The sequence below is a fragment of the Metabacillus dongyingensis genome (genome assembly GCF_019933155.2).
In the GTDB taxonomy this organism is placed as follows: domain Bacteria; phylum Bacillota; class Bacilli; order Bacillales; family Bacillaceae; genus Bacillus_P; species Bacillus_P dongyingensis.
Genome location: NZ_CP082944.1, coordinates 3313813 through 3429155, shown reverse-complemented (window position 1 = coordinate 3429155; position 115343 = coordinate 3313813). Strand labels below are relative to the sequence as shown.

General features: G+C 40.8%; 126 protein-coding genes and 3 riboswitches (1 of these 129 running past the window's edge). Of the genes, 117 read left to right on the top strand and 9 right to left on the bottom strand.

Going from position 1 to position 115343, the window contains the following annotated elements; all coding sequences use genetic code 11:
* Nucleotide 1 precedes the first annotated feature (1 nt).
* The 18 genes from fur (at nucleotide 2) to lysA (ending at nucleotide 15166) form a co-directional block, all read left to right on the top strand.
* Entirely contained in the window at nucleotides 2-463 is a 462-nt protein-coding gene (fur, locus tag K8L98_RS16935) for a ferric iron uptake transcriptional regulator (protein ID WP_223436459.1), read from the top strand.
* A 112-nt stretch (nucleotides 464-575) separates the two neighbouring features.
* Entirely contained in the window at nucleotides 576-800 is a 225-nt protein-coding gene (locus K8L98_RS16930; protein ID WP_223436457.1) for a YqzK family protein, read from the top strand.
* Nucleotides 801-806: 6 nt separating this feature from the next.
* The gene (gene xerD / locus K8L98_RS16925) at nucleotides 807-1700 is read left to right on the top strand and encodes a site-specific tyrosine recombinase XerD (RefSeq protein ID WP_223436455.1); all 894 of its coding nucleotides are present in this window, start codon (nucleotides 807-809) and stop codon (nucleotides 1698-1700) included.
* Between the two features lie 307 nt (nucleotides 1701-2007).
* A complete protein-coding gene (deoB, locus tag K8L98_RS16920) occupies nucleotides 2008-3195 on the top strand; it encodes a phosphopentomutase (protein ID WP_223436453.1) in 1188 nt (395 codons plus the stop codon).
* Nucleotides 3196-3208: 13 nt separating this feature from the next.
* Nucleotides 3209-4054, top strand: coding sequence for a purine-nucleoside phosphorylase (locus tag K8L98_RS16915; RefSeq protein WP_223436451.1), 846 nt, complete (start codon nucleotides 3209-3211; stop codon nucleotides 4052-4054).
* On the top strand, nucleotides 4054-5358 hold the full coding sequence (locus tag K8L98_RS16910; protein ID WP_223436449.1) for a pyrimidine-nucleoside phosphorylase: 1305 nt from the start codon (nucleotides 4054-4056) through the stop codon (nucleotides 5356-5358). The genes K8L98_RS16915 and K8L98_RS16910 overlap by 1 nt, the downstream gene beginning before the upstream one ends.
* Before the next feature lie 118 nt (nucleotides 5359-5476).
* Nucleotides 5477-6637 carry a D-alanyl-D-alanine carboxypeptidase family protein gene (locus K8L98_RS16905; protein WP_223436446.1) on the top strand — a complete coding sequence of 387 codons (1161 nt, stop codon included), beginning with the start codon at nucleotides 5477-5479 and terminating at the stop codon, nucleotides 6635-6637.
* 139 nt (nucleotides 6638-6776) lie between these two features.
* The gene (gene spoIIAA / locus K8L98_RS16900; protein ID WP_223436444.1) at nucleotides 6777-7130 is read left to right on the top strand and encodes an anti-sigma F factor antagonist; all 354 of its coding nucleotides are present in this window, start codon (nucleotides 6777-6779) and stop codon (nucleotides 7128-7130) included.
* The gene (gene spoIIAB / locus K8L98_RS16895) at nucleotides 7127-7567 is read left to right on the top strand and encodes an anti-sigma F factor (RefSeq protein WP_223436442.1); all 441 of its coding nucleotides are present in this window, start codon (nucleotides 7127-7129) and stop codon (nucleotides 7565-7567) included. Before spoIIAA ends, spoIIAB begins: the two co-directional genes overlap by 4 nt.
* 11 nt (nucleotides 7568-7578) lie before the next feature.
* The gene (sigF, locus tag K8L98_RS16890) at nucleotides 7579-8337 is read left to right on the top strand and encodes an RNA polymerase sporulation sigma factor SigF (RefSeq protein ID WP_223436440.1); all 759 of its coding nucleotides are present in this window, start codon (nucleotides 7579-7581) and stop codon (nucleotides 8335-8337) included.
* A 418-nt stretch (nucleotides 8338-8755) separates the two neighbouring features.
* Complete coding sequence (locus tag K8L98_RS16885) at nucleotides 8756-9376, top strand: stage V sporulation protein AA (protein WP_223436438.1); 621 nt, start codon at nucleotides 8756-8758, stop codon at nucleotides 9374-9376.
* Complete coding sequence (locus K8L98_RS16880) at nucleotides 9366-9788, top strand: stage V sporulation protein AB (RefSeq protein ID WP_223436436.1); 423 nt, start codon at nucleotides 9366-9368, stop codon at nucleotides 9786-9788. The genes K8L98_RS16885 and K8L98_RS16880 overlap by 11 nt, the downstream gene beginning before the upstream one ends.
* Before the next feature lie 19 nt (nucleotides 9789-9807).
* Nucleotides 9808-10263 carry a stage V sporulation protein AC gene (gene spoVAC, locus K8L98_RS16875; RefSeq protein WP_223436435.1) on the top strand — a complete coding sequence of 152 codons (456 nt, stop codon included), beginning with the start codon at nucleotides 9808-9810 and terminating at the stop codon, nucleotides 10261-10263.
* Nucleotides 10264-10281: 18 nt separating this feature from the next.
* The gene (gene spoVAD, locus K8L98_RS16870) at nucleotides 10282-11304 is read left to right on the top strand and encodes a stage V sporulation protein AD (protein WP_223436433.1); all 1023 of its coding nucleotides are present in this window, start codon (nucleotides 10282-10284) and stop codon (nucleotides 11302-11304) included.
* Nucleotides 11304-11654, top strand: coding sequence for a stage V sporulation protein AE (gene spoVAE / locus K8L98_RS16865; RefSeq protein ID WP_223436431.1), 351 nt, complete (start codon nucleotides 11304-11306; stop codon nucleotides 11652-11654). Before spoVAD ends, spoVAE begins: the two co-directional genes overlap by 1 nt.
* A 9-nt stretch (nucleotides 11655-11663) precedes the next feature.
* On the top strand, nucleotides 11664-12269 hold the full coding sequence (gene spoVAEA / locus K8L98_RS16860) for a stage V sporulation protein SpoVABEA (protein ID WP_223436429.1): 606 nt from the start codon (nucleotides 11664-11666) through the stop codon (nucleotides 12267-12269).
* Complete coding sequence (locus K8L98_RS16855; protein WP_223436428.1) at nucleotides 12229-13704, top strand: spore germination protein; 1476 nt, start codon at nucleotides 12229-12231, stop codon at nucleotides 13702-13704. The genes spoVAEA and K8L98_RS16855 overlap by 41 nt, the downstream gene beginning before the upstream one ends.
* A gap of 139 nt (nucleotides 13705-13843) precedes the next feature.
* Nucleotides 13844-15166: a diaminopimelate decarboxylase gene (gene lysA / locus K8L98_RS16850; protein ID WP_223436426.1), complete on the top strand. Its 1323-nt coding sequence runs from the start codon at nucleotides 13844-13846 to the stop codon at nucleotides 15164-15166.
* 41 nt (nucleotides 15167-15207) lie between these two features.
* Here the strand turns inward: lysA and K8L98_RS16845 are convergent, their stop codons facing one another.
* Nucleotides 15208-16089 carry a DUF1002 domain-containing protein gene (locus tag K8L98_RS16845; protein ID WP_223436424.1) on the bottom strand — a complete coding sequence of 294 codons (882 nt, stop codon included), beginning with the start codon at nucleotides 16087-16089 and terminating at the stop codon, nucleotides 15208-15210.
* Between the two features lie 193 nt (nucleotides 16090-16282).
* Here K8L98_RS16845 and K8L98_RS16840 point away from each other — a divergent pair, with 193 nt between their 5' ends.
* The 6 genes from K8L98_RS16840 to K8L98_RS16815 all read left to right on the top strand — a co-directional run bounded on the left by K8L98_RS16840 (nucleotide 16283) and on the right by K8L98_RS16815 (nucleotide 21397).
* On the top strand, nucleotides 16283-16717 hold the full coding sequence (locus K8L98_RS16840; RefSeq protein WP_223436423.1) for a peptidylprolyl isomerase: 435 nt from the start codon (nucleotides 16283-16285) through the stop codon (nucleotides 16715-16717).
* A 409-nt stretch (nucleotides 16718-17126) separates the two neighbouring features.
* Nucleotides 17127-17273: riboswitch (FMN riboswitch) on the top strand.
* 146 nt (nucleotides 17274-17419) lie between these two features.
* On the top strand, nucleotides 17420-18508 hold the full coding sequence (ribD, locus tag K8L98_RS16835; protein ID WP_223436420.1) for a bifunctional diaminohydroxyphosphoribosylaminopyrimidine deaminase/5-amino-6-(5-phosphoribosylamino)uracil reductase RibD: 1089 nt from the start codon (nucleotides 17420-17422) through the stop codon (nucleotides 18506-18508).
* Between the two features lie 6 nt (nucleotides 18509-18514).
* Nucleotides 18515-19159, top strand: a complete 645-nt coding sequence (gene ribE, locus K8L98_RS16830; RefSeq protein WP_223436418.1) for a riboflavin synthase — start codon at nucleotides 18515-18517, stop codon at nucleotides 19157-19159.
* 14 nt (nucleotides 19160-19173) lie between these two features.
* A complete protein-coding gene (locus tag K8L98_RS16825; RefSeq protein WP_223436416.1) occupies nucleotides 19174-20370 on the top strand; it encodes a bifunctional 3,4-dihydroxy-2-butanone-4-phosphate synthase/GTP cyclohydrolase II in 1197 nt (398 codons plus the stop codon).
* A 15-nt stretch (nucleotides 20371-20385) separates the two neighbouring features.
* Nucleotides 20386-20850 carry a 6,7-dimethyl-8-ribityllumazine synthase gene (ribH, locus tag K8L98_RS16820; protein WP_133310295.1) on the top strand — a complete coding sequence of 155 codons (465 nt, stop codon included), beginning with the start codon at nucleotides 20386-20388 and terminating at the stop codon, nucleotides 20848-20850.
* A 190-nt stretch (nucleotides 20851-21040) separates the two neighbouring features.
* Nucleotides 21041-21397 carry a GNAT family N-acetyltransferase gene (locus tag K8L98_RS16815; RefSeq protein WP_223436414.1) on the top strand — a complete coding sequence of 119 codons (357 nt, stop codon included), beginning with the start codon at nucleotides 21041-21043 and terminating at the stop codon, nucleotides 21395-21397.
* A 13-nt stretch (nucleotides 21398-21410) separates the two neighbouring features.
* Here the strand turns inward: K8L98_RS16815 and K8L98_RS16810 are convergent, their stop codons facing one another.
* Nucleotides 21411-21941 (bottom strand): DUF309 domain-containing protein, encoded by a 531-nt coding sequence (locus tag K8L98_RS16810; protein WP_223436412.1) that lies wholly within the window; start codon nucleotides 21939-21941, stop codon nucleotides 21411-21413.
* Between the two features lie 110 nt (nucleotides 21942-22051).
* Complete coding sequence (locus K8L98_RS16805; RefSeq protein ID WP_223436410.1) at nucleotides 22052-22147, bottom strand: YjcZ family sporulation protein; 96 nt, start codon at nucleotides 22145-22147, stop codon at nucleotides 22052-22054.
* Nucleotides 22148-22353: 206 nt separating this feature from the next.
* Between K8L98_RS16805 and K8L98_RS16800 the strand changes: the two genes are divergently transcribed.
* From K8L98_RS16800 to K8L98_RS16700, 21 genes are all read left to right on the top strand, one after another.
* On the top strand, nucleotides 22354-23100 hold the full coding sequence (locus K8L98_RS16800; RefSeq protein ID WP_223436408.1) for a segregation/condensation protein A: 747 nt from the start codon (nucleotides 22354-22356) through the stop codon (nucleotides 23098-23100).
* 4 nt (nucleotides 23101-23104) lie between these two features.
* Nucleotides 23105-23689 (top strand): SMC-Scp complex subunit ScpB, encoded by a 585-nt coding sequence (gene scpB, locus K8L98_RS16795; protein ID WP_223436406.1) that lies wholly within the window; start codon nucleotides 23105-23107, stop codon nucleotides 23687-23689.
* Between the two features lie 145 nt (nucleotides 23690-23834).
* Nucleotides 23835-24203, top strand: coding sequence for a hypothetical protein (locus K8L98_RS16790; protein ID WP_420828873.1), 369 nt, complete (start codon nucleotides 23835-23837; stop codon nucleotides 24201-24203).
* 27 nt (nucleotides 24204-24230) lie between these two features.
* A complete protein-coding gene (locus K8L98_RS16785) occupies nucleotides 24231-24719 on the top strand; it encodes a YpuI family protein (protein WP_223436402.1) in 489 nt (162 codons plus the stop codon).
* A gap of 155 nt (nucleotides 24720-24874) precedes the next feature.
* Complete coding sequence (locus tag K8L98_RS16780; RefSeq protein ID WP_223436399.1) at nucleotides 24875-26032, top strand: D-alanyl-D-alanine carboxypeptidase family protein; 1158 nt, start codon at nucleotides 24875-24877, stop codon at nucleotides 26030-26032.
* A complete protein-coding gene (locus K8L98_RS16775; protein ID WP_223436397.1) occupies nucleotides 26025-26618 on the top strand; it encodes a nucleoside recognition domain-containing protein in 594 nt (197 codons plus the stop codon). Before K8L98_RS16780 ends, K8L98_RS16775 begins: the two co-directional genes overlap by 8 nt.
* Nucleotide 26619: 1 nt before the next feature.
* Entirely contained in the window at nucleotides 26620-27147 is a 528-nt protein-coding gene (locus tag K8L98_RS16770; RefSeq protein WP_223436395.1) for a spore maturation protein, read from the top strand.
* A gap of 178 nt (nucleotides 27148-27325) precedes the next feature.
* Nucleotides 27326-28051 carry a 23S rRNA pseudouridine(2605) synthase RluB gene (rluB, locus tag K8L98_RS16765; RefSeq protein ID WP_223436393.1) on the top strand — a complete coding sequence of 242 codons (726 nt, stop codon included), beginning with the start codon at nucleotides 27326-27328 and terminating at the stop codon, nucleotides 28049-28051.
* Nucleotides 28052-28151: 100 nt separating this feature from the next.
* Nucleotides 28152-28673: a thiol-disulfide oxidoreductase ResA gene (gene resA, locus K8L98_RS16760; protein ID WP_223436391.1), complete on the top strand. Its 522-nt coding sequence runs from the start codon at nucleotides 28152-28154 to the stop codon at nucleotides 28671-28673.
* A 16-nt stretch (nucleotides 28674-28689) separates the two neighbouring features.
* A complete protein-coding gene (gene resB / locus K8L98_RS16755; protein WP_223436389.1) occupies nucleotides 28690-30327 on the top strand; it encodes a cytochrome c biogenesis protein ResB in 1638 nt (545 codons plus the stop codon).
* Nucleotides 30328-30352: 25 nt separating this feature from the next.
* Complete coding sequence (gene ccsB, locus K8L98_RS16750; protein WP_223436387.1) at nucleotides 30353-31528, top strand: c-type cytochrome biogenesis protein CcsB; 1176 nt, start codon at nucleotides 30353-30355, stop codon at nucleotides 31526-31528.
* A 224-nt stretch (nucleotides 31529-31752) separates the two neighbouring features.
* Nucleotides 31753-32475 (top strand): response regulator transcription factor, encoded by a 723-nt coding sequence (locus K8L98_RS16745; protein WP_223436385.1) that lies wholly within the window; start codon nucleotides 31753-31755, stop codon nucleotides 32473-32475.
* A complete protein-coding gene (locus tag K8L98_RS16740) occupies nucleotides 32472-34277 on the top strand; it encodes an ATP-binding protein (RefSeq protein ID WP_223436383.1) in 1806 nt (601 codons plus the stop codon). Before K8L98_RS16745 ends, K8L98_RS16740 begins: the two co-directional genes overlap by 4 nt.
* An 88-nt stretch (nucleotides 34278-34365) precedes the next feature.
* Nucleotides 34366-34567: riboswitch (cobalamin riboswitch) on the top strand.
* A 165-nt stretch (nucleotides 34568-34732) separates the two neighbouring features.
* A complete protein-coding gene (locus tag K8L98_RS16735) occupies nucleotides 34733-35152 on the top strand; it encodes a DUF4430 domain-containing protein (protein ID WP_223436381.1) in 420 nt (139 codons plus the stop codon).
* 14 nt (nucleotides 35153-35166) lie between these two features.
* The gene (locus K8L98_RS16730; protein WP_223436379.1) at nucleotides 35167-35682 is read left to right on the top strand and encodes an ECF transporter S component; all 516 of its coding nucleotides are present in this window, start codon (nucleotides 35167-35169) and stop codon (nucleotides 35680-35682) included.
* Between the two features lie 71 nt (nucleotides 35683-35753).
* Complete coding sequence (locus K8L98_RS16725) at nucleotides 35754-36332, top strand: cob(I)yrinic acid a,c-diamide adenosyltransferase (RefSeq protein ID WP_223436377.1); 579 nt, start codon at nucleotides 35754-35756, stop codon at nucleotides 36330-36332.
* A gap of 297 nt (nucleotides 36333-36629) precedes the next feature.
* Complete coding sequence (gene sigX, locus K8L98_RS16720) at nucleotides 36630-37166, top strand: RNA polymerase sigma factor SigX (protein WP_223436375.1); 537 nt, start codon at nucleotides 36630-36632, stop codon at nucleotides 37164-37166.
* Nucleotides 37163-38305, top strand: coding sequence for a hypothetical protein (locus tag K8L98_RS16715; protein ID WP_223436373.1), 1143 nt, complete (start codon nucleotides 37163-37165; stop codon nucleotides 38303-38305). Before sigX ends, K8L98_RS16715 begins: the two co-directional genes overlap by 4 nt.
* 398 nt (nucleotides 38306-38703) lie before the next feature.
* A complete protein-coding gene (locus tag K8L98_RS16710; protein WP_223436371.1) occupies nucleotides 38704-39561 on the top strand; it encodes a M23 family metallopeptidase in 858 nt (285 codons plus the stop codon).
* Nucleotides 39562-39627: 66 nt separating this feature from the next.
* Nucleotides 39628-40440: a histidinol-phosphatase gene (locus K8L98_RS16705; protein ID WP_223436369.1), complete on the top strand. Its 813-nt coding sequence runs from the start codon at nucleotides 39628-39630 to the stop codon at nucleotides 40438-40440.
* A gap of 164 nt (nucleotides 40441-40604) precedes the next feature.
* Nucleotides 40605-41858, top strand: a complete 1254-nt coding sequence (locus tag K8L98_RS16700) for an ATP-binding protein (protein ID WP_223436367.1) — start codon at nucleotides 40605-40607, stop codon at nucleotides 41856-41858.
* A 124-nt stretch (nucleotides 41859-41982) separates the two neighbouring features.
* On the opposite strand, the gene serA is transcribed toward K8L98_RS16700, so the two are convergent.
* A complete protein-coding gene (serA, locus tag K8L98_RS16695; protein ID WP_223436365.1) occupies nucleotides 41983-43557 on the bottom strand; it encodes a phosphoglycerate dehydrogenase in 1575 nt (524 codons plus the stop codon).
* A 179-nt stretch (nucleotides 43558-43736) separates the two neighbouring features.
* Nucleotides 43737-43874, top strand: a riboswitch (FMN riboswitch).
* 149 nt (nucleotides 43875-44023) lie between these two features.
* Here serA and K8L98_RS16690 point away from each other — a divergent pair.
* Nucleotides 44024-44605 (top strand): ECF transporter S component, encoded by a 582-nt coding sequence (locus K8L98_RS16690; protein WP_223436363.1) that lies wholly within the window; start codon nucleotides 44024-44026, stop codon nucleotides 44603-44605.
* A gap of 39 nt (nucleotides 44606-44644) precedes the next feature.
* Here the strand turns inward: K8L98_RS16690 and K8L98_RS16685 are convergent, their stop codons facing one another.
* On the bottom strand, nucleotides 44645-44893 hold the full coding sequence (locus K8L98_RS16685; RefSeq protein ID WP_029280187.1) for a ferredoxin: 249 nt from the start codon (nucleotides 44891-44893) through the stop codon (nucleotides 44645-44647).
* A 281-nt stretch (nucleotides 44894-45174) separates the two neighbouring features.
* Here K8L98_RS16685 and K8L98_RS16680 point away from each other — a divergent pair, with 281 nt between their 5' ends.
* From K8L98_RS16680 to K8L98_RS16630, 11 genes are all read left to right on the top strand, one after another.
* On the top strand, nucleotides 45175-46224 hold the full coding sequence (locus K8L98_RS16680; protein WP_223436361.1) for a YpbB family protein: 1050 nt from the start codon (nucleotides 45175-45177) through the stop codon (nucleotides 46222-46224).
* Between the two features lie 9 nt (nucleotides 46225-46233).
* Complete coding sequence (locus K8L98_RS16675; RefSeq protein WP_223436359.1) at nucleotides 46234-47709, top strand: RecQ family ATP-dependent DNA helicase; 1476 nt, start codon at nucleotides 46234-46236, stop codon at nucleotides 47707-47709.
* A gap of 4 nt (nucleotides 47710-47713) precedes the next feature.
* A complete protein-coding gene (locus tag K8L98_RS16670; RefSeq protein WP_223436357.1) occupies nucleotides 47714-48310 on the top strand; it encodes a CPBP family intramembrane glutamic endopeptidase in 597 nt (198 codons plus the stop codon).
* On the top strand, nucleotides 48303-49037 hold the full coding sequence (locus K8L98_RS16665; RefSeq protein WP_223436355.1) for a LysM peptidoglycan-binding domain-containing protein: 735 nt from the start codon (nucleotides 48303-48305) through the stop codon (nucleotides 49035-49037). Before K8L98_RS16670 ends, K8L98_RS16665 begins: the two co-directional genes overlap by 8 nt.
* Nucleotides 49038-49147: 110 nt before the next feature.
* Nucleotides 49148-49606 (top strand): DUF2663 family protein, encoded by a 459-nt coding sequence (locus tag K8L98_RS16660; RefSeq protein ID WP_223436353.1) that lies wholly within the window; start codon nucleotides 49148-49150, stop codon nucleotides 49604-49606.
* 69 nt (nucleotides 49607-49675) lie between these two features.
* Nucleotides 49676-50311: a CBS domain-containing protein gene (locus tag K8L98_RS16655; protein ID WP_223436351.1), complete on the top strand. Its 636-nt coding sequence runs from the start codon at nucleotides 49676-49678 to the stop codon at nucleotides 50309-50311.
* Nucleotides 50312-50352: 41 nt separating this feature from the next.
* Nucleotides 50353-50742, top strand: coding sequence for a hypothetical protein (locus K8L98_RS16650; RefSeq protein WP_223436349.1), 390 nt, complete (start codon nucleotides 50353-50355; stop codon nucleotides 50740-50742).
* 137 nt (nucleotides 50743-50879) lie between these two features.
* The gene (locus K8L98_RS16645) at nucleotides 50880-51800 is read left to right on the top strand and encodes a MerR family transcriptional regulator (RefSeq protein WP_223436346.1); all 921 of its coding nucleotides are present in this window, start codon (nucleotides 50880-50882) and stop codon (nucleotides 51798-51800) included.
* Nucleotides 51801-51931: 131 nt separating this feature from the next.
* Nucleotides 51932-52528 (top strand): genetic competence negative regulator, encoded by a 597-nt coding sequence (locus K8L98_RS16640; RefSeq protein WP_223436345.1) that lies wholly within the window; start codon nucleotides 51932-51934, stop codon nucleotides 52526-52528.
* A gap of 329 nt (nucleotides 52529-52857) precedes the next feature.
* Nucleotides 52858-54129 carry a Glu/Leu/Phe/Val family dehydrogenase gene (locus K8L98_RS16635; protein ID WP_223436343.1) on the top strand — a complete coding sequence of 424 codons (1272 nt, stop codon included), beginning with the start codon at nucleotides 52858-52860 and terminating at the stop codon, nucleotides 54127-54129.
* A 159-nt stretch (nucleotides 54130-54288) separates the two neighbouring features.
* A complete protein-coding gene (locus K8L98_RS16630) occupies nucleotides 54289-55257 on the top strand; it encodes a YpdA family putative bacillithiol disulfide reductase (protein WP_223436341.1) in 969 nt (322 codons plus the stop codon).
* Between the two features lie 106 nt (nucleotides 55258-55363).
* Here K8L98_RS16630 and K8L98_RS16625 read toward each other — a convergent pair whose 3' ends face one another.
* Nucleotides 55364-56332: an asparaginase gene (locus K8L98_RS16625; RefSeq protein WP_223436339.1), complete on the bottom strand. Its 969-nt coding sequence runs from the start codon at nucleotides 56330-56332 to the stop codon at nucleotides 55364-55366.
* A gap of 115 nt (nucleotides 56333-56447) precedes the next feature.
* On the opposite strand from K8L98_RS16625, the gene prsW reads away from it, so the two are divergent.
* The 9 genes from prsW to fni all read left to right on the top strand — a co-directional run bounded on the left by prsW (nucleotide 56448) and on the right by fni (nucleotide 64302).
* The gene (gene prsW, locus K8L98_RS16620; RefSeq protein WP_223436337.1) at nucleotides 56448-57101 is read left to right on the top strand and encodes a glutamic-type intramembrane protease PrsW; all 654 of its coding nucleotides are present in this window, start codon (nucleotides 56448-56450) and stop codon (nucleotides 57099-57101) included.
* Between the two features lie 158 nt (nucleotides 57102-57259).
* Nucleotides 57260-58189 (top strand): spore cortex-lytic enzyme, encoded by a 930-nt coding sequence (gene sleB, locus K8L98_RS16615; RefSeq protein ID WP_420828872.1) that lies wholly within the window; start codon nucleotides 57260-57262, stop codon nucleotides 58187-58189.
* Between the two features lie 12 nt (nucleotides 58190-58201).
* Nucleotides 58202-59545, top strand: coding sequence for a germination protein YpeB (ypeB, locus tag K8L98_RS16610; protein ID WP_223436335.1), 1344 nt, complete (start codon nucleotides 58202-58204; stop codon nucleotides 59543-59545).
* Between the two features lie 150 nt (nucleotides 59546-59695).
* Nucleotides 59696-60358, top strand: coding sequence for a flagellar brake protein (locus K8L98_RS16605; RefSeq protein ID WP_223436333.1), 663 nt, complete (start codon nucleotides 59696-59698; stop codon nucleotides 60356-60358).
* A gap of 52 nt (nucleotides 60359-60410) precedes the next feature.
* On the top strand, nucleotides 60411-60605 hold the full coding sequence (locus K8L98_RS16600) for a DUF5359 family protein (protein WP_223436331.1): 195 nt from the start codon (nucleotides 60411-60413) through the stop codon (nucleotides 60603-60605).
* 86 nt (nucleotides 60606-60691) lie between these two features.
* Complete coding sequence (gene cmk / locus K8L98_RS16595; RefSeq protein ID WP_223436329.1) at nucleotides 60692-61363, top strand: (d)CMP kinase; 672 nt, start codon at nucleotides 60692-60694, stop codon at nucleotides 61361-61363.
* A gap of 5 nt (nucleotides 61364-61368) precedes the next feature.
* Nucleotides 61369-61953, top strand: coding sequence for a lysophospholipid acyltransferase family protein (locus tag K8L98_RS16590; RefSeq protein ID WP_223443524.1), 585 nt, complete (start codon nucleotides 61369-61371; stop codon nucleotides 61951-61953).
* A gap of 129 nt (nucleotides 61954-62082) precedes the next feature.
* On the top strand, nucleotides 62083-63228 hold the full coding sequence (rpsA, locus tag K8L98_RS16585; RefSeq protein WP_223436327.1) for a 30S ribosomal protein S1: 1146 nt from the start codon (nucleotides 62083-62085) through the stop codon (nucleotides 63226-63228).
* A 12-nt stretch (nucleotides 63229-63240) separates the two neighbouring features.
* Nucleotides 63241-64302 (top strand): type 2 isopentenyl-diphosphate Delta-isomerase, encoded by a 1062-nt coding sequence (gene fni, locus K8L98_RS16580; protein WP_223436325.1) that lies wholly within the window; start codon nucleotides 63241-63243, stop codon nucleotides 64300-64302.
* Nucleotides 64303-64407: 105 nt separating this feature from the next.
* Here the strand turns inward: fni and K8L98_RS16575 are convergent, their stop codons facing one another.
* Nucleotides 64408-64539, bottom strand: coding sequence for a YpzI family protein (locus tag K8L98_RS16575; RefSeq protein WP_223436322.1), 132 nt, complete (start codon nucleotides 64537-64539; stop codon nucleotides 64408-64410).
* A 182-nt stretch (nucleotides 64540-64721) separates the two neighbouring features.
* Here K8L98_RS16575 and K8L98_RS16570 point away from each other — a divergent pair, with 182 nt between their 5' ends.
* From K8L98_RS16570 to aroA, 28 genes are all read left to right on the top strand, one after another.
* A complete protein-coding gene (locus K8L98_RS16570) occupies nucleotides 64722-65315 on the top strand; it encodes a YphA family membrane protein (RefSeq protein ID WP_223436319.1) in 594 nt (197 codons plus the stop codon).
* A gap of 1 nt (nucleotide 65316) precedes the next feature.
* Nucleotides 65317-66207, top strand: a complete 891-nt coding sequence (locus K8L98_RS16565) for a YIEGIA family protein (protein ID WP_223436317.1) — start codon at nucleotides 65317-65319, stop codon at nucleotides 66205-66207.
* 3 nt (nucleotides 66208-66210) lie between these two features.
* A complete protein-coding gene (locus K8L98_RS16560; protein ID WP_223436315.1) occupies nucleotides 66211-66402 on the top strand; it encodes a capping complex subunit for YIEGIA in 192 nt (63 codons plus the stop codon).
* Nucleotides 66403-66565: 163 nt separating this feature from the next.
* Nucleotides 66566-67876 carry a ribosome biogenesis GTPase Der gene (gene der / locus K8L98_RS16555; RefSeq protein ID WP_223436313.1) on the top strand — a complete coding sequence of 437 codons (1311 nt, stop codon included), beginning with the start codon at nucleotides 66566-66568 and terminating at the stop codon, nucleotides 67874-67876.
* 15 nt (nucleotides 67877-67891) lie between these two features.
* Nucleotides 67892-68926 carry an NAD(P)H-dependent glycerol-3-phosphate dehydrogenase gene (locus K8L98_RS16550; RefSeq protein ID WP_223436311.1) on the top strand — a complete coding sequence of 345 codons (1035 nt, stop codon included), beginning with the start codon at nucleotides 67892-67894 and terminating at the stop codon, nucleotides 68924-68926.
* 637 nt (nucleotides 68927-69563) lie between these two features.
* On the top strand, nucleotides 69564-69764 hold the full coding sequence (locus K8L98_RS16545) for a DUF2768 domain-containing protein (protein ID WP_223436309.1): 201 nt from the start codon (nucleotides 69564-69566) through the stop codon (nucleotides 69762-69764).
* Between the two features lie 27 nt (nucleotides 69765-69791).
* Entirely contained in the window at nucleotides 69792-70514 is a 723-nt protein-coding gene (locus tag K8L98_RS16540) for a hypothetical protein (RefSeq protein ID WP_223436306.1), read from the top strand.
* Nucleotides 70515-70714: 200 nt separating this feature from the next.
* Nucleotides 70715-72193 carry a stage IV sporulation protein A gene (spoIVA, locus tag K8L98_RS16535; RefSeq protein WP_223436304.1) on the top strand — a complete coding sequence of 493 codons (1479 nt, stop codon included), beginning with the start codon at nucleotides 70715-70717 and terminating at the stop codon, nucleotides 72191-72193.
* Between the two features lie 526 nt (nucleotides 72194-72719).
* Nucleotides 72720-72998 carry a non-specific DNA-binding protein Hbs gene (gene hbs, locus K8L98_RS16530; protein WP_029280242.1) on the top strand — a complete coding sequence of 93 codons (279 nt, stop codon included), beginning with the start codon at nucleotides 72720-72722 and terminating at the stop codon, nucleotides 72996-72998.
* Nucleotides 72999-73211: 213 nt separating this feature from the next.
* Nucleotides 73212-73778: a GTP cyclohydrolase I FolE gene (gene folE / locus K8L98_RS16525; RefSeq protein ID WP_223436302.1), complete on the top strand. Its 567-nt coding sequence runs from the start codon at nucleotides 73212-73214 to the stop codon at nucleotides 73776-73778.
* An 18-nt stretch (nucleotides 73779-73796) separates the two neighbouring features.
* Nucleotides 73797-74024, top strand: a complete 228-nt coding sequence (mtrB, locus tag K8L98_RS16520; RefSeq protein WP_133310347.1) for a trp RNA-binding attenuation protein MtrB — start codon at nucleotides 73797-73799, stop codon at nucleotides 74022-74024.
* 114 nt (nucleotides 74025-74138) lie between these two features.
* Complete coding sequence (locus K8L98_RS16515) at nucleotides 74139-74945, top strand: heptaprenyl diphosphate synthase component 1 (RefSeq protein WP_223443522.1); 807 nt, start codon at nucleotides 74139-74141, stop codon at nucleotides 74943-74945.
* A gap of 1 nt (nucleotide 74946) precedes the next feature.
* Nucleotides 74947-75642, top strand: a complete 696-nt coding sequence (locus tag K8L98_RS16510) for a demethylmenaquinone methyltransferase (protein WP_223436300.1) — start codon at nucleotides 74947-74949, stop codon at nucleotides 75640-75642.
* A gap of 141 nt (nucleotides 75643-75783) precedes the next feature.
* Nucleotides 75784-76746, top strand: a complete 963-nt coding sequence (gene hepT / locus K8L98_RS16505) for a heptaprenyl diphosphate synthase component II (RefSeq protein WP_223436298.1) — start codon at nucleotides 75784-75786, stop codon at nucleotides 76744-76746.
* Between the two features lie 101 nt (nucleotides 76747-76847).
* The gene (gene ndk, locus K8L98_RS16500) at nucleotides 76848-77294 is read left to right on the top strand and encodes a nucleoside-diphosphate kinase (protein WP_223436297.1); all 447 of its coding nucleotides are present in this window, start codon (nucleotides 76848-76850) and stop codon (nucleotides 77292-77294) included.
* 174 nt (nucleotides 77295-77468) lie between these two features.
* Complete coding sequence (locus K8L98_RS16495; RefSeq protein ID WP_223436295.1) at nucleotides 77469-78242, top strand: CheR family methyltransferase; 774 nt, start codon at nucleotides 77469-77471, stop codon at nucleotides 78240-78242.
* 75 nt (nucleotides 78243-78317) lie between these two features.
* Nucleotides 78318-79490: a chorismate synthase gene (gene aroC / locus K8L98_RS16490; protein WP_223436293.1), complete on the top strand. Its 1173-nt coding sequence runs from the start codon at nucleotides 78318-78320 to the stop codon at nucleotides 79488-79490.
* Nucleotides 79490-80578, top strand: coding sequence for a 3-dehydroquinate synthase (gene aroB / locus K8L98_RS16485; RefSeq protein WP_223436291.1), 1089 nt, complete (start codon nucleotides 79490-79492; stop codon nucleotides 80576-80578). The genes aroC and aroB overlap by 1 nt, the downstream gene beginning before the upstream one ends.
* Complete coding sequence (gene aroH / locus K8L98_RS16480) at nucleotides 80575-80961, top strand: chorismate mutase (RefSeq protein WP_223436288.1); 387 nt, start codon at nucleotides 80575-80577, stop codon at nucleotides 80959-80961. The genes aroB and aroH overlap by 4 nt, the downstream gene beginning before the upstream one ends.
* A gap of 380 nt (nucleotides 80962-81341) precedes the next feature.
* Nucleotides 81342-82862, top strand: a complete 1521-nt coding sequence (gene trpE, locus K8L98_RS16475; protein WP_223436286.1) for an anthranilate synthase component I — start codon at nucleotides 81342-81344, stop codon at nucleotides 82860-82862.
* Complete coding sequence (gene trpD / locus K8L98_RS16470; protein WP_223436284.1) at nucleotides 82859-83878, top strand: anthranilate phosphoribosyltransferase; 1020 nt, start codon at nucleotides 82859-82861, stop codon at nucleotides 83876-83878. Before trpE ends, trpD begins: the two co-directional genes overlap by 4 nt.
* Complete coding sequence (gene trpC / locus K8L98_RS16465; protein ID WP_223436282.1) at nucleotides 83868-84629, top strand: indole-3-glycerol phosphate synthase TrpC; 762 nt, start codon at nucleotides 83868-83870, stop codon at nucleotides 84627-84629. The genes trpD and trpC overlap by 11 nt, the downstream gene beginning before the upstream one ends.
* Nucleotides 84622-85278 carry a phosphoribosylanthranilate isomerase gene (locus K8L98_RS16460; RefSeq protein WP_223436280.1) on the top strand — a complete coding sequence of 219 codons (657 nt, stop codon included), beginning with the start codon at nucleotides 84622-84624 and terminating at the stop codon, nucleotides 85276-85278. The genes trpC and K8L98_RS16460 overlap by 8 nt, the downstream gene beginning before the upstream one ends.
* Nucleotides 85259-86488 (top strand): tryptophan synthase subunit beta, encoded by a 1230-nt coding sequence (gene trpB, locus K8L98_RS16455; RefSeq protein ID WP_223436278.1) that lies wholly within the window; start codon nucleotides 85259-85261, stop codon nucleotides 86486-86488. Before K8L98_RS16460 ends, trpB begins: the two co-directional genes overlap by 20 nt.
* The gene (gene trpA, locus K8L98_RS16450; protein WP_223436276.1) at nucleotides 86451-87269 is read left to right on the top strand and encodes a tryptophan synthase subunit alpha; all 819 of its coding nucleotides are present in this window, start codon (nucleotides 86451-86453) and stop codon (nucleotides 87267-87269) included. The genes trpB and trpA overlap by 38 nt, the downstream gene beginning before the upstream one ends.
* A 55-nt stretch (nucleotides 87270-87324) precedes the next feature.
* Nucleotides 87325-88407, top strand: a complete 1083-nt coding sequence (gene hisC / locus K8L98_RS16445; protein WP_223436275.1) for a histidinol-phosphate transaminase — start codon at nucleotides 87325-87327, stop codon at nucleotides 88405-88407.
* Nucleotides 88408-88620: 213 nt separating this feature from the next.
* A complete protein-coding gene (locus K8L98_RS16440) occupies nucleotides 88621-89733 on the top strand; it encodes a prephenate dehydrogenase (RefSeq protein ID WP_223436273.1) in 1113 nt (370 codons plus the stop codon).
* Between the two features lie 13 nt (nucleotides 89734-89746).
* The gene (gene aroA, locus K8L98_RS16435; protein ID WP_223436271.1) at nucleotides 89747-91069 is read left to right on the top strand and encodes a 3-phosphoshikimate 1-carboxyvinyltransferase; all 1323 of its coding nucleotides are present in this window, start codon (nucleotides 89747-89749) and stop codon (nucleotides 91067-91069) included.
* Between the two features lie 40 nt (nucleotides 91070-91109).
* On the opposite strand, the gene K8L98_RS16430 is transcribed toward aroA, so the two are convergent.
* Nucleotides 91110-91250: a hypothetical protein gene (locus K8L98_RS16430; protein ID WP_223436268.1), complete on the bottom strand. Its 141-nt coding sequence runs from the start codon at nucleotides 91248-91250 to the stop codon at nucleotides 91110-91112.
* 60 nt (nucleotides 91251-91310) lie between these two features.
* Here K8L98_RS16430 and K8L98_RS16425 point away from each other — a divergent pair, with 60 nt between their 5' ends.
* From K8L98_RS16425 to ypjB, 10 genes are all read left to right on the top strand, one after another.
* Nucleotides 91311-92204 (top strand): amidohydrolase family protein, encoded by an 894-nt coding sequence (locus K8L98_RS16425; protein ID WP_223436266.1) that lies wholly within the window; start codon nucleotides 91311-91313, stop codon nucleotides 92202-92204.
* A 27-nt stretch (nucleotides 92205-92231) separates the two neighbouring features.
* Nucleotides 92232-93497: a tetratricopeptide repeat protein gene (locus K8L98_RS16420; RefSeq protein WP_223436264.1), complete on the top strand. Its 1266-nt coding sequence runs from the start codon at nucleotides 92232-92234 to the stop codon at nucleotides 93495-93497.
* 81 nt (nucleotides 93498-93578) lie between these two features.
* On the top strand, nucleotides 93579-94118 hold the full coding sequence (locus K8L98_RS16415; protein ID WP_223436262.1) for a ReoY family proteolytic degradation factor: 540 nt from the start codon (nucleotides 93579-93581) through the stop codon (nucleotides 94116-94118).
* 190 nt (nucleotides 94119-94308) lie between these two features.
* Nucleotides 94309-97992 (top strand): alpha-amylase family glycosyl hydrolase, encoded by a 3684-nt coding sequence (locus K8L98_RS16410; protein WP_223436260.1) that lies wholly within the window; start codon nucleotides 94309-94311, stop codon nucleotides 97990-97992.
* A gap of 332 nt (nucleotides 97993-98324) precedes the next feature.
* The gene (locus tag K8L98_RS16405) at nucleotides 98325-98780 is read left to right on the top strand and encodes a YpiF family protein (protein WP_223436258.1); all 456 of its coding nucleotides are present in this window, start codon (nucleotides 98325-98327) and stop codon (nucleotides 98778-98780) included.
* A 141-nt stretch (nucleotides 98781-98921) separates the two neighbouring features.
* Nucleotides 98922-99431 carry a Rieske (2Fe-2S) protein gene (locus K8L98_RS16400; RefSeq protein WP_223436256.1) on the top strand — a complete coding sequence of 170 codons (510 nt, stop codon included), beginning with the start codon at nucleotides 98922-98924 and terminating at the stop codon, nucleotides 99429-99431.
* Between the two features lie 3 nt (nucleotides 99432-99434).
* Entirely contained in the window at nucleotides 99435-100109 is a 675-nt protein-coding gene (gene qcrB, locus K8L98_RS16395) for a menaquinol-cytochrome c reductase cytochrome b subunit (protein WP_029280290.1), read from the top strand.
* 75 nt (nucleotides 100110-100184) lie between these two features.
* Nucleotides 100185-100952, top strand: a complete 768-nt coding sequence (locus tag K8L98_RS16390) for a menaquinol-cytochrome c reductase cytochrome b/c subunit (RefSeq protein WP_223436254.1) — start codon at nucleotides 100185-100187, stop codon at nucleotides 100950-100952.
* Between the two features lie 81 nt (nucleotides 100953-101033).
* Nucleotides 101034-101627 (top strand): lipoprotein heptaprenylglyceryl N-acetyltransferase LhaT, encoded by a 594-nt coding sequence (gene lhaT, locus K8L98_RS16385; protein ID WP_223436252.1) that lies wholly within the window; start codon nucleotides 101034-101036, stop codon nucleotides 101625-101627.
* 94 nt (nucleotides 101628-101721) lie between these two features.
* Nucleotides 101722-102531 (top strand): sporulation protein YpjB, encoded by an 810-nt coding sequence (ypjB, locus tag K8L98_RS16380; protein ID WP_223436251.1) that lies wholly within the window; start codon nucleotides 101722-101724, stop codon nucleotides 102529-102531.
* A 49-nt stretch (nucleotides 102532-102580) separates the two neighbouring features.
* Here the strand turns inward: ypjB and K8L98_RS16375 are convergent, their stop codons facing one another.
* On the bottom strand, nucleotides 102581-103453 hold the full coding sequence (locus K8L98_RS16375; RefSeq protein ID WP_223436249.1) for a YitT family protein: 873 nt from the start codon (nucleotides 103451-103453) through the stop codon (nucleotides 102581-102583).
* Between the two features lie 152 nt (nucleotides 103454-103605).
* Between K8L98_RS16375 and K8L98_RS16370 the strand changes: the two genes are divergently transcribed.
* From K8L98_RS16370 to K8L98_RS16310, 13 genes are all read left to right on the top strand, one after another.
* Entirely contained in the window at nucleotides 103606-103935 is a 330-nt protein-coding gene (locus K8L98_RS16370; RefSeq protein ID WP_223436247.1) for a nucleotide pyrophosphohydrolase, read from the top strand.
* A gap of 12 nt (nucleotides 103936-103947) precedes the next feature.
* Nucleotides 103948-104745, top strand: a complete 798-nt coding sequence (gene dapB / locus K8L98_RS16365; protein WP_223436244.1) for a 4-hydroxy-tetrahydrodipicolinate reductase — start codon at nucleotides 103948-103950, stop codon at nucleotides 104743-104745.
* A gap of 13 nt (nucleotides 104746-104758) precedes the next feature.
* Nucleotides 104759-105187 carry a methylglyoxal synthase gene (gene mgsA, locus K8L98_RS16360; protein WP_223436242.1) on the top strand — a complete coding sequence of 143 codons (429 nt, stop codon included), beginning with the start codon at nucleotides 104759-104761 and terminating at the stop codon, nucleotides 105185-105187.
* Nucleotides 105150-105890, top strand: coding sequence for a bacillithiol biosynthesis deacetylase BshB1 (bshB1, locus tag K8L98_RS16355; RefSeq protein ID WP_223436240.1), 741 nt, complete (start codon nucleotides 105150-105152; stop codon nucleotides 105888-105890). Before mgsA ends, bshB1 begins: the two co-directional genes overlap by 38 nt.
* Nucleotides 105887-107032, top strand: a complete 1146-nt coding sequence (bshA, locus tag K8L98_RS16350) for an N-acetyl-alpha-D-glucosaminyl L-malate synthase BshA (protein WP_223436238.1) — start codon at nucleotides 105887-105889, stop codon at nucleotides 107030-107032. The genes bshB1 and bshA overlap by 4 nt, the downstream gene beginning before the upstream one ends.
* The gene (locus K8L98_RS16345) at nucleotides 107025-108224 is read left to right on the top strand and encodes a CCA tRNA nucleotidyltransferase (protein WP_223436236.1); all 1200 of its coding nucleotides are present in this window, start codon (nucleotides 107025-107027) and stop codon (nucleotides 108222-108224) included. Before bshA ends, K8L98_RS16345 begins: the two co-directional genes overlap by 8 nt.
* Nucleotides 108209-109192, top strand: a complete 984-nt coding sequence (locus K8L98_RS16340; protein ID WP_223436234.1) for a biotin--[acetyl-CoA-carboxylase] ligase — start codon at nucleotides 108209-108211, stop codon at nucleotides 109190-109192. Before K8L98_RS16345 ends, K8L98_RS16340 begins: the two co-directional genes overlap by 16 nt.
* Before the next feature lie 287 nt (nucleotides 109193-109479).
* Entirely contained in the window at nucleotides 109480-110322 is an 843-nt protein-coding gene (gene panB, locus K8L98_RS16335; protein WP_223436232.1) for a 3-methyl-2-oxobutanoate hydroxymethyltransferase, read from the top strand.
* A complete protein-coding gene (gene panC, locus K8L98_RS16330) occupies nucleotides 110319-111176 on the top strand; it encodes a pantoate--beta-alanine ligase (RefSeq protein ID WP_223436230.1) in 858 nt (285 codons plus the stop codon). Before panB ends, panC begins: the two co-directional genes overlap by 4 nt.
* Nucleotides 111177-111211: 35 nt before the next feature.
* Complete coding sequence (gene panD / locus K8L98_RS16325) at nucleotides 111212-111595, top strand: aspartate 1-decarboxylase (protein WP_223436228.1); 384 nt, start codon at nucleotides 111212-111214, stop codon at nucleotides 111593-111595.
* A 93-nt stretch (nucleotides 111596-111688) separates the two neighbouring features.
* Nucleotides 111689-114484 carry an ATP-dependent DNA helicase DinG gene (gene dinG / locus K8L98_RS16320; RefSeq protein ID WP_223436226.1) on the top strand — a complete coding sequence of 932 codons (2796 nt, stop codon included), beginning with the start codon at nucleotides 111689-111691 and terminating at the stop codon, nucleotides 114482-114484.
* A gap of 249 nt (nucleotides 114485-114733) precedes the next feature.
* Entirely contained in the window at nucleotides 114734-114904 is a 171-nt protein-coding gene (locus K8L98_RS16315) for a YpmA family protein (RefSeq protein WP_223436224.1), read from the top strand.
* Nucleotides 114905-114915: 11 nt separating this feature from the next.
* Nucleotides 114916-115343, top strand: partial view of a cell wall elongation regulator TseB-like domain-containing protein gene (locus tag K8L98_RS16310; RefSeq protein WP_223436222.1) — the 5' portion only. It continues 64 nt past the right edge of the window; only the first 428 of its 492 coding nucleotides appear in the window; its start codon is at nucleotides 114916-114918; its stop codon lies beyond the right edge, outside the window.

The window sequence follows — 115343 nt, the reverse complement described above, 5'->3', positions numbered from 1 at the left end:
TATGGAAAGCAGAATTGAGCGTATAAAGAAGCAGTTGCATTCATCCAGCTATAAGCTGACTCCTCAGCGTGAAGCTACCGTCAGGGTTTTGCTTGAACGCGAAGAAGATCACTTGAGTGCTGAAGATGTTTACCTCCTCGTTAAGGAAAAGGCGCCAGAGATTGGTTTAGCAACTGTTTATCGGACGTTGGAGCTACTTACAGAACTTAAAATTGTCGATAAAATAAATTTTGGAGATGGCGTATCACGCTATGACTTAAGAAAAGAAGGCGCAGCACATTTTCACCATCATCTTGTGTGCATCGAATGCGGTTCAGTCGCTGAAATTGAAGATGACCTCTTAGAAGATGTTGAGCAGATTGTAGAACGCGACTTCAATTTTAAAATTAAAGATCATCGTCTGACGTTTCATGGCATTTGCTACCGCTGTCAGGAAAAAGAACAGAAAGAAGATGAACAATAAACCTTTCCAGTTAAACAGGAGAGGTTTTTTTTGTTTTTACTAGTATAAAGTTTGTCCTTTTTGGCATATGTTTTAGGTAAGATGAAAGACCGGCCAAAGGAGGACTGCCGCAATGAGAGCAGCGAGAACACTATTTGACATGTTAAAAGTATTTATTCTGTTTACTGGATTTACGATTCTTTTCTATTATGCTATCATTTGGATTAACTTAGAGTATGAAGAAATTCACCGATATGATCAGCCTGAGGGTGCGGCCCTGAAAGTCACGAAAATGGTGGCTGACGAAGAAGAGCACTGGCTGAATCGACTGTTTTTCTTCTATTTAAACGGGGAGTAGAGGAAATTGAAAGATCAAATTCAGGATTTCATGCATTACCTGGTTGTGGAAAGAGGACTTTCCCATAACACAATCATATCGTATGAACGCGATTTAAAGAGCTATCATCAATTTCTTACTGCACAGCAGCAAATCACTTCATTTCAAGATGTGACCAGACTATCAATTATTCATTTTTTAAAATCATTGAAGGAAGCGGGAAAATCAAGCAAGACGATTGCACGCCATACCGCATCCATCCGCAATTTTCACCAATTTCTTCTAAGAGAAAAAGCAGTCGATCATGATCCTACTGTACATATAGAATCTCCTCAAGTTGAACGGACACTGCCGAAAGTATTATCACTCACTGAAGTTGAAAAACTGCTTGAAACTCCTAAATTGATCTCGCCATTCGGCTATCGGGATAAAGCCATGCTTGAGCTTCTTTATGCAACAGGCATCCGGGTGAGTGAAATGATTAATCTTGATTTGAGCGATGTTCATTTAACAATGGGATTTATCCGCTGTTTCGGAAAAGGGAACAAGGAGCGCATCGTTCCAATTGGCAGAACAGCAGCAGAGGCATTAGAATCCTATATCGAAAAGGGCAGACCGAAATTAGCTTCAAAGAAAAAACAAACGGAAGCTTTGTTTTTAAATCATCATGGAAACCGCATGACCAGACAGGGTTATTGGAAGAATCTCAAAAAAATTGCTCTTGAGGCAGGAATCAGTAAAGAGCTTACCCCTCATACGCTTCGTCATTCTTTTGCAACCCATCTGCTTGAAAATGGGGCAGACCTAAGGGCAGTTCAGGAAATGCTTGGGCATGCCGATATCTCTACAACGCAAATCTATACTCATGTCTCAAAAACTAGATTAAAAGATGTATATAAACAATATCATCCGAGAGCTTAAAGTCATACGCAGGAAATGCGGTGGCTTTTTTTATTAGGTTTGAAGAAGTACCGCAGGAGCTTCAAAACGAGTCATGTAGCACCATGACCTGAACGAATATTGTGTAATCCAGCTAAATGTTTTAAAAAATCCTGTAAAAGGAAAACAGAACTATAGAAGAATATCAAGTTATCTATTGTCAGAAGGCATGAAAACGGTTTATACTTTAGATGTCAGACTTCTGACCATTAAAAAGCGGCTAATCATTCCTGAACAATTGGGAATGTTATACAAAGAGTGATCTCTGAACGATTAAAGGAGGATTTACATGTCTGATTATACATATAAAAGAATATTTCTGATTGTCATGGATTCAGTGGGAATCGGCGAAGCGCCAGATGCAGCGGATTTTGGAGACACTGGTTCAAACACGCTTGGCCACATTGCAGAACATATGAACGGCCTGCAAATGCCTCACATGGCAAAGCTTGGCTTAAGCAATATAGAAGAAATACAGGGCATACCTGTCCAGGAAAAACCAAAAGCTTTCTATACGAAAATGAAAGAAGCTTCTAACGGCAAAGATACGATGACAGGCCATTGGGAAATCATGGGCCTTTATATTGAAACACCATTTAAAGTATTCCCGGATGGCTTCCCGGATGAATTAATCCAGGCACTGGAAGAAAAAACGGGCAGAAAAATCATCGGGAACAAACCTGCTTCAGGAACTGAAATTTTAGATGAACTGGGTGAAGAGCACATGAAAACAGGAGCTCTCATTGTTTATACGTCTGCTGATTCCGTTTTGCAAATTGCAGCTCATGAAGAGATAGTTCCAATTGAAGAGCAGTTGAAGATCTGTGAAATGGCCCGTGAAATGACGCTTGATGAGAAGTATATGGTGGGACGTGTGATTGCACGTCCGTTTGTAGGCAACCCGGGTAACTTCCAAAGAACCCCAAACCGTCATGATTATGCCCTAAAGCCGTTTGAGAGAACGGTAATGAATGAGCTGAAGGACGGAGGTCTGGATGTTATTGCGATTGGTAAAATTTCTGATATTTATGACGGAGAAGGAATTACAGATGCAATTCGCACGAAATCGAACATGGATGGCATGGACAAGATTGCTGAAACAGCAGACCGCGACTTCACTGGTCTAAGCTTTGTAAACCTTGTAGACTTTGACGCCCTGTTCGGCCACAGACGCGATCCGGAAGGCTACGGCCTTGCTCTTCAAGAATATGATGCACGTCTTCCTGAACTGCTCTCTAAATTAAAAGAGGATGATCTATTAATTATTACAGCTGACCACGGCAATGACCCTGTTCATCACGGAACAGACCACACGCGTGAATACGTTCCATTGCTTGCATACAGTCCGAGATTCGAAAGCGGTTCTGAGCTTCCGGTCCGTGAAACGTTTGCAGATATTGGGGCTGCAATTGCTGACAACTTTAAAGTAAACATGCCAAAGCACGGAAAAAGTTTCTTGCAGGAATTGAAGAATTAAGGGGGAGCGCTAAATGAATATCCAAGAAATTAAGCAATCTGCACAATTTATGAAAGAAAAAGTAAAAGACTTGCCTGAGATCGGGTTAATTTTAGGATCGGGCCTTGGAGTCCTTGCTGATGAAATTGAAAATCCGGTGAAAATTCCTTACGAAGAAATTCCGAACTTCCCTGTTTCAACTGTAGAAGGTCATGCGGGACAGCTTGTATTCGGCACATTAAAAGGTGCTAATGTTGTTGCTATGCAGGGACGTTTCCACTTTTACGAAGGGTACGACATGAAAAAAGTGACGTTCCCGGTCCGTGTGCTGAAGGAAATGGGTGTAAAAACAATTATCGTCACAAATGCTGCGGGCGGTGTGAATGAATCGTTTGAACCGGGTGATTTAATGATTATTTCCGATCATATAAATAATATGGGGACTAGCCCATTAATCGGACCGAATGATTCTGATCTAGGCGTCCGTTTCCCTGATATGTCGCAGGCTTACAGCAGAGAGCTCAGAGCCCTTGCTAAAAATGCAGCTTCAGAGCTTGGCATTAAAGTTCAGGAAGGTGTATATGTAGGAAACACAGGGCCTGCATATGAAACACCTGCAGAGGTGCGTCTTGCACGCGTGCTTGGAGGAGATGCAGTCGGTATGTCTACAGTGCCTGAAGTAATCGTAGCCAATCATGCAGGGATGAAAGTGCTTGGAATTTCATGCATCTCAAATATGGCTGCCGGTATTTTAGATCAGCCATTATCACATGATGAAGTGATGGAAACGACTGAAAAAGTAAAAGCTAATTTCTTGAATCTGGTTAAGAATATTGTTGCAGACATACACGAATCAAACGGACAAAGGGTGGGTAACTAATGAGAATCGTTGACTTAATTGAAAAAAAGCGTGACGGCAAGGAACTGACGAATGAAGAAATAAGCTTTATTATTAAAGGCTATACAAATGGCGATATTCCGGATTATCAAATGAGTGCATTAACAATGGCGATCTATTTTAAAGGAATGACGAAGCAGGAGCGCGCTCAATTAACAATGGAAATGGTTCATTCAGGTGATACGATTGATCTAAGCAAGATCGAAGGCATTAAAGTAGATAAGCACAGCACAGGCGGCGTAGGCGATACAACCACTCTTGTGCTTGGACCTCTAGTTGCTGCAGTCGGCGTTCCGGTTGCCAAGATGTCCGGCCGCGGCCTTGGCCATACTGGGGGCACAATCGATAAGCTTGAAGCTGTTCCGGGCTTCCATGTTGAAATTGAAAATGATGAGTTCATCAAATTGGTCAACCAGAATAAAATTGCTGTCATTGGTCAAAGCGGAAACCTGACTCCAGCAGATAAAAAGCTTTATGCTTTGCGTGATGTAACTGCAACTGTTGACAGCATTCCCCTGATTGCAAGCTCGATCATGAGCAAAAAAATCGCTGCAGGTGCAGATGCCATCGTTCTTGATGTGAAAACAGGAGCAGGAGCATTTATGAAAGATCTTGAGGATGCAAGAGATCTTGCCCGTGCGATGGTTGAAATCGGAAATGCGGTCGGCCGCAAAACAATGGCTGTTATCTCAGACATGAGTCAGCCGCTCGGTTATGCAATCGGCAATGCATTAGAAATTAAAGAAGCGATTGATACATTAAAAGGCGAAGGACCTGAAGACCTTCATGAGCTTTGCCTAACGCTTGGAAGCTACATGGTTTTCCTGGCTGAAAAAGCATCTTCACTTGAGGAAGCAAGAGCAATGCTTGAGGAAGTGATTCAAAACGGAAAAGCACTTGAAACGCTGAAGATTTTCTTAGAAGCTCAAGGCGGAGACGGTTCAGTTGTAGATGATCCAAGCAAGATGCCGCAGGCAAGCTACAAAATTGAGCTTGAAGCAAAAGAAGACGGATACGTTTCTGAAATTGTGGCAGATTCCGTTGGAGTTGCAGCAATGTGGCTTGGTGCAGGACGAGCAACGAAAGAATCAGAAATTGATCTTGCTGTCGGCCTAATGCTGAATAAAAAAATCGGCGATGCTGTTAAAAAGGGCGACTCGCTTGTGACGATTTACAGTAATCAAAAAGATGTAGAACAAGTAAAAGCAAAGCTTTATGAAAGCATTAAAGTAACTGCTGACTCAGTAAAAGCGCCGCCGCTTGTTCATGATACAATTAAAGAGTAATCACACATGAAAAGCCGGGAGAAAATCCCGGCTTTTTGCATGCAATTTTTTCTTGTCCGCAAGTATATTTTTTCTTCAATTGGAAAAAATGGGGTGTATAAGAATGGAGGGTTTGGAGATGAAACGTCTACTATCTACCGTAGCGCTAAGCACCATGATATTAACTATTGCATCACCGGCATTTGCAGAAGAAGGTTCAGTAAAGCTTGCAGATCAAGCAAGATCAGCTGTGCTGATTGAACGTGACACCGGAAACATTCTATATGATAAAAACAGTGATGAGAAACTTCCTCCAGCAAGTATGACTAAAATTATGACGATGCTGCTGATCATGGAAGAAATTGATAAAGGCCAGCTGAAAATGGATGAAAAAGTCCGTACGAGCGAACATGCTGCTTCTATGGGCGGGTCACAAATCTTTCTTGAGCCTGGAGAGGAAATGACCGTTCATGAAATGCTGAAAGGGATTGCGATTGCCTCAGGCAACGATGCATCAGTAGCCATGGCTGAGAGAATTTCAGGGTCTGAAGATGCATTTGTTGAAAAAATGAACAAACGGGCAAAAGAGCTTGGACTGAAAAATACAGCCTTTCAAAATCCAACAGGTCTTCCTGAAAAAGATCATTACAGTACAGCACATGATATGGCCGTCATGGCAAAAGAGCTATTAAAATTTGAAGGCATTACCAAATACACAGGTCAATATGAAGATTATTTGCGTCAGGATACATCCAAGAAATTCTGGCTGGTCAATACGAATCGCCTTGTGAAATTTTATAAAGGCGTAGATGGCGTAAAAACAGGGTTTACGAATGAAGCGAAATATTGTTTAACTGCTACAGCCAAAAAAGGCAACATGCGTGTGATTGCTGTCATCATGGGTGCCCCAACACCAAAGGACCGCAATGCGCAGGTTACTAAAATGCTTGATTACGCATTCAGCCAATATCAAACGCATCCTTTATTTAAACGCAATGAAGTTGTGGCTAAGATGAAAATCAGCAAAGGGAACAGTAAAAATCTGAACCTTGTGACTTCAGAGCCTATTTCTGTTTTGACGAAAAAAGGCGGAAGTGTCAAAGATGTTACTCAGGAAGTCGTGATGAAGCAGAACTTGCAGGCCCCTCTTAAAAAAGGGGATGAACTTGGAAAACTGATTTTGAAAAAAGACAATAAAATTGTTGTGGAAAGCCCGCTTGTTGCTGAGAGCGATATTGAACAGGCCCGCTGGTGGACTCTCTTTAAACGAGTGCTTGGTGATTTCTCGAAATCAGGCTGATGACTTAAAAACTCACCTATAAGAAACATCAGGAAGTCTAGCTGATGTTGGCGAATCCGCACTAGTTTTGTCATAGGGCAGGAAAAGCACATCAAAACCTCGAAACAGACATTATCCAGAAATTGAAGGAGGAGTATGGATGAGTCTAGCAGTAGAGCTTGATGTAAAGCAATCTGTCCTGTGCATACGACTGATCGGTGAATTGGATCATCACACGGCGGAGGAATTACGTCAGAAAGTGACAGAAATTCTTGCATCAGAAGACATTCAGCATATCGTTTTGAATTTAGAGCAATTATCCTTTATGGACAGCTCTGGTTTAGGCGTGATTCTTGGAAGATATAAGCAAGTGAAGCAATTTGGCGGTGAAATGGTTGTATGTGCGATTTCACCTTCAGTAAAAAGACTGTTTGATATGTCTGGACTGTTTAAAATCATTCGACTGGAGCCATCGGAGGAAAAAGCGCTTATTACATTGGGGGTGGCTTCATGAGAAATGAAATGAACCTTCAATTTTCAGCGCTCAGCCAAAATGAATCCTTTGCCCGGGTTACCGTTGCAGCATTTATTGCTCAGCTTGATCCTACACTTGATGAGTTAACTGAAATCAAGACAGTTGTCTCAGAAGCCGTGACAAATGCCATTATTCATGGCTATGACAATGATCCAAGCGGAATTGTTTACATTTCGGTAACACTCGAGGACAGTGTCGTCAGGTTGTCTATCAGAGATGAGGGCATGGGAATTCCTGATGTAGAGGAAGCAAGACAGCCTCTATATACGACAAAACCGGAACTTGAACGATCAGGCATGGGTTTTACCATCATGGAGAATTTCATGGATGAAGTGCAGATTGAATCATCAAAATCACGGGGTACAGCAGTAAAACTTACTAAACACTTATCGAAAAGCAAAGCTTTAGTAAATTAAGGAGACTTGCTATGGATGTGGAGGTAAAGAACGATATCTCAAAAACACAGTTAAAGGACCATGAAGTGAAAGAATTGATTAAGCGCAGCCAGCAGGGCGATCAATCAGCCAGAGATACCATTGTTGAGAAAAATATGCGTCTTGTATGGTCAGTTGTTCAGAGATTTTTAAATCGGGGCTATGAAGCTGATGATCTGTTTCAAATAGGCTGCATCGGTCTTTTGAAATCGGTTGATAAATTTGATTTATCGTACGATGTTAAATTTTCAACCTACGCTGTACCGATGATAATTGGTGAAATTCAACGCTTTATCAGAGATGACGGCACAGTTAAAGTGAGCCGTTCCCTTAAAGAACTGGGAAATAAAATCAGAAGAGCTAAAGATGATCTATCAAAATCATTAGGCAAGGTGCCGACTGTTTCTGAAATCGCAGCCTACCTTGAAATCACATCTGAAGAAGTCGTTCTTGCACAAGAAGCGGTACGCGCACCTTCCTCCATCCATGAAACCGTTTATGAAAACGACGGTGATCCCATCACACTCCTTGATCAAATAGCTGATTCAGGAGAGACCAAGTGGTTTGATAAAATCGTCCTTAAGGATGCAATCAAAGAACTCGATGAACGTGAAAAGCTGATCGTTTACTTAAGGTATTACAAGGACCAGACGCAATCAGAAGTTGCTGAGCGGCTTGGCATATCGCAGGTACAAGTATCGAGGCTAGAGAAGAAAATTCTGCAGCAGATGAAAGACCGCATGGATCAATAGTTGGAAAAGACATATCCGATAGGGATGTGTCTTTTTTGTTTTTCAGAAAATAAACAGGGAATAACCGGGCATACTTTTTTTGAGCTTTGAAGGCGAGTGAAATGACTGGATTAGATTTCATCTGGGTGAAGGAAACTATACGATACTTATTAGAAAGAGACCATTTTAGAAGGGTTTTTAGAAGAATTTCATTTTATAAAGGCAACTTCAGTGTAGGATGCCTTTTAGTGAGGCCATTAATTCGGTGAGTTAGCTGCCGGGGTCAATAGTTAGAAGGCAAATCCAGGTAAACAACAAATAAGCAATAGCGTTAGGAATACAGCTTTGGTAATTAATGGACCATTCGTGCTTTCTGCATGATATAAATTCTTCCAATGCATACTACATATACAATCCTATTTTCAGGAAGTGAAATGTGATGGAAAAAACGGTGTACATCAGACTGCGTCATCGCGTACAAGTCTATCCGGACGATTGTATAACCGTCTCTATGATTGCCCAAATTGTTGCGGAAGAACAGCTGCGCGACATGATTGGAGAGCTTGAGGTCCACCAAGTTCAGCCGAGCGATAAAAACATTGTCGTGATTGATGTCATGCGTGTGCTGTCTGCAGTACATAAAACAGATCCTGATATAGATGTTCAGGCGGTTGGGCCAGCACAGACGATTGTTGAGATTGTATATCAGAAGAAAACGTATTCGCCTGTTCTATTTGCACTCGTATGGCTCCTCCTCTTTGTGGGAGCAGCTCTTGCGATTATGAATTTTCACGAAGATGTCAGCATGCAGCTTGTACACAAGCGTCTTTATACCATTATTACAGGTGAGACATCCGAACATCCCCTTCTCCTGCAAATTCCTTACTCCATTGGCCTCGGTTTAGGGATGATTCTTTTCTTCAATCATCTTTTCAAGAAGAGAATTAATGAAGAGCCCAGTCCTCTTGAAGTGGAAATGTTCAACTACCAGCTTGATATGGATATGTACGTATCTATGAAAGAAAATAAAGAGAGCACGAAGAAAATTGATGACAATTAATGTCTTAATCACCATTTTCATCGGGCTCTCAGGAGGTCTTGCTGTCGGCTCAGGATTTGTAGCGTTTTTAACTGTCCTAGGCATTATACCCAGGTTAACGCAGCTTACAAAAACAGTCGATTTAATTCAGGCTTATGAATGGGCCATCGTAGCCGGTGCCATTACAGGCGGATGGGTAAGCCTCAGGGATTCCAAGCTTTACTTATCAGAGCTGTTTCTCGTTCCGATTGGATTAATCAATGGAATATTTATCGGAATGCTTGCTGCCGCGCTGACAGAAGTTTTAAATGTCTTTCCTATTCTGGCCAAACGGATTGGGATTGCTGATAAGATCGTTATTTTATTGATGGCCATTGTTTTTGGCAAAGTAGCCGGATCGTTATTTCACTGGCTTTATTTTATTGACCAATAATACCCGAGAGGTGAAAAAAATGAGTACATCAAACCTGAAAGATGATTACAAGAATAAAATTAAACCCTATCAGCCTAAACCGCCTTATCTTCTAAATTGTATAAAGGCTTTCATCGTTGGAGGTCTTATCTGCATCTTAGGTCAAGCCATTCAGAATATGTATATGCACTTTTTCGACTTTACTGAAAAAACGGCGGGGAACCCGACTGTAGCTACTTTAATTCTTATATCAGCTCTGCTGACGGGATTTGGTATTTATGATCGAATCGGCCAATTTGCTGGTGCGGGATCTGCTGTTCCTGTAACGGGATTTGCAAACTCCATGACAAGTGCTGCGCTTGAGCACCGAAGTGAGGGTCTGGTTCTCGGGGTGGCAACGAACATGTTTAAGCTTGCAGGCTCAGTTATTGTATTTGGGGTTGTTGCTGCATATGTTGTCGGGATAATCAGGTATGTATACGGATTAGCATTTTAAAAGAGGAGGTGCTGAACAATGAGATTGACTGGAAAACAGACATGGCAATTTGAGAATGAAATATACGTTCAGTCCAGCGGGACTGCTGTCGGCCCAAAGGAAGCAGACGGACCTTTTGGTAAATTATATGACAAAACCTATGATAATCTCCATTGCAATGAAGATAACTGGGAACTTGCTGAGCGGCGTTTAATGGAAGATGCCATCGAGCATGCTTTGAAAAAAGGAAATTATACGAAAGAAGATATTGATTTATTCCTTGCAGGAGACCTATTAAATCAAAACGTGACAGCAAATTATACAGCCAGACAAAATAAGATCCCTTTCCTTTGTATGTTTGGTGCCTGTTCAACATCAATGGAAACACTGGCTGTAAGCTCAGCGCTTGTAGATGGTGGGTTTGCCAATCGTGTTATGGCAGCAACGAGCAGTCATAATGCAACAGCTGAAAGGCAATTTCGCTATCCTACAGAATATGGCGGTCAAAAACCGGATACAGCACAGTCAACGATTTCAGGCTCAGGGGCAGTCATCGTAAGCCGTGATCCAAGTGACATTATGATTACTTCAGCAACGATAGGAAGAGTGGCGGATCTTGGCATTACGGATCCATTTGATATGGGTTCCGCGATGGCACCTGCAGCAGCCGATACGATTGCCCAGCATTTTAAAGATTTAAACACAAAGCCTGAAGACTACGATTTGATTGTGACAGGGGACTTAGCTTCTGTAGGAAGCCCGATTCTAAAGGAGCTCCTGAAAGAAGAAGGATATGATGTTTCTGCAAATCATAATGACTGTGGACTGATGATTTATCGGCCGGATCAAAACGTTTTTGCCGGAGGAAGCGGCTGCGGGTGTTCTGCTGTGGTCACCTACAGCCATATTTTCAAAGAATTGAAAAGCGGAAATCTTAATCGTGTGATGGTTGTTGCAACAGGTGCGCTGCTTAGTCCGACCATGATTCAGCAAAAAGAATCGATTCCGACAATTGCTCATGGCGTCGTGTTTGAACGTGTGAACAGGGGTGTGAACGGATAATGGAATATCTAATTGCGTTTGTAGTAGGCGGGGCCATATGCGTTATTGGCCAATTGCTGCTCGATGTGGCTAAATTAACACCTGCACATGTAATGAGTTCATTTGTTGTTGCAGGTGCGATTCTTGACGGATTCGGCATTTATGATAATTTTATTAAATTTGCAGGAGCTGGGGCAACAGTGCCCATTACAAGCTTTGGTCATTCATTGCTGCATGGTGCTATGCAACAGGCCGATGAACACGGAATTATTGGAATTGGAATCGGAATTTTTGAATTAACTTCAGCGGGTATTTCTTCAGCAATCGTCTTTGCTTTTTTTGTAGCAGTTATTTTTAAGCCGAAAGGATAAGATCATCCTATGACAGAAACGAGAAGGGTCATAATGGTTACAGATGGGGATGTTTATGCAGCCAAAGCGATTGCCTATGCTGCAAAGCAGGTTGGCGGAAGGTGCATTTCCCAATCAAAAGGAAATCCGACTTTTTTGACAGGACCTGAGATTGTGAAGTTAATTATGAAAACACCTTATGATCCCGTTTTTGTCATGTTCGATGATTGCGGCTTATTAGAAGAGGGACCTGGTGAAAAAGCGCTTTTATATGTGGCAAAGCATCCGCAAATCGAGGTGCTTGGAGTCATTGCGGTTGCCGCTAAGACACATGGCTCAGAGTGGACGAATATTGATGTTTCTATCGATAGAGACGGCCTTATATCCGAATATGGGGTAGATAAGAGCGGCATCCGTGAATACGAAGTTGGAAAAATGACAGGAGATACAGTTTATTGTCTTGATACACTTGATGTTCCTATTATTGTAGGGATTGGCGATATTGGCAAAATGGCCCGTAAAGACAGTGTGGATCATGGATCACCGATAACAATGAAGGCGGTAGAACTGATTCTTGAAAGGAGCGGCATGGCAGATGAGCGAAAACGTGAAACAAAAGACATCAATCTCTCCTAAGCTCGTTGTTAATGAGAATTATTTTAAAAACCATGTAGGTTTAAATCAGAGTTTTGACTTGGGTGTCCGTAAAATTACTGTGATGGGCATTGGGGTAAATCTGTATTATGTAAATGGTCTTTGCGATACATCCTTCATCATTCAGCTTTTAAAAGAATTAATTGAGATTAATGATTTTGAATATGAGAAGATGAAAGTCAACGAAATCATCGAAAACCGCTTAGTCAATCAGCAGGTTCAAAGGATTAAAACGATTGATGAAGCCGTTGATCAAGTGCTGTCAGGCCTTGTCGTCTTTATGATTGAAGGGTGCGATTACGGGCTGGTTGTTGATGTAAGGAGCTATCCCGGCAGAAACCCTGAGGAACCAGATACCGAAAAAGTTGTCCGCGGATCCAGAGACGGATTTGTAGAAAATATCATTGTAAATACAGCGCTGATTCGAAGAAGAATCAGAGATGAACGCTTAAGGTATTCGATGATGAAGGTCGGTGAGCGTTCAAAAACAGATATCTGTCTTTGCTACATAGAAGATGTTGCAGATCCGAATCTGATCGAGGTTGTTAAAAAAGAGCTCGAAACGATTAAAATTGACGGTCTGACCATGGCCGACAAAACGGTGGAAGAATTTTTGGTTAAACAGGGATATAATCCATTTCCGCTTGTCAGATACACAGAGCGGGCAGATGTAGCGGCCAATCATTTATTAGAAGGGCATGTTTTAATAATTGTGGATACGTCGCCTAGTGTCATTATTACACCGACAACCTACTTCCACCACGTTCAGCATGCAGAAGAGTACCGTCAGGCGCCGGCTGTCGGAACTTTTTTAAGGTGGGTTCGTTTCCTTGGGATCCTTGGCTCTATCTTTATCGTTCCGCTGTGGTTTATGTATGTGCTCCAGCCTTCGCTGCTGCCTGAGAACATTGCATATATCGGCCCGAATGAGCAAAAAAATATTCCGATTGTCGTACAGATATTCATGGCTGATCTCGGGATCGAATTTTTAAGGATGGCAGCCATTCATACGCCAACCGCCCTGTCTGTTGCAATGGGATTAATTGCAGCAGCATTGATTGGACAAATTGCAATTGATGTAGGACTCTTTGTACCGGAAGTTATTCTTTATGTGGCCATTGCTGCGATTGGCACGTTTGCTACTCCAAGCTATGAGCTCAGCATCGCCAATAAGATGGTGCGGCTTGTTCTGCTGCTGTCAGTTGCTTTATTCAAGGCAGAAGGATTAGTCATTGGCGCAACTGTCATCTTTTTATTTCTGACACACATCCGGTCTCTGAATACGCCGTACCTATGGCCGTTCCTTCCATTTAATCCAAAAGCATTTTGGCAGATACTCATTCGCACGTCAGTTCCGGGAGCGAAAATCAGGCCGAGTATAGTCCATCCTCAAAATGTAAGAAAACAGCCTAAGTAAGATTGAAAGTGCATGGCATTTATGATATTGTAAGTTTAATTTACCTCAAGGAAACGAACAAATGGACAGTTGTTAAAAGCTATGGTTCAGCGACTGTCTTTTTGTCCTTTTTACCGGAGAAGAAAGAGGGAATGTTAAATTGTTCTTACATGGAACCAGTAAAGTTAACGAGCGGAATCACCTTGAAATTGGCGGAGTCGATGCGGCCGAACTGGCATCGAAATATGGAACACCCCTTTACATCTATGATGTTGCGCTTATTCGCGACCGTGCGAGAAGCTTTAAGAATACATTTGAAAAGCTAGGAGTGAAGGCGCAGGTTGCATATGCAAGCAAAGCCTTCTCATCCGTTGCTATGTTTCAGCTGGTTGAAGAAGAGGGCTTATCACTGGATGTTGTTTCAGGAGGAGAGCTTTATACAGCTGTCACAGCAGGTTTCCCAACCGAAAGAATTCACTTTCATGGCAATAATAAGAGCAAAGAAGAATTAGAAATGGCGATCAAGCTAAAAATCGGCTGTATTGTTGTTGATAATTTTCACGAAATTGAGCTGCTGAAAGAACTTGCTGCACAAGAAAACACAGCTGTGCCGATTCTTCTCAGGGTTACTCCTGGAGTGGAAGCGCACACTCATGACTATATAACAACAGGTCAAGAGGATTCGAAATTCGGTTTTGATCTGCAAAACGGACAAGTAGAACGTGCGATGGAAAATGTCCTTTCATCATCTGCATTTAACATGCTCGGCTACCATTGCCACATTGGATCGCAGATTTTCGATGCCACCGGTTTCGTCCTTGCTGCTGAAAAAATCTTCACGAAAGTCGGTTATTGGAGGGAGACCTTCCAATATGAACCGAAAGTTGTGAATTTAGGCGGAGGATTCGGCATCCGCTACACTGAAGAGGATGAACCGCTGCCGGCTACTTATTATGTTGAAAAAATCGTTAAAAGTATAAAAGGCCATGTGGCTGAAAGCGGCATTCAGATGCCGGAAATCTGGATTGAACCGGGGCGTTCACTTGTAGGCGATGCGGGAACAACTATTTATTCCATAGGCTCTGAGAAAGAAGTTCCAAATATCCGCAAGTATGTTTCTGTTGATGGCGGAATGAGCGACAATATCCGCCCTGCTCTTTATCAGGCAAAATATGAAGCGGCCCTTGCAAACCGCATGAATGATAAAAATGATGAGTCTGTTTCAATTGCAGGAAAATGCTGTGAAAGCGGAGATATGCTGATTTGGGACCTTCCGCTTCCAAAGGCAAATCCTGAAGATCTGCTTGCTGTATTCTGTACAGGAGCTTACGGTTATTCCATGTCGAACAATTACAATCGTATTCCGCGTCCTCCAGTTGTGTTTGCGGAAAATGGAGAGGAACAGCTTGTAATTAAAAGAGAAACGTATCAGGATTTAGTTGCTCTGGATCTGCCATTAAAATCAAAAGTGCCACAAAGCTAATATGTAAAAAAAAAAGACGAGCTCGCCGGCTCGTCTTTTTTTTATGCATTATCTTTATTGCTGAAAATGGAAATGATCGCATCCCAGAGGGCGATGAAGAATTCCTTCAGCTGATCAAGGAAGTTTTGTCCTTCCTCTGAATCTATAAAGTTTGAAATCTTGTCCTTTGCTTTATCAAGCTGCTGCCCCACTTGATCCCAGTCAACGTTCACATCTTTCATTTTGTTAAATAATGCAACGAGGCTGTTAATTTCTTCTTCTGATAGAGTGATGCCAAGGTCGCTTGCCGCTTTTTCAATTAACTCGCGGAATTCCGCATCTGTTTTCGGTACGCCGTTATTTGCGATTTCTTCTTTAATTTTCGCCATCAGCGCACTTGCGTTTTCTTCGCCGACTTTATCCCCAAGCTCTGCTGTTTTGACAAGCTCTTCGTTTGCCACCTGTTTTACTTCTTCTGGAATGGTTTCCTCAGAAGTAACTTCGTACGCCTTTAATAGTCCGGTAAGCGCCGCAGTTCCGGATACTTCAAAAGGAGCTGTAACCTGGATAGTTGCATCTTTTACGCCAGCTGTCATAAGGGCATTCAAGTACATTTCGTCTGTTACCCAATTAATGTTTTTTGTATTTACTTCAAGACCAGATCCGCTTTTTTCGATCGTAATAGCTGATGATGAAATAGCCTTCGTTCCAATCTGGGCTTTAGGAATGTAGTTGCCTAAATATTTATGTTCTTCTTCATTCGTAACTTCAATAACCTGTGAATTGTCATCAGCGCCCATCTCAGCAAGCATAGACTGCTTCTGCGCTTCTGTTAAGTTCTTTCCGAGTGTGATAATTTTATCTCCGGCAGCTGCATCAGCAAGCCCGATAGTCGGGAAAGCAAATAATGCAAACGCCATTATAGAAACCAATATTTTTTTCAAAAAAAGTCCTCCTTAGTTCATGACAGCAACCTTCATTATAGTATTTTTTTCTGATTGGCGACAGAATTTTTTCACTGATGTACCTTCTTGCTGCGGCGGCAGACGATCTCCTTGGCTTTCTTGAACGTATTATAGTAGAATGAATAACGTTCAGTCTATTAGACGAAAAAAAGAAGCAGGAGGTTTCATACATATGAAAAAAGGTCAAATTACAATGGAAAATGGCGATCAATTAGTGATCGAATTTTATCCTGAGGCAGCGCCAAAAACAGTTGAAAACTTTGAGAAGCTTGCAAACGAAGGATTTTACAACGGAGTAAACTTCCACCGTGTTATTCCAGGTTTTGTTGCACAGGGCGGAGATCCTACGGGCACAGGTGCAGGCGGCCCTGGCTATTCTATTAAATGTGAAACAGCAGGAAACCCTCACAAGCATGTAGCAGGAGCATTATCAATGGCTCATGCTGGTAAAGACACAGGCGGCAGCCAGTTCTTCATCGTACACGAGCCGCAGCCGCATTTAAATGGCGTTCACACTGTTTTCGGCCAAGTGATTGAAGGCATGGACAACATTTATAAAATCAAGCAAGGCGATGTCATGAAAGAAGTTAAAGTCTGGGAAGAATAAGCATGATTTTAAAGCTGTCCTTTAGGGGGCAGCTTTTTGATTGTTTTGAACAGATTTCAGGCATATGCAGAATATTTTTGTCTGATATAAGATTAGGTGAAGGAGTGATTAATTGAAGTTGAAGAGTCGCTCCGAACCGCTGGAACTAATGAATCTACAGATGTTTAAATCCAAGAACTCCTTTATCCAGCTCGTCTGAACACCCAATCGTTTTTGGTACCTGGAATAGCGTTTTTCCTGAATAGAGTGCCCTAATTGGGTACCTGATAACACCAGGATACCTATCTCCCGATCTAATTCAATCACAGCACCAGCACATCATTTCCCATCTGAAAACTCAGAGATTAAAAGATTGCATTTTTGGTCTAATCCCGATAAGATAGTAGCAAGGAAAACTTCATAATTCATTGAAATCCTTCGGGGCAGGGTGAAATTCCCAACCGGCGGTGATAAAGCAGAAGCTTTTAAGTCCGTGACCCGACTTGCATGAACTGCAAGCGGTGGATCTAGTGAAAATCTAGAGCCGACAGTATAGTCTGGATGGGAGAAGGAACACAATGTGAACGTATGGGTATTATTTTTCTGAAAAAACAGATGAATAGTACTCTTGTTTGACATGCATATGTGACTGAAATCCCTTACAAAGCCCCAGGTATTTATTACCTTGGGCTTTTTATTTTTACTTTAAAGGGAGGCAGTACATTGGAAGATCAGGATTATATGAAAGTGGCACTTCAGCTAGCAGAACAGGGTTCAGGACAAACAAGTCCGAATCCGCTTGTGGGTGCTGTAGTGGTGAAGAACGGTCAAATGATTGGAATGGGCGCACATTTAAAAGCTGGTGAACCTCATGCAGAAGTTCATGCCATCAGGATGGCAGGAGCTGAAGCTGAGGATTCAACCGTCTATGTTACGCTCGAGCCTTGCAGTCATCATGGAAAAACACCTCCATGCGCTGATCTTCTCATTTCTTCAAAGGTGAAAAGAGTGGTCATTGCAGCGGAAGACCCGAATCCGCTTGTTGCAGGAAGAGGGATTAAGAAGCTTCTAGCTGCTGGAATCGAAGTGGTTTCAGGAGTTTTAAATAGCGAAGCAGAAGCGCTGAATAAGGTCTTCTTTCATTTCATTCAAACAAAACGTCCTTTTGTAACATTAAAATGGGCGGGCAGTCTAGACGGGAAAACGGCGACTGTCACAGGTGAAAGCAAATGGATCACAGGTGAAGAGGCAAGACTTGATGTTCACAAATACCGGGAGCTGCATGATGCAATTCTTGCTGGCGTCGAAACGGTAATAAAAGATGATTCATCCCTGACTTGCCGACTTGAAAACCCGAAAAAGCAGCCTGTCAGAATTGTTTTGGATACGCATCTTAGAACACCTGAAACTGCAGCTGTAGTCAATGATGGTCTATCGGAAACCTGGATCATCACTGGCAGCGGAGTTTCACCTGAAAAAATAGCATCTTTTCAGAAGAAAAAAGCCGTTATCATTCAAATGAATACGCCGGCTATTGAAATAGACAATTTGCTCCTCCTGCTTGGAGAAAAAAACATCACATCGCTGTTCGTAGAAGGCGGCGCTGCCGTTCATGGAAGTTTTATAAAAAGCGGGTTATTTAATGAAGTGGTGAGCTATGCTGCCCCCATGCTCATCGGCGGAAAAGATGCCCCTCCCGCTGTTGGCGGCGCAGGATTCAGAGGAATAAATGAGGCGATTCGTTTAAAAATAAAACAAACTGAGATTCTCGGTGATGATCTCAAAATAGTCTGTGTTAAAAAAGAGGGGTGAAATGGAATGTTTACCGGAATCATTGAAGAAATCGGCACAATCGCGAATATGCAGGGAACAGAAGAAGCAATTGAGATGACGGTTCATGCTGAGAAAATTACGGAAGATGTGAATCTTGGAGACAGTATTTCCGTAAATGGCGTTTGTTTAACAGTTACTGCTTTTACGTCTAAATCGTTCACTGTGGATGTGATGCCTGAAACAGTAAAAGCAACTTCCCTGAATTTTCTTAAGCCTGGTTCATCCGTCAACCTGGAGAGGGCGATGTCCGCCAATGGACGCTTTGGAGGCCATTTTGTAACAGGTCACGTCGACGGCACTGGAACCATCATCCGCAAAAAGCCTTCAGCCAATGCGGTCTACTATGAGATCAAGGTCAGTAAAGAAATGACATCATCCCTGGTAATGAAGGGATCTATAGCGATTGACGGCATCAGCTTAACCATTTTTGGTTTAGAGGATGAAAAAGTAACAGTCTCGATTATTCCCCACACATTGTCGGAAACAGTTCTCGGAGGCAAAAAGGCTGGGGATACCGTAAATATCGAATGCGATATGCTCGGGAAATATGTCAAAAAGTTTGTGATGCAGTCAAATCCGGCATCTTCATCTTTAACAACGGACTTTCTAAAAGAAAATGGTTTTTATTAGAATGGGGGATCACCATGACATTTCATTCCATTAAAGAAGCGTTAGACGATTTAAAGCTTGGAAAAACAGTCATCGTAGTAGATGATGAAGACCGCGAAAATGAAGGTGATTTTATTGCGCTGGCAGATTATGCAACGCCAGAGGTTATTAACTTCATGATTAAGCATGGCAGAGGTCTGGTTTGTGTTCCTCTGACAGAAGAATATGCTGAGAAATTTAATTTTCATCCTATGGTAAATGACAATACAGATCCGCATGGCACTGCTTTTACGATCAGCATTGATTACAAAACAACCAAAACAGGAATCAGTGCTGCTGAAAGATCAGAAACCATTAAAGCCATTTTAAAAGAAGATGCAGTGCCGCTGGATTTTAAAAGACCTGGCCATATTTTCCCTCTTATTGCAAAAGAGGGCGGAGTTTTAAGAAGATCAGGGCATACAGAGGCAGCTGTCGATCTGGCTAAACTCTGCGGAGCAAGCCCTGTCGGCGTCATTTGTGAAATTATTAAAGAAGACGGCGAAATGGCACGGGTTCCTGATTTAATTGAAATTGCAAAAGAGCTTGACTTAAAAATGATTACAATCAAGGACTTGATTCATTACCGCAATATGTCAGATGCTCTCGTGAAAAGAGAAGCGGATATAAAACTCCCTACTGAATTCGGCATGTTCAGAGCAGTCGGATATTCAAATATATTGGACGGGAAAGAGCATATTGCCCTTGTGAAAGGTGAAATTTCAGAGGATCAGCCGACGCTTGTCCGTGTTCACTCTGAATGTCTGACTGGAGATGTATTTGGATCGAACCGGTGCGACTGCGGACCGCAGCTGCATGCAGCGCTGTCTCAAATCGAGGAAGCGGGAAGCGGCATCCTCTTATATATGAGACAAGAAGGCAGAGGAATCGGCCTGCTGAATAAAATGAAGGCCTATGCTTTGCAGGAAGAAGGATATGATACAGTTGAAGCCAATCACAAGCTTGGATTTGCAGATGATTTAAGAGAGTATGGAATTGGTGCTCAAATCTTAAGAGATCTTGGTGTTTCAGAAATGAAGCTGTTGACAAACAATCCGAGAAAAATAGCAGGACTTGAAGGATACGGTCTTACTGTAGTGGACCGCGTGCCTATTCAAATGCCTTCCAAGAAGGAAAATGAAGGCTATATGAAAACAAAGCAAGGAAAACTTGGACACTTACTAAACTTATAATCGGAGGAACTATACATGAAAACATATGAGGGTAATTTAGTCGGATCAGGATTAAAAGTAGCGATCATCGTAGGAAGATTCAATGAGTTTATTACAAGCAAGCTATTAAGCGGAGCAGTTGACGCTCTAAAACGCCATGGAGTAGAAGATGAGAATGTTGAGCTTGCATGGGTGCCTGGAGCATTTGAGATTCCGCTGGTTGCCAAAAAAATGGCATCTTCAAATAAATATGATGCAGTCATTACTCTGGGAACTGTCATTAGAGGTTCTACAACCCACTATGATTATGTCTGCAATGAAGCTGCTAAAGGAGTTTCTCAAGCTTCAATGAGCACAGGAGTACCGGTTATCTTCGGAGTTTTGACAACCGAATCAATTGAACAGGCTATTGAAAGAGCGGGAACTAAAGCTGGGAATAAAGGCTATGAAGCAGCGGTTGCAGCGATTGAAATGGCGAATTTAATGCGTACAATGGATTAATTTTAGGCAAAAGTGTTTAAAATGCGGGAAAAACTGTTTATAATGTTCTGAGGAGTGATTCTTCATGAATCATGATCAAAAGGATAAGGGAAGAAATCAGGAAAGAATTTTATTTTACATCATGATAGGCGCAAGTTTATTGTTTTTGCTTTCTCTAATCGGAAGGTTATTTCGTTAATGAGGGGTTCATATGTTAATTCGCTATAAAAAAAGCTTTGAAAAAATTGCAATGGGTCTTCTGTCTTTTATGCCAAATGAAAAAGATTTAAAACATTTGCAGCAGACGATGAAACAATATGAAACAGATGAGAAATGGCAGCTGTTTCTATGGAAAGATGAAGATATCATTGGAACTATCGGAGTAGTATTCGAGGATGATGATCTCGTGAAGATGCAGCATGTAAGTGTGAACCCTTCTCATCGTCATCAGGGAATCGGCAAGAAAATGGTGACGGCATTAAAAGAACAGTACAAGGCAAAAACAGTTATCCCAGACGAACATACGAAAGCATTTTTTGAAAAATGCAAGGAACTGGATTGCGATTAAAAACAGATGAAGCTTATGCTTCATCTGTTTTTTGCTGTTTGCGGATCAGGCTGTTCTTTCGTTCCGCAATCACATCGCTCCGGTCCCGCAGCGAATGCTTATGAATAAGAAAATCATTTGATAAGTCGCTTGGATGTCCCCATTGCAGCTGATGGTTTTCGCAGTATTCAATGCATGTTTTAAGAAGATCGCTGTCTTCCAGCGGCAGATTGATACTTTTGTATGGCCGTTTATTTTCGATGTCTTTGCTTCTTTTTCTTAATAGTTCTGTTGTTTTCTCAGGATTTAATCCAAGGGAGAGCAGTGCGTCTTTTTCTTCCTCCAATATGGCGAGGGCATTTGATATCATTCTGTGAGCGCCCTTCCAGTTGCTTCTTCTGTAATGATAAAGGCCCACCGCTATTTGGATAAGACCAACCCAGTGTATCTTTCTCTGCCCTGGGGGATCTTCTTTCCAATATTCTTCAAGCACTTCATGGCATTCAAAATAATCACGGTCTCCATGAAAATGAACAAGGTACTCAATATATGGCTTCGGATACAAAAAATCACCTTCTATTTAAACTTATGTAAATTTCAGTGTAGCATAAAAGAAATGACTTGCCCTTTATAAAATACAAAAAGTGCTCACTAAGAGCACCTTTTGAATGAAAACTAGTAAAACCAAGCAGCTCCGACAATAATCAGCAAAATAAATAATACAACGATTAATGCAAAGCCTGAACCGTAACCAAAACCTTTATCTCCCATTTGCATGTTCCTCCTTAAGCATCTTGCATTTACATAGGTATCATATGTGGGTGGTCTTGTGTTTGTTTGGGCGTTTATCACAATTCTGGACTTTTTTTGAATCAGCGGACTTTCACCGCCTGAAAATAAGTATTGGAGATTGGAACCCGAATGTTCTATACTATAGGGTAGCCGAAATGAATGGTACAGAATGAAGTGGTGGGATGATGTTGCAGTACAAAGTGAAAATTGACGCATTTGAAGGGCCGCTCGATCTTCTTTTGCATTTAATTAATACGCTCGAGATTGATATATACGATATTCCGGTAGCTGAAATTACAGAGCAGTATATGCTTTATATACATACGATGAAAGACTTGCAGCTTGATGTTGCCTCTGAATATTTAGTGATGGCAGCGACTTTGCTCTCCATTAAAAGCGGAATGCTCCTCCCAAAACACGAGGAAGAACTGGTGGAAGATGAATTTGGATTTGAACCCGAGGAAGATCCGCGGGATGAACTGATGAGAAGGCTGATTGAATACAGGAAGTATAAAGAGGCAGCGGATGATTTGAGACATATGGAGGAAGAACGTTCTCAGGTCTATACAAAACCGCCGAGCGATTTGAGTGAATTTGCCGGTGAACCTGTATTTGATAAAGAATCTATGAATGTAACGATCTACGATATGCTTGGGGCATTTCAAAAGATGATGCGGAGAAAAAAGCTGCAGAAACCATTGCAGACTAGAATTGCAAGACAGGAAATACCGATTGAAAAGAGAATGGATGAAATTCTTCTCGAATTTAAGCGGAATCCAGGGCGCCGAAAATTCACTGAGCTTTTCCCGTCAAATCAAAAGGATCACCTCGTTGTCACATTTCTTGCCATCTTGGAATTGATGAAAAAAAACAGCATCATGATTGAACAAGAAGAAAATTTTTCAGAAATTTATATTCTGGGGAGGTTATAAAACCTTGGAAAAATGGAAATCCATCATTGAAGCACTTCTATTTGCTGCAGGCGATGAAGGACTGTCAATGAAACAGCTGACATCCGTTCTTGAGACAGAAGAGGGAACGATTATTGAAGTCATACAGGAACTTCAGAATGATTATAAGAAAAAACAGCGCGGCATCGAACTGATTGAAGTAGCGGGAGTCTTTCAGTTAACAACGAAAAAAAAGCATGCCGATTATTTAAAAAAACTGGTTGAGACACCGAATCACACAGCTTTATCTCAGGCTGCTCTTGAAATTCTGGCGATTGTAGCATACCGCCAGCCAATTACAAGAGCTGAAATAGAAGAGATTCGCGGTGTGAAATCTGAGCGCCCGCTGCAAACACTGGCTTCTAAAGTTCTTGTGAAAGAAGTGGGCCGGGCTGAAGGTACCGGCAGAGCAATTTTATATGGAACGACGAAGGAGTTTCTTGAATACTTCGGATTAAAAACGATAAAAGAACTCCCTCCTCTCCCTGAAAAAGACGATGATGATTCCTTTAATGAAGAGGCCGATCTCTTTTTTGAGAATTTCAATCAAACTTTTGAAGAAATCAAATAATTTACACAAATGCACCATCACCTATGATAAAATAGAGGAGAACGGGACAAAGGAATAACTTTGTTCCTTTTTTTGAATGAAAAACGCATAGGGGTGCAATTAGGTGATTATAAAAAACTGCAGAGGGTATGAATTAGAAAAAGAGATGCCGAATACATCCGAAGATTTTTTTAACCGCTCTGAAGTCACAATTGTGTCAAAAAAGGCTGAAAAAACGTTTTATGTGTTGTATGTGCGGTATTTCGAAGACGTATTCAGAGAGCGAAATGCATTTCTCTTTGAAGGGACCGGCCTGTGCATCAAAGACGTAATGGCGCTGATATGCATCATTCAAAACGAAGCACTTCTAGAGCGCAAAAGGCTCTATATAAACACAGAAGAAGAATTCCTTATGTATCTGCAGGGAATTGACCTTCGTGCGGCAATTGAATGGATACCGGATATCAACCGGAATCAAACACTGAAGTTGTCTGAAGTTGTTCAAAAGCTAAAAACACCCATACATAAAGAATAGCTTAAGAATTTGAAAGGATGTGTTTTAATGGGAAATATGATCGTAAAAGCACAAACAGAACAAGTTGAAGTATTTTTAGGAAACGTCGTCAAGCAGCTGAATACGTTTTTAAATCAATCCACAATTTCATCATTTTTGGATGAAACAGCCGGGGATGAAACGTACTATGAGGACCTTTTCCGAAACTTGAGAAGACTGTCTGTTTATTGTGAAGAGGGACTTGAAGCATGCCGCATCGTTCTTCAAAATGAGCCATTCAGAAAGCCGGCAGCGGAAAAAGCGCTCTATAAAATCTATCATCAGTGCATTGAAGAATTTTATAATCCGAAAAATGATGTATGGTATGAAGACAGCAGATCTGCCTATACAGGCAAAAATGCAATTAAATACCGCCACCCTGCTCCGGATACACTTAAGGCCATGATTGCCTCTCTCGAAAGCGGTTTTCAGGAAATCCGCGAGGAACTTGAATACTACGAGACAGATTATCGTACGAAAATGATACAGTCAAAATAATAAAAGCAGCTGTTCTGTACTTTCAGGACAGCTGTTTTTTTATTGTCATTTCAGGCTGCTTTGGAGTATTTGGCACGCTGTTTTTCAAATTTAACGTTCATAACCTTTGTCCATCCGCATAAACTTGTACAAAACAATAAAAGGACGTGGGTGTTATGCGGCAATGGAAACAGATAACAGCAATCGTACTTATCTTCTTCTTGCTGATATCAGTACCGCGCCATTCTTCTGCAGAAATGGGCGTGAGCGCAAGAAGTGCGATTTTAATTGAACAGGAATCCGGAAGAGTCCTATTTGAGAAAGACGCCCATACCAAACGAAGAATTGCCAGCATTACAAAGATTATGACAGCGATTCTTGCGATTGAATCCGGAAAGATGGACGAGAAGGCAACTGTAAGCAATCGTGCGATACATACAGAGGGTTCTGCGGTCTACTTGCAAGAAGGCGAGAAAATTAAACTTGAAGATCTTGTATATGGTCTTATGCTCCGTTCAGGCAATGATGCGGCAGTAGCCATTGCTGAGCATGTGGGAGGTAGTGTTGAAGGATTTGTTCATTTAATGAATCAAAAAGCTGCTGAAATCGGCATGATGAATACGGAGTTTGCCAATCCGCATGGTCTGGATGATCACGAAAATCACTATTCCTCTGCCTATGACATGGCAATCCTTACAAGGTACGCAATGGAAAATCCAATCTATCAGAAGATTTCCGAAACTAAGGTTCATCGGGCTCCAAATCCGAATGAACAATGGGATCGTGTATGGAGAAATAAGAATAAGCTGCTGACAAGTTTATATGAGTACAGCACCGGAGGGAAAACAGGATATACAAAAAGGGCAAAACGCACCCTCGTTTCGACTGCTCAAAAAGATGGCATGAATTTAGTAGCCGTTACCATTGATGCTTCAGATGACTGGAATGATCATATAGGAATGTTTAATATGGCGTTCAGCAAATATAATCTGTTTAAGATAAAAGATTCTGGTACGTTAAAAAATATAAAGGTTAAAGATAAAATCTATAAAAATAAGCTTTTTATAAAAAGAGATGTGTTCTATCCGCTTACTGAAGAAGAGGAAGATAAACTCAGGATCAATGTTTCTTTGCTCAAACCGGAAAAAAACTGGGATGACCCGGAGGATGTGCCGAACGTTGTCGGTAAAATCACGATTATTGTTGAAGACGAAAGAGTGGATGAGGTTCCTGTTTATTATGACAATGGTTTAACAAATAAACCAGATGCGACGCTTTTTGAGAAACTCCGCAAGCTATTTTTCATTGGGGCAGGCTTCAGCGATTATGATTAATATAATTTGGGTTGGGCTGACTGTCATTGGCATTGTCTTCGCCATGATTAATGGAACGATGGAACAAGTGAATGCTGCGGTTTTCAAAGGCGCGAAAGATGCTGTAACCATCAGCATCGGACTGATCAGCGTCCTTGTATTCTGGCTGGGACTCATGAAGGTTGCTGAAAAGGCGGGTTTGCTTGAAAAACTTAGCCAGCTGTTTAAACCATTTGTAAAAAGGCTTTTTCCTGAGATTCCTGCAGATCATCCTGCAATGGGCTACATTCTGTCTAATATGATTGCTAATCTTTTTGGACTGGGGAATGCAGCAACTCCGCTTGGTATTAAAGCGATGGAGCAGATGAAAAAATTAAATGGAGACAAACCTGCTGCAAGCAGATCCATGATCACATTTCTAGCTATCAATACGTCAAGTATTACCTTAATTCCAACGACGGTGATAGCTGTAAGAATGACATACGGCTCAAAATCTCCAACTGATATTGTTGGCCCGACTTTGCTTGCAACGATCATTTCAGGCATAGGCGCCATTCTGATTGACCGCTATTTCTATCATAGAAGAATGCGGAAGGAGAGAAAATAGGATGGGAATGATCAGTCTAATCTCTTTATGGATGATCCCGCTGATCATCGGGTTTATTCTATTATATGGGACATTCAAAAAAGTGCCGACATATGAAACATTTGTAGAGGGCGGCAAAGAAGGAATTGATATTGCCTTTTCAATTATTCCTTATTTAGTTGGCATGCTCGTAGCGATTACGATTTTCAGAGCTTCAGGTGCCCTTGAATTTTTTGTAGGCATGATGAAACCGGCATTGGATACAATCGGCGTTCCAAGCGAGATTGTTCCTCTCGCATTTATAAGGCCCATTTCTGGAACAGCAGCACTTGGCATGACAACAGATTTAATTGCAGCCTACGGACCTGACTCTTTTATTGGGAGGCTTGCAGCAGTCATGCAGGGAAGCACAGATACAACCTTGTATATTTTGACCGTTTATTTTGGAGCTGTAGGGGTTAAAAAGATGGGAGATGCACTTAAAGTAGGTTTACTAGCTGATCTTTTGGGAATCATTGCATCGATCATTATTGTCATGATGATTTTTTAATAGATTTGAAGGGGCTTCCGGTTAATGCGGAGCCTCTTTTTATTTGCTGAAATATTTTTGTCTCACTGTTACCGTTTTTGTGAGATAATAAGGCTTCATGCATTTTTTAAAAGGGTTCATTTGATGAGAACTTGTATAAAAAAATGATAAGAAGTAAGATGTTAACGAGGTGAAAGAAATGGAACGTTTACAAAAAGTGATAGCTCATGCAGGTCTTGCATCAAGAAGAAAAGCAGAAGAGCTTATATTAGAAGGAAAAGTGACAGTTAACGGGAAAGTCGTAAGAGAGCTTGGAGTGAAAGTTTCCGGAAATGACCGTGTTGAAGTAGCAGGTGTCCCTGTTGAAAAGGAAGAACCAGTCTATTTTATTCTTTATAAACCGCGCGGCGTCATTTCAGCAGCCATTGATGATAAAGGAAGAAAAACAGTTACGGACTTTTTTCCGATGATCAAAGAACGTATTTATCCTGTAGGACGGCTTGATTATGATACCTCCGGAATATTAATCATGACGAACGACGGTGAATTTGCCAATCTGCTCATGCATCCAAGCAGTGAAGTAGAGAAAACGTATGTAGCTAAAGTAAAAGGGATTCCGCTCCGTGAAAACCTGAAGGCGCTCGAAAAGGGCATTATGCTTGAAGATGGCAAAACAGCCCCGGCAAAAGTCAAATTTGTTTCATTGGATAAAAAGAAGCAAACGAGCATCATTGAACTGACGATTCATGAAGGCAGAAACCGTCAAGTCCGCCGCATGTTTGAAGCAATTGGACATCCTGTCTTGAAACTAAAACGCGAAACTTATGCGTTCCTTGACTTAAAAGGATTGAAAACAGGAGATGCGCGCGAATTATCTCCGCATGAGGTCAAACAGCTTAGATCACTTGCCAAGTTTGGAAAGTAAGCCCTTTAATTTTCACATAAACTTCAAATTATTAAGAAAACGTTTGAAATAAACAGTGATATAATGAGTTGAAATGTATGAGGATATGGGAGAGTTTTTTATGAAAAAAAGACGGTTGCTCATGAGATCGATCATCCTTTTTGTGCTGGTTGCGGCACTTGGATATACGTTATATACAAACTTTTTCTCAAGCAAGGAAAAAGTAAAGGTTGGAAGTGATGCCCCTGATTTTGTCTTAACAGACATAAACGGGGACAAGCATCAGCTTTCTGATTATAAGGGGAAGGGCGTTTTCCTGAATTTCTGGGGAACATGGTGCGAACCGTGCAAACGCGAAATGCCCTATATGCAAAATCAGTATGATTATTATAAAGAACAAGGTGTAGAGGTGCTTGCCGTCAACATCGCAGAATCAAAGATTGCCGTACAGAACTTTACGGATACATATGATTTATCTTTTCCTGTCGTCCTGGATAAGGACCGGCAAGTTTTAGAAGCATACGGTGTTGTCCCGCTTCCGACTACATTTCTGATAGATAAAGATGGAAAAGTAGCAGAAATTATCACTGGCCAGATGAATGAGCGGATGGTCAGGGATTATATGGAATCAATCAAGCCGTAAACGGGGAGTTTTCATCATGAATGAAGTGAAATGCAAGTGCGGACACAGTAATCCGCACGGAACGATTCTTTGTGAATCCTGCGGTCGTCCTGTTCAGGAAAAGGACAGCAATCAAGCTGTTTCTGAAAAGCTATTGGATATGAAATATGATGGCAGTGCAAGACGCTCACAGACTTATAAGAAAACGCCAGTGGATAAGATCTGGAACTTCTTTTCATCTGTAAAGGTCGGCATCTGGATTATCGTACTGATCTTAATTGCTTCAGCAATCGGCACAATCCTGCCGCAGGTCATGTACATTCCTCCAAATGTAACTCCAGAGGAATTTTACCGCGAGGAGTACGGGGTAATCGGTCAGCTTTATTACCAAATGGGGTTTCATGAGTTATTCAGCTCCTGGTGGTACATGGTTTTAATTGGAGCGCTTGCCGCTTCATTGGTCATTGCAAGCTTAGACCGCTTTGTACCGCTCTACCGCGCGCTGAAAAAACAAGGTGTCACACGCCATGAAAGCTTTATGAGAAGACAGCGATTATTCAGCGAAACCTCTTCAGTCAGCAAGGCAGAGGAACAGCTTGAAATTATTAAAGACAGACTGAAGAGAAAACGCTATCATGTCCGAGTGGAAAACGGGAATCTCCTTGCTGAGAAAAATCGTTTTTCAAGATGGGGGCCTTATGTCAATCATATCGGTCTGATCATCTTTTTGTTTGGAGCTATGCTGAGGTTTGTACCGGGAATGTATGTGGATGATGTCATTTGGATTCGCGAAGGGGAAACGAATGTCATTCCGGGGACAGAAGGCAAATATTTTCTCCAAAGCGACAAGTTTGTGATGGAAACATACAAAAAAGACAGCGAAGATGAAGTATTTCAGGATGCTCTTACTAGAGTTGGGGACGGCAGCGTCGTAAAAAATTATCAGACGAACGTTACTTTGTACGAGAGACAGGGTAAAGCGGTTATCGGGGAAGAGCCTGAGCTAAAAAAAATAAAAGATGAGCAAATTAAAGTAAATCAGCCGCTTAAGCATGATTCATACGCTTTGTATCAAGTGGATTATAAATTAAATGAATTGAATAAAATGACCTTTAGTTTAGTAGACAAAGAGACGGAGGAAAACTTTGGACAGCTGACAATTGATCTGCTGGATCCTCAAAAAGAATTTGATTTGGGCAATGGCTATAAAGTAGAAGTGGCAAGCTACCTTCCTGATTTTTATTTTAACAGTGAGGGAGAGCCTGCAACGAGAACGAGAATACCAGATAATCCTGCTTTTGTATTTAAAATGATTTCTCCTGATAAACCTAAGGGCGAAACAAGCTTCGTTGCTATTCAGCAGACAATCGAACCAAATGAAGACAACCAGCTGAAAATGAAGTTTGAAGGCGTGGAAACAAAGAATCTCTCAGCTCTTACTGTTCGCAAAGACAATACTCTTTGGTTCCTTGGACTTGGCGGAGCCATTTTCATGATTGGCGTTACCCAGGGTATGTATTGGAATCATCGGCGCATCTGGCTGAGACGAAGCGGAGAAGGAATTCTTCTTGCCGGGCATACAAATAAGAATTGGTACGGCATTAAAAATGAGATTGATTCAGTGCTGGAAGGCACATTGATTGAAAAGCCGAAGGATCAGTCAGACGAGAAATAAGACAAGTCATAAAGGAGGAAAAGGAGTGGCGGCTTTAAGCAGTAATTTGCTATTTGCAGCATTCATTTTATATCTGGCTGCGACATTTCTTTTTGGCGGAGCCATCCGTGATAAGAGGAAAGAATACAAAAAGCCAAGTAAATGGGCGACTGCGGGTATTGCAATCACAATTCTTGCTTTTGCAGCACAAGTTGGCTATTTCATTACGAGATGGATCGCATCCGGTCATGCACCGGTCAGCAATCTTTTTGAATTTACAACATTCTTTGGCATGATGCTTGTTCTGGCATTTATAGTACTCTACTTTATTTATAAAGTGTCTGTTTTAGGGCTATTTACTCTGCCGGTCGCATTGCTGCTTATCGCTTATGCGAGCATGTTTCCGACAGATATCTCACCGCTTATCCCAGCGCTTCAAAGCAGCTGGCTGCACATTCACGTGACAACAGCGGCTCTTGGTCAGGCGATTCTTGCCATCAGCTTTATAGCAGGTGTGATTTATTTGATCCGGACAGTGGATCAAACGAAAAATTCCAAGAAAACATTCTGGCTTGAGGTTGTCATGTTTACACTTGTAGCTACGATTGCATTTATTGCAATGACAAGCACCTTCAGAATGATGGATTATGAAGCCGTTTATAAGTGGACAGATAAAAATGAGCAAAATGCAGAAATGATCTATAATATGCCTGCTCTGGTAGGCCCTCATAAAGGCGAACTTTTAACAGAAGGCAAAATGGAAGCTCTTGTTGAAGTTCCCGCTCTTATTTCTGCGAGAAAGCTGAATACTGTCATTTGGTCAATTGGCACCGGATTATTATTATACGGAGCGATCCGGTTAATCTTGAGAAAGCGAATCTCAGCTTTCCTGCAGCCACTCACCAAAAACGTCAACCTCGATTTAGTAGATGAAATCGGATATCGATCTGTTACAATTGGATTTCCGGTATTCACTCTGGGAGCGCTCATTTTTGCAATGATATGGGCTCAAATCGCCTGGACACGCTTTTGGGGCTGGGACCCTAAAGAAGTATGGGCATTAATTACCTGGCTTTTCTATGCAGCCTACCTGCATTTGCGTCTTTCAAAAGGATGGCAGGGAGAAAAATCAGCATGGCTTGCAGTTATTGGCTTTGCCATCATCATGTTTAATTTAATTTTTGTCAATCTGGTGATTGCCGGTCTGCATTCTTACGCATAGTTAATAAGAGTTTTTCTTTAAGAGAAAAGAAAGTATAAAGTTTTTCGCATTGGTATGCAGGTCCATCGCCCCAGCACAAATCTGCAGGAAAAGTCAAACCCGGATTTTCCTGCAGAAGCTAAACGGTTGCTTGTACTTTTTTTATCAAGAGAGCCTTCACTCATATAAAGTGAAGGTTTTTTGGTAAGATAATCGTATTGGGTACTTGAAGGAGGAGAAGCAAGATGGAAAACAACATGAACTATAAAATCCTGGTCGTTGACGATGAAGACAGAATCAGAAGACTTTTGAAAATGTATTTAGAAAGAGAAAACTATCAAATTGAAGAAGCTGACAACGGCAGTGATGCTCTTGAAATGGCATTGTCTGCAGAATATGACTTAATCCTGCTTGATTTAATGATGCCCGGACTCGATGGGATTGAAGTTTGCAGACAGCTGCGCCTGAAAAAAGCCACTCCGATCATTATGCTTACGGCAAAAGGTGAAGAGGTAAACAGGGTTCAGGGCTTTGAAGTCGGAACAGATGATTACATCGTAAAGCCTTTCAGTCCAAGAGAAGTCGTTCTGCGAGTGAAAGCACTTCTTAGACGCTCTTCGACAACATCATTCCTGAAAACAGAAACGAAAGCTAAAAATGTTATCGTGTTCCCGCATCTTTCTATTGATCACGATGCACACCGGGTGCTTGCAGACGGCAAAGAGGTCAGTTTAACTCCTAAAGAATATGAGCTGCTTTATTTCCTCGCAAAAACACCGGACAAAGTATACGACCGCGAGAAATTATTAAAAGAAGTATGGCAATACGAGTTCTTTGGTGATCTGCGTACAGTTGATACACATGTAAAACGCCTGAGAGAAAAACTGAGCAAGGTATCACCGGATGCAGCTGCCATGATTGTGACTGTATGGGGAGTTGGATACAAATTTGAGGTAGGCAGTGAATGATGTTTTGGAAAAGCGTTGTCGGTAAACTGTGGTTTACCATTTTATTGCTCGTTTCATTTGTTTTATTAATTCTGACTGTGCTACTTCTGGAATTCATTGAAAATTATCATGTGGACGAGGCCAAACGGGAGCTTACACAATTAGCCAACAAAATCTCTGTTATTCTTGAAAAACATGAAGATCAAGAACTGGCGAGGTCAATCTCATGGGAACTGGCCGATGAGCTTACAAGCATCATCATCGTGGAAGATCAGAACAAATACTGGTTTTCACCAAAGAAATTTGACAGTACCCCTGTTTTTGAAATGGAGGATATTCAGAATGACAGCGAGCTGTCTAAAGTATTTGCAGATCAAAAAAATGTCAGCAAGCTCACCCAACTCTCCATTGAGCAGCAGATCAGTTCGGATAATAACGAGGAAGTGCTGGTCGTCGGCGTACCCTATGAGCTGAAAAATGGAGAAAACGGGGCAGTGTTTATGTCGCAGTCGCTGCTTGCTGTTCATGAAACAACAAAGCATACGACAAAATATATTCTGCTTGCGGCAGGTATTGCCATTGTATTAACAACGATATTCGCATTCTTTCTATCAACAAGAATCACTTATCCGCTCAGAAAAATGCGGGAAGTAACGCAGGAGCTTACACGAGGAAAATTTGATACGAAGGTGCCGATTTTAAGTCATGACGAAATTGGCGAGCTTGCCGTCGCGTTTAATCAAATGGGCAGGCAGCTGAAATTCAATATCAATGCACTCAACCAGGAAAAAGAACATTTAACCAGTATTTTAAGCAGTATGGCAGATGGAGTCATTACGCTGAATATTGACGGGACGATTCTCGTCACCAATCCCCCTGCTGAACGGTTTCTTCAGTCCTGGTACTACGAACAAAAAATGCAAATTAATGAGGGAGAGGAAATCCCTCCAGTAGCAAAAGAATTATTTCAAAGAGTTGTCAGCACAGAGAGAGAACACATAGTCGAGGTCAATCTGCAGGGCAGAAGCTGGGTGATGGTTATGAGCCCTCTCTATAACCAGTCATATGTTCGGGGTGCAGTTGCTGTTCTCAGAGATATGACAGAAGAGAGAAGGCTGGATAAGCTGCGGAAGGATTTTATTGCCAATGTAAGTCATGAGCTGAGAACGCCGATTGCCATGCTGCAGGGATACAGTGAAGCGATCGTCGATGACATTGCAAGCTCTGAAGAAGAGAAAAAGGAGATTGCACAGGTAATCTACGATGAATCGCTGCGCATGGGAAGACTTGTTAACGATTTACTGGACCTGGCAAGAATGGAAGCCGGTCACATTTCTCTGAATTTAGAACGAATCTCGATTCATGAGTTTATTGAAAAAATCAACCGAAAATTCCAGGGACTTGCAAGGGACAAAAAAATTACGTTAACCTCTTCATTTTCGATAGATGACCCTGAGTTTGTTTTAGATCCCGATAAAATTGAGCAGGTTTTGACGAATCTTATTGATAATGCGATCAGGCATACGCTTGAAGGGGGATCTGTTGAAATTCATGTTCAAACCGTTGCAGGCGGCATGAAAATAGATGTAAAAGACACAGGTACAGGTATTGTAGAAGAAGATCTGCCTTTTGTCTTTGAACGGTTTTATAAAGCAGATAAAGCAAGAACGAGAGGCCGTTCGGGCACGGGACTTGGCCTCGCGATTGCAAAAAACATCGTAGATGCCCATTCCGGCACGATCAATGTACACAGCAAGGTAAATGAAGGTACAGCATTCAGCTTCTATTTGCCTCGAAAAAGCGATCTTTCTGATAGAACGTGACGAAAATTCTTGTTTCATAAGGAACGCCTTATAAAATTACTGTTGAAGACCTGAGTCATTTTATGTAAAATAAGACTGAATTAAAAATCGTATATTTTGAGATATAGGTGCTTTACGCTTAATAGGGAATCGGGTGCAATGCCTGAACTGTCCCCGCAACTGTATTTGCCGACGAAACTTTGGTTAAACCACTATATAATCAGATGGCTCTCTTGCTGTTTATTATATGGGAAGGTTCAAGTGGAGAATGAAGCAAAAGTCAGTAGACCTGCCGGAATCTCTTACATTGTTTGTATTCTTCGGGGGTTGAGCATAGAAACGGCAGGATTTATGTTTCATTGCATACAATCTGTTTCTTATTATGCCGTTTATTAAGCCCATCTGCAGATGGGCTTTTTGTTTTGTGGTTTCATGTTTCACCAAATAGTTACATACAGATGAAGGAGAGATTAGTTGTGAATAAATTTTTAAGCTTACTGTCTGTTTTATTTTTAGCGCTGCTTGCAGCTTGCGGAAATACAGCAGAGGAGCCGAAGAAGGAAGCTCAGGGATCAGAGCAGGCCGCTGAAAATGGAGAAAAAGCAGAAGAGACAAAAGCTGTTGTTACACTGACTAAAAACGAAATGGCAGAGAAAGTTGATTCAAAAGAAGTATCTTTTGAAGAAGGGCAGACTCTGATGGATGCAATGAAAGCGAATTTTGAAGTGGAAGAAGCTGGAGGGTTCATCAGCGGAATTGATGGAATGATGGCAAGCGATAAGGATAAAACCTACTGGCACTTAATCGTAAATGGAGAAGATGCGATGACTGGTGCTAATGAAATCGAGCTGAAAGATGGAGATAAAGTAGAGTTCGATTTAAGAAAATATGAGTAATCCTGGATCACGTTATGACAACTAGAAGAATCAGTCTGCTTTCCCTGCTGATTGCTTTATCAGTTGTAGGGCGAATGGCCTTTCAATTTGTTCCGAACGTCCAGCCAATGACAGCGATTATTCTGATTACTTCAATCCTAATTGGTCCTGTAAATGGCATGATTGTAGCCGTATTAGGCTGCTTCTTGAGCAATTTGCTGCTCGGAATGGGAACATGGACAATCTGGCAAATGCTCGCATGGGGTACACTCGCGTTATTATCAGGTTTTTTAGGCAAATTTGTGAAATCAAATCGTCTGATCATCTTTACACCCATTTCTGTATTGTCGGGTTATCTTTTCGGGTTTGTTGTATCACTGAATATGTTTGTATTAACTGACCATGGCTTAGCTTATTACCTTGCAGGCTTGCCTTTTGATACAGCACATGCAATCGGAAATGGAATTTTCTTTCTTCTGCTTTATCCTGTTATGCGAAAAACGTTTGAGTATTACTTGAATAAGAAGGATTATGGCATAACAATGCAATAAGAAAAATGGTAAAATAAAAGAGCGATTAGATTCGCTCTTTTTATTTTAAACCCTAAAGGAGCTGCTTAAAATTGAATCTGTATACGAGAACTGGCGACAAAGGGAAAACAAGTATAATTGGCGGCCGTGTCGACAAAGATGACTTAAGAGTCGAGGCATACGGCACAATTGATGAAGTAAATTCATTTGTCGGACTTGCCATGACGTGGCTTCATGAAGAAAAACTGATTGACTTGTATCATGAATTTGAAAAGATCCAGCATGAACTGTTTGATTGCGGCAGTGATCTTGCGGTTATACATGGCAAACAGAAGCATCCCTATAAAACAACAGCTGAAATGATTGCATTTTTAGAAGAAAGAATCGATCATTATTCTGCTGAAGCTCCTCCGCTGCAGCGATTTATCCTTCCCGGAGGCACACAAGCAGCATCCGCGATACATATTGCAAGAACAGTAGCCAGAAGAGCTGAACGCTGCATCGTTTCCCTGCAGAAGCAGACGGAGATTAATGAACACGTATTAACATATATGAATAGATTGTCAGATTACTTCTTTGCTGCTGCAAGAGTCGCGAATGCGAGGCTTGGCTCTAAAGATGTAGAATACGAAAGAAGCGCAATCGTATTTACGAAGCCTAAACAATCATAAAATAGCTGGAAATAAAGGAAGGGAGCACCTTCCTTTTTATACGTTCAGGAATTTATAAAAGTCAAAAGGCTGTGGATTATATAATAAAGATATCTGCGTTCGGAGCCGGCGCCGATGCCTAGATGCGTGTCAGAACGAATCCGCCAAAAAAGTCACAAACGGACTTTTCTTGCGGATTCTTATCTGTCATGCTTGAGCTAAACGGGCGCTTGAACTTTTCTTGAACAGATATATAGTGAATAATATGTAACTTTTTATAAAACAAAATCGACTAATGGTGTGATCGGAGGTACATTCATGGAAGAGGCCTTTCAGAGGATCTATGAAAAATATCATGGAGATATTTTTCAATTTTTATTTTATATGGTAAAAAATCGTGAGCAGGCTGAAGACCTCGTTCAGGAAGTATATATCCGCATTTTAAAATCCTATGACAGCTTTGAAGGCAGAAGCAGTGAAAAAACGTGGATTTTTTCTATAGCAAGGCATGTTGCCATTGACTTTTTCAGAAAGCAAAAAACATTGAAGCAAAGAATTCTTGAAACATTTGACTGGGACCGGCAGCAAATAAAGGATGTTCAGCCATTGCCTGAGGAAATTGCCGCTCAAAATGAAGAATTGCAGGGAATTTACCGTTCTCTTGACAGCTGTACAGTAGATCAGCGCTCTGTCATCATTCTCCGTTATCTTCAAGGGCTGTCCATTGCTGAGACTGCGGCTGCACTTGGCTTTACTGAGAGTAAGGTGAAGACCACACAGCACAGAGCATTAAAAGCATTAAAAAAACATTTGGCAGACCATAATGTGAGGGAGGAGGGGATTTTAAAGGGATGAACAAATCAAATTGGAATGAAGAACAAATTGCAAAAGCCATAAAAAAGCTTCCGGTGATTGAAGATAAACGGACTTCTGCCGAAATTTATGCCCGATTGCCGAAAAATGAATATAAACACAGAAAGCCCTGGGTGACACCTGCTTTCGCAAGCATCGCCGCACTTTTAATTCTCTTATTGATATCGCCATACTTCCTTAATCAGCTCGGAGTAAATGAAAGCAAATCAGATTCAAGCATGGACAAAGCAAGTTATGAACAAGCAGAGCAATCCATCCAGGACTCAAGTTTAAAGAGTGAATCTAACCTTTACGTTCAGTCTGAAAAAACCACATTTGTTGCCCGTCCCGAAGACCAGGTTTCAATTGTCACTCTTGCATATCCTGATCAGCAAGTTCAAAACATGATTCCAGTCAGCGTTAAAATGGAGAAGAGTGAAGATTATCTGAATTTATTTCAATCGGCTCTTTCAGCATTTGATCCAGCACAGCTCGGCTTGAGTTCTTCTTCTTTAACGGGAACTAACCTTGATTATGCGGAAGGGACGACTTCTAAGCTTTTAATCGACGTGAACGAAAATTCTTTTGCTCAGTCCTCTTCAGAAACAGACAACAAACTTTTTACTGAAGGCATTGAAGAGTCTTTCCGCTGGCAGGGCGTGGAAGAAGCAGAGTACTATAAAAACGGAGAGAAAGGAATAGAGCTTGGTGCATATGGCTTCCAGGAAGGGATGAAACTGGACAAATTCAAAAGAAAAGCTTATTTCCTATATCAGGAGAGCATAGAAGCGCCTAAACTCCTTGCACCTTCCCTTCTCCCATTCGAAAAGCTGTCTGAGGCATTGTCCGCAATGAAAGGCAATGGAACGCTCGGGCTTAAGCCTGTCATCGAAAAAACAGTGGTCATTAAAGAGATTGAAGAAAAAAATCATAACGTAACAATTGAGTTTACAGATGAATCAACAATTGATGATAATGAATCAGATACTCTGATGCTTGAAGCCATTCTCATGACAGCTAAAGAGTTTGGATATGAGAATGTGAAGTTTGAAGGAATAAATGTAGACAGAGTCGGAGATATGAATGTTACAGAAGCAGTGCCTGTGCCATTTTCTCCAAATCCTGTAGAATTAAATGAATAAAGAGATGTGAAGACCGCAGCAGGAATGCTGCGGTTTTTTCTTTTGGATTGGAAGATGCCGAGCCTGTTAACTTCACCATTTTGCTGAAAAAGCAGATCCTTTTCGCAAATAATCCGATATATCCCGCAGAAAAATCATATTTCGCACTAAAAAAAGGGCCAAACAAGTTTCATGTATGTTTGCCTCAATAGAGAAAAAAGTAAACAAGCAGTTTCATAAAAAAATCTCATTTCAAAAAGTAGATAAAGTTATAGAAAATATACAGGATTAATCCTGCTTGACGCACTTATCAAAACAAGGATGGTCTTTGTAAAGGCAATCTTCATGTATGAAATGGAAATCCCTGCATAATACTAGTATTGGTCATTTTTTGACAAACAAGTATCTAGGGGGAAGTTATGTTAGATTTGTTAAGAAGATTATCAATCGCATTAATAGTCGGAGTATGCATTGTTCTATTATTCGTAAGCGGAACGCAGGCAAAGGCCGAAGAAAGAGCAAATGCTGTAAAATGGTCAAGCCCGATAAAGGGTACGATTACAGATACATTTGGAACAAGAAGCGGCAAGCATAAAGGGATTGATATAGCAGCTCCTGAAGGCACAATCATTCAGTCAGTGCAGGAGGGCCTTGTTACGAAATCCTATTATTCAGATACATATGGACATGTTGTATTTATTCATCATCCTGAAGGCTATGAAACAGTCTATGCTCATTTAAGCAAAAGGTCAGTCTCGGAAACTGCTAAAGTGGAGAAAGGACAGGAAATTGGCATTATTGGAAATACCGGGGTTTCCAGAGGGACACATCTTCATTTTGAAGTACATAAGGAAAAGTGGACTTACGATAAAAAAAATGCTGTTGATCCATTTCTGATGGTGGCTGCAAACAAGATTGAAACAGTGCCTGTCCTTTCTCAGCCCGCCTCTGCTGAAGTGAAAAATCCAGCTGCAATTACTGTTAAAAAAGGGGACACGCTGTGGGGGCTTTCAAAAGCATACGGTCTTTCCGTTGAAGCCTTAAAAGGGCTGAACGGGCTTACTTTAGACAGTTTGGCAATTGGCCAAAGGCTAATCGTAAAAGAACAGGCGAAATCTAAAACGTACACAGTTAAAAAGGGAGATACACTTTTTTCAATTGCAGATGAGTTTCAAGTTTCTGTTCAGCAGCTGAAAAAAGAAAATCGTTTGAAAAGTGAAGCGATTTTTCCTTATCAGAACTTAAAAATCTCTAATCATTCCAGTTCTTCAGAATAAACAGAAAATGCATTGTCACACTGCGCAAAAAAAGTTATAATGGACAAAACTTGCAGGGGGAAGACGATGCGCACAGACTATCACAATCATTTAGAACGAGGCAGCCTGACACTTGAATATTTGAAGCAATTCACAGATGAAGCTGCAAAAAAAGGCATTCAGCATTTTGGAATCTCAGAGCATGCCTATCATTTTTATCAGACTAAAGATATACTCAGCAATCCATGGGTTGAAGAAAGACGATACTATGATATGAAGGACTATGTTGATCTCTTTAAAGAGGCCTGGAATCATGGAATTGATGTGAAAATGTCTATTGAGATGGACTATACGCCAGGAAAGCATGCCGAGATGAAAAGGTTCATTGATACATATGATTTTGATTATGTAATAGGTTCAATCCACTGGGTTGATGACTTTGGCATTGACTTAAAAGAATTTCTACATGAATGGGACAGGCGTGATGTGAATGAAGTGTATGAAAAATACTTCGATCAGGTCGTAACTCTTGCACAGTCCAATTTATTTGATATTGTGGGTCATCTAGATTTAGTAAAGATTTTTAAATATGTGCCAGGCGATGAAGAATTTTTAATGAAGCAGTATGAACGGGCAACAGATGCCCTTGCCTCTTCGAAAACCTGTGTTGAGATCAGCACAGCCGGCTTAAGAAAACCTGTTGGGGAGCTGTATCCGGATGAGAGGCTTCTATCGCTTTGTTTCCAGAAAAACATTCCAATCGTCCTTTCTTCTGACGCTCATATACCAGGTGACGTAGGTGCGGATTATGACCAGGCCATTGCCCTTGCAGAAAAAGTCGGCTATTCTTCATTAATGACGTTCCAAAAAGGGGAACGAAAAGAAGTGCCTCTTAAATAATCGAGTGAACAGTGTTATTTCATTTGAAATAGCACTGTTTTTTAGTGTGTAAAAAATTATTTTCACTTTCTTTTCTGAATAGATAAAATTCAATCGTCTCCTATCTATTTAGTCAATAATAGTAGTAAAATGAAAGTCTATATATCATTTTGCGGGAGATACTCATGTCGAATATGAAAAAAGTTCTTTATATATATATTTTGATCAGTATTATCTGGGTTTTTGGGACCGATCATCTAGTTGCATTTTTTGACTACGATGTTTATACGTCTATTCTAATTTCAAAATTAAAAGCTGTCGCATTTATAGTAGCAACAAGTATTTTCATCTATTACCTGATTAATAAAAATGAACAGTTTAAGGAACTAGAACGTGAGAAAGAAAAGCTTTTGTCTCTTATCAATTCCATGGTGGATTTTGTGAATTTCAAAGATGGACAAGGCCGCTGGATTGAAGTGAATACGTTTGGTTTGAATTTATTTCAGCTTCAGGGTGTCGACTATAAAGGAAAAACAGACAGGGAGCTTGCTGAGTACACTGACTTTTATAAAGAGGCACTGCTTTATTGCGAAAAGTCTGACGAGATCACATGGCAGGGCGGAGCTGTCAGCCGAAGTGAAGAGATTATCTCATTGCCGGATGGCAGCTTTAAAACGTTTGATACGATCAAGGTGCCACTGTTTAACGAAGACGAAAGCAGGAAGGCGCTAGTCGTAATCGGACGCGATATTACCCAAATGAAAGAAGCGGAAGACCGTCTGCAAAAGGCTGAAAAATTAAGTGTTGTCGGCGGACTTGCTGCAAGCGTAGCTCACGAAATAAGAAATCCTCTGACTTCCTTAAAGGGTTTTGTTCAGCTTATGAATAAAAATGACAGTGTAAATAAAACGTATTATGAAATCATGGAAAGCGAGCTTGACAGGATCAATGAGATAGTCGGCGAGCTCCTTGTTCTGGCCAAGCCGCAGAACATCCATTTTAAAAAGACAAATTTGAACCAGCTTCTGTGCAATGTCATTTCTTTATTAGAATCACAGGCAAATATGTACAATGTCAATATTAAATTTAGGCATGCAATCGGCCTGCCGGATATAGATTGTGAGCCTAATCAGCTTAAACAGGTATTTATTAATGTCATCAAGAATTCGATTGAAGCCGGTTCTACAGCCATTGAGATAAAAGTCAGCCAATACAAGGAACATGCTCTCGTTATTATTGCAGACGATGGTGAGGGCATGGAGGAAGAAAGACTTAAAAGACTTGGTGAACCTTTCTACTCCGTAAAAGAGAAAGGAACAGGGCTGGGACTGACTGTAAGCTACAGAATCATTGAATCACATAACGGTAAAATTTCTTTTCACAGCAAGGTTGGAGAAGGGACTTCCGTTGATATTGAAATTCCAATGAAAAGAGCATAAAAAACAGAGAGCAGGCAGCCTGCTCTCTGTTTTTTTTGAAAAAGGCGGGTCCGTACTTCATTTTGTCTTGCTCCATTGCCTAGTCCCTATCTGTCTGCCGGATCTAAGCAGTCGGTTCCGCATTTCATAATTCAATCGCTCTAATAGAAACGATATCATCAATTTCAGATAAAGTTGTCAGCAGGGATTCGTCTAATGAACGGTCGAATGAGAGCATCATGATGGCTTCTCCGCCTGCATTTTTTCGTCCTACTTGCATGGTTGCAATATTTACTTCATGGTCACCTAAAATCCGTCCTACGCGTCCAATGACCCCAGGCTTATCGGTGTGCTGAATATAAATAAGATGTCCTGATGGATAAAAGTCGATATTGAAAGAATTAATGCCGACAATTCGCTCACCGTAATGAGGAATGTGCGTGCCTTTTATTTCAAAGGTCGTTTGATCTCCATGAATGGCAACAGTGATGCAATTTGCATACCCAGACTGATTTGAAGTGATTTTTTCACTGAAGCTGATCCCGCGTTCTTTTGCAATCATTCCTGCGTTTACTTCATTTACATTCGATGCAACACGGGGAGTTAAGAACCCTGCAATCAAGCTTTTTGTAATAAATGAAGTTTCAAGCTCAGCTACTGATCCTTCATATTTTATAGATATGTCATTCACAGGCTCTTTCATACACTGTGATACAACGTTTCCCATTTTCTTGGCAAGCTTGTAAAAAGGCTGAATTTTTTCAAATACTTCTTTTGTTAATGTAGGCAGGTTGACGGATGTAGTCACCATTTTGCCGTCAAGAAAATGAAGAACATCCTGAGCGACCTGGGCTGCAACGTTTAGCTGCGCTTCCTTGGTAGAAGCTCCTAAATGCGGAGTTGCAATCACATTGTCATATTTCAACAGCGGGTGATTAACAGGAGGTTCTATTTCAAATACATCTAGCGCTAATCCTGCAATATGGCCGTTCTCTAAAAACGGGATGACGGCTTCTTCATCGATAATCCCGCCTCGTGCACAGTTGAGCAAATAAACGCCTTTTTTAGTCTTAGGCAATGATTTTGCTCCAATAAGTCCGCGTGTTTCTTTTGTGAGAGGGGTGTGAACCGTTATGATATCTGCCTGCTCGAGAAGTTCATCAAGACTCGCGCTTTTTACTGATATTTTTGCTGCGCGGTCACGTGTTAGAAATGGGTCAAATACAAGCACATTTACTCCAAACGCCTGCGCGCGTTTGGCAATTTCTGTTCCGATTCTGCCGAGACCGACAATACCCAATGTCTTGCCGTAAAGCTCAGTTCCTACATATGCTGTACGATTCCATTCATTAGATTTAACCGAAACATTCGCCTGCGGAATATGGCGGAGAAGGGAAGTCATCATAGCAAATGTATGCTCAGCTGTAGATATCGTATTTCCGTCTGGTGCATTAATGACGACAACGCCATGTTTAGTCGCTGCATCAAGATCGATGTTATCGATTCCAACGCCGGCTCTTGCGATTATTTTAAGAGAAGGCATTTTACCTATTAACTCATCCGTCACTTTAGTGGCACTTCTGACAAGCAAAGCGTGAAAAGTATGCAGCTCGTCTGCTGCCTCAGACGCTTTTTTCTGAACAACCTCTACATTTTCTGCTGCAAGCATAGGCTGAAGTCCATCTGCACTCATTGAATCTGAAACTAGAATTCGATACATATTTATCCCCCTAAGCACTTCTGCTAAATATCAGATAATTTATCATATTAAGAGTATTATGTCAATAACGGTAAAGCGTTAAAAGGGTAAAGACTATTATTGGAAAAAGAATGATGAAGCATTTATATTCACAAAATAAAATAGTTGCAGTATACTTATCTCGAATACAAAATAATATGATCTATCTTCGGGGCAGGGTGTAATTCCCGACCGGCGGTAATGAAACAAATGTTTTTAGCCCGCGAGCCGTGAGAAGTTTGGCAGGATCTGGTGAGATTCCAGAGCCGACAGTATAGTCTGGATGGGAGAAGATGGAGGTTCTGGCGTTTAAAATGCGAATTTTAACCGTTTATTTGACCTTGCTTAAATGCTCCCTTTGTGTACAATGCGCAAAGGGTTTTATTTTTTCAGGGAAAAACAGGACGTTTCCTTTCTTTCCGGATGGATCGAAAAAGGAGAGAGAAAGATGCAGCAAAGTAAGGTGAAAAAGCAAGTATCAATCGCAATGCTTGCAAGTGTAGGGTTTGTTTTAATGATTTTTAATTTTCCAATTGGATTTTCAAGCTTTTTAGAGCTTGATTTCGGAGATGTTCCGGCCATAATTGCAGCTATTCTGTTTGGGCCTGCAGCAGGAATTATGGTTGAAGCGATTAAAAATATTCTTCATTACATTATCATGGGGAATGCAACAGGAGTTCCTGTTGGCCAGCTGGCTAATTTTGTCGCAGGTGTTTTATATATTCTGCCTGCTTCCTATATGTACCGTAAAATGAATTCAATGAGAGGCCTTGCAATTGGACTTTCAATCGGCACAATCGTAATGGCCTTAGTCATGAGCGTGTTAAATTATTACCTGTTCATACCGGCATACACCTGGTTCCTAAATGCCCCGGCAATGGAAGCGCCAGAATTGCGCGCACTTATTGCTGGAGGAATTCTGCCTTTTAACTTAATCAAAGGAATTGTCATGGGATTCGTGTTTATGGCGATCTTCGCCAAGCTGAAAACATGGGTTCATGCACAATCTGACTATAAACGTGCTGCTTAAATAAAAAACCCTCTGCAATTGCAGAGGGTTTTTTATTTACTATTCAAACTTTAAAGCGTCGCCGTCAAAAGACTCATCTGCAATTTTAATGGAATCAGTCGGGCAGCCTTCATAAGCGTCCATCATGTCTTCCTCTAAGATTTCAGGTACTTCGACAATTCCCTGGTTATCATCAAGGGTTACAAATGCAATACCCTCATCATCATAATCATAAATGTCTGGTGCTGCTGCTCCACATGCACCGCAAGCAATGCAAGTATCTTTGTCAACGATTGTATACTTTGCCATAAAAAAACCTCCTCTGAAATGGTCACTCTCTATGATATGGTACATTCATTCATTTGTCAGCTTAATACTGAAAAATCAGGTGAGTACCTCTTTATATTTATACATTGTAAAACTGTTTTCGAAACTTTTCAATAGGAAAGTACATTGAGAATGCTTATCACACAAGGCTTTCTAGTATTTAAGATACCCTTTCCAGGCAACTTTAAACGCCAATTTTCAGATGGAATCTGTTACAATAGAAGCATGTATCGAAACGTGTCAAAAAGTGTAAGGTGATGTGGATGACTCAAAATTATTTAGATATTATCTATTTAGATTGCCTGAAGAAATTTGGCGGGGAACGCTCATCATCAGCCGTTTTCCATTTGTTAAAAGGAAAAAAATCCTCCCAGACTATCCAGGACAGCAAGCTGTTTCACCTTTCAAATTTATTCGGCATGTATCCGGGTTTAAAGAGAAAAGATTTTGATGCAGCTGTGCACTTTCTCACAAAAGAAGGGTACTTAAGTTATTCAGATAAAGATACTCATGTATTAACAAATAAAGCTGAAACGCTCCTTGAATCAGTACTGGTCAATAAGCCTGTTCCCGAAAGTTTGAATGGATCAATCTATGCATCAAACGGTTTTCTTTTCTGGAAGAGGCTCATGCTGATGACACAAGTTCTGTCCCACTCAATAGCAGGCAGTACAACATATTTGCCTGTAACAAAAGATGAAAAAGTGCAGCGGTGGGTTAAGCAATTTTTAAAAAGGTCAGCTATGAATAAAACGGAGCTGTCAGATGCTCTATATCATGAAATGCTCAGTCATCTTCAGCGCTTTTCAGATCGGGAGGCAGCGATTTGGGTTTATCAATTGACTTCAAATCAGCGCATTGGTTTGACGTACGAACAGCTGGGCGAAAAATTTAAAGAAGATACAGAGTACATAAAAATCTTGTTTTGGAACCTCATTCATCGTGTACTTGAAGAATGCAGCCTGAAAACACAGCAATATCCGCTTTTGTACTCGATTGTACAAGACCTTTCAAGAATTCACCCTCTTACTGAATCTACCTCAAAAACGCTGCAGCTGATCCATCTGGGAAAATCATTAGAGGACATTGCAAGAATCCGGCATTTAAAACAAAGCACGATTGAAGATCATATCGTGGAGATTTCATTGAATGACTCTTCATTTGATTTATCCATGTTTTTAGCGGATGATTGTCTGCAGGTTATTGCTAGTAAGATTGAAGAATTAAACACGCATCAGCTGAGAATTGTAAAAGAAGCACTGAAAGACCGTTATTCATATTTTCAGATCAGGCTCGCTTTTACGCGTCTTTAGGGGGAAGTCATGAACGTTCAAGAAGCATTAAAGCGCCATTTCGGCCATGATACCTTTCGAACTGGCCAGGAAAACATCATCATTGACCTTATAGCCGGCAATGATACAATAGCCCTGCTTCCGACTGGAGGAGGGAAATCACTGTGCTATCAGCTGCCTGCGTACATTCTGGAAGGAACGGTTCTGATCATTTCCCCGCTTCTTTCACTAATGGAAGATCAGATCCAGCAAATTCGAATGCGCGGAGAAAAAAGGGTTATTGGCTTAAACGGTGCTCTCTCTTATATGGAAAGGCAAAAAGCATTGCTTAACCTGAATCAATACAAATATATTTTTGCATCCCCAGAAATTCTGCAGTCAGAAGCCGTTGCTTCTGCACTTCGTAACATTAACCTATCTTTATTTGTTGTTGATGAAGCTCACTGCATTTCACAATGGGGCCATGATTTCAGAACGGATTACTCAAAGCTCGGTGAGTTAAGAGGAAAACTTGGCCAGGCACCGTGCATAGCCCTGACAGCAACTGCGACTCCTGAAGTACTTAAGGATATTGAGAGTTCTCTGCAGATGAAGAACGCGAAAATGCATATTCAATCAGTTAATCGCAGCAATATAGCAATTATGATTGAGGAATGTCATTCGCTTGAAAATAAAATGAAAAGAGTTTCTGAGCTGGTTAAAAAGCTGAAAGGGCCAGGGATTATATACTGCTCAAGCAGAAAATGGACTGAAAACCTAGAGCAGTTTTTAAAAATGGAAGGCGTTCATGATACAGCCTGCTATCATGCAGGGATGGAGCAAGAGCAAAGGACCCTTATACAGCAGCAGTTTGTTTATGATCAATTAGAAGTAGTTTGCTGTACAAATGCATTTGGAATGGGTGTTAATAAAGGAAATGTCAGATATGTCATCCATTTTCATTTTCCGGCTCAAATGGAATCATACGTTCAGGAAATAGGGAGAGCTGGAAGAGACGGTCTGCCAAGTGTAGCGATATCTCTTATTGGAAGCGGAGATATGGAAATACCATTGGCCCTGCTGGAATCGGAATTTTCAACATATGAACAGCTTCACCAGACCCTTTATCTTCTCTCAGCAGGTACGGAAGCTGAGGAAGCATTTGAACGGACTGGTGTAAATGAAGTTCAGGGAAGGTTTATTCTGCATCATTTAGAAAAGCTTTCTTATCCTCTGCCCGGAAATGAACAACAATCGTTAAATGTAATATGGGGAAAAATTGAAGACAGGCGAAAATTCAAAAAGAGAAAACTAAATGCCGTAATGAAATGGTTGCTTTCAAAAGAATGCAGGAGACAGGGCATTCTCAAATACTTTGAGGAAAAGAATTTACAAACACAGGAGATTTGCTGTGACAGGTGCGGACTTGATCTTTTGAAGTACGAAGAAAGGGAAGAGAAGCATACTCATTTGCAGCTCCTTGAGTGGAAGGCAGAATTAAAGGCTATATTTGGCCAGAGCGAGTGATAAAATGGTTAAGCGTCAAAATGAACTTGTAAAAAGAATGACAGATGGACAGCTGCTTCAGCAGCTCTATTTTACTCAAATTTTACTACTTACAATTTCCATCTTTTTAAGTATGATGTTATTTAACAGGCTGTCTGATTTTCAGGCAATATGGCGCCCTGAATTGGCAGAAATACTGCTGATTGGCGGATTCACTGCTGTTATTGTGCTGATAGGCGATTGGATCATTATGCGGACAATGCCAAAAGAATGGTATGATGATGGCGGCATCAATGAAAAAATGTTCAGGCACCGTTCCTTGCCGCACATTTTCTTTCTATGCCTAATAATCTCTTTTACAGAGGAGCTTTTATTTCGAGGGGTCATTCAGACACATTTCGGCATTTGGACGGCAAGCTTCATCTTTGCCATTCTGCATTTTCGTTATTTAACAAAAGGGCTGCTGTTTATTATGGTGATTCTGATCAGTTTGCTGTTAGGGTTTGTGTATAACTGGACAGGAAATTTATTCGTGACAGTCTTTGCACACTTTTTAATTGATTTGGTATTTGCCATTCAAATTCGTATGCAGTATATTAACGGAGGTGAAAAAAATGAGTAAAAAAGAAGAAGCAGCTTCGACTCGTGCCTCAAGACAAAATAATATAGATGAGTACAAAACAAGAACGGGAAGCTATCCATCCCGAAGTGAAATTCATAACAAAGACAAAAAAAAATCAAAGTATAAATATCCCGCTATAAGTTTACTGGCCTTATTCTTTTTTCTGCTTCCAATAGTGTTTTACTACAGTATTTCTTATTTCGACAACCGGGGTAAAACCGTCAACGGAGAAAATATTTCCGACTATGAAGATGTTTTAATAAAATACGGTGACGAAGAGGAAGAAGAGGAACAGGAACAGTCTTCTGATGAACAGTCCTTAGAAGAATCTGAAGAGAAAACACATGAAGCTGAGCAAGCGTCCATAAGCTCAGCCCAAACAAATGTCAATAAGCAAGCCGAGGAAGCACCTCTTAAAATTGCAGCAGAAAAAGAGCAGCAGCCAGAAAAAAAGGAAGCATCTGTACAGCCTGAACCCCAAAAAAATGAACCAGAACCAGAACCAGAACCAGAACCAGAACCAGAACCAGAACCAGAACCAGAACCAGAACCTAAAGAAGAGTATAAAGTAATAGAACACACAGTGGGACCTGAAGAAAATCTGTTCAGAATCTCCGTAAAATATTACCGCGACCGCTCAGGCGAGGCTATAATTAAGCAATGGAATCAGCTCAGCGGAGACAGTGTGTATGAAGGTCAAGTACTTAAAATACCGCTTAAACAGTAAACGCATGTATTAGAGCATGCGTTTTTTTCATGCTTGCTTTTCATATAAAGATGGACAACATCATATAATCTGGTATAAGAATAGAACCTTTCTCAGGAGATGTGATGCATGTGGAAAAACAAATAGAGCAGCTGAATGATTCTACCGATTTAGCGACTAAACAAATGCTTCAAAGCGTGCTGAATAAAAAAAGAAAATATGAGCGATATAAAAAGAATTGTTTTAGATGTCAGATGTTTACACTTACTGGCGGTATGGCCTTTTTCCTCTACTTTTATCAATTTATTGTCGTTCCAAACGACAGCAATATTGGATATATGCTCGGTGAATTAGTTGGAAGCGCATTTCACTTTTTCATCATATTAACTATTGGTGCAGGGTATGCAACCGCTCATTATTATAAGAAAAAAGAAGAAAAATACGAAAAGGAATATCATGGATTAAGAACGGAAATTATCCGCAAGAGCTCTGAACTGTGGCCGCAGCCTTATCATTGGAAAAAAAGAGGCGAGGTTTATGACATGATGAAAAAAGATTTTGATATTAACCTTTATTTTGAAAGCAAGTAATTGTGAGAGTATGAAAGGATTTTAGCAAATGAAAGCGAATGTATGCTAAAACGTTAATGGGGTGATGCGATGTTTGTTAAAAGTACAATGATTCCAAAAGCAAGAACAATTCATGCGTCTGCGGAAGATTCGCTGCTGACGGTGCTTGAAAAGCTGGAAAAACACAAGATAGATGGAATTCCAGTCTTAAAAGGGACGGCCTACATAGGGATGATTACACGCTATAACCTATACGAGCATTTTTTTCAGTCAAATGCTGATAAAGAGGAATTCTTAAAAATCAGAAAGGCTGAAGAAATAGCGGTCAATCGTGATGTGTTCCTTGAAGGTGATGAAATTTTCGAAAAGACCCTGCTGAGGTTAAAAGATTTTCCGCTTATTGCTGTAGTCGGAGAAGATAAGGAATACTTGGGTATTGTCACGAGATATGATGTTCTTGAACAATTTCAGAGTGCATTTGGAATGAATAAAAAAGGAGTCAGAATTGCCTTCACCTCAGTTGAAACGGAGGGCAGGATCGCAAGGCTTACAGAGCTTGCAAAACAGTTTCATGAAGATATCATTTCCCTTGTTACGTTTGATGAAACCGAAAGTATGGTCAGAAGAATTGTGATGAAAATTGAAAAAAAGGACAATATCAAGCGATTTATTGAAAGAATTGAAAAGTCCGGATTCAGAGTTCTCGATATTCACGAAGACGAATAAAGCTCCTTTCCCTACATATAAAAATGTAGGGGGGGATTTTTTTGTTTAAACATGCCGCGTTTCTAATCATTGGGTACTTATCAGCCTATCTTGCATGTACATGGGTACCTGTACAGCATCCATTTCAGATGTCAGAATTCATCATGATGCTGATATTGAACCCGACAAAATCTTTTTTTTCTATGATCCTATTTACAATCGGGTTCATCTTGCACGCTTTTCTTATAAAATCAGCATTCAGTCTGACATATAAAATGATAAGAAACGAAGGCAATGTTCTCGAGGCGGCCATTAGTTATTGTGTTTTTATTAATTTTTATATATTATTTCAAATAGGATTTTGGCAAACTTTAGTTTTAGCAACTTTTACAGTTTTATTTGGGCTCGCCACGGCAAACATTCAAAGAACCGCTTTGAAAAAAGCACTTTGAGATAATTGTGTACATATCTAATGATAAATTGTCACTGCTGCAAACAGCCGGATTATTCATTTGTTGTACAAAGTTTACACATGCTGTTTAATCCTATATACTTGAAAACAGTGATTTTTGTTATTGGAGGATTAGATATGTCTAGTCAAGAAGGCAAATACAACATTAAGGCAGTTTCCAAAATGCTTGGAATCCAACCAGGGACATTAAGAGCTTGGGAAAGACGCTATAATATGATTGCACCGGTTCGGAATGATTCAGGTCACCGTTTATATACAGAAGAACATATTAAGATTTTAAAATGGCTGATCACTAAAGTGAATAAAGGCTTTACAATCAGTCAGGCAGTCAATTTGCTTGAAAACACTAACTTGTCATCAGAAGGGCCAATAGCTGTGTCAGCAAGTTCCGAAACTCCCGACCATGCTCTGGATTTAACGGAGGAACTGCTTTTTGCCTTGCTTTCTTTTGATGAAAATCAAGCGCACGAACTATTAAATAAGGCTTTCAGTCTTTTTTCAATTGACAAGGTCCTCATTGACATTTTAGGAACGCTTCTCGTGAAAATTGGAGACATGTGGGAAAATGGCAAAATTACTTCTGCACATGAGCATTTTGCCTCCTCATTTCTCCGGTCGAGAATCGGGATTATCCTTCACACCCTTCCTGTGAACGGGCTGCTCCCGAAAGTAGTTTCCGTTTGCGGACCAGGGGAATGGCATGAGCTTGGACTTCTGATATTTACGCTTTATTTAAGAAGAAAAGGATTTGAAGTCATTTATCTTGGGACGAGCATTGCCGATGGGGACATTGATATTGTCCTTGAGGAAGTAAATCCTAAGTTTTTATTTTACTCCTGCACTCTTCAGGAAAATGTTTCAAAAACAGTTGAAACGGTTGATGGGCTGTCCCAAAAATACAGGAATTTAATTATTGGTCTTGGGGGCAGCGGATTTAATAAAACTCCGAGAGAGTGCTTGAAAAATTATGAATCATTATTCGTCGGGGATACGAAAAACCAGTGGGACAATTGGCTTAAAGAACGCCTATCTGTATAAATGAGCCCTTCGAAATCTTTTGCTTGTCTTAATGGGTTAAGAGAGTGTAAACTTGTTAAAAATCAACGAACCATCCCATCTACATTTCATATGATAAGGAAAAGGGCGTTCTGACGGCAGGAGGGTAAGGGATGCGGCTAGAGCGATTGAACTATAACAAGATAAAAATCTTCTTAACAATAGACGATCTAATGGACAGAGGACTTACGAAGGAAGACTTATGGAAAGATTCATTGAAAGTACATCAGCTTTTCAGAGAAATGATGGATGAAGCAAGTGAAGAGCTTGGTTTTGAAGCAAGCGGGCCAATTGCTGTTGAAGTATACTCTCTACAAGCTCAGGGCATGGTCATTATCGTGACTAAAAACCATGAGGAAGAAGAGATTGACGAAGATTATGCAGATGATTACATCGAGATGCAGGTGAAACTTGATCAAAGCTATGATATTATTTTTGAATTCAATGAATTTGAAGACATCATACAGTTATCAAATGCACTTTTCTCGCAAGGGATAAAAGAAGGAGCCGTATACTCCCATCAAAACAGATTTTACTTCATGCTGGATGAGCATCAGCCAATTGAAGTTGATTCCTTAGTCTCAATCATTGCTGAATATGGAAATCCTTCCATGATCTCGATTCATTATCTGCATGAATATGGAAAGTGCTTATTGCCTGATAGTGCAATTGAAAAACTTCATCATTACTATTGGAGTAATACAAAATAGCCATGCTGCCCGCAGGATAGATGACTGCGGGTCTTGTTATTGGAAATTCAGATTTGCCCTGTACTTTGAATATGTATTTAAAACGGGTAGATGAGGATAAAATGAACTCTCAAATAGTTTAAAATATTCTCTATTTTCTTACTTCAAACAACCGATTTTATCCAATTTCATCCATTAGAACCACATCATTGAAATCGCTTACAAAAAAGGTCTTGTTTTTGTTTTATTTCTGCTTTTTCTACTTTGCAGAAAACATTTGAAGGTGTATACTATGTCATGAAAGGTGGACATTTCCACACAATTGAAAAGACAGTAGGAGGTTTACTCGAATGGTAGCCGAAAAAAGCACCGATCATAAACGAGAAAAGCATGATGTGTTGAAATCAACACAAACGGTGATACATAAAGCCCTAGAGAAACTAGGATATCCTGAAGAAGTTTATGAATTATTAAAAGAACCGCTTAGAATGATGACGGTAAAAATACCTGTAAGAATGGATGACGGTTCAGTCAAGATTTTTACTGGCTACCGCGCCCAGCATAATGATGCAGTAGGACCTACTAAGGGCGGAATTCGTTTCCATCCGGGTGTTACCGAAACTGAAGTTAAAGCGCTGTCAATATGGATGAGTTTAAAATGCGGGATTGTTGATTTACCTTACGGCGGAGGAAAAGGCGGTATCATTTGTGATCCGCGTGATATGTCATTCCGTGAATTAGAACGCCTGAGCCGCGGATATGTAAGAGCAATCAGTCAGATTGTCGGACCTACTAAAGACATTCCTGCTCCGGATGTATTCACGAATTCTCAAATTATGGCTTGGATGATGGATGAGTACAGCAGAATAGATGAATTTAATTCTCCTGGATTCATTACAGGAAAGCCTCTTGTGCTTGGAGGTTCACATGGCCGCGAATCAGCTACAGCAAAGGGTGTAACAATCTGTATTTATGAAGCTGCCAAGAAAAAAGGGATTGAGCTTAAAGGCGCCCGTGTTGTTGTACAGGGATTTGGCAATGCAGGAAGCTATTTAGCCAAATTCATGCATGATGCAGGTGCGAAAATTATTGGTATCTCAGATGCTTATGGAGGTCTGCATGATCCTCAAGGCCTTGATATTGATTACTTGCTTGACCGCCGCGACAGCTTCGGAACAGTAACAAAATTATTTAATGATACGATTACAAATAAAGAACTGCTTGAGCTTGATTGTGATATTTTAGTACCTGCTGCGATTGAAAATCAAATCACAGAAGAGAATGCACACTTAATCCGTGCAAGCATCGTGGTAGAGGCCGCTAATGGTCCGACTACGCTTGAAGCAACCCAGATTCTGACTGACCGCGGCATTCTGCTTGTACCGGACGTACTGGCAAGTGCAGGTGGCGTAACAGTTTCTTATTTTGAATGGGTACAGAACAACCAAGGCTATTACTGGTCAGAAGAAGAAGTCAATGAAAAGCTTGAAAAAGTAATGGTTAAATCATTCAATAATATATATGAAGCAGCGCAAACACGACGTGTAGATATGAGACTCGCAGCTTACATGGTCGGCGTCCGCAAAATGGCAGAAGCATCCCGCTTCAGAGGCTGGATCTAAATCAAATATTTGCATGAATTCAAGAAATCTCCTATCATTACCGATAGGAGATTTCTTTGTACAGGAATAAAAAAGTATGGATCATGTTCCGGTGTATGCGTCTGACGCTGCCGGCAGGATCTGCGATTTATATAAAGTTTTTATACAGGAGTGAACGTTTTGAATAAGGAAAATGTTATTGTTATCGGCGGCGGTCCATGCGGGTTAGCTGCGGCCATTGCCCTGAAGGAGAAGGGGATTGAGCCTCTTGTTATAGAAAAAGGAAATATCGTAAACGCCATTTATCATTACCCGACACATCAAACATTTTTCAGCAGCAGTGAAAAGCTTGAAATAGGCGGAATTCCTTTCATTACAGAAAATAGAAAGCCACACCGCATTCAGGCACTTTCCTATTACAGGGAAGTTGTCAGAAGAAGCGATCTAAAAATTCATGCATTTGAAAAAGTAGAAGAAGTTGTCAAAGACGGCACTGAATTTATCGTACGCACATCAAAGGACACGTATCGTGCCAAGTATATCGTCATTGCAACAGGCTATTACGATCATCCAAATTACATGAATATCCCAGGAGAAGAATTGCCGAAAGTTTTTCATTACTTTAAAGAAGGTCATCCTTTTTTTGATAAGGATGTTGTCGTCGTAGGAGGCAAGAATTCAAGTGTGGATGCAGCGCTTGAACTGGTTCATGCTGGTGCGCGTGTAACGGTTATTTATAGAGGTGCTCAATACTCGCCAAGTGTGAAGCCCTGGATCCTTCCTGAATTTGATGCGCTTGTGCGCAATGGTACGATTAAAATGGAATTTCAATCGCTTTTAACCCAAATCACAGAAGAAACGGTTACATATGAAGTGAATTGTGCAGAAGAAAAAACGATCAAAAATGATTTCGTATTTGCCATGACAGGGTACCATCCTGATCATTCTTTTTTAACTAAAATGGGTGTTCATATAGATCACGCATCTGGAAGACCGTCATTTTCTGAAGAAACTATGGAAACAAACGCCGAGGGAATTTATATTGCCGGAGTCATTGCGGCAGGAAATAATGCAAATGAAATTTTCATCGAAAATGGACGTTTTCATGGAGGATTATTGGCCAAACATATTGCAGAGAAAATGAAGTAAAGAAAAAAGACATCACCGCAGCAGATGATGTCTTTTTTGATGATCCTTGAGGTGCCGGTTACATACTGCCTGCCGAAATTTCCTTAGAAGGATCCGCTTTTCTAATTTAATATGAAAAAATCTCCTGCAATTCTCCGGCATTCTGAGTTGTTTCTAGGGCGATCATCAGTTTTAGTCTCGCTTTTTGACCGTTTAGGCCGTTGCTGAAAATAATGCCTGCGTCTTTGAGTGTTTTTCCGCCGCCTTCATAGGCATAAACGTCCTGTACGATTCCGTTGAAGCATCTAGATACGATCACAATTTTAACGCCTAAGCTTATTAACTTTTTTAAGGAAGTCATCATCTTTGGTGGAAGGTTGCCTTGTCCGAGAGCTTCAATGACCAATCCGTCAAGTTTTAATTCTTCAATGGCTTTTAAAATTGTTTCGTCCATGCCGGCATATGCTTTTAAAAGCAGGACTTGTTTCGTTAGTGAGGCAACGGCAAGCGACGTTTGGTTGATGGGCTTATGATGAAAGGCAACCCCTCGCTTATTAACAATGCCGATTGGCCCGTATTGCGGACTCTGAAACGTCGCTACATTGCTAGTATGGGTTTTCGTAGCATTTTTTGCAGAGTGTACCTCATCGTTCATGACAACAAGCACTCCCATTTCTGCTGCTTCTTTGCTTGCAGCAACTTGAATGGAGGATACTAGATTGTATAAGCCGTCTGAACCAAGTTCATTGCTTGATCTCATAGCACCTGTAATGACAACGGGGATATTAACATTTAAGGTTAGGTCGAGGAAATAAGCTGTTTCCTCAAGAGTGTCTGTACCGTGAGTTATCACGATCCCGTCAATTTTATCTTGCTGGCAGGCTTTTTCAATCGTTTCTTTTAATTCAAGCATTTCTTTTGGGGTAATATGTGGCGAAGGCAGGTAAAATAATTCCTTTGCCGTAATCATAATATCATTAAATTTCAGTAAGTTGTGGAGCAGGGGATTGGATTCTCCTTGTTTGACTTCCCCTGTTGTTTCGTCCTCACTCATAGAAATCGTTCCGCCTGTGTGAATGACAAATATATGTTTCATAAGTTCCTCCGAATGTTTGAAATCTTTTTCTCTGTATGATCTGATTCATTTTCAATTATATGATAACATGATACCATGAATAAATAGAAGATATTAGAAGAAAGAAGGCCTGTGGATGATTGCAATTATATCTGCCGGCATAGCCCCTGGTTTAGCCATTTTAAGCTATTTTTATTTAAAAGACCAGTATGATTCAGAGCCGTTCTATATGGTTTTCCGGTCATTTGTTTTTGGGGCATTGCTCGTTTTTCCTATTATGTTTATTCAATATGTCCTTGAAGCAGAAAAAGTCATTGACTCAAAGCTGATGCTTGCTTTTTTATCCAGCGGGCTTCTGGAAGAGTTTTTTAAATGGTTTATTTTATTTGTAACAATCTATCCTCATGCCCATTTTGATGAGCATTATGACGGCATCGTTTACGGAGTGGCATCATCTCTGGGATTTGCTACCCTGGAAAATATTCTGTATTTGATCGGAAATGGACTTGAATTCGCAATTGGACGAGCGGTATTGCCCGTTTCAAGTCATGCGCTATTTGGTGTCATTATGGGGTATTATCTGGGGAAAGGAAAGTTTTCCCTTATTTCCGAAAAAAAGAAATGGATTTTGCTGTCTTTCATGCTGCCGGTTCTTTTGCACGGATTGTATGACTATATTCTGATTTCACACGAACTTTGGCCGTTATATATGGTGCCTTTTATGTTTTTCTTATGGTGGTTTGCTCTGCACAAAGCAAAAAAAGCAAGAATGTTAAAGCATCCTGTATAAGCAAAAAGCAATCCTTTTAAAGGGTTGCTTATTTTTTTATGGAGAGAACTTCTTAATCAGGTTGTATAAAATGCCATTTACTACAAAAAATACGTTGTAAGGAAAACCATTAATCATGAGGAGGCAGCAGCATGCAGAAAAATCGTATCATTTGGATGATGGCAGGTGCACTAATTATTGCCCTCTTTTTTCAAATGACTTTCTTAAATCAAAATAAAGCCCATGCGTTTTCGAATCAAGTCATTCAAAAAGGCGCTGTTGGCGATGATGTTGTGGAACTGCAGGCAAGATTGCAGTACAACGGATATTATAACGGTTCAATTGATGGAGTATATGGATGGAGCACTTATTGGGCGGTACGCAACTTTCAATATGAATTTGGACTAAAGGAAATTGACGGACTTGTGGGAGAGTCAACAAAAAATAAACTCACCCAGTCTACAAAATATTATCGGGATTTTGTCCATAAACAGCTTAACTCCGGTAAGGACTTTACTCATTATGGCGGTGTGCCGTTAAGTAAACAGAGTGCGCCATCTAAAGAATTCAAGGCTAAAATGAGAGCCTCCTACGGCAAAAAAGGTGCAGGCAAGGCGCAAGCAGGACAGGCTAAACAGACACAGCCAAAGCAGCAGCCGAAACAGCAGGCACAGCAGCCGAAACAGCAGGCACAGCCGAAAGCTGAATCACAGGCTAAAGCTAAAACAACCGCTGTAAATATGCCTGAGGGTTTTTCGCAAAATGATATTCAGCTCATGGCGAATGCTGTCTATGGTGAAGCGCGCGGGGAACCATATATCGGTCAGGTTGCAGTCGCGGCCGTTATTTTAAACCGTGTGGACAGCCCGACATTCCCTAATACGGTATCTGGTGTTATTTTCGAGCCAAGAGCCTTTACAGCTGTAGCAGATGGGCAAATTTGGCTGACTCCGAATGAAACGGCTAAAAAAGCGGTCATGGATGCCATCAATGGCTGGGATCCAACAGAAAATGCAACTTATTATTTTAATCCCAATACTGCAACAAGCGGCTGGATTTGGGGACGTCCTCAAATTAAACAGATAGGGAAGCACATATTCTGCAACTAAGAGGTGAATGTAATGATCAGAGGAATTTTGATTGCTGTTTTAACAATTGGAGTCGTTGGAACGGCTTATTGGGGCTACAAAGAGCATCAAGAGAAAAATGCAGTGCTGATTCATGCTGAGAATAACTATCAGCGTGCGTTCCATGATTTGACTTACCAAGTTGATCAGCTGCACGATAAGATTGGCGCCACTCTTGCTATGAATTCAAAAAAATCGCTGTCACCAGGACTAGTTGAAGTTTGGAGAATTACTTCGGAAGCTCATTCTGATGTTGGGCAGCTGCCGCTGACTCTGCTCCCTTTTAATAAAACAGAAGAGTTTTTAGCAAATATTTCTGATTTTAGCTACCGCACAGCCGTGCGCGATCTGGATAAAGAGCCTTTATCAGATCAGGAATATGCGAAATTAAAGGAGCTTTATACCAAATCTGAAGATATACAAACAGAATTGCGCAACGTACAGCATATGGTTATCGATAATAATCTCAGATGGATGGATGTTGAGCTTGCTCTTGCTGCAGGCGATGTAAAAGATGATAACACCATTATTAATGGATTCAAAACTGTTGAGAAAAATGTCAATGCCTATTCAGAGACAGATTCCGACCCTTCCTTGACGTCAGTGAAAAAGAAGGAAGAAGGCTTTGACCATTTAAAAGGCAAAGTTATTACTGAAAAAGAAGTTCCGAAGATAGTAGAAAAGTTTGTTCCGGGCGCAACCGGAAATATGAAAGTAACGCCTAATGGAAAAGGATCATCGCTTGAGTTTTACAGTGTTGCTGTAAACGATCCGAAAAAGAAATCTGAGATCTATCTCGATATTACAAAAAAAGGCGGCTATCCAATTTGGCTGCTTCAGAACAGAGAAGTAAATGACCCAAAGATCAGTTTAAATGATGCCTCCAATAATGCGGCAAAATTTTTAAAAGATCAGGGGTTTGAGGATTTGATTTTATACGAAAGTGCCCAGTTTGAAAACATAGGTATTTTCTCATTTGTGTCAGTCTATAAAAATGTAAGGCTTTATCCGGATGCGATCAGAATGAAAGTGGCTCTTGATGATGGAAAAGTAATCGGCTTTTCTGCAAGAGACTATCTGGCATCACACCGCAAACGAGAAATACCGCAGGCGAAAATAAGTGCAGAAGAAGCAAGAAGCTTTGTTAATCCGAATTTAATGGTGCAGGAAGACAGGCTGGCAATCATTACAAATGAAATTGGTGAAGAAGTTCTTACTTATGAGTTTTTAGGAACAATGGAAAATGATACTTACAGAATCTTTGTAAATGCCAATGATGGAACGGAAGAAAAAGTTGAAAAGCTTGACAACTCTGAACCAATCTATCAGGAAATTTAGTAAGAAAGAAAAAAGTGTGAAAATGGAAAAGCCAATTTTTCGAAAAAATGAATCTAATGAAAAGAACCTAAATAAAAAAAGGAAAAGATGAAATAGACTTTTCCTTTTTTTTATTCCGTGATTTAATATTAGAGTAGAGAGAAATAGAGAGTGTGTGATCATGTGCTGAATATTGGGGATCGTTTATTTTTAGAAGTAGAAGATGGTGTGAAATTAAAATGCCGAGTAGTCGATCTTTTGGATCAGGTATTATATACCGATTACCCCTTTAATGAAAAGACAGGAAAACCATCTTTTTTGCTGAACGGAACACATTTAGATGCCTTCTTCGTCGGAAATGATCAAAATGCCTATCATTTCCCTACAGAAGTCCTGGGCAGATTCAAAGATAAAATACCGATGCTTGCCTTTAAAATGCCGGCAGCACATGAAATGACAAGAATACAAAGAAGAGAGTACGTCAGGATTGAGACAGCTATTGATATTGCCCTGCATTCAGTAAATGGCATGTTTAAGCCGTTTGTTACGACAACGATTGATTTAAGTGCCGGCGGTGCTGCAATCAGCCTGCCGCCTCATATCTCAATCAATCAAAATGAAGAGGTCCATGCGTGGCTTTCTTTGCCTTTTCAAAAAGGAACAACTGAATATGCAAAAATCAAAGCGAAAATGATCAGGATCATAAAAAGCGGAAAGAAAGACATGGCCACGCTTCAATTTCTTGATCTATCAGAAGCAGACCGAAAGAAAGTGCTGCAGTTTTGCTTTGACCAGCAGCTGCTTTTAAAGAAAAAGGGAGTTTTAGCCGAATAAGAAGATTCTAATTGCATCATACTAGATATAAAAAGTGGAGATGGATACAGGTATGATGCGATTTGAACGGATTGTGATCAAGATTGTGATCATTCAATTGATTCTTTTAATTTGTGCACAAGCTGCGCTGACGAATGCAAATCTGCAGCCCCACATCTCGCGTGTGGTACAATATGAAGGTGTGAATAAGCTGACAATCAGCGAATGGCTTGAAACCTTTAAACAGACAACTATGCAGGATGAATAGACCCTGCATTATTTTTATTTCTTATTTTAACAAGTGCAGCAGGAAGATTCCTGAATACGTATCTAGGAAACTATCAAGGAGGACCTATGGAACAAAATATATCTATTGCAATTGATGGACCTGCAGCAGCAGGCAAAAGCACAGTTGCAAAAATCTTAGCAGAAGACTATTCATATGTTTATATCGACACGGGAGCAATGTATAGAGCTCTTACTTATAAAGCAATTCAGGAGCATGCGGATTTAGAAAACGAAGAGCTTTTGAAAGAAATCCTGTCAGATACAAAAATAGACCTAATTCCAAGCGGAAAAGGACAGCTTGTTTATGTAAATGGGGAAAATGTCACAGAAGTAATTCGTACGCATGAAGTCACAAATTCTGTTTCAATAGTAGCAAAGCATGCTTCTGTCAGAGAAGAAATGGTCAAAAGACAAAAAGACATGGCGAACGGCGGGAGAGTGGTCATGGACGGAAGAGATATCGGCACTCATGTTCTGCCTGAAGCAGAAGTGAAGATATTCTTAAGAGCATCTGTACTTGAACGTGCGAAAAGACGTCATGATGAAAATCTTTCAAAAGGCTTTGAATCAGATTTAGAGCAGCTGAAGCTTGATATTGCAAGAAGGGACAAACTGGATTCTGAACGAGTCATTGCTCCTCTTAAAAAAGCAGATGATGCTGTTGAAATTGATACCACGTCACTGTCTATTACAGGTGTTGTGGAAGAAATCAAAAAAATTGTCAAAGAGAGGCTTTGATGAAAATGAACTTTTATCAATTTGCCAGAGGTGTTGTAGCATCTGTGTTCTTTCCGCTTTACCGGATCGAGGTAAAAGGGAAAGAGCATTTTCCTAAAGAAGGCGCGGTCCTTTTATGTTCGAATCATATTGATAATTTAGATCCTCCTACAGTTGGGATATCAGCTCCAAGGCAAGTGCATTTTATGGCGAAAGAAGAATTGTTTCGAGTCCCTGTCCTAGGGGGTATAGTCAGAAAAGTAGGATCATTCCCTGTTAAAAGAGGCATGAGTGACCGTGAAGCACTAAGAAATGGTTTAAATGTGCTAAAAGACGGAGGCGTTTTGGGATTATTTCCGGAAGGAACTAGAAGCAAAGACGGCCAGCTTGGAAAAGGTCTTGCGGGAGCAGGTTTTTTTGCCCTCAGATCTAATGCTTTAGTAGTGCCCTGTGCGGTCATCGGCACTTATAAGCCATTTAATAAAGTAAAAGTTTTCTTCGGTGAACCTATCAATCTTGATCCTTTAAGAGAAAGAAAAGCAACGGCTGAAGAGGCAACTGAGCTGATCATGTCAAAAATTGCAGAACTTCTCGAAAAACATCGCTCTTAAGAGTCTTACTACTTGACAAAATGTAACATTTATTAGAAGTTAGTAAAAAGAGTATTTTCACTTTATTCTAAAAAGTGATTTCATACATATCCAACTAAGTCGTGGGTTGTGACCAAGGAGGTAATTGGAATGGTTGAAGACATGAATGATGTAGAAGTAAAAACACCGGAAGTTGGTGATATTCTGAAAGGGATCGTTACCAAGGTGGAAGACAAACAGGTAATTGTTGAAATTGACAACGTGAAGCATACGGGTATTATTCCTATAAGTGAACTATCCAGTCTGCACGTTGAAAAAGCTTCTGATGTTGTAAGTGAAAATGAAGAATTGCAGTTAAAAGTGACAAAAGTCGAGGATGAAGCATTAATCCTTTCTAAAAGAGCAATTGACGCAGATCTTGCCTGGGATCAGCTGCAGACTAAATTCGAATCAAAAGAAGTGTTTGAAGCGGAAGTCAAGGATGTTGTTAAGGGAGGCCTCGTGGTTGACCTTGGTGTAAGAGGATTCATCCCTGCATCATTAGTGGAATCTCACTTTGTTGAAGATTTTTCTGACTATAAAGGTAAAACGCTGTCACTGATGGTTGTGGAAATTGACCGCGAGAAAAATCGTGTCATCCTATCCCATCGCGCTGTAGTTGAAAAAGAACACGGCGAAAAGAAACAGCAAAGATTAGATATGATTAAAGCAGGCGAAGTGCTTGAGGGAACGGTTCAGCGTCTGACTGATTTCGGAGCTTTTGTCGATATCGGCGGCATTGACGGGCTGGTTCACATTTCACAGCTTTCACATAATCACGTTGATAAACCGTCTGAAGTTGTAGAAGAAGGACAAAAAGTTCAAGTGAAAGTGTTATCGATTGACCGTGATAACGAAAGAATCTCACTATCTATTAAAGAAACACTTCCTGGACCTTGGGAAAACATTGCTGATAAAGTAAAAGCAGGCGATGTTTTAGACGGCACAGTGAAACGTTTAGTTTCTTTCGGTGCATTTGTAGAAATTCTGCCTGGTGTAGAAGGACTTGTTCACATTTCTCAAATCTCGAATAAGCACATCGGCACACCGCATGAAGTGCTTTCAGAGAATGAAGAAGTAAAAGTGAAGGTATTGGATGTAAATGAAAACGAACAGCGAATTTCCCTGAGTATTAGAGAATTAGAAGGCCCATCTAAAGCCGATGAAGAGGATTACCGCAATTATCAGGCTAAAGAAGAGTCTTCAGGTTTTCAATTAGGCGAAATGATTGGCGATAAATTAAATAAATTGAAATAAACGGTGATGACTGTGAGCAGAGCTAAGCGAAAGATCGACCATATACAACATGCATTAAAAACAGGGCAGCTGAGAGAAAATGGATTTGATGATGTCATGTTTCTGCACCAGAGCTTGCCTGATACTGCTGTTCATCACATTGATCTGCACACTGAAATTGGCGAACTTGTTCTAAGTTCGCCAATTTTTATCAATGCAATGACAGGCGGAGGCGGAACAGAAACCGTCAAAATTAATGAGGCTTTGTCTACCGCCGCTGCTGAGTGCGGAATACCGCTTGCTGTCGGTTCACAAATGTCTGCTATTCGCGATGCTTCAGAAAGGCCTTCTTATGAAGTCGTACGGAAGGTCAATCAAAAGGGATTTCTTTTTGCAAACCTTGGAAGCGAAGCAACGCCGGATCAGGCAAAAACGGCCATTGATATGATCGAGGCAAACGCCATTCAAATTCATTTAAATGTTGTTCAGGAATTAGTGATGCCTGAAGGAGACAGGGATTTCAGCGGTGCTTTAAAAAGAATTTCTGCGATTGCAGAAGCGTCAGAGGTTCCGGTTATCGTAAAAGAAGTCGGATTCGGAATGAACCGAGAAGCTGCCGAAAAGCTGAGAGATGCCGGCGTGGCAGCTATAGACGTCGGAGGCTTCGGCGGAACGAACTTTGCGAAAATTGAAAATGAAAGAAGAAGCAGACTGTTATCTTATTTCAATGACTGGGGAATTCCAACCGCTGTTTCAATTGCCGAACTCAAATCTTCTGTTAATGGCATTTCCATTCTCGGTTCCGGAGGCATACAGAACGCGATGGATATAGCAAAAGCAATTTCTCTCGGCGCATCCAGCGCAGGGATAGCAGGATTCTTTTTGAAAATATTAATTGAAGACGGCTATGATGCTCTTGTTTCAGAAATTAAAAACGTTCAGAATGATTTAAGAATGATTATGACAGCGCTCGGAGCTGGAAGCATCAGTCAACTGCAAAATGCACCGATCATTTTATCGGGTTTGACTCATCATATATTAAATGAGCGCAAGGTTGATACAAAATTCTTCAGCAATCGAATTATTGAAAAATAAGAATCCGCATCCTATTAAAGGGTGCGGATTTTGTTTTGAAAAAAAGGCGCCTTTTTATTAGACGCCTTTTGGTTTGCCTTGAGAAAAACGGGCTGCTTCGCTTTCCTATTTGTTTCGCGCTCTTGATTCCTCAGGGCTCTCTAAAGAAGTGGCTCCTTTGTAATTAAGTGATTGATCTCGGTCAGATTCAACTCTTTTGCTCGCTTTCAGCTTTTTTTCCTGACGGTCACGTCCCATTACATATCCCTCCTTTTACTCCTTTAGTATGACTCAAGCATCCATTCTCCATGAATTCAATTTTGTGATAGAGCATTCTATCATCCAGGAAAAAATTCTAGGTATAAACAGCCCTTTTCAATCAATAAGCGGATTAAAGATCAAAGAATCCACCCATAATGGTAAGAATAGGAGTGAGAATGGTGGAAAATGTCTTTTATTATTGGATTTTGTGGGGGGCTTGGATTATCGCAGCTTTTTTCCTGAAAAAATCTATAAGGCGAACAATGATATCAGCCGTTATTTTAGTATGCATAGCATCTGGAGAAATGTTTATAGAGGTTTCTTCTTTTTCGCTTAGAGTTTCCTTTATCCTGGCTCTATGCATCGGGTATTATTTAGCTTCGGAATGCAAGCGGAAGGTTTATCACTTTTTTTCTGTGATGACGTTAACCAGTGCCTATGCAGGCATACATTTATTCGAAATTTTTGATCCAGTATGGTTTATAGTCGATCGTTTTTTTGTCATTATCAGTGTTATCAGTATATTAGCAATTTATCTGGGGAAAAGTATGCCCGAACGTATAGGGCTTCTGGTCCTCTCCATGAGCCAGGGTGAATTATTGTTCTGGGTTATCCTGGGTAAATTTCATGATGGATTAACAATCGGAACAGCTGATTACTTGAATATGGCTGCGATTGGATGTTTTATCGTATGTGCGTGGACTTATTTAGAACAAATTATGGCGTCATTTAATCAGCAGGCTCAAAAATCAGCAAAGGGGAAGCAGGCTTAATATGAATGAGTATACTTATCCGATTTTATTCGGTGTTGCTTTTGGGGTTATTTCAAGATTGTATATGCTCCGAACAGATTACAGGCAGTACCCTACCTATCTGCACGGTAAAATAATTCATGTTGCTTTGGGATTTATTGCAGCCGGTCTTGGCACAATTGCCATCCCGGCAATAATGGAGGAAGAATTTACGGCGATTACCTTTCTCACGCTTGCTGCTTCGCAATTCAGAGAAGTCAGAAATATGGAACGGAATACTCTGTCAGAGCTGGACGGATATGAGCTTGTTCCCAGAGGCAACACATATATTGAGGGAATTGCCGTTGCCTTTGAAAGCAGAAATTACCTTGTGATTTTTACTTCATTAACGACTACCTTTGCGTATTTAGTTTTTAACATTTGGGCAGCTCTCGCAGCAGGTGTAATATGTCTGATCATTTCAAAAAAACTAATGGCCGGCAGCAAAATGAAGGATATCGTCCAGATTGAATATAAAGAACCTCATTTTGAAGGCGCAGGTTTATATATTGATAACATTTATATAATGAATATTGGGATACCTGAAAAGCAGGAAGCTGTATTGAAATATGGCATGGGCTTTATTTTGACTCCGAAAAATTACAATGCAAGAACGACCATTGCAAATCTTGGCCAAAGACAGGCGATTCTGCACGATGTGTCCACAGCTCTTGGTGTGCATCGCGATTCTGGTGAGCCATCATTGGTTCCGCTTGCTAAACGTGATTTGGATGATGGAAGAGTAGGTGTATTTGTCCTTCCGCAAGGAGGAGACATTGAGCTTGCTAAAACGGTTATTGGAGAAGTTCCTACGCTTGAAAATGCAATTAGAATGCCAAGTGAATCCAAGGCGAATAAAAAAGGCAGGTCTTAAAAAGTGAACACATCACTCGAAAAATATATTCTGGCAGCGGTAACGACAAGCCCTGAGAAAGTAACAGGCGGAACAGCCGTCTTTGTAGTCAAAACAAAAGAAGAAATGGATTTTTACGCAAAAAATCTAGAAGCGATTTTAGATGGAATAGCTCACGGAATTGGCGAAGACCTGTACATTATTGTAAAGCATTGAGTTGTACAACATGCTAAACTCTGCTAATATATAAAAGTTAAGCCCTTCCCGAAAATAGAGAAGGGTTTCTTTCATGAAAAGGGAAAGCTTATAATGTAAGATATGAACTTATATGTTGCCCGCATTAAAATACATAAACTGCAAGTTGAAAGGAAAGATTGCTATGGCTAAACCGGTAATTGCAATCGTCGGCCGACCGAATGTCGGGAAATCGACGATTTTTAATCGAATCGTTGGCGAGCGTGTGTCAATCGTCGAAGATATACCAGGAGTAACAAGAGACAGAATATACAGTTCAGGAGAATGGCTGAACTATCAATTTAACTTAATTGATACAGGTGGAATTGATATTGGAGATGAGCCGTTTTTAGCTCAAATTCGTCAGCAGGCTGAAATTGCGATTGATGAAGCGGATGTTATTATTTTTCTGACAAACGGACGAGAAGGTGTGACCGCTGCAGATGAAGAAGTGGCAAAAATACTCTACCGCAGCAAAAAGCCGGTTGTACTTGCTGTAAACAAAGTGGACAACCCTGAAATGAGAGCCAGCATCTATGATTTCTATGCACTTGGATTTGGAGAGCCGTTCCCAATTTCAGGATCACATGGTCTGGGACTTGGAGATTTGCTTGATGCAGTTGCAGAGCATTTCAAAAATATTGTGACGGAAGAATACGATGATGAAACAATCAAGTTCAGTTTAATCGGACGTCCAAACGTCGGTAAATCTTCGCTTGTGAATGCACTCCTTGGAGAAGACCGTGTAATCGTGAGCAACATTGCAGGTACAACGAGGGACGCAGTTGACACAAGCTACCGGTATGAAGGACAGGATTTCGTTATTATTGATACTGCCGGCATGAGAAAAAAGGGAAAAGTATACGAGTCCACTGAAAAATACAGTGTTCTCCGCGCCCTAAAAGCCATCGATCGTTCAGATGTCGTTCTAGTTGTCATTGACGGGGAAGAAGGCATTATCGAGCAGGATAAAAAAATTGCAGGCTACGCACATGAAGCAGGTCGTGCAGTCGTAATTGTCGTGAATAAATGGGATGCAGTTGAAAAAGATGAAAAAACAATGAAAGATTTCGAAACGAACATTAGAGAGCATTTCTTATTCCTGGACTATGCTCCAATCGTTTTCCTGTCGGCAAAAACGACCCGGCGCATCCATACACTGCTGCCAAAAATCATTCTGGCCAGTGAAAATCACTCTCTGCGTGTTGAAACAAGCGTCTTGAATGATGTCATCATGGATGCTGTAGCGATGAATCCTACGCCTACTGATAAAGGCAAGAGATTGAAAATTTATTATGCTACACAGGTTGCTGTTAAGCCGCCGGCATTTGCTATTTTTGTTAACGAACCTGAATTAATGCATTTTTCATATGAGCGATTCCTGCAAAACAGAATCCGTGATGCATTTGGTTTTGAAGGCACGCCAATTAAGATTTTCGCAAGAGCCAGAAAATAATAGGGGTGAATAGGGATGGAACGAATTGCCGTTCTTGGTGCAGGCAGCTGGGGAACAGCGCTTAGTATTGTACTCGCAGATAATAATCACGAAGTAAGACTATGGGGGCATCGCAAAGAGCTGATTCAGCAAATTAATGAAACACACCGGAATCAAAAATATTTGCCTGATGTAGAGCTTTCAGACGCTATCAAAGGATATACAGATTTAGCTGAAGCACTGAATTCAGTAAATATCGCGGTTTTGGCTGTTCCGACTAAAGCAATAAGAGAAGTTCTTCAGGATGTCATAAAAGTGATCGATCATAAATTGACGATTGTCCATGTTAGCAAAGGAATTGAGCCGGATTCCCTCCTGCGCATATCTGATATTATTAAAGAGGAAGTGCCTGTTAACCTCCTTCAGGATGTAGTGGTTTTATCAGGGCCAAGCCATGCTGAAGAGGTGAGCTTGAGACAGCCGACAACGGTTACATCATCTTCCGATAACCTTGAAGCAGCAGAGCTTATTCAGGATTTATTTATGAATCAGCATTTCAGAGTGTATACAAACCCTGATGTCATAGGAGTTGAGATTGGCGGAGCACTGAAAAATATCATTGCACTTGCAGCAGGTATCACAGACGGTCTCGGTTACGGAGATAATGCCAAAGCAGCTCTTATTACGCGAGGTCTTGCTGAAATAGCGCGTCTAGGCAGTATGATGGGCGGAAATCCGTTAACGTTTTCAGGTCTCACAGGTATAGGTGACTTAATTGTAACTTGTACAAGTGTTCACTCAAGAAACTGGAGAGCAGGTAATTTGCTTGGAAAAGGCCAAAAGCTTGAGGATGTTCTTGAAAATATGGGCATGGTCGTAGAGGGCGTCAGAACGACAAAGGCAGCCTATCAGCTTGCCCAAAAATATGAAGTGAAAATGCCGATTACAGAAGCTCTGTATGATGTCTTATTCAACGATAAAGAAGTAAAAGATGCCGTTGATTCCCTCATGGCCAGAGTGAAAACACACGAAATGGAAGATCTTGTGAATATTAGTGAAAATCGCAGTTGACTCTTGTGGCACAAGGGCCGGGGAATGCATAGAATAGCTTGAGTTTGTGAAAGAATAACAATCTTACTCATGAAACGGACCACTAGGTGCAAATGCGTGAATCACACTAAAGCATTGAATCACATACTTACGTTTCCTCTCTGCCCATTAAAATGGCTTACTTTATCCACAAAAATAGGCATTAGAGGATGCAAATGCTCTGAAATTCGCATAAAATGCATCGTAGTAAATTATGAGTTGCTCTAATCAATGGGTTTCGATTAGTCCGAAGCAAAAACATGGCTGAAGTAAAGCTGCCCCCTCTTTACTTCGGTTTTTTTTGTTATGAAAAGGGATAAGCCGTTGTGTTTATTGGAAGTGCGGTATACATAGAGAAGCAAAGGATCGGCTAAGTTGCTGATTCACCTTTTATGGTAATCAGCTCTTGAGAATTCAGCTAAAATGTACATATTGTCCAGCTCCACCTCCTAACTCCTCGGCCAGAACGGATCAGCCTGAAAAGTCAAACCCGGACTTTCCAGTCTGCTCCTTATCTGTCTGTCGGAGCTAAGCAGTCGGTTCCGCTTTTCTAAGTAAACAGGCGATTCCGCATTTCTTGTGATATAATATTTTTCGGATAATAAGGGGAGGTAAGGGAATGAGTCCAGCGTTGATGAAGATGTGGATTGCTCTCGCTTCAATGGGGTTTATGTTTGTTGCGATTATATCAATCTATTTCAGCAGATTTAAAATGAAAGGGTTTTTAAAAATTGCTTTTGCTGCAATTGCTTATTTTTTTATGATTCTAGCAGGGTTGTTGATTGTATTCGTTGTTTTCAGCGGGCCTGTTAATGAATAAAGAACTTCACTATAAAGGAAGATTTTTATGAAAAAGCTTGCTACTTTGTTACTTGTTTTTTTAATTATGACAATGCTCTCAGGCTGCTTGTATCCTGATCAGGAGCTAAGCCAGAATCAGGTTCCCTATGAAGATCAGATTGCAGGAGTTCAAAATACGGTTGACCGTTTTAAAGAAGATTCCGGAGGACTGCTTCCGATCAAAACAAGAGATATGAAAACGCCTATTTATCAGAAATACCCGGTTGATTTTGCCCAGTTAGTGCCTAAATACATGGCTGAACAGCCTGGAACATCCTATGAAAGCGGCGGAATTTATTTGTATGTGCTTGTTGATGTGGAGGAAAACCCGACGGTAAAACTGATTGACCTCAGAATCTCAGAAGCAATACGTGATCTAAAAACGAGATTAAATGTGTATAAAGCATCGAGCGGCGGCTATCCGCCTTATAAAGAGGTTGTAGCTGAAAACGTGTTTACCCTGGACTACAAGAAGCTTGGCTATGAGGAAGCACCTCATGCTGTAAGCCCTTATTCGGGCGAAACACTGCCTTTTGTCATTGATAATACAGGGGAAGTATACGTTGATTACCGCATTGATTTGTACAAAGCACTAAGTGAAAAGAAAAATGCAGCCGCAAAAGGTGAAGACATACGCAATCTCCTGATCGAGGATTCTCCGTTTGTACCTGCATTTTCATTGCCTTATACAGTCAATGAAAAAAATGAACCTGTCTTTTTAGATAAATAAGTCATGAACCCTTCTTAAGAGAAATAAACTCTGAAAGAAGGGTTTTTCATTTTTTAAAATCATATAAGAAAAATGAAATGAAAAAAATTTCAGATCACTGTCATAAATAAATAGGACAACGTCATAAATATATAGTGTCCTAAAACACGAAGAAGCAGACGGTCAATAACCCAAGAAGCCTATGATCGGGAGGGGATCACTTGGAAAAGGTAGATATTTTTAAAGATATCGCAGAGCGCACTGGCGGCGATATCTATCTCGGAGTAGTGGGAGCAGTAAGAACAGGCAAATCTACTTTTATCAAAAAGTTCATGGAGCAAGTCGTGCTTCCGAATATTGATAATGAAGCAGATAAGGCACGTGCGCAGGATGAGCTGCCGCAAAGTGCTGCTGGAAAAACCATCATGACGACAGAGCCTAAATTTGTTCCGAATCAAGCGGTTTCAATCCATGTTGAAGAGGGACTTGACGTCAATATTAGATTGGTAGATTGCGTTGGTTATACAGTACCTGGAGCAAAAGGGTATGAAGACGAAAATGGACCGAGAATGATCAATACTCCGTGGTATGAGGAGCCGATTCCTTTCCATGAAGCGGCTGAGATCGGCACCCGCAAGGTGATTCAGGAGCATTCAACTATCGGTGTCGTCATTACGACAGACGGCTCAATTGGCGAAATCCCAAGAAGAGATTATATTGATGCTGAAGAACGGGTCATCGAGGAATTAAAGGAAGTCGGAAAGCCTTTCATTATGATTATTAATACGGTTCAGCCGTATCATCCTGAAACAGAAACACTCCGCAGACAGCTCAGTGAAAAATATGACATTCCGGTCCTTGCGATGAGTGTGGAAAGTATCCGCGAGACAGATGTCATGAACGTTCTCCGTGAAGCGCTGTATGAATTCCCGGTGCTTGAGGTAAATGTGAATCTGCCTAGCTGGGTAATGGTTCTCCGCGACAATCACTGGCTGCGGGAAAGCTATCAGGAAGCAGTCAAAGACACGGTTCAGGATATTAAAAGGCTACGAGATGTTGATCGAGTGGTAGGATATTTCAGTGAATATGATTTCATTGACCGGGCAAGCCTTGCAGGCATTGAAATGGGGCAGGGCATTGCTGAAATTGACCTGTATGCGCCTGATGATTTATATGATCAAATTTTAAAAGAGGTTGTTGGAGTAGAAATCCGGGGGAAAGATCACTTGCTGCAGCTTATGCAGGACTTTGCTTATGCGAAAGCGGAATATGATCAAGTATCGGATGCACTTAGAATGGTAAAACAAACTGGCTATGGCATTGCAGCGCCTGCACTCAGCGACATGAGCCTTGATGAGCCGGAAATTATCAGGCAGGGTGCAAGATTCGGAGTTCGGTTAAAAGCTGTGGCCCCATCGATTCATATGATTAAAGTGGATGTGGAGTCAGAGTTTGCTCCAATTATCGGAACAGAAAAACAAAGTGAAGAACTGGTTCGATACTTGATGCAGGATTTTGAAGATAACCCGCTGTCGATCTGGAATTCCGATATCTTCGGACGCAGTCTGAGTTCAATCGTAAGAGAAGGAATTCAGGCAAAACTTTCATTAATGCCTGAAAATGCCAGATATAAGCTGAAAGAAACGCTTGAACGCATTATTAACGAAGGATCTGGCGGTTTAATCGCGATTATCCTATAGAATAGGCAAGAGAACAGATGACCACAAAAAAAGTGGTCATCTTTTGTCTTTAAAAATAGTTTTCAATTCAATGACAAACAGCTTACAAAATTTTATTTTAATAAAATTAATGTTTACTTCTTTCTCAATATGTATTAGTGTTTTTAATAAGTTTTACATATTTCAAAATAATATTTGCATCTTCTATTATTTTTTTGTAAAATAAGTTCCGGGCGGGAATGCACGTTCGCTGAAAGCACCTTCACTTATTGATTTATATAGGTTTTATAAAGGTTTCTCCTTGCTTAGCGAAAAAGGATATGTTAATCTACTATCAGAAATTATTTTCTGTATTGGTCGATTCTTCCTAGAAACCCAATATTCATGCGGAAAATCATTGAATTATAGCCGTTAATCGTATAAGATTAGCGTGTTAACAGTAAAATGCTTATCTATCATGTATAGATTCTGCATAATCTGTGAAGAAATGAAAATAACAGAATGCTTTTATTGCTTAACAATCAATCTTTGGGAGGAGGTGAAAGGCATGAATAAAACAGAACTTATCAACGCGGTAGCAGAAGCTAGCGAATTATCAAAAAAAGATGCAACGAAAGCTGTTGATGCTGTTTTCGATACACTTTTGGATGCACTTAAAAACGGTGATAAAGTACAATTGATCGGTTTTGGTAACTTCGAAGTACGTGAGCGTGCGGCTCGTAAAGGACGCAACCCACAAACTGGCGAAGAAATCGAAATCGCAGCAAGCAAAGTGCCTGCGTTCAAACCAGGTAAAGCTCTTAAAGACGCTGTTGCTGGAAAATAATGTGCTCTTACCCGTGTATGATGCATAAATTACATACACAATGCTATGGATAGCCCCTTTTATAGGGGCTTTTCCTTTGTTTTGGCACAAATTGCAGACATGAGCCTGACATCCTCTCTCTTATAAACTTCACAAGATACATCATTCTTTGCTTTTAATCTCTTACCTATGCTAGAATCTGTATCAAATATATTGTTTTTTAGGAGGATATTTATGGGGCAAATCAATACAAAGCAGATCGAAGAGGCGGTAAGGCTCATACTTGAGGCGATCGGGGAAGATCCAAATCGCGAAGGGCTTCTTGATACTCCCAAACGTGTTGCTAAAATGTATGCCGAAGTATTCTCTGGACTTAGCGAAGATCCAAAAGAACATTTTAAAACGGTGTTCGGAGAAGACCATGAAGAACTAGTGTTAGTCAAGGATATTCCATTTTATTCGATGTGTGAGCATCACCTGGTACCGTTTTTTGGAAAGGCTCACATTGCATACATACCAAAAGGCGGAAAAGTAACAGGGCTGAGCAAGCTTGCCAGAGCTGTGGAAGCAGTTTGCAGAAGGCCTCAGCTTCAAGAGAGAATTACCTCGACGATTGCAGAGAGCATTGTTGATTCTCTAGAACCGCATGGCGTAATGGTGGTTGTAGAGGCTGAACATATGTGCATGACAATGCGCGGAGTCAAAAAGCCGGGAAGCAAAACGATCACATCCGCTGTCAGAGGTGTTTTTGTTAAAGATCCTGCAGCAAGAGCTGAAGTATTATCATTTATTAAAGAATAAGGGTTCGGGGGTGAACATATGAAAGACAACACAAATGATTTTTTAGTGATAAAAGCAGTAGAGGATGGAGTGAATGTCATCGGTCTGACCCGCGGATCGGATACTAGATTTCATCATTCAGAGAAGCTGGATAAAGGCGAGGTAATGATTGCCCAATTTACAGAACACACATCTGCTATTAAGATAAGAGGGAAAGCCATTATTCAAACAAGCTACGGAGAAATAGAAAGCGACTCCAGAAGATAATTTTCTGAGGGCTGCAGATATGGTATAATGAGTAGTATTCAGCTGTAAATGTTTGTTGCTGTTGCTGGCTTTTTCGAAAAAATATCTATTTACATGGGGACAAGGGTGATTCATTTGCAAGACATCTATGTACAAATGGCTAAGATAAAAGACGCGTTACACTTAAAGCTCACTCATCCATACTTAGCAAAATATATACCTTCTCCTGTTATTGATGAAGATAAACTGCTCCTCTTCTATGCTTTGTTCGATCAGATTGATCTTCCAGATGAAAAAAAAGAGAACTACATAATTACAGCGATGCTTGTGCAAATTGCCCTTGATACTCATGATGAAGTATCCACTTCCGTTCATTTAAAGCAAGAAGAGTTCATGCAAAGACAGCTCATTGTTCTTGCAGGAGACTACTTCAGCGCTCTGTATTACGCGTTATTATCAGAAATGCAGGACATTGGAATGATTCGAACGTTAGCAACGGCAATAAAAGAGATTAACGAACATAAAATTCGCCTGTACGAAGAGACTGTAAGTGATTTTGATTCATTCGTTGCAAGTATAATAAAAGTAGAAACAGCTCTTTTTCAGCATGTTTCTGATTATTTTCAGGCAGGATTATTCTCTAAGCTGACGACTAAATTTCTGTCTTACAAACGGCTGACGCTTGAGAAAAACAGATACAGCGCAGAGTCCTTATCCATCATGAAAAATTTGGAGAAAAAAAAGAAAAATATCGGCACAATCGAATTTACCGGTGTGTATTTAAAAGAGTTCTGCAACCGTTATTTTGAAGAGACAGCCGACCTTTTAGAAAGCTGTTTTCAGCAGCCGTCTTCTCTGCAGAAAGTCTTATTAGCAAGATTGCAATCATTCAAGTACAATCAAGATATAAGGTATACTACGCTCGCGGAAGAAGGTTTATGAAATGCAGCAGTCGAAAGAGGAAAGAGTTCATTCTGTATTTGAAAAAATATATAAAAACTACGATAAGATGAATTCGGTTATCAGTTTTCAGCGCCATATTGCCTGGCGCCGGGAAACAATGAAACGAATGAATGTCAAACAAGGTTCGATTGCCCTGGACGTTTGCTGCGGTACAGCTGACTGGACAATTGCTATGGCTGATGCAGTTGGGGAGAAGGGCAGAGCAGTTGGACTTGATTTCAGCAACAATATGCTGAAGATTGGCAGAGAGAAAATAAAAAATTACTCCAATATTGAATTAGTTCACGGCAATGCCATGGAACTTCCATTTGAAGATGATACGTTTGATTATGTTACGATTGGATTTGGACTTCGGAATGTTCCTGACTATATGACTGTGCTTAAGGAAATGCACCGTGTTGTAAAGCCAGGCGGAAAAGTAGTCTGCCTTGAAACCTCACAGCCGACCATGATCGGATTTAAGCAGCTTTACTATGGTTACTTCCGATTTGTGATGCCTGTTTTTGGAAAACTGTTTGCTAAAAGCTATAATGAATATTCATGGCTGCAGGAATCAGCAAGGGATTTTCCCGGAATGAGGGAACTTGCACAAATGTTCAGAGATGCTGGTTTAAAAGATGTGGAAGTGAAGCCATTTACAGGCGGAGTAGCGGCTATGCATCTCGGCTGTAAATGATTTAGGCACTTATTTTAGCTTTGTTTATAGTTCTGACGGTCTGCTTCTATAATGGAAAGACTTCGGACATATTCATGCATGAATCACAACAATATTATGAAACAGCCATGTTTTAAAAATGCGAGTATTTAGGTGAATTGAATGAAATTTAAAATGGTGTATTCGTTCTTAAATGCAGATCTTGATCTGATTGAACAGGAACTTGAAAAAACGGTAAGCTCAACAGAGCCTCTGCTCAGCGAGGCGGGGCTTCACCTTCTTCAGGCAGGGGGAAAGCGCATCCGCCCTGTTTTTGTATTGCTTTCCGCCATGTTTGGCGAATATGATATCGATAAAGTAAAAAAAGTGGCCATCGCTCTAGAAATTATTCATATGGCATCTTTAGTGCATGATGATGTGATTGACGACGCCGAGCTCAGACGCGGGAAACCGACAATAAAAGCAAAGTGGGATAACCGCATTGCAATGTATACAGGGGATTACTTATTTGCAAGATCTCTTGAGATTATGACATCTTTAGAAAATATTGCGGCTCATCAGATCCTCTCAAAAACGATTGTTGAAGTTTCGCTTGGTGAAATAGAACAAATAAAAGACAAGTATGATTTTGACCAGAATCTGCGTGTTTATTTAAGACGCATAAAACGGAAAACTGCGTTATTGATTGCTGCCAGCTGTCAGCTTGGAGCGATTGCCGGCGGTGTTCCTGAATCCATACATAAAAAATTATTTCTTTTCGGCTATTATGTAGGAATGTCCTTTCAAATTACAGACGATATTCTCGATTTTACCTCTACAGAAGAAGAGCTTGGAAAGCCAGTTGGCGGAGACTTGCTTCAGGGCAACATTACCCTTCCCGTTCTTTATGCAATGGAAAATCCCGAGTTAAAAAAGAAAATCAGCAAGGTAACTAGTGATGCGACCCATGCGGAAATGGCGGACATTATTGATGCCATCTCAACTTCCGATGCAATTGAGCGGTCCATCCAAGTAAGTGACATGTATCTTCAGAAAGGGTTCAGCATTTTAAACCAATTGCCGAAAAATAGAGCTAGATCTGCCTTAACCAATATTGCAAAATATATTGGAAAAAGAAAATTTTAAATTCCCCTGCCCCATACGATTGCGAAAAGAGTGAAAAAATGATACGATTTCCATGGGGCATGAAAGCCCATACATAACAATCGCGGGGTGGAGAAATTAAGATGGAAAAAACATTTATGATGGTTAAACCTGATGGCGTTCAGCGTCAGCTTATCGGAAAAATTATTTCAAGATTCGAAAGTAAGGGTTTACATTTAGTTGGGGCAAAATTAATGCAAATCCCAGTTGGACTCGCAGAGCAGCATTACGGAGAACACAACGGGAAGCCGTTCTTTGGGGAACTTGTTGATTTTATAACTTCCGGACCAGTTTTCGCTATGGTATGGGAAGGGGAAAATGTGATTGAGATCTCACGCACAATGATGGGGAAAACAAAACCAGCCGAAGCATTGCCGGGTACAATCAGAGGCGACTATGGTTTATTCGTCGGGAAAAACATTATCCACGGTTCCGATTCACCTGAGAGTGCAGAGCGCGAAATTAACCTTTTCTTCAATCAAGAAGAATTAGTAGAATACGACAAAGATATTCATAATTGGATTTATTAATCCGCATAAAGCCAGCAGAGATGCTGGCTTTTCCCATATTCAAATATCCCTCCTTTTAAAACTTTTCTCGCGAATCTATATAAGTTTTCAGATTTTTTTATCTGTACCTCACAAGAATCTAACAATTTCCGATATACTGTACATAGGGGAATTTCCGCAGGAGAGTTGAGAAAGATGGATTATATTCAATTTCAGAAAGAGTTTAAAAAGTTAACAGGAATAGATCTTGCCTTTTATAAAGAGGCACAAATGAAAAGAAGAATCACCTCTCTTTATTTGAAAAGGGGATATAAGGATTTTAAAGAGTATTATTCAGCAATAAAAAGAGAGAAGTCACTGCTCTATGAGCTTTTGGACAGAATAACGATTAACGTAACAGAGTTTTTTAGAAATAAAAAGCGCTGGGATCTTTTAGAGACTGAATTGCTGCCTGCTATGCTAAACCGATCCCGCCCGCTGAAAATATGGAGTGCAGCCTGTTCAACCGGTGAAGAACCTTATACGATAGCGATGATTCTGTCAAAATATTTGCCATTTCGGTCTATTCATATCCTGGCGACAGATCTAGATGAAAATGTCATAGCGAGAGCAAAGCTTGGAATTTATCCCGAAAGAAGCCTTTCTGAGCTGCCGGAAGAGATGAAACGCAAATATTTTGCTCAGGATGGGGCAGGCTATCAAATTAGTAAAGAAATTATTGAGACGGTAAAATTTAAAAAACACAATCTGCTCTCAGACCCTTTTGAAAACGAATTTGATTTAATCGTTTGCCGAAATGTGCTGATTTATTTTACAGAAGAAGCAAAAAATTTGCTCTATCACAAGTTTTCAAAAGCTTTAAAAAACAGGGGAATCTTTTTTATAGGGAGTACAGAACAAATTTTCTGCAGTCATCAATATGACCTTGAATCAGCAGGAACTTTTTTTTACAGGAAAATACAGCTGTAAACTTTCTATTCAATTTTTCATACATATGGTATAGTGTTACTTAAAAGCGTTAGTGCGCTGAAGGGAGAGCTTTAGATGAGATACTTAACAGCAGGAGAATCACATGGACCGCAGTTAACCGCTATTGTTGAAGGAGTGCCGGCGGGGCTGTCAATTACTGCAGAGGATATTAACCTCGATCTTTCGCGCAGACAAAAGGGACATGGCAGAGGAAGAAGAATGCAGATTGAGAAGGACGAGGTTCAGATTACAAGCGGAATCCGTCATGGAAAAGCACTCGGCTCTCCAATCGCACTTGTAGTTGAAAATAATGATTGGAAACATTGGACGAATATTATGGGCATAGAGCCTTTAGAAGATGGCGAAGAAAAAGATATTAAACGCCAGATTACCCGCCCGCGGCCTGGTCATGCCGATTTAAACGGCGCCATCAAATATGGTCACCGTGATATACGCAACGTGCTTGAGCGATCTTCTGCGCGTGAAACAACTGTAAGAGTTGCGGTAGGCGCAGTAGCAAAGAAATTATTGGCAGAACTTGGCATTAAAGTGGCAGGTCATGTAGTGGAAATAGGATCCATAAAAGCTGAAAAAACAGAGTATTCTTCAATAGAAGAGTTACAGCGGGTCACAGAGGAATCACCTGTTCGCTGCCTGGATGAGAATGCTGCAGTGAAAATGATGCAGGCCATTGATGATGCAAAAAGCAACGGCGATTCTATTGGCGGTGTTGTGGAAGTCATTGTTGAAGGAATGCCTGCAGGCGTAGGAAGCTACGTTCATTACGACCGCAAGCTTGATTCGAAAATTGCAGCAGCCATCGTAAGCATCAATGCTTTTAAAGGTGTTGAATTTGGTATTGGCTTTGAAGCAGCCCGAAGATTTGGCAGTGAAGTACATGACGAAATTATTTGGAGTGAAGAGACAGGATACTCCCGTAAAACAAATCGTTTAGGCGGTTTAGAAGGCGGAATGTCTACTGGCATGCCGATTGTGGTCAGAGGGGTCATGAAGCCGATACCAACTCTTTATAAACCGCTTCAAAGTGTGGATATTGAAACGAAAGAACCATTTTCAGCAAGTATTGAACGTTCTGACAGCTGTGCAGTCCCGGCTGCAAGTGTTGTCGCTGAAGCAGTTGTGGCATGGGAAATTGCAAATGCGATTCTTGAACAATTCGGTTCAGACCGGATGGATTCGATTCGTGAGCACGTTCAGGAAATGCGCGAGTATGCGAGGAAGTTCTAATGAAGAATTTGCTTATTGAAACTGCATCCGGATCATATCCTGTTTCAGTAGGAAGAAATATCATTGAAACAAAGCTGGTTGAGCAAATTGGGGAAATTAAGCCTACAAGCATCCTGATTATTGCTGATTCAGCTGTTCAAAGCCTGTATGGTAAACAGCTGCTGAATTTACTGAGGAGTTCTTACAAGACGGAAGTCTACATTGTACCTAGCGGGGAAGAATATAAATCATTTGAATCTTATTATAATATTCAATCATTCGCTCTTAAACTTGGACTTGACCGGAAATCTCTCATTCTTGCATTCGGCGGAGGAGTCATCGGTGACTTGGCTGGTTTTGCTGCTGCAACATACATGAGAGGCATCCCGTTTATTCAGCTTCCGACTACTCTGCTTGCACACGATAGTGCCGTTGGAGGAAAAGTCGCCATTAACCATCCAGAAGGAAAGAATATGATCGGTGCGTTTTATCAGCCCCGTGCGGTCATTTATGATTTGGCTTTTTTATCAACATTGCCAGGTCATGAGCTTCGTTCTGGCTTTGCTGAAGTAATTAAGCATGGACTGATTGGAAATGCTGATTTCTATCATTGGCTGACTGCTGAAATTTCTGTTCTTAATGATCTAATTGATGAAAAACTTCAGCATCTAATTATTGAAGGTATTCGTGTAAAAGCGGCAGTCGTAAAAGAAGATGAAAAGGAAACTGGTGTGAGAGCTCATTTGAACTTTGGCCATACCCTGGGACATGCGATTGAAGCAGAAGCAGGATATGGAAAGATCAGCCACGGTGATGGTGTTGCCATAGGTATGCTTTTTGCGATTTGGCTAAGCGGAAGAGTTTATAAATTGAATCTTCCTTATGAAAAAATCAAAAAGTGGTTTAAAGAATTAGGCTTTCCGGTTGAAGTTCCGGAAAACTTATCTACTGATGCGTTAATCAGCAGAATGCTAAAAGATAAAAAGTCGCATTCCGGAACGATCACAATGGTTTTGTTAAGAACGATCGGAGCACCAGAAATTTCTCCTTTCGAAAGAGATCAATTAAAATACTTGCTAGAAACATGGAGACAGGGGGGATCAGTTTGATTCGTGCAATTAGAGGGGCTGCAACAGTTGAACTTAATGATGAAGCTTTAATCATCAAAGCAACTGAAGCTCTGGTTTTAGAAATGATTGAAAAAAACAATGTAGATCCTGAAGATGTCGCATCTGTCCTGCTCTCAATGACAGGGGATTTAGATGCGGTGTTTCCAGCAAAAGCTCTGCGAAACTTTGATGGCTGGGAATATGTCCCTGTCATGTGCATGCAGGAAATCCCTGTAGCAGGAAGTCTTGAAAAGTGCATCAGGGTCATGATGACAGTGCAGACCGGCCTAAAACAAAAAGAAGTAAAGCATGTTTATCAGGGGAAAGCGATTGTGTTAAGACCTGATTTAACAGATGAAAGAATAAAATCAGCATTTAAATGAGTGCCCCTAGATCAGTTTATCTGTTAACTATGATGAGCATAAATGTCCCTTCGGAGGCACCATCATTTCGTTGACAGAAAACAGCATGTGTATTAAGATAAACCCCAAGAATAGAAATTAGAAGAAAGCTTCTAATATGTTCCAGTTCGTTAGATGAGTATAGTGAGAGAGTCAAATCAGTTTAGTCAAAAAGGAATTAGTTTAGCATGAGTTTAGGGTAGCCGAGAATGAGTTTAGCTGAGGTCTTTTATATTTTCCGCTACGGTTAAGACTACCCAAAAACAGATTTTTTGTTTTTGGGTTTTTTCTTTTTACCGCAGCGTTTCCGCTTAAAACCTCCTAAATACTTATTCTCCACAATGCTGGAGGAGTGAGTACTTATGTTTCATACCGATTTTGCCTCATTTAAACAAGATAGTATAAGCTATCAAACAATACCTGTTATTAAATCTTTTCAAGTTGATACGTTCACCCCTATTCAGCTCTTCAAAGTGTTTGAAGATGAAGCGGTGTATTTATTAGAAAGCAAAGATGAAGAATCGTCGTGGTCACGTTATTCATTTATTGGTTTAAATCCTTTTTTGTTCATTGAGGAAGAAAATGACCGTTACTGTGTGAGATCCAAGCAAAGAAAAACAATCTATGAATCATCTTCTTTGAAAGAAATCTTCCTCTGGATGGACGGCTATTTAAAAGTAAAGCTTCCAGATCTTGATATTCCTTTTGCAGGGGGAGCCGTAGGCTATTTAGGATATGATTCTGTCACGATGTTTGAACGAGTTCAAAAGCATGACAATCAAGATTTAAATTTTAAAAAGTGCTTATTATTCGTTTGCCATACGATGATAGCGTTCGATCATATTGATAAAACACTCTCTTTTATTCATTACGAACGTCTATCTGGAAAAGAATCAGAAGCAGGCAAGCGAGCAGTCTATGAGATTGCTGAAGCTAAAATCAATCAGCTGATCTCACAATTGACCGAAAAAAGAGACTTCAATGATTTGATGCTCTCTCCGATGGATCAGGCATCTGTTTCGTTCGAAGGAGTAAGCTCCAATTTTGAAAAAAATGATTTTCTGAATTCAGTTGAAAAAATCAAAGATTATATCAAAGCAGGCGATATCTTTCAGGGAGTTCTTTCTCAAAGATTTGAAGTGCCGATTACGGCCAAAGGCTTCGATTTATATCGAATGCTGAGGGTCGTGAATCCCTCGCCCTATATGTTCTACATTAAATTTGATGAGACTGAGCTGATCGGCAGTTCTCCGGAAAGACTGATCTACGTGCAGGACGGCTACTTGGAAATCCACCCGATTGCAGGGACCAGAAAACGCGGAAAGACAGAAGAAGAGGATCTGCGGCTTGAGGAAGATCTGCGCAGCGATGAAAAGGAAAAAGCAGAGCATTATATGCTTGTGGACCTGGCAAGAAATGATATTGGGAGAGTTGCCGATTACGGGTCAGTCAAAACCCCGGTGTTAATGGAGCTCGGACGATTTTCACACGTGATGCATTTAATTTCAAAGGTGACCGGCCAATTAAAAACCGGCACACATCCAATTGATGCCCTGCTGTCATCTTTCCCTGCAGGAACGGTATCAGGTGCCCCGAAAGTCCGTGCCATGCAGATTCTGCAGGAGCTTGAGCCAACAGCAAGAAACGCTTATGCAGGGTGCATCGCTTATATTGGCTTTGACGGGAATATAGATTCATGTATTACGATCAGGACGATTGCGCTGCAGGGCGGAAAAGCCTATGTTCAGGCAGGAGCTGGAATAGTAGCTGATTCAAAGCCAGAACTTGAATGGAAAGAGACGAGAAATAAAGCAAGTGCCTTAATCAAAACGATTGAACTTGCTGAAAAAGTGTTTGGCAAAAAGGAGGAGGCTCAAAAATGAAAACATTACTCAGCAAATGCATTGAAGGCCATACGCTGACAGAAGAAGAAGCAACTGCTGCCATGAATCAAGTAATGGAGGGAAAAGCCACTTCCAGCCAAATCGCAAGTTTTATTTCCATATTAAGATTCCGCGGCGAAACGGTTGACGAGCTTGTCGGTTTTGCAAAGGCAATGAAACAGCATATGACCCGCATTGATTATGCAGAGGATCTGATTGATACGTGCGGTACAGGGGGAGATGGGGCATCGACATTTAATATCTCGACTGCATCAGCCATTCTTGCATCTTCTCTCGGAGCAAAAGTAGCAAAACACGGCAATCGCGCAATCTCATCAAAAAGCGGCAGTGCAGATGTGCTTGAACAGCTTGGAATCTCCATTCAAACAACACCGGAAGAAGCGAAGCTCGCTCTGCAGACTTATGATATGAGTTTTCTGTTCGCGCCAATCTACCATTCTTCAATGAAGCACGCCGTAAGTCCAAGGCAGGAAATTGGCTTTAGAACGGTCTTTAATCTACTTGGTCCATTAGCAAATCCTGCTAATGCGAAGCGCCAAGTGATGGGGGTGTTTTCTACAGAGTATGCAGAGAAAATAGCCTATGCCCTTCGCGAACTTGGCTCAGAGCATGTTCTTCTTGTAACCGGAAGAGATGGCCTTGACGAATGCAGCATTACAGGTGTAACAGATATTGTTGAACTGAAAAAAGGCAAGATTGACCGTTATGAAATAACCCCTGAAGAGATGGGTCTTGAACGCGGCGAATTAAAAGATATCCAGGTTGAGAGTCCTGCAGAAAGCGCAAAACTAATTCTCGATGTATTCAAGGGGAAACGCGAAGGGGCAGCAGCAGACATTGTTGCACTGAATGCTGGTGCTGCTTTATATATAGCAGGCAAGACTGATTCATTTGCTGATGGAGTGAAAAAAGCGGCGGACGCAATCGAAAATGGCACAGCCTATCGTCAGCTCGCCCGTCTTCAAAGTAAGAAGGAGGAGCAATATGCTTACTAAAATTCTTGAAAAGAAACGGGAAGAAGTCCTTTCGCTTACTATTCCTGAAAGAATAAACGTTTCTGAACGGTCATTTTACAATGCCCTGAAGCAATCAAACCGAAAACCGGCTTTAATTGCAGAAGTAAAGAAGGCATCTCCCTCTAAAGGGGTCATTAAAGAAAACTTTCATCCGGTGGAAATTGCAAAAGCATATGAAGCTGGAAAAGCAGATTGTCTCTCTGTTTTAACGGATGAAAGCTTTTTTCAGGGTCATCGTGATTTTATAGCTGAAATTAAGAAAGAAGTCAGTCTCCCTGTTTTAAGAAAGGATTTCATTATTGATCACAAGCAAGTTCAGGAATCCAAGAATATAGGAGCAGATGCCATCCTCTTAATAGGGGAGGCACTTGAAGCAAGAGAGCTGCACGAACTGTATTTGCATGCATATGAGTTGGGCATGGATGTTTTAGTGGAAGTGCATTCTCTGGCAGTTCTGGAAAAGCTTCTGCCTGAGTTCACCCCAGAAATACTTGGTGTGAATAATAGAGATCTTTCAACCTTTAAGACTGATATCCATCAAATAAAGACGATAAGCAGATCCGTTCCAAAAGATACACTGCTTGTAAGTGAAAGCGGGATTTTTACATTTGAAGATGTAAAGACTGTTCAGCAAGAAGGCGCTAATGCCATTTTAGTCGGAGAATCCCTCATGCGGGAGAATGATCAAACATTTGCCATCAAAGCCCTGTACGGAGAAGAAAATGAATAGGCCTTTGATTAAGCTGTGCGGAAATCGTTCTTTGGAAGATTTAAAAATGACAAGCGAGTCAAATGCAGACTATCTCGGACTTATCTTTGCCGAAAGTAAGCGCAGGGTGCAAGCCCATCAAGTAAAAGAATGGCTTGATTCGGTTGATATAAAGGAGAAACAGTTAGTTGCGATTTTTGTAAATGCCAGCCTGAATGAAATAGAAGATATAATGAAAAATCTTCCAATTGATGTCATTCAATGCCACGGCTCAGAAACAGTCAGAGACATAGCTAATATCAAACATCATTTTAATAAGAGAGTATGGAAAGCATTGCCCCATTACGAGGGAACACTGTCTGATATGAAAAAATATGCAGAAGCAGCGGACGGCTTTGTGATTGATTCTAAAGTCAAAGACGCATTTGGAGGAACTGGACAGACATTTGATTGGTCAAAAGTGCCGTGTTATATACAGGCAGCTGAAGAGCTAAACAAAACGCTCTTCATTGCAGGAGGCATTGCACCTGACAATATTCATCAGCTGCTGGGACTATATCCGCCGGGAATCGATATTTCAAGCGGGATTGAACAAAACGGAAAAAAAGATGAGACCTTGTTGACAAGGCTTGAAGAAAGGGTGAATCACCATGTATCAGTTTCCAGATGAATTTGGCAGATTCGGAGAATTTGGAGGAAAGTATGTACCTGAAACGTTAATGCAGCCGCTTGAGGAGCTGCAAGAGGCATTTGCAGAAGCGGTGGCAGATCCTGCATTTATGAATGAATATCATCGTCTTCTAATTGAATATTCCGGAAGACCTACAGCATTGACGTATGCCGAAAACGTGACGAAAAAACTTGGCGGAGCAAAAATTTTCTTGAAACGCGAGGATCTTAACCATACTGGCGCCCACAAAATCAATAATGCAATTGGGCAAGCCCTGCTTGCACAGAAAATGGGGAAAACAAAGATTATTGCAGAGACTGGTGCAGGCCAGCACGGTGTTGCGGCAGCAACGGTTGCAGCAAAGTTTGGACTGGAATGCAAAGTCTTTATGGGTGAAGAAGATGTCATGAGACAGCAGCTCAATGTCTTTCGTATGAAACTGCTCGGGGCAGAAGTCATTCCTGTTCACAGCGGCAATAAAACACTGAAGGATGCTACAAACGAGGCGATCAGATACTGGGTTCAGCATTGCGAGGATCATTTCTATATGATTGGTTCAGTAGTCGGGCCTCATCCCTATCCGCAAATGGTCAGAGAGTTTCAAAGAGTAATAGGAGAAGAAGCAAAGCAGCAGCTGGCTGAACGAATGGACTGCCTTCCTGATAAAGTGGTTGCATGTGTCGGCGGAGGAAGCAATGCGATCGGCATGTTTGCAGCCTTCATTGAAGAAGATGTAGACCTTGTAGGAGTAGAAGCTGCCGGTAAAGGCGTTGATACACCTCTTCATGCTGCAACAATCACTAAAGGCACAAAAGGGGTTATTCATGGTTCACTCACGTACCTTTTGCAGGATCAGTACGGACAGATTATTGAACCATATTCTATATCTGCAGGGCTTGATTACCCTGGAATAGGACCTGAACATGCGCACCTTGCAGACACCGGCCGAGTGAAATATGAGAGTGTAACAGACGATGAGGCATTAGAAGCTTTAACCTGCTTAGCCAAGGAAGAAGGAATTCTTGCGGCTATTGAAACTGCTCATGCTCTCGCAAAAGCATTCCAGCTTGCGCAGGAAATGGATTCGGACGAAACACTGCTCATTTGTCTATCAGGACGCGGAGACAAAGATGTTCATACACTAATGAGTTCACTTGAAGGGAGCGATAAGAATGCAGGAATACTTGCAGAAGCAGCTGGAACAAAATAAGAAATTATTTATCCCATTTATTACAGCAGGCGACCCGAATGGCGAAGCTACAATCGGGCTCGCTCTTACTCTTCAGAAAGCAGGAGCTGCAGCTATTGAACTCGGCATCCCATATTCAGATCCCCTTGCGGACGGGCCTGTCATCCAGAGGGCATCACAAAGAGCGCTGTCAGAAGGAATGAATATTGTAAAAGCCATGGAACTTGTACCCTCCATGCGTGAAAGAGGTCTAACTATTCCAATAATTCTTTTTACGTATTATAATCCTGTGTTACAATTAGGAAAAGAATCCTTCTTTACTTTAGCGGAGAAAAACACAATAGACGGACTGCTGATACCAGATCTTCCTTTTGAGGAGAGCGGGGAGTTAAGAGAGTCCTGCAAGCAGCATGGAGTCACTTTTATTTCAATGGTTGCCCCTACTTCTGTGCAGCGGCTCAAGAAAATTGTTTCAAGTGCTGAAGGCTTTCTATACTGTGTTTCATCGTTAGGTGTAACGGGTTCGAGAAAGACGTTTGATCAGCGCATTTTCGATTTTCTGAGTGAGGTAACCCGAGAAGCTTCAGTCCCTGTTGTTGTCGGTTTTGGTGTTTCATCAAGGGAACATGTAGATGAACTGACGAAGGTATGTGACGGAATTGTTGTTGGGAGCGCATTAATAGAAGAAATAGAGAGGTTATCTTCAAAATTGAAAGTGGCTGACTCACTGGATGCTGCGCTGCTTGAGTTTGAAGAAAAAGCTGGCTCATTTGTTTCAGATGCTAAAGTAAGAACAGGATGAAATGAGCAGTAAGCGAATAAAGTTTTCGCTTTTATAACAGAAGAGGTGTCCATTCATGCAAATTAAAGATCAACTTACAAACTTAAAACCGTATCAGCCGGGAAAACCAATTGAAGAAGTAAAAAAAGAATATAACTTAACTCACATTGTGAAGCTCGCTTCCAACGAAAACCCATACGGCAGCTCAGAACGTGCGAAAAAAGCGATTCAGGATGAACTGAATCAGCTTGCACTGTACCCAGACGGCTACAGTGCACAGCTCCGTGAATCACTGGCACGTTTTTTAAAAGTAGAGGAAAACGAAATTATTTTTGGAAATGGATCCGATGAAATTGTTCAGATCATTTGCCGGGCATTTTTGAAAAAAGGGACAAACACAGTGATGGCAACACCGACATTTCCTCAATACCGCCACAATGCCGTCATCGAAGACGCAGATATTAAGGAAATTCCGCTGATTAATGGAAATCACGATCTTGACTCCATGCTTGCAGCAATTGATGAACAAACAAAGGTCATTTGGCTCTGTTCACCTAACAATCCTACAGGCACTTATATTAACGAGCAGTCTTTGCATGCTTTTCTGAATAAGGTTCCTGATCATGTGCTGGTTATTCTGGATGAAGCTTATTATGAATATGTGACAGCCTCTGATTTTCCAGAAACGCTGCCATTAATCAAAGAATATAAAAACGTCATGATTCTGCGTACATTCTCAAAAGCATACGGTCTTGCAGCACTCCGCGTCGGATATGGAATTGCGAACAAGGAGTTAATCAAAAGCATCGAACCTGCAAGAGAGCCTTTTAATACGAACCGTTTAGGGCAAACTGCAGCTCTGCATGCTTTAAGTGACCAGGAGTTCATTAAACAATGTGCAGAAAAAAATAAACAGGGTCTCGAACAATTTTATCAATTCAGCAAAGAACACGGTCTATCCTACTATCCTTCAGAAGGAAACTTTATTCTGATTGATTTTAACCGCGATGCTGATGAAGTATTTCAGGCGCTCCTGGAAAAAGGCTATATCGTCCGTTCCGGTAAAGCACTCGGATTTCCGACGTCTATCCGCATCACGATCGGAACGAAAGAACAAAACGAAGAGATTCTGCAGATTTTAACAGAATTGATTTCATAAAAGAAGAGGTGATCTTAATCACCTCTTTCTTATAACTATAGGAAATATCATTATATACTTTGATGTCTAGCACGATCGCCCAACTTCTCAATCAGAACAAATCCGTCAAAAACTCATCAGACCCGGACTTTTCTGCCGGAATTATCTATCATGCCCGAGCTAAATGGGCGATTACGCTTTTCCTATACATACTGCAGCTGAAGGTGATAAGAAATGGAACAGCAGATCGAAAAAATACATATAGTAGGATTAGGGTTAATAGGCGGTTCTATCGCTCTTGCTATAAAGCAGGAGTTTCCTGCCATAACGATTGCCGGATATGATATTAATCAAAGCCAGACTGAAATCGCAAAGACTCTGACTGTAATTGATGAAATAGCCGCAGATCAATTTGACGGCATAGAGACAGCCGATATAATTATTCTTGCTACACCGGTTGAGCAGACTTTGTCTATTATCGCCGCATTAAGTTCACTTTCATTAAAAGAAAGTGTCATTATTACGGATGTAGGCAGCACAAAACAAAAAATCAGCAATCATGCAGCTTCTGTTTTCGGGGGCAATGTGCAGTTTATTGGCGGACATCCGATGGCCGGATCACATAAATCAGGTGTTATTGCGGCAAAAGCCCACCTTTTTGAAAATGCCTTTTATATCCTGACACCTATGGAGCATACCTCAAGGGAATCGATTGGCATCCTTCAGCACGTTCTTAAAGGAACAAAGGCTCATTTTGTTGAAATGACTCCAGCTGAACATGACGAGGTTACTGGCATCATCAGTCATTTTCCGCATATCGTCGCAGCGAGCCTTGTTCACCAGGCAGGAAGATTTGAAGACAATCATCCTGTCATAAAACGTCTGGCAGCCGGCGGATTCAGGGATATCACAAGGATTGCATCAAGCAGCCCTGCAATGTGGAGAGATATACTTCTTCATAATAAAGAGAAGCTTCTTGCTTTGTTTGATGACTGGCGATACGAAATGGACCGTGTCAGAGAGCTTGTAGATGAACTTGACGGAGATGCATTATTTTCGTATTTTCAGGAAGCTAAGGATTTTAGAGATGGCCTGCCGGAGAGAGAGAAAGGCGCGATTCCTTCTTTTTACGATTTATATGTGGACGTTCCGGATTATCCCGGGGTCATTTCTGAAATTACAGGTTACCTTGCAATAGAGGAAATCAGCATTACGAACATTCGGATTATTGAAACACGCGAAGAGATTTATGGTGTGCTGAGATTAAGCTTTCAGACGGATGTCGACCGTGAACGGGCTCAAAAATGCATCGAGAAACATACAGACTACAAAACATTTTTCAGTTAATGAGGTGATCAGCATGTCAAATGAAAAGAAATTGCGAAGAGCAGAGACGTTAAGCGGCGAAATTGCCATTCCCGGTGATAAATCCATTTCGCATAGAGCGGTCATGTTCGGAGCTCTTGCAAATGGTGAGACAGTTATTGAAAACTTCCTTGCTGGAGCAGACTGTTTATCCACTATTGCCTGCTTCAGACAAATGGGCGTTGAAATAGAACAGAACGGAGCGAAGGTGAAAGTCTCAGGGAAAGGAATTGATTCTCTAAGGGAACCTGAAGAATTATTGGATGTAGGCAATTCAGGTACAACTACCCGTCTAATGCTGGGCATTTTAGCAGGACGTCCGTTCCATGCCTGCATCATCGGCGATGAATCAATTGCTAAAAGGCCGATGACACGTGTCACTGATCCTCTAAGAGAGATGGGTGCATCTATTGATGGCAGACAAAACGGCAATTATACGCCTATTTCCATTCGCGGAGGCACACTTAAAGGATTAGACTATGTATCACCTGTAGCTAGCGCTCAAGTTAAGTCTGCTATTCTGCTTGCAGGGCTGCAGGCAAAAAATGAAAAAACGCGAGTAACAGAACCTCATAAATCAAGAGATCATACGGAAAGAATGCTTAGAGCTTTCGGTGTTGAAGTGAAGGAAAATGATCGATCAGCAGAGATTATCGGCGGTCAGTCTCTTAAGGCTGCATCCATTCAGGTTCCCGGTGATATTTCTTCTGCAGCCTTTTTCTTAGTAGCAGGTGCAATTGTTCCAGACAGTACCATTACGCTGAAAAATGTAGGGATCAATCCGACCAGAACAGGGATTATTGAAGTTCTTAAAAAAATGGGTGCAGATTTAACGATTAAAGAGAAAGGATCTCACGCCCATGAGCCTGTTGCGGATTTAACGATTTCAGCGTCTGAATTAAAAGGAACAGTGATATCAGGAGAATTAATTCCGCGATTGATCGATGAAATTCCCGTTATTGCATTGCTTGCCACTCAAGCTGAAGGGGAGACAATCATTAAAGATGCAAGTGAGCTGAAGGTGAAAGAAACAAACCGCATTGATACGGTTGTGCAGGAGCTTAAGAAGCTTGGAGCAGATATTGAGCCTACAGATGACGGCATGATTATCCGGGGCAAGCAGGCCTTAAGAACGTCAGCATCGGTATCAAGCCATGGTGATCATAGAATCGGTATGATGCTTGCAGTTGCGGCTCTTATAACAGAAGGAGAGGTTTCATTGTCAGGTCATGAAGCAATCAATGTATCCTATCCGCAATTTTTTGAACACTTAAACCAGCTCGCTGATAAGAAAAGCGGAAGCGCCCGTCTAGCTTAGGCCTGACAGTTTAGAGTCCGGAAAAAAGTCCAGGTTTGACTTATTTGCCGGATTTGTTCTGGCCGAGGAGTTGGGCTGTGAAGCTGGACAGTAATGAGCAAACTTTTAAACTTTCTAATTCACTCAGGAAAAATGCCTGCAGGAAAAAAGTTTTCCTGCAGGTTTCTTCTTTAACTGTCATATCCTTCGCCTTCCCTTCATAGCTTGTCTTAAGAAGGTTGTAAGGGAGGGATGAAAGGCTTTGGCCTACCTTATTGAAGATGCAAATATTTTAAAAAATGGCGAAATCGTTAAGACCTCGATTCTAATACGAAATAACAAAATTGATTACATGAGTTCTTCGCTGCAGAAGATGACATGCATGAAAATGAATGCTGCGGACTATCTGTTAACATCTGGTCATGTGATGCTTGATTTTTCTATTGGAGGTTCTTTTTCAGAAATAAAACGAATCTTCACAGAAAAACTGATCGCAAAAGGCTGTACCACTGTAATAGCAATTGCCGAGACAGAATATGAACGGGATCTCCCCGAAGCCATTCGCAAAAAGAAACAAATGATGATCAATTCTCCAATCGATTACTGCATCGGTGTGAAAGTTCCGCTGAAAAGATTGACCCCATCATTGCTCATTAGCTGCAAAAAAAATAAAATTCCACTGCTCATTTTAGAGATTCATCCAGAAGATTCAATCGCTGATTTTCCATGGGAATGGATCCGCGGAAGCATATACGGATTCCCGATGACATTCCTTCCTCAATTGACCGGAATACATTCAGATAAAAGGAGAAAACAGTTTTCTGCATTGATGAATAGACACCGAATGTCCGCAGAACCAGACTGTCCTTCAGAACATGTACCGCTTGAAAAATCACTGTTAATGAAAATCGGGATTTACCCTGAAAAAGGAGATATCAGGATCGGCGGCGAAGTTGATTATAACCTCTATGTGCGAAATGGATTCAATTCAGTTGAAGAAATGTCCGCTAGCAGGTATCATAATCATATTCCTACATTTACGATTCATAAGGGACAGCTGATCAAAGTGGATGAAAAAGTTTGCATAAGGCCTGGATTTGGAGAGTTTTGTGAAATCTCCATGTCGGGCAGGTTTGCTGCAAATGCTGTCCCATAAGGATATCCTTGGAAAGGGCGTTACAAGTTGAAAAATTCACTAATTGAAGCAATAGAATTAGTTGAGTCAGGACAAGCTGAAGAAGGCCTAAAAAAACTTTCAGGGCTTGAGAAGACTCTTCATGATGAAGAAAAATTTCTGCTTGCGGAAAAATACTACCAATGGGGCAATACGGAGCATGCGCTGAATATAATGGAAGACATGCATTTATTGTACCCGGAAGAATCTGAGGTTACGGTATTTTTAGCAGAAGTCTATATAGATATGGACGAAGAAGAAAAAGCAATTGAACTGCTGGGTACAATCCCTGAAACAGACACCGCTTATGTACAGGCTTTGATCCTTTCTGCTGATTTGTATCAAATGCAGGGATTAAATGAAGTAAGTGAACAAAAGCTCCTGTCTGCTAAAAAAATGGTGCCGAATGAACCTGTGATCGACTTTGCTCTCGGAGAACTATATTTTCATCAAGGGCATTACCACAAAGCCATCCCCTATTTTAAAGATGTATTAAAAGAGCATACAGTTATAACCGGTGTTAATGTCTATCAGAGGCTTGCAGAATCGATCAGTGCTTCAGGTGAATTTGAAGAAGCTCTTCCGTACTATGAAAAAGCAGTCGATCAACAAGTAGATTTGCACACGTTGTTCGGTTATGGTTTTACAGCACTTCAGGCAAATTATCCCAAGACAGCAATTGATCAGTTTTTAAAATTAAAAGAACTCGATCATGAATATACATCTCTTTATTTATATTTAGCAAAAGCATATGAAGAAGAAGGCATGCTGAAGGAAAGTCTTGAAACTGTAAAAGACGGATTGAAGGTGGATGAGTATAATAAGGAGCTTTATGTTTACGGAGGGAAAATCGCTTTAAAAAATAATGAGCCAAACGAAGCATCAGCCTTGCTTCAGCAAGCCATTGCCATTGATCCAGGACATGTCGAAGCAACAATTACACTGACAAATATTTATATGCAGGAGCAAAAATATGAAGAGGTTATTGACTGTCTGAAAGAAGTGATGAGGTACGGCGAGGAAGATCCTGAATATGACCGCAAATTAGCACGAGCTTATCATGAAACAGAGCAATATTCGGATGCATTAAACCATTACCAGCGAGCATATAATTTCTTCAAGGAAGAACCAGATTTTCTTACGGAGTACGGTTTTTACCTGTTAGAGGACGGAAATCGCGCCGCCGCCAGGGAAATGTTCCGCCAGGCATTAAAGCATGATCCGGCGAATGTCGAAATCGAAGAGATTTTGATACAATTAGAAGATGATTTTTAACGTCCAATCGGAAGGATTTCACCTAGGATCTGTTGAACTTTAAGAATAAGAATCTACAGTTAGCAGAGGAGGGAAATGCATATGATGGCCCCTGTATCTGTCATTGAGAAGAAGGATTTTATCAGGTGGTTTTTAAATCATTATCAGTTGAAAAGACGGGAATGTGTTTGGATCTTGAATTACTTAATGAGTCACGACACGCTGATGGAAAAAGTGCATTTCGTTGAGCAGGCCCAATATTGTCCGCGCGGGATTATCATGTCAACCCACTGCGTAGAGGAAGTGCCGTTTCGTTTTTACAAAGAAAATGTCATGACAACGGATGCAGAAAAATCCTTCCATGACATTCGGTTAAATAAAGACGAGGATCTGTTCATTCAGCTCAACTTCCGCTCGGCCTATCAATCGCCGAATTATGCAGCAGTGCTAGAAGCCAATCCATTTATGCCGAAACATCTCAACATTAATGAAAAAGACCGTGTAGTAGCTGAACGCATTTTAGAGCAATCGATTCAAACGTTCCAAAAAGAAAAATTACTTCAAATGATTGATGACGCACTTGACCGCCAGGATAAAGAAGCGTTTGAAAGCTTGACTGAAAAACTGAAATGTTTGAAATAAGGAAGGAACCTCCATTAGATGAGGTTCTTTTTTTGATTGAACAAGGAAAGAGAAAAGATATTTTCAGAATTTTCAATTGATTTATCGGTCATATCATGACAAAATATCATTGATGAGTGCAATCGTTTACATATATGAAACCATCTAAATTGTATAAACGATTATGCTTACAGTAAAAGGGGGGAATGGGATGAGGAGAATGAGAAGGAAATGGACATCCTTTCTGTTAATTATTCTGCTCCTGTCAAGTGGTGTAATGAGTTCTTGGCAGGCATTTGCCGCTGATGAAAAAAGCGTAATAACGGTTGATGGAAACGATCATGACTGGGCAGGAACAGAACCGCTGGCATCATCTGCAAACCCGGGATATAAAGGATTTCATCTCGGAAATGTCTATCTGAAAAATGACAGCAAATTTCTCTATTACTGGGTTGATGCTAAAAATGTCCCAAACTGGGGCGACAATGGCATGTACATGAATCTGGCATTAAACGTAAATAACGAAGATTCGAATGTGGAAGGAAATCCATGGGGAGCACCATTCCATTTTGGAGGTACAGATGCAAAACCTCAGTTTCATATCGTTTCAAGAATAAAGAATGATCGTGAAATAGCCCGAGCTGCGTTATACAGTGCAGAAGATTTTAATCATCCCAGACTTTCCACTTGGGAAAATATCAAAGGTGCACAGTTTGCATCTGACCGCACGAAGGGATTTGAAGGGAAAATCCCATTAAGTGAAATGGGGCTTGAAAATAATGATTCACTAAAAGCAATTGCCGTATTAAGCGGAAATACTGCTGCTGAACATGGTGCATTTGATGTAAGCCCTGAGGCCAGCGGAAATACTGCTGCAGGATCATGGAATGAAAAAGATGATTCAAATAAGCAATCAGTCTATGGCGCTGAATATACCATTAAAGGAATCATCGATGCAAAACAGCTTGAACTTACTTCAGCAGCACCTGCTGATGGAGCTGCGGATGTTAAAACAACTTCACCAATTACCCTGACGTTCAATGAGCCAATAAAACTGGAGCAGCCGAATAGCATTTCCCTTATAGAAAATGGTGGACAGGCTGTAAATTCAGAAATTACTGCGGCTGCAAACCAGCTGAAAATAGTTCCTGAGATTCTGCAAAAAGAGCTAGATTATACGCTTACTGTTCCAAAACAATCCATCACCGGAGAAAAATCAGGAACAGCATTAGAGCAGGATCTCTCTCTTTCTTTAAAAACAAGTGAGATGAACAGTCCGGTTAAAAGGTATGTACAGTTTACGTATTCCAGAGAGGATGCCGATTATGACGGCTGGAATATTTGGACTTGGCAAACGGGACTTGAAGATGGCGAAAAGCTGTTTACTGAAGAGAATGATAGAGGTGCCGTTTCAAAGTTTGAAGTAGGAGCGGAGGCATCGAACATAGGATTTGTGATTAGAAAAGGTCAGAACTGGGCTGTAAAGGATCCATATGATCAAGACAGGTATATTGAAACAGATCCATCACAGCCGCTGACAAAAGTGTTTGTCGAAAGCGGTAAGAGTGAGTTTCACACAATTCCAGCGATAAAGGGTCCTGTCATATCGGAAGGAAAAGCAACATTCTTCTATCGCGATCAGGAGCTATTCGAAAACAATGCGATGTCTGATATTGATCATGTAAAAATAAAAATTGACGGCAAGCAATTTGACATGAAATATGATGAGAAAAATGAATATTTCTTATATACATTTGAACTGCCAAAAGAGGGGAAGTATGAATACAAGTTTCTTGTCACAATGGGCGGAACAACGAAAGAAGTAACAGATCCATATAATGAAAAATCATATATCGACTACGTCATTCCAAAAGTAAAGATGAAAGCAGCTGTATCTCCAAAAGAAGTGACATCCAATCAGAATGCTGTCTTAAGTCTGGATATAAAATCTGATCAGGAAAACATCCTGTTTTCAGATATGTATGCTGATGCTTCATCTATTGGAGGACCGGATGACTTGCAGATCGATCCACAATTAAAAGAAGTGACTTTGTCAGTAAAGAGTTCGGTGCCTGCCGGTGATAAAGAAATTCCGGTTACAGCTGTTGATGAATTTGGCAACAAACATACAACAACAGCAGCGATTTCAGTAAAACCAAGGGTTTCCGAAGGAGAAGGAGATTTTGACTGGGACGAGGCAAGAATCTATTTTATGCTGACTGACCGGTTCAATGATGGCGACCAGGGGAATAACGATCCCAATAATGAAAAATATGATGTGAATCATCCTGAATCATATCACGGCGGAGATTTTAAAGGAATATCCGAAAAGCTTGACTATCTTGATGATCTTGGCATCAATACAATCTGGATTACACCAATTGTGGATAATATTGATTGGGATCTTCGTCATAATAAAAACGGCAATCAATACGGTTACCACGGATATTGGGCAAAGGACTTCTCAAAGCTTGATGAACATCTTGGCGAGATGGAGGATTTGAATGAATTGCTGGATAAGGCACATGAACGTAAAATAAAGATTATGGTCGATGTTGTATTGAATCATACCGGCTATGGATTAAAAGAATCAGACAAGTTTGATCAGAACATCCCGAACTTTCCTCTGGATGAAGATCGTGAACGCTTCAAAGGTATGCTTCGCAGCGGGGGGACGGATGTCATAAGAGGCGAGCTTGCCGGACTGCCGGACCTGATTACAGAAGATTCAGCTGTAAGAGAGCAAATCATTGACTGGCAGACAGCGTGGGCATCTCATAAAACAAAAAAAGGAAATTCAATTGACTATTTCCGGGTAGACACTGTGAAACATGTGGAAGATACAACATGGAAAGCATTTAAAAATAAACTCACTAAAGTAAATCCTGATTTTAAACTGATTGGGGAGTATTATGGCGGCGGCATTGATAATACAGGCGGCTATTTAAACAGCGGACAGATGGATTCTCTGCTCGATTTCAATTTTAAATACGAAGCAAGAGATTTTATTAATGGTGAGATTGAGGCAGTTGAAGCAAGACTTGAGGAGCGGGGCGGCAAGCTCTCGAACACGGCGACAATGGGACAGTTCCTGAGCAGCCATGATGAAGACGGTTTCTTGCTGGCGCATGCAGGCGGAGATAAAAGCAAGCAGAAAATTGCTGCTGCTCTTCAAATAACAGCAAAAGGACAGCCGGTTATCTATTACGGAGAAGAGCTTGGGCAAACCGGAAAACACGCTGGCGATATGGATAAAGGCGAGTTTAATGAAAATCGTTATAATCTTGACTGGGACAATACGGAAAATAATGATCTGTTAACTCACTACCAGAAGCTATTAAACATCCGTAAAGACTATTCAAGCGTTTTTGCAAAAGGAGATCGGGCAAAAGTAGCAGGCAGCAATGAAGATGGATACCTTGTCTTCAAGAGAGAATACAAAGATCAATCTCTGGTTATCGGATTAAACACGACAGAAGAAATTCAGCAGATAACAATTGATGTGCCATTTGAAAAAGCTGCTGATGTTATTGATTTATACAGCGGTAAAAAATACAAGGTTTCCAGTGAACAGCAAGTAACGGTTGACTTAGCGGATCGGGAGCTTGGAGGTACGTTCATTTTATCACTTGAAAATAAAAGGACTGAGCCTCCGGCAGAAGGAGAAAATTCTCCGGGTCCGAGTGGCATTGATGAAGAAAACGGAACAGTTCAGGGTCAAAATAAATCCAATGAACATCTATCAGAAAGCAAACCAGCAGGTGAAAAAGATTCTAAGAATGAAAACAATAAGCTTCCTGCGACTTCGACAAATACCTATACTTACATGATGATAGGAGCTGTCTTGCTGATATTGGGAACGATTTTGTTTCGAAAAAAATACCAAAAAACTTAAAAATAAAGCCCCTTCTATCTATGAAGGGGCTTTTATTTTTTATGGAAGAAACCGGTATAATGTGTTTAAGAAAAGAAGAAAGAGAAAAAATAATAAAAACGATAAAACTTTAGGAGAACAAAATGAGTAAACATACCATGCTCAAGAATCAATTAATAATCAGCATCCGATAAGAGATTTAGGGAAGCAGAAATAACATATTAATCAGACTGATTTTGGAACAAAAGGTTCTTCACAATAGCCCAATATCTTCCTCAATTTCAAAACCTTATTAACAAACACATATAAAATCTATATAATTATTACATAATAAGGAGAGGGAGCTGTAAGTCATGAAATGGACATCAGAAGACGCTGACATGTTTCTTCAGTCAAAAGAATACGTAGATACCGCCATTATCCCGCTTGTTCAAATAGGATTTGGAGATAATCTGAAATCTTTGGCGGGAGAGGGAGAGTACACATCGCTGATCACAGAAGATCTTGAACGCCAGCTTAAAGGAAGAATCTTTTTGCTTCCGGCCTGCACGTACATATCAGAACAAATGCATGACAGAGAAAAAACAATTTTACAATGGTATCATGAATTAAAGGACAATTTCAAACATATTTTTTTCGTGACGAGCGATAAATTGTGGAGAAATGAAGGCGGTCCGCATAAGGACAGCGTGATCTATATTCCTCCAATTCCTATGGAACATATGGACGAGTCACTGAAAAGGAAGATGATTGAGGATCAAGTGAGTCAAATTTTGAACATTTTCTTACAATCTTGGAGGGTTTCATAAAAACCCTTACATTTTTAAAGTTCCAAAAAAGGATAATATTGACCTTACTGGAAGATTGATATATCATGAGATTGTCCTAGTTTTATATGGTTTTATCGTATGTCCTGACGGACTTCAGCTTAAGATAGAGGGGGGAAAATGATGAGCGAGAAAAAACATCGGGTTTCAAGACGACAATTTCTCAACTATACGCTGACAGGTGTAGGCGGTTTCATGGCTGCGGGTATGCTAATGCCAATGGTTCGCTTTGCGCTCGACCCTGTACTGGGCAAGGTTGAAGATCAAGATCTTGTACAGGTAGTGAAAGTAGATGAAATTACTAAAGAACCTCAACGATTTAATTTTAAAATTAAACAAGTTGATGCCTGGCACAAGTCTGAAGAACCTAGAGCAGCATGGGTTTTTAAAAATGACAAAGGGGATATAGTTGCTCTTTCTCCTGTATGTAAACATTTAGGATGCACGGTTAACTGGAACAGTGACCCTGAAAATCCTAACCAATTCTTTTGTCCTTGCCACTATGGGCGCTATGAAAAAGACGGTACAAATGTACCTGGCACACCGCCGCTTGCTCCACTCGATGTATTCGTCAGTGAAGTGAAAGATGGATTTTTGTATCTTGGTTCAGCTAAACCGCGAAAGGAGGCGTAATCAATGTTAAACAAAATTTATGATTGGGTTGATGAACGTTTAGATATTACGCCTATGTGGAGAGATATAGCTGACCATGAAGTGCCAGAACATGTAAATCCGGCGCACCATTTTTCAGCTTTTGTTTACTGCTTTGGCGGACTGACGTTCTTTGTAACAGTTATTCAGGTATTATCAGGTATGTTTTTAACGATGTATTATGTTCCCGATATTAAAAATGCATGGGAATCTGTTTATTACCTGCAAAATGAAGTCGCTTTCGGACAAATTGTCCGCGGCATGCATCACTGGGGAGCAAGTCTCGTTATCGTTATGATGTTCCTACATACTTTGCGGGTATTCTTCCAAGGTGCCTACAAAAAGCCTCGTGAACTTAACTGGGTAGTTGGCGTTTTAATTTTCTTCGTTATGTTAGGGTTGGGTTTCACAGGGTATTTATTGCCTTGGGATATGAAAGCGCTATTTGCCACAAAAGTTGGTCTTCAAATAGCTGAAGCCACACCGCTTATCGGCACTCAAGTAAAAACATTGCTTGCAGGCCATCCTGAAATCGTCGGTGCACAGACATTGACTCGTTTCTTTGCCATTCATGTGTTCTTCCTTCCTGCAGCACTGTTTGGATTAATGGGAGCTCACTTCATTATGATTCGAAAGCAGGGTATATCTGGACCTCTATAAAATAATTGATTTTAATAATTGACCGCAAGTGAAACGGACTTCGTTTGCGGAACTGCCAAAGAAGGAGGGGAAATCATGCATCGCGGAAAAGGGATGAAATTTGTTGGAGATTCACGTATTCCAGCTGAAAAAAAACCGAATATTCCAAAAGATTATTCTGAATACCCGGGTAAAACGGAAGCGTTCTGGCCGAACTTCCTCTTAAAAGAGTGGCTTGTCGGAGCCGTTTTCCTAATTGGATACCTATGTTTGACTGTGGCGCATCCATCGCCGCTTGAACGTGTTGCAGATCCGACTGACACTGGATATATTCCATTGCCGGACTGGTATTTCTTATTCTTATATCAATTGCTGAAATACACATATGCTGCAGGTCCATATACAGTCATTGGCGCATTTATTATGCCAGGACTTGCATTTGGAGCACTGCTTCTTGCACCGTTTATTGACCGCGGACCAGAACGCAAGCCTTCAAAACGTCCTGTTGCTGTTGGTATGATGCTTCTTGCAGTTTCAGCAACTATTTTCTTAACTTGGGAATCTGTTGCTACTCATGACTGGGAAGCAGCTGCAGAACAAGGGAAAATTAAGGCTGAAGCTGAAATAGACAAAGAATCAGAAGGTTACAAAATTTTCACTGAACAAACGTGTGTTTCCTGTCATGGCGATACCTTAGCAGGAGGAGCTGCTGGTCCTTCATTAGTTGATAATGGATTAAAACCAGAAGAAATTGCTAAGATTGCAAAAGAGGGACAAGGTGGAATGCCTGCTGGCATTTTCAAAGGCACGGATGAAGAATTAAAAGTCCTTTCTGAGTTTGTTTCTGGTGTTACATCAAAATAAATGAAAAGCTGACGAAAAGTCAGCTTTTTTTCTACGTTTAAGGATAGATACATATTTGAGAATGAAAGAAGTTGAACAAACATGAAGTGGTTTCAATATCTGCTTGTTAAACAGCCTTTTTTGTTTATGATGTTTACTGTTAATTTATTCGGAACGATTTATGGATATTATTGGTATAGATATCAGCTTTATGAGACACCGCCTATTTTTCTTCCGTTTGTCCCTGACAGTCCAACAGCGAGTCTTTTTTTCACAATCGTCATGCTCGGGTTTTTATTTAAGAAAAATCTCCCCCTGATTGAAGCCCTTGCCATTATTACTCTTTTTAAGTACGGTATTTGGGCAGTTGTGATGAACCTTCTGGTGCTTAATGAGACAGGTGTGCTTGATCCGGTCGGCTATATGCTCATTCTTTCTCATCTCGGAATGGCTGTTCAGGGGCTGCTGTATGCCCCATATTACAGATTCAAGGCATGGCATTTAATAGCTGCGGCTGTATGGACTCTGCATAACGAAATCATAGACTATGTGTTTGGCATGATGCCAAAATACAGTGTTCTGATGAATTATTTGCCTGAAATCGGATATTTTACATTTTGGCTGAGCCTTTTCTCCATTTATCTCGCATACCATTTTGTCGTAAGAAAGAATTCCCTTAAATTAAATTTTCTTTAACAGCAGACCGCCTTTTGATGTTCGAGTGAAAAAGGTGGTCTAACCTTGTCCACTTTTTCATACTTTTTTAGTAGAAGCTGTAGGAGGGACAAGGATGAAAAAAAGAAAAATGGTGATTGCGCTTTTCGTCATATTGATAGTCGCACTTCCTTATTGGGCTTTAGCTGATCATCAGGCAAATCACACAGGTGAATGGGAAGATTTAAATAAACTCTCAGATACAGCTCTTCAGCTGTCAAAGCAAAACCGTTTTGAAGAATCACTACAGCTTGTTGAGTATTTTCAAAGAGAGTTTGAAAAGACTTTAAAAGATGACGGCAGTATTTCAGCAAGAGATATTCGCACAATATCTGCATCACAGCAAACAGCAGCCAAAATGCTGCAGGAGACGGGCATAACTCCTGATGAGAAAGTTAGAGCGCTTATTCAGCTGAGACTTGTGGTGGATGCAGCAGCATCTGAGCATCAGCCTTTATGGAGCTCAATGGAAGAGCCCGTCATGTCGGCTTTTTCTCAAGTGAAGGGTGATGTGAAAATGGGAGATCATCAATCTTTTCAGCAGAACTGGGATGAATTTGTCTCTCTATATGAAACAGTCTATCCAAGCATGATGATGGATATCGATTCAGAACAGCTTAAGAGAATGGATGCCCATAGATCTGTTGTTGAAGATGCTATTTTCACACAAATTCCAGTAGAGTCTCAAGTAAATCAGCTTGCATTGATGGAGGAGGAATTGCAGAATTTGTTTAATCGGGTAAAAGAGGACGATGCAGATCCCTCATTATTGTGGGTTATGATTTCAACTGGCAGCATTATCTTTTTATCCCTTTCGTATACTGGATGGCGGAAGTACAGAGGCGAGAAGGATAAAGTGAATCGTGAACGTGATATGAATAAATAAAAAGCCTCCGGAAGAGGCTTTTTTGCTTGAATGGATTGTTTAAAATGTTTTAACGGTGAATCGGATTTTTATCCGCATCTAATGTAAATCCCTCGCCAAGCACATCGTGAACATCGCTTACTGCGACAAATGCATGGGGATCAACAGAGGTAATGACCGTTTTAAGGCGGACAATTTCATTTTTGCCGACCACACAATATAAAACGTTGCGGTCCATTTTAGTGAAAGAACCCTGACCTTTTAAGATGGTTACGCCTCGGTCCATCTCCTGCATGATTTTATCCGCAATCTCCCCGTTTCGCTCAGATATGATGGTGGCTCCTTTGGCTGCATAAGCACCTTCCTGCATAAAGTCAATGACTTTTGCCGCAATGAATACCGCCACTAATGTATACATCGCTTCCTTATAGGATAAATATGTGACAAGAGAGAGAGCAATGACTACAAAATCAAACATGAACATTGTTTTGCCCATGCTCACGCCTTTATATTTATGTACAAGTCGGGCAATGATGTCTACACCGCCTGTTGTTCCGCCGTATCTGAAGATGATTCCAAGCCCGACACCGATAAAAACTCCTGCAAATAAAGCGGCTAGAGTCAGGTCGTCTTTTAGCGGCATATTAATCTGGAATCGCTGAAACAGCCATAGAAAAACAGATAATGCGACAGTTCCTATTAGGGTATAGAGGAAGGTTGTCCTGCCAAGCAGTTTCCAGCCGATAAAAAAAATCGGAATGTTAAGCACGAGATTTGAAATGGAAGGGTCGATATTAAAAATAAAATATAAAAGCAGGGTAATTCCGGTAAAACCGCCTTCAGCCAAATTGTTCTGCATGTTAAAATGAACTAGACCAAACGCAAATATAGCTGATCCGAGTAAAATAAAGAAAATATTTCGTATTTTTAACTGATTGAACATGCTGTACATCATCCTCTGCTCTAAGTCTTAGCGATAATATTATAGATGATGGAAACAAAAGGTGCAATCTGAGCCTGAAACAATACCTGAAAATTTGTCAAAAAGGCTCTGACCCGCTAACATGGAAAGGAATAAAGAAGAGGTGATGAATCATGAGCAATAAAACGATAAAAGATCTTCAAAAAGAAGTTGACGCCTATATCGGGCAGTTTAAAGAAGGCTACTTCAGCCCGCTTGCCATGATGGCAAGGCTGACAGAAGAAATGGGCGAACTCGCCCGTGAAATAAATCATACATACGGTGAAAAACCAAAAAAGCATTCAGAACAGGAAAAAAAGATAGAGGAAGAAGCAGGCGACATTCTATTTGTGTTAATTTGTCTAGCCAATTCCTTAAATATTGATCTCGAAGAAGCTCATAATCTTGTGATGAAAAAATTTAATACTAGAGACAAAGACCGCTGGACAAAAAAAGATTCTTAAGGAGAAACAGAAATGGAAACAATCAAAATTGTAATTGCAGGGCCTAGGGGAAGAATGGGAAGAGAAGCAGTAAAGCTTGTAGAGGAAACAGCACACTTTTCTCTTGCCGGTGTAATTGATCACAAATATGAAGGACAAAAGCTCAGTGAAGCAGATGATTTTAATAGTGACGCCATTATCTACACAGATATTGAGAAATGCTTTTCCGAGACGAAGCCAGATGTTTTAATTGATTTAACAACACCTGAAATTGGAAAAATCCATACAAAGAAGGCACTTGAATATGGCGTAAGGCCTGTAGTGGGAACGACTGGCTTTTCGGAGGCAGATTTAAAAGAGCTTGAAGAGCTTACCGAAAACAGGGGGATTGGTGCCATTATCGCACCAAACTTTGCAATTGGAGCTATTTTAATGATGAAATTTTCACAAATGGCTGCAAAATACTTCAGCGACGTAGAAATCCTCGAAATGCATCATGATCAAAAGCTTGATGCACCGTCTGGAACAGGTCTTAAAACAGCCGAAATGATTTCAATGGTGAGAGAGGCAAAAGAACAGGGCCATCCTAACGAAGAAGAAACATTAAAGGGAGCAAGGGGAGCGAATTATCAGGGAATTCATGTTCACAGCATCCGTCTGCCTGGACTTGTCGCCCATCAGGAAGTTTTGTTTGGAGGGGACGGTCAGACATTGTCCATCCGTCACGATTCTTTTAATCGGGCATCCTTCATGTCTGGCGTAAAATTATGTGTGGAGCAGGTTATGAAACTTGATGTATTGGTTTACGGGCTTGAAAATTTAATCGACTAAAGGGGAATGTCTGATGAATATTGCACTCATAGCTCACGATAAGAAAAAAAATGATTTAATTCAATTTACGCTTGCTTATAAAGGAATCCTTGAGAAGCACAAGCTATATGCAACAGGTACCACCGGTTTTAAAGTATCTGAAGCTACCGGACTCAATATCCACCGTTTTCAATCAGGCCCTCTCGGGGGCGATCAGGAAATTGGAGCCTGCATCGCAAACAATGCAATGGATATGGTCATCTTTTTCCGAGATCCGCTGACAGCGCAGCCCCATGAACCTGATGTTACAGCTCTTATCCGTTTATGTGATGTATATGCCGTTCCGCTTGCGACAAACATGGGAACTGCTGAAATTCTTATTCATGGACTCGAACGCGGTGATATGACTTGGAGATCAATTGTAAATGACAAAGAAATCGATGACGACTATGGAAAAGAATAAACTTGATATCCTTGCCTTCGGAGCTCATCCTGATGATGCCGAAATCGGGATGGGTGGAACTCTTGCAAAATACGCAGAGCAGGGTTATAAAATTGGCATATGCGATTTAACAGAAGCTGAGCTTTCATCCAATGGAACGGTAGAGCTCAGACAGGAAGAAGCAGAACAGGCATCAAGTATTCTCGGCATACATAAACGGATTTTTCTCAACCTGCCTGACAGAGGACTATTCCTGAAAGAACAATATATTGAAAAGATCGTAACGATTATTCGGGAATATAAGCCGCGGCTTGTGTTTGTTCCGTGGTTCGAAGATCGCCATCCCGATCATGGAAATTGTGCGAAATTGGTGGAAGAAGCGAGCTTTTCAGCAGGTGTGAAAAAGGTAAGGGAACCCGGCGGTCTTATGCCTCATCGGGTAAACCGCCTCTACTATTACATGATTAATGGGTATCACAAGCCTGATTTTGTTGTGGATATAACAGATACTATGGAGAAAAAACTCGCTAGTTTAAGAGCATATGAAAGTCAGTTTATTAAAAGTGATGCTTCATTAATCACGCCATTAATTAATGGTTATATAGAAAGTGTTGAGAGCCGTGAGCGCTTATTCGGCAAAGAGGCAGGCGTTAAGTACGCAGAGGGATTTTTAACAAAATCCCCGATTTTGCTCGACAAAGATTTAATAGGTGACAGTTTATGAAGAAATTAAAAATAGGCATAACCTGCTACCCTACAGTGGGCGGTTCAGGCGTGGTGGCAACGGAGCTTGGAAAAAAACTGGCTGAAAATGGACATGAGATACATTTTGTCACAACTAGCAGACCGTTCCGATTAAACAAAATGTATCATAATATTTTTTTCCATGAAGTAGATGTTAATCAGTACTCTGTCTTTAAACATCCGCCGTACGATCTTGCCCTTGCAAGTAAAATGGCAGAAGTAGCAAAGCGGGAAGAACTGGACCTGTTTCATGTCCACTATGCTGTTCCTCATGCCATTTGCGCGCACCTGGCCAAACAAATGACAGGTGATCATCTGAAGATTGTCACTACTCTGCATGGTACGGATATTACGGTTTTGGGACATGATTTATCCCTTTCAAATATGATCAAGTTTGGCATTGAAGCATCTGATGCTGTTACAGCTGTATCTAGAGCACTCGCTGACCAAACCTATGATCTGCTGAACCCTGATAAAAAAATTCAGACCGTTTATAATTTTATTGATGAACGCATTTATCAAAAACAGAACGCTGATCATTTAAAAAGGGAGTACGGAATTTCAGAAGACGAAAAGGTCATTATCCATGTCTCTAATTTCCGGCAGGTGAAACGTGTTCAGGATGTTGTCCGTGTGTTTGCACGTGTTTTAGACAACGTAAAATCAAAGCTTCTGCTTGTAGGCGACGGACCTGAAATGACATCTGTGTGCAAGCTTGTCAGGGAACTTGGAGTCGAAAAAAACGTCCTATTTCTTGGAAAGCAAAATCACTTGGAAGAGTTATATTCCATTAGTGATGTAAAGCTCCTTCTCTCTGAAAAAGAGAGCTTTGGACTTGTGCTCTTAGAGGCAATGGCCTGCGGAGTTCCTTGTGTTGCGACAAACATTGGAGGCATTCCTGAAGTAATTAGAGACGGAATGTCCGGTTTCTTATGTGACGTAGGAGATATTAAAACGATCACTGAGAAAACAACTTCTATTCTGACGGACAAACAGCTGCACAGCCGAATGGCTTCAGAATCGATGAGAGTTGCAAAGGAAGAGTTTCATTCAAGCATTATTGTCAAACAGTATGAGGCTCTGTATTATAGTCTCCTTTCTTCAGGTGAGCGGGATGAATAAAGAATTTCAAGAGGCTCTTCCTGTTTTAAAAAGGTTAAAAGAACATGGTTTTGATGCTTATTTTGTCGGCGGTTCTGTAAGAGATCAGCTGCTTAAAAAAGAAATAAAAGATGTAGATATCGCATCGTCTGCAACCCCGGAACAAGTTAAAGCTCTATTTGAGAAAACAATTGATATTGGTTCAGAGCATGGAACAATCATTGTAATTGTCAATGGCATCCATTATGAAATTACGACTTTCAGAACAGAGTCTGCTTATGAAGACAACCGCAGACCAACAGGGGTCACATTTGTATCTTCCCTGAAAGAAGATTTGAAAAGACGGGATTTTACTGTAAATGCAATGGCGATGGATGATGCAGGAACCATTATTGATTTTTTTCAAGGCAAAGAACATGCCGAAGCTAAGATAATTACCACAGTCGGCAGTCCGCATGAGCGTTTTTCCGAAGATGCGTTAAGAATCATGAGAGCGGTCAGATTTGTCAGCCAGCTAGGGTTTTCTTTAAGCAGAGAAACACTAGATGCAATATGCGAAAAAGTGCCATTGCTTGAAAATATATCTGTCGAGCGAAAAACGGCAGAGTTTGAAAAAATCATGGCAGGTGAAGGAAGCGGAGAAGCGATGAAGCTTGTAGCGGATACAGGCATCATCGATTACCTTCCAGGTTTAGAAGGGAAAAAACAGCAGCTGCTGAATGCCAGTATTCTGCCAATCAGCGGCTTGTCTTCAAATGAAGAACGATGGACGGCATTGCTGGATGTATTAGAAATAAGCAGCATTGAAGCATTTTTAAAGAAATGGAAGCTTTCAAACCGACAAATCGGGATGATCGCAAAAAACATCTTTTATTTGCAGAAACGCAAGGAGGGTGATTTGACAAGGCAGTCCGTATACGAGGCAGGCTTGCCATGCACTCTTGAAGTGGAAGCCGTTTATTGTTTAATAAAAGGAGAAACGATGTCAAAAGGGCTAATCGCAGAACTACAGGCATTCTATAAAAATCTGCCGATTCACTCTAAAAATGAACTCGCGATTGGCGGAGCTGACCTGATGCAGTTCAGCAGTCAAAAGCCTGGCCCGTGGATGGGTGAGTTACTTAAAAAGATTGAGCTCGCCGTTGTGAACGATGAAGTCGAAAACAGCAAGGAAGCTATTAAGGAGATGTTAAGATCGTGCAATCTGATCTAAGAACACGATTGTTGCAGGCTTTTTCAGAAGCTGAAGGTGAATTTCTATCCGGTCAAAAACTAAGTGAAACACTTGGCTGCTCAAGAACGGCAGTCTGGAAACATATTGAAGATTTAAGAAGTGAAGGGTATGAGCTTGAGGCTGTGAGAAAGCGAGGCTACAGGATCACTTATAAGCCTGACAAAATCAGCGGAAATGAAATACAGCTTGGACTGAAGACAGAGTTTATGGGCCGTCATATCCATTTTGAAGAGGTTCTTTCTTCGACGCAAAAAATTGCCCACACATTAGCTGGGGATGGAGCGAAGGAAGGAACAATTGTCGTAGCGGATCAGCAGACAAGCGGGAGAGGCAGACTGGCAAGAGCATGGTATTCTCCGAAGCAGACAGGTATTTGGATGAGCATGATTCTAAGACCAAAGATTCCGATTAACAAAACCCCTCAATTAACGCTGCTGACTGCTGTCGCACTAATCCAGGCGATTGAAGAAGTGACAGGCCTCACACCAGAAATCAAGTGGCCGAATGATATTCTCATAAACGGCAAAAAAATTGTCGGCATCCTGACGGAACTTCAGGCAGAAGCAGACAGAGTGCATTCCGTGATCATCGGTGTCGGTATGAATGTCAATCACACTTTGGATCAATTTCCCGAGGAGCTGCAGGCAACCGCAACTTCCATTGCTGCAGAAACAGGTGAGCAAGCGGACAGAGCACAGGTTATTCAGGCCATAATGATGAATTTTGAAAAGCTCTATACCAGCTATTTAGTTCATGGATTTAAACCTGTAAAGCTGCTATGGGAAAGCTATGCCATCAGCCTGAATAAAAATCTGATTGCAAGAACCCTTCAGGGCACAATTCGCGGGCGTGCCATCGGAATAGATGATGAAGGTGTGCTGCTTCTTGAAACAAACGAAGGCAACATTGAAAAAATATATTCTGCCGATATCGAAATTCAGTCATAGTAAGTTTTAGCCAATATTATTACTTTAACATGAGCCTAATAAAGTGGCTTCCCGTTTTATTTTCTGTTATAATTCTTGTCGGGTAGTATCCTTATTTGGAACTGCACCTGCACTAAGTTTTCTTACAATTTTAATAAAAGTTCTGCCTTGATCCGGAATGCGGACTGGGACAGAGGGATGAACAGCTGGCTGGATATGATGAGTATAATCCTTCTTCCTATTTGAAGAAGGTTTTTTCATGTCTTTTCGGTTACGAAATTCCTCTGCAATTAATGGGAGGGGAAAAAATGAAGACAAGATTAGATTTTATGAAAATGAAGCAGCAGCATGAACCGATAGTGATGCTAACAGCATACGATTTTCCTTCAGCTAAGCTTGCAGAAGAGTCTGGAGTGGATATGATTTTAGTCGGTGATTCCCTTGGCATGGTTGTACTCGGGTATGATTCTACAGTGCCGGTTACAGTAAGTGATATGATTCATCACACAAAGGCTGTCAAAAGAGGTGCGCCTTCTACTTTCATTGTGACAGATATGCCTTTTATGTCGTATCACTTTTCAAAAGAGCAATCTTTAAAAAATGCAGCTGAAATAATGCAGCAAAGCGGGGCGCATGCAGTAAAGGTTGAAGGTGCTGATGATGTGCTTGTTATTATTGAAGCGCTTACAAACGCGGGGGTGCCTGTCGTTGCCCATTTAGGGCTTACTCCTCAGTCAGTTGGTGTACTTGGCGGTTATAAGGTACAGGCAAAAGATGCAGAAAGTGCAAAAAAATTAATTCATGACGCAAAACAGTGCGAAGAAGCAGGCGCAATTGCATTAGTGCTTGAATGTGTTCCAAAACAGCTTGCTTCAGAAATTTCAAATAGATTAAATATACCTGTCATCGGAATCGGTGCAGGAGCAGAAACAGATGGACAGGTGCTTGTTTATCATGATGTACTGGGATACGGTGTGAACCGTGTGCCGAAATTTGTTAAGCAATACACGAACATCGGCGGTCAAATAAAAACTTCTTTGAATGAATACGTACAAGAGGTAAAAAGCAGACACTTTCCTGAGCAAAAACATACCTTCACGATGAAGGATGATGAACTTCAGTCCTTATATGGAGGTACGCAATCTAAATGAAAATCATTACTACGATAAATGAACTGCAGCAGACAATGAAAGTCCATAAGAAATCACAGCAGACGATCGGCTTTGTCCCAACCATGGGCTTTCTTCATGAAGGGCATTTGAAATTAATGCAAGAAGCAAGAAGCCAGAATGAAATTATGATCATCAGCATTTTCGTAAATCCACTGCAATTTGGAGAGAATGAGGATTTTGATTCCTATCCGAGAAATATAGAGAGGGATTCACAGCTTGCAAAAGAGGCGGGGGCTGATTATATCTTTGCCCCATCAGTTAACGAAATGTACAAAGACGAGCCTTCCGTTACAGTAAAAGTGGAAAAGCGGACTGACGTTTTATGCGGAAAATCAAGAGCTGGCCACTTTGACGGAGTAGCAACGGTGCTGACCAAGCTTTTTAACCTGGTTGGTCCTGACCGTGCCTATTTCGGAATGAAGGATGCTCAGCAGGTAGCGGTTGTCAGCGGGCTCATTTCAGACTTTCATTTCCCTGTTGAGCTTGTTCCGATTCAGACAGTAAGGGAAGAGGATGGCCTTGCAAAAAGCTCCCGAAACGTTTATCTATCTGCAGAAGAAAGAAAACAGGCCCCGCATCTTTATAAAGCCCTGCAGACAGGAAGAGAAATGATGCTTAAAGGGGAAAAATCAGCAGAAACGGTCATTGAATCAGTGACATCCTATCTGTCAGCTCATACAGATGGCGTGATAGATTATGTCGAGATCTATTCTTATCCTGAACTTAAGGCATTGGCGGAATTGAAGGGGGAGGTTATCCTCGCAATTGCAGTCAAGTTTACAAAAGCCAGGCTTATTGATAATATTACAATCGATTTAAATGATAACGAATGAAATTTAGATAGAAAACAGCTGTGGAGGAGATTTTAATGTTTCGTACAATGATGAAGGGAAAAATTCATCGTGCAAGAGTCACTGAAGCAAACTTGAATTATGTCGGCAGCATCACAATTGATGAAGATATTCTGGAGGCCGTTGATATGCTTCCTAATGAAAAGGTTCAAATCGTCAACAACAATAATGGCGCACGATTTGAAACATATATTATCCCTGGTCCGCGAGGGTCTGGCGTTGTTTGCCTGAATGGGGCAGCAGCAAGGCTTGTTCAAGAAGATGATGTCGTCATAATAATTTCATATGCAATGGTCGCTGAGGAAAAAGTTCATGATCATAAACCCAAGGTTGCCATCATGAATGAAAAAAATCAGATTGTCGAACTCCTCGGTCAGGAGCCTGCGGCAACCATCCTATAAAAATTTTAAAAAATCCCCCGATTATTGGGGGATTTTGCTTTATAAGTGGTAAAATAACGTTATTGGTTTTTCGATTAATTGAGGTGTATCAAAATGAAACAAAGATTTGTTGTAATAGATGTTGAAACGACTGGCAATTCTCCAAAGAAAGGGGATCGAATTATTCAGCTTGCAGCTGTGGTGATTGAAAACGGCAAAGTGGCAGAGCGTTTTTCAAGCTTTGTCAATCCACTGAAGCCAATCCCTCATTTTATTGAGCAATTAACCGGTATTTCAAATGAAATGGTAAAGGATGCAGCCCCGTTTGAAGACATTGCTGAAAGAGTCTCTGCTCTTTTAAGTGATGCTTATTTCGTGGCGCATAACGTTCATTTTGATCTTTCCTTTATACAAGAAGAACTCGAGCGGAGCGGGCTGCAGAGATTTACTGGACCTGTGCTTGACACTGTTGAGCTATCAAGGATTGTTTTTCCGGGAGCAGACAGCTATAAATTGTCTGAGCTGTGCGAAGAGCTGAACATCAGGCATGACAATCCCCATCGTGCCGACAGCGATGCTGAGGTAACTGGGGAGCTGTTTGTACATATTCTTAAAAAACTAGTCGGGCTGCCTCCTGCCACTCTTCAAGCGCTGAAGCGTTTATCACGTTCGTTTATCAGCGATATTGAAGATGTACTTGAGGATATCATATCTGAGAGGCTGCTTAACCTTAGTGAACCTGAGCATATTGAAGTCTTTCGCTCAATTGCAATTAAAAAACATTCCAAACAGGCTCATGATCATGATAGCAGGCTTACAGAGGATTTTCAGGCCTTTTCGGATCGGCTGATGAGCAGAAACGGCCCAATTGCAGGACAATTTCAGCAGTATGAAGTGCGGACAGAGCAAGTGAAAATGATGAAGGAAATTTATGAGTCCTTTCAATCTCATCAGCATGCGTTAATAGAAGCGGGTACAGGAACCGGAAAAACGCTTGCCTATTTAATCCCGGTCATTTATTACGCAATGTCAGAAAGAAAAAGTGTATTAGTCAGTACATATACGAACGCTTTGCAGCAGCAGGTCATGGCAAAAGAATTTCCAATGCTCCGGAAAGCCATCGATCAGCCCTTCCATATGGCCGTTCTTAAAGGCAAGTCGCATTATTTATGCCTGCGTAAATTCGAAAAATACCTGCACGAAGATGATTACAACTACGATAATATTTTAACCAAATCACAGCTCTTAATATGGCTGACTGAAACAGAGACAGGGGACTTTGATGAACTGAATTTGCCTTCTGGCGGGAAGTTGCTCTGGCAAAGACTTCATTATGATGAGAAATCATCAAATTCAGATAAAAATCCCTGGCTGTCGCGCTGCTTTTTCAAAAGAGCATATGAAAACGCCAAAAAAGCGGATGTTGTAATAACCAATCACAATCTTTTGCTTTCAAGCATCTCATCATCAAGTCATTTACTTGATGATGTAGAGGAAGTGATCATTGATGAGGCACATCATTTTGAGAGAATCGCATGCGAACATTTAGGTACAAGAATGCACTATTTAACCCTGCAGGCTTTAACAAATCAGCTTGGAAACCTGTATACAAACGGCTTGCTTCGAAGAACTCAGGATCTTTTTTCGAAAAATGGGTTAAATGATGCCTTTCTTGAGATGGATGCCATCTTAAAACAGCTCGTTGAAGACAATGGAGTGCTGTTCAGCACCCTGCACAGCTACGTCCTTCAAAATGAAAAAGAAGTGCAGACGAACAGGATCACTCATCGTTTTAAACATAACCAAAAGCAGAGCAGAAAATGGCTTGCCATTTTAGAGGTGGCAGCAAGAGTGAAATTTCAGCTCCATGATTTAATGAAAATCATGAATAAACAAAAAGAAGATTTTCACAAGATAAAAAATGAAGAAGAATCTTTTATTCTTTATGAATACTTTGCCGTGCTTGATAAATTCGGGGATGCATACAAGGATTTGGACACACTTTTTTTCAAAGAACAATTAGAAGCTGTCAAATGGATAGAAATCGAATCAAGAGGTGCCAAAAACGCTGTCAGTGTCTATTCACAGCCCGTTTCTGTATCTGAACAATTGGCAGATGGATTTTTCGCAGAGATGAAAAGCGTGATTCTGACATCAGCTACCCTGACTGTAGATCATTCATTTGATTACATGATCAGAGAACTTGGTCTTGCGGATTATTATCCGAAGACATTTATAATAAAATCGCCGTTTGAATATAAAAAACAGGCAAAATTAATGATTCCTTCAGATTTTCCGGCTGTGCAGCATGTGACACTTGATGAATACACGGCAGCTATTGCTAAAAATGTTTCAACAATTGCTAAGGCCACAAAAGGAAAGCTGCTCGTATTGTTTACGGCTTATGACATGCTGAAAAAAACAAATCTGCTCTTAAAAGCCGATTCGAGCCTGGAAGATTTTATGATCATGGGTCAGGGAGGCGGCAGCATTTCAAAGCTGACAAAGAATTTCCGTCAATTTGATCAGGCTATTCTTCTTGGAACGAGCACTTTTTGGGAAGGCATGGATTTCCCAGGTGATGAACTGACAACTTTGATTATCGTCAGACTTCCATTTTCTCCGCCGGATGATCCAGTTGTTGCAGCAAAATGCGAACAGATCACAAAGCAGGGGGAAAATGCTTTTTACAACTATTCACTTCCTGAAGCAATCCTGAAATTTAAACAGGGATTCGGCAGACTGATCAGGACGGAGAGAGATAAAGGACTGCTCTTTGTATTTGATAAGCGAATAATAGAAGCAAAGTACGGCAGACACTTTATTGCATCTTTGCCGTCCATAGATGTCCATGTAGAAACTATGGAGCGCCTTCATAATGAAATTGTCCGCTGGAATAATAATGAATGACGGCGTCACGCATTAGTTTGTTCAGGGCCAAAAAAATGTGAAACTTACAAAAATAGGCATATAAAAAAAAGCCTGTGCGAGCAGCACAGGCAATGGTGTGGGTAGGAGAAAATTTATTTTCACTAATTGATAATGATACTGTTATAATGGGTACATAAAACAACATTGTGTTGTCTGTATTTGTTATTGTTGCCCTTTGAGGCTGACATATAAGTTACAATTTTTGTTTTTGCATAGGAGGAATAGGTCATGGAAAGTAAAATTGAGATTTTATCAACCGTAACCATAGAGCACTCAGATGACCTCTATAAAATTGTCGATGGGTTAAATCGGACGTTGAAGAGAGAAAATTTGATGTTTGGGCTTGCACTTGATCAGGATGATAAAAATAAAGCCGTATTTACGATTTACAGAACGTAGGGATTCGAAACATGGGGAAAAAAATAACAATCGGAGCAAGTGTTTTAGCCGTTTTTCTGCTGGCTGCACTGGGAGCCTTTTTTAACGTTTATCATTCAGCCATGGCTCAAAAAAACGATGGACATGAAGAAGCTATTGAGCGTGCATTGAAAGAAACGGACCTGAAAAATGCCGAAAGTGTTGAAACATTTAATGGCCTTAAACAATATTACGTGATTACAGGCTTGAATAAGAGCAATGAAGCTGTTTACGTTTGGGTTCCTGAGGACAGCAAGGAAAAACCTGTGCTGAAGCTTGCCGCTGACGGCATTTCAGAAAAAAAAGCGCTGGAAATTGTAAAAGCAAAACAAAATCCTGAAAAAGTGATAAGCGTCAAGCTTGGAATGGAAAAGACCATACCGCTTTGGGAAGTAAAATATATTGACGATCGAAATCGTTA

Coding starts and splice junctions, on each gene's coding strand:
- trpC (WP_223436282.1), top strand. CDS start 83,868: ATGCTTACTAAAATTCTTGAAAAGAAACGGGAAGAAGTCCTTTCGCTT.
- K8L98_RS16590 (WP_223443524.1), top strand. CDS start 61,369: ATGAACTTTTATCAATTTGCCAGAGGTGTTGTAGCATCTGTGTTCTTT.
- hisC (WP_223436275.1), top strand. CDS start 87,325: ATGCAAATTAAAGATCAACTTACAAACTTAAAACCGTATCAGCCGGGA.
- K8L98_RS16575 (WP_223436322.1), bottom strand. CDS start 64,539: ATGGGACGTGACCGTCAGGAAAAAAAGCTGAAAGCGAGCAAAAGAGTT.
- hbs (WP_029280242.1), top strand. CDS start 72,720: ATGAATAAAACAGAACTTATCAACGCGGTAGCAGAAGCTAGCGAATTA.
- K8L98_RS16655 (WP_223436351.1), top strand. CDS start 49,676: ATGTTTGTTAAAAGTACAATGATTCCAAAAGCAAGAACAATTCATGCG.
- K8L98_RS16415 (WP_223436262.1), top strand. CDS start 93,579: ATGATGGCCCCTGTATCTGTCATTGAGAAGAAGGATTTTATCAGGTGG.
- K8L98_RS16565 (WP_223436317.1), top strand. CDS start 65,317: ATGAATGAGTATACTTATCCGATTTTATTCGGTGTTGCTTTTGGGGTT.
- K8L98_RS16785 (WP_223436402.1), top strand. CDS start 24,231: ATGGGAAATATGATCGTAAAAGCACAAACAGAACAAGTTGAAGTATTT.
- rluB (WP_223436393.1), top strand. CDS start 27,326: ATGGAACGTTTACAAAAAGTGATAGCTCATGCAGGTCTTGCATCAAGA.
- K8L98_RS16885 (WP_223436438.1), top strand. CDS start 8,756: ATGGAAAAAACGGTGTACATCAGACTGCGTCATCGCGTACAAGTCTAT.
- K8L98_RS16640 (WP_223436345.1), top strand. CDS start 51,932: ATGCGGCTAGAGCGATTGAACTATAACAAGATAAAAATCTTCTTAACA.
- bshB1 (WP_223436240.1), top strand. CDS start 105,150: ATGACAAAGAAATCGATGACGACTATGGAAAAGAATAAACTTGATATC.
- panB (WP_223436232.1), top strand. CDS start 109,480: ATGAAGACAAGATTAGATTTTATGAAAATGAAGCAGCAGCATGAACCG.
- trpD (WP_223436284.1), top strand. CDS start 82,859: ATGAAAACATTACTCAGCAAATGCATTGAAGGCCATACGCTGACAGAA.
- prsW (WP_223436337.1), top strand. CDS start 56,448: ATGATTGCAATTATATCTGCCGGCATAGCCCCTGGTTTAGCCATTTTA.
- aroA (WP_223436271.1), top strand. CDS start 89,747: ATGTCAAATGAAAAGAAATTGCGAAGAGCAGAGACGTTAAGCGGCGAA.
- der (WP_223436313.1), top strand. CDS start 66,566: ATGGCTAAACCGGTAATTGCAATCGTCGGCCGACCGAATGTCGGGAAA.
- ypjB (WP_223436251.1), top strand. CDS start 101,722: ATGAAAAAAAGAAAAATGGTGATTGCGCTTTTCGTCATATTGATAGTC.
- spoIIAA (WP_223436444.1), top strand. CDS start 6,777: ATGAGTCTAGCAGTAGAGCTTGATGTAAAGCAATCTGTCCTGTGCATA.
- K8L98_RS16495 (WP_223436295.1), top strand. CDS start 77,469: ATGGATTATATTCAATTTCAGAAAGAGTTTAAAAAGTTAACAGGAATA.
- K8L98_RS16710 (WP_223436371.1), top strand. CDS start 38,704: ATGTTAGATTTGTTAAGAAGATTATCAATCGCATTAATAGTCGGAGTA.
- K8L98_RS16545 (WP_223436309.1), top strand. CDS start 69,564: ATGAGTCCAGCGTTGATGAAGATGTGGATTGCTCTCGCTTCAATGGGG.
- K8L98_RS16625 (WP_223436339.1), bottom strand. CDS start 56,332: ATGAAACATATATTTGTCATTCACACAGGCGGAACGATTTCTATGAGT.
- K8L98_RS16400 (WP_223436256.1), top strand. CDS start 98,922: ATGAGCGAGAAAAAACATCGGGTTTCAAGACGACAATTTCTCAACTAT.
- folE (WP_223436302.1), top strand. CDS start 73,212: ATGGGGCAAATCAATACAAAGCAGATCGAAGAGGCGGTAAGGCTCATA.
- K8L98_RS16345 (WP_223436236.1), top strand. CDS start 107,025: ATGAATAAAGAATTTCAAGAGGCTCTTCCTGTTTTAAAAAGGTTAAAA.
- K8L98_RS16405 (WP_223436258.1), top strand. CDS start 98,325: ATGAAATGGACATCAGAAGACGCTGACATGTTTCTTCAGTCAAAAGAA.
- sleB (WP_420828872.1), top strand. CDS start 57,260: ATGGCAGGTGCACTAATTATTGCCCTCTTTTTTCAAATGACTTTCTTA.
- dinG (WP_223436226.1), top strand. CDS start 111,689: ATGAAACAAAGATTTGTTGTAATAGATGTTGAAACGACTGGCAATTCT.
- mgsA (WP_223436242.1), top strand. CDS start 104,759: ATGAATATTGCACTCATAGCTCACGATAAGAAAAAAAATGATTTAATT.
- K8L98_RS16685 (WP_029280187.1), bottom strand. CDS start 44,893: ATGGCAAAGTATACAATCGTTGACAAAGATACTTGCATTGCTTGCGGT.
- K8L98_RS16315 (WP_223436224.1), top strand. CDS start 114,734: ATGGAAAGTAAAATTGAGATTTTATCAACCGTAACCATAGAGCACTCA.
- K8L98_RS16600 (WP_223436331.1), top strand. CDS start 60,411: ATGATGCGATTTGAACGGATTGTGATCAAGATTGTGATCATTCAATTG.
- cmk (WP_223436329.1), top strand. CDS start 60,692: ATGGAACAAAATATATCTATTGCAATTGATGGACCTGCAGCAGCAGGC.
- spoVAEA (WP_223436429.1), top strand. CDS start 11,664: ATGACAGAAACGAGAAGGGTCATAATGGTTACAGATGGGGATGTTTAT.
- ribE (WP_223436418.1), top strand. CDS start 18,515: ATGTTTACCGGAATCATTGAAGAAATCGGCACAATCGCGAATATGCAG.
- qcrB (WP_029280290.1), top strand. CDS start 99,435: ATGTTAAACAAAATTTATGATTGGGTTGATGAACGTTTAGATATTACG.
- K8L98_RS16665 (WP_223436355.1), top strand. CDS start 48,303: ATGAGTAAAAAAGAAGAAGCAGCTTCGACTCGTGCCTCAAGACAAAAT.
- aroB (WP_223436291.1), top strand. CDS start 79,490: ATGAAGAATTTGCTTATTGAAACTGCATCCGGATCATATCCTGTTTCA.
- panD (WP_223436228.1), top strand. CDS start 111,212: ATGTTTCGTACAATGATGAAGGGAAAAATTCATCGTGCAAGAGTCACT.
- deoB (WP_223436453.1), top strand. CDS start 2,008: ATGTCTGATTATACATATAAAAGAATATTTCTGATTGTCATGGATTCA.
- K8L98_RS16680 (WP_223436361.1), top strand. CDS start 45,175: ATGACTCAAAATTATTTAGATATTATCTATTTAGATTGCCTGAAGAAA.
- K8L98_RS16805 (WP_223436410.1), bottom strand. CDS start 22,147: ATGGGAGATAAAGGTTTTGGTTACGGTTCAGGCTTTGCATTAATCGTT.
- K8L98_RS16675 (WP_223436359.1), top strand. CDS start 46,234: ATGAACGTTCAAGAAGCATTAAAGCGCCATTTCGGCCATGATACCTTT.
- panC (WP_223436230.1), top strand. CDS start 110,319: ATGAAAATCATTACTACGATAAATGAACTGCAGCAGACAATGAAAGTC.
- K8L98_RS16790 (WP_420828873.1), top strand. CDS start 23,835: ATGCCGAATACATCCGAAGATTTTTTTAACCGCTCTGAAGTCACAATT.
- trpB (WP_223436278.1), top strand. CDS start 85,259: ATGTATCAGTTTCCAGATGAATTTGGCAGATTCGGAGAATTTGGAGGA.
- hepT (WP_223436298.1), top strand. CDS start 75,784: ATGAAATTTAAAATGGTGTATTCGTTCTTAAATGCAGATCTTGATCTG.
- sigF (WP_223436440.1), top strand. CDS start 7,579: ATGGATGTGGAGGTAAAGAACGATATCTCAAAAACACAGTTAAAGGAC.
- K8L98_RS16905 (WP_223436446.1), top strand. CDS start 5,477: ATGAAACGTCTACTATCTACCGTAGCGCTAAGCACCATGATATTAACT.
- bshA (WP_223436238.1), top strand. CDS start 105,887: ATGAAGAAATTAAAAATAGGCATAACCTGCTACCCTACAGTGGGCGGT.
- K8L98_RS16840 (WP_223436423.1), top strand. CDS start 16,283: ATGAAAAAAGGTCAAATTACAATGGAAAATGGCGATCAATTAGTGATC.
- K8L98_RS16800 (WP_223436408.1), top strand. CDS start 22,354: ATGTTGCAGTACAAAGTGAAAATTGACGCATTTGAAGGGCCGCTCGAT.
- K8L98_RS16740 (WP_223436383.1), top strand. CDS start 32,472: ATGATGTTTTGGAAAAGCGTTGTCGGTAAACTGTGGTTTACCATTTTA.
- K8L98_RS16690 (WP_223436363.1), top strand. CDS start 44,024: ATGCAGCAAAGTAAGGTGAAAAAGCAAGTATCAATCGCAATGCTTGCA.
- resB (WP_223436389.1), top strand. CDS start 28,690: ATGAATGAAGTGAAATGCAAGTGCGGACACAGTAATCCGCACGGAACG.
- K8L98_RS16880 (WP_223436436.1), top strand. CDS start 9,366: ATGACAATTAATGTCTTAATCACCATTTTCATCGGGCTCTCAGGAGGT.
- K8L98_RS16440 (WP_223436273.1), top strand. CDS start 88,621: ATGGAACAGCAGATCGAAAAAATACATATAGTAGGATTAGGGTTAATA.
- K8L98_RS16915 (WP_223436451.1), top strand. CDS start 3,209: ATGAATATCCAAGAAATTAAGCAATCTGCACAATTTATGAAAGAAAAA.
- sigX (WP_223436375.1), top strand. CDS start 36,630: ATGGAAGAGGCCTTTCAGAGGATCTATGAAAAATATCATGGAGATATT.
- K8L98_RS16430 (WP_223436268.1), bottom strand. CDS start 91,250: ATGACAGTTAAAGAAGAAACCTGCAGGAAAACTTTTTTCCTGCAGGCA.
- K8L98_RS16775 (WP_223436397.1), top strand. CDS start 26,025: ATGATTAATATAATTTGGGTTGGGCTGACTGTCATTGGCATTGTCTTC.
- K8L98_RS16715 (WP_223436373.1), top strand. CDS start 37,163: ATGAACAAATCAAATTGGAATGAAGAACAAATTGCAAAAGCCATAAAA.
- fur (WP_223436459.1), top strand. CDS start 2: ATGGAAAGCAGAATTGAGCGTATAAAGAAGCAGTTGCATTCATCCAGC.
- K8L98_RS16770 (WP_223436395.1), top strand. CDS start 26,620: ATGGGAATGATCAGTCTAATCTCTTTATGGATGATCCCGCTGATCATC.
- trpA (WP_223436276.1), top strand. CDS start 86,451: ATGCAGGAATACTTGCAGAAGCAGCTGGAACAAAATAAGAAATTATTT.
- serA (WP_223436365.1), bottom strand. CDS start 43,557: ATGTATCGAATTCTAGTTTCAGATTCAATGAGTGCAGATGGACTTCAG.
- K8L98_RS16745 (WP_223436385.1), top strand. CDS start 31,753: ATGGAAAACAACATGAACTATAAAATCCTGGTCGTTGACGATGAAGAC.
- K8L98_RS16540 (WP_223436306.1), top strand. CDS start 69,792: ATGAAAAAGCTTGCTACTTTGTTACTTGTTTTTTTAATTATGACAATG.
- K8L98_RS16460 (WP_223436280.1), top strand. CDS start 84,622: ATGAATAGGCCTTTGATTAAGCTGTGCGGAAATCGTTCTTTGGAAGAT.
- trpE (WP_223436286.1), top strand. CDS start 81,342: ATGTTTCATACCGATTTTGCCTCATTTAAACAAGATAGTATAAGCTAT.
- rpsA (WP_223436327.1), top strand. CDS start 62,083: ATGGTTGAAGACATGAATGATGTAGAAGTAAAAACACCGGAAGTTGGT.
- ndk (WP_223436297.1), top strand. CDS start 76,848: ATGGAAAAAACATTTATGATGGTTAAACCTGATGGCGTTCAGCGTCAG.
- K8L98_RS16670 (WP_223436357.1), top strand. CDS start 47,714: ATGGTTAAGCGTCAAAATGAACTTGTAAAAAGAATGACAGATGGACAG.
- aroC (WP_223436293.1), top strand. CDS start 78,318: ATGAGATACTTAACAGCAGGAGAATCACATGGACCGCAGTTAACCGCT.
- K8L98_RS16375 (WP_223436249.1), bottom strand. CDS start 103,453: ATGTTCAATCAGTTAAAAATACGAAATATTTTCTTTATTTTACTCGGA.
- K8L98_RS16705 (WP_223436369.1), top strand. CDS start 39,628: ATGCGCACAGACTATCACAATCATTTAGAACGAGGCAGCCTGACACTT.
- ypeB (WP_223436335.1), top strand. CDS start 58,202: ATGATCAGAGGAATTTTGATTGCTGTTTTAACAATTGGAGTCGTTGGA.
- resA (WP_223436391.1), top strand. CDS start 28,152: ATGAAAAAAAGACGGTTGCTCATGAGATCGATCATCCTTTTTGTGCTG.
- lhaT (WP_223436252.1), top strand. CDS start 101,034: ATGAAGTGGTTTCAATATCTGCTTGTTAAACAGCCTTTTTTGTTTATG.
- K8L98_RS16410 (WP_223436260.1), top strand. CDS start 94,309: ATGAGGAGAATGAGAAGGAAATGGACATCCTTTCTGTTAATTATTCTG.
- K8L98_RS16510 (WP_223436300.1), top strand. CDS start 74,947: ATGCAGCAGTCGAAAGAGGAAAGAGTTCATTCTGTATTTGAAAAAATA.
- dapB (WP_223436244.1), top strand. CDS start 103,948: ATGGAAACAATCAAAATTGTAATTGCAGGGCCTAGGGGAAGAATGGGA.
- K8L98_RS16815 (WP_223436414.1), top strand. CDS start 21,041: ATGTTAATTCGCTATAAAAAAAGCTTTGAAAAAATTGCAATGGGTCTT.
- K8L98_RS16780 (WP_223436399.1), top strand. CDS start 24,875: ATGCGGCAATGGAAACAGATAACAGCAATCGTACTTATCTTCTTCTTG.
- K8L98_RS16855 (WP_223436428.1), top strand. CDS start 12,229: ATGAGCGAAAACGTGAAACAAAAGACATCAATCTCTCCTAAGCTCGTT.
- K8L98_RS16550 (WP_223436311.1), top strand. CDS start 67,892: ATGGAACGAATTGCCGTTCTTGGTGCAGGCAGCTGGGGAACAGCGCTT.
- K8L98_RS16825 (WP_223436416.1), top strand. CDS start 19,174: ATGACATTTCATTCCATTAAAGAAGCGTTAGACGATTTAAAGCTTGGA.
- spoVAC (WP_223436435.1), top strand. CDS start 9,808: ATGAGTACATCAAACCTGAAAGATGATTACAAGAATAAAATTAAACCC.
- ribH (WP_133310295.1), top strand. CDS start 20,386: ATGAAAACATATGAGGGTAATTTAGTCGGATCAGGATTAAAAGTAGCG.
- K8L98_RS16910 (WP_223436449.1), top strand. CDS start 4,054: ATGAGAATCGTTGACTTAATTGAAAAAAAGCGTGACGGCAAGGAACTG.
- K8L98_RS16370 (WP_223436247.1), top strand. CDS start 103,606: ATGAGCAATAAAACGATAAAAGATCTTCAAAAAGAAGTTGACGCCTAT.
- spoIIAB (WP_223436442.1), top strand. CDS start 7,127: ATGAGAAATGAAATGAACCTTCAATTTTCAGCGCTCAGCCAAAATGAA.
- spoVAE (WP_223436431.1), top strand. CDS start 11,304: ATGGAATATCTAATTGCGTTTGTAGTAGGCGGGGCCATATGCGTTATT.
- K8L98_RS16730 (WP_223436379.1), top strand. CDS start 35,167: ATGACAACTAGAAGAATCAGTCTGCTTTCCCTGCTGATTGCTTTATCA.
- K8L98_RS16645 (WP_223436346.1), top strand. CDS start 50,880: ATGTCTAGTCAAGAAGGCAAATACAACATTAAGGCAGTTTCCAAAATG.
- K8L98_RS16700 (WP_223436367.1), top strand. CDS start 40,605: ATGTCGAATATGAAAAAAGTTCTTTATATATATATTTTGATCAGTATT.
- K8L98_RS16390 (WP_223436254.1), top strand. CDS start 100,185: ATGCATCGCGGAAAAGGGATGAAATTTGTTGGAGATTCACGTATTCCA.
- K8L98_RS16930 (WP_223436457.1), top strand. CDS start 576: ATGAGAGCAGCGAGAACACTATTTGACATGTTAAAAGTATTTATTCTG.
- K8L98_RS16635 (WP_223436343.1), top strand. CDS start 52,858: ATGGTAGCCGAAAAAAGCACCGATCATAAACGAGAAAAGCATGATGTG.
- spoVAD (WP_223436433.1), top strand. CDS start 10,282: ATGAGATTGACTGGAAAACAGACATGGCAATTTGAGAATGAAATATAC.
- mtrB (WP_133310347.1), top strand. CDS start 73,797: ATGAAAGACAACACAAATGATTTTTTAGTGATAAAAGCAGTAGAGGAT.